The sequence below is a fragment of the Ectobacillus funiculus genome (assembly GCF_004138295.1).
In the GTDB taxonomy this organism is placed as follows: Bacteria; Bacillota; Bacilli; order Bacillales; family Bacillaceae_G; genus Ectobacillus; species Ectobacillus funiculus.
In genome coordinates this window covers 173,015-288,357 of sequence record NZ_SCFM01000004.1, presented here as the reverse complement: position 1 = coordinate 288,357, position 115,343 = coordinate 173,015, and the positions used below count along the sequence as shown (strand labels likewise).

General features: G+C 39.2%; 104 protein-coding genes, 9 tRNA genes, 2 other RNA genes and 5 pseudogenes (1 of these 120 cut by a window edge). 95 read left to right on the top strand and 25 right to left on the bottom strand.

Annotated features, from left to right (window positions below; translation table 11 throughout):
* Nucleotides 1-28: 28 nt before the first annotated feature.
* Nucleotides 29-874: a GHMP family kinase ATP-binding protein gene (locus EP737_RS02880; RefSeq protein ID WP_129726402.1), complete on the top strand. Its 846-nt coding sequence runs from the start codon at nucleotides 29-31 to the stop codon at nucleotides 872-874.
* Nucleotides 875-927: 53 nt separating this feature from the next.
* Here the strand turns inward: EP737_RS02880 and EP737_RS02875 are convergent, their stop codons facing one another.
* The gene (locus tag EP737_RS02875) at nucleotides 928-1,101 is read right to left on the bottom strand and encodes an asparagine synthase (protein WP_129726401.1); all 174 of its coding nucleotides are present in this window, start codon (nucleotides 1,099-1,101) and stop codon (nucleotides 928-930) included.
* A gap of 203 nt (nucleotides 1,102-1,304) precedes the next feature.
* Here EP737_RS02875 and EP737_RS02870 point away from each other — a divergent pair, with 203 nt between their 5' ends.
* Nucleotides 1,305-1,976 carry a hypothetical protein gene (locus EP737_RS02870; protein ID WP_129726400.1) on the top strand — a complete coding sequence of 224 codons (672 nt, stop codon included), beginning with the start codon at nucleotides 1,305-1,307 and terminating at the stop codon, nucleotides 1,974-1,976.
* 145 nt (nucleotides 1,977-2,121) lie between these two features.
* On the opposite strand, the gene EP737_RS26795 is transcribed toward EP737_RS02870, so the two are convergent.
* Nucleotides 2,122-2,637 carry a CBO0543 family protein gene (locus tag EP737_RS26795; RefSeq protein WP_425455840.1) on the bottom strand — a complete coding sequence of 172 codons (516 nt, stop codon included), beginning with the start codon at nucleotides 2,635-2,637 and terminating at the stop codon, nucleotides 2,122-2,124.
* Between the two features lie 277 nt (nucleotides 2,638-2,914).
* On the opposite strand from EP737_RS26795, the gene EP737_RS02865 reads away from it, so the two are divergent.
* The 12 genes from EP737_RS02865 to EP737_RS02810 all read left to right on the top strand — a co-directional run bounded on the left by EP737_RS02865 (nucleotide 2,915) and on the right by EP737_RS02810 (nucleotide 16,696).
* On the top strand, nucleotides 2,915-3,739 hold the full coding sequence (locus EP737_RS02865; protein ID WP_246040164.1) for a MerR family transcriptional regulator: 825 nt from the start codon (nucleotides 2,915-2,917) through the stop codon (nucleotides 3,737-3,739).
* Between the two features lie 65 nt (nucleotides 3,740-3,804).
* A complete protein-coding gene (locus EP737_RS02860; RefSeq protein ID WP_129726399.1) occupies nucleotides 3,805-4,431 on the top strand; it encodes a LysE family translocator in 627 nt (208 codons plus the stop codon).
* 196 nt (nucleotides 4,432-4,627) lie between these two features.
* Nucleotides 4,628-4,822 carry a gamma-type small acid-soluble spore protein gene (locus EP737_RS02855; RefSeq protein WP_129726398.1) on the top strand — a complete coding sequence of 65 codons (195 nt, stop codon included), beginning with the start codon at nucleotides 4,628-4,630 and terminating at the stop codon, nucleotides 4,820-4,822.
* Nucleotides 4,823-6,151: 1,329 nt separating this feature from the next.
* Complete coding sequence (gene qoxA / locus EP737_RS02850; protein WP_129726397.1) at nucleotides 6,152-7,081, top strand: cytochrome aa3 quinol oxidase subunit II; 930 nt, start codon at nucleotides 6,152-6,154, stop codon at nucleotides 7,079-7,081.
* A 28-nt stretch (nucleotides 7,082-7,109) separates the two neighbouring features.
* Nucleotides 7,110-9,080: a cytochrome aa3 quinol oxidase subunit I gene (gene qoxB / locus EP737_RS02845; RefSeq protein ID WP_129726396.1), complete on the top strand. Its 1,971-nt coding sequence runs from the start codon at nucleotides 7,110-7,112 to the stop codon at nucleotides 9,078-9,080.
* On the top strand, nucleotides 9,080-9,682 hold the full coding sequence (gene cyoC, locus EP737_RS02840; RefSeq protein WP_129726395.1) for a cytochrome o ubiquinol oxidase subunit III: 603 nt from the start codon (nucleotides 9,080-9,082) through the stop codon (nucleotides 9,680-9,682). Before qoxB ends, cyoC begins: the two co-directional genes overlap by 1 nt.
* 1 nt (nucleotide 9,683) lies before the next feature.
* Nucleotides 9,684-9,989 carry a cytochrome o ubiquinol oxidase subunit IV gene (gene cyoD / locus EP737_RS02835; protein WP_129726394.1) on the top strand — a complete coding sequence of 102 codons (306 nt, stop codon included), beginning with the start codon at nucleotides 9,684-9,686 and terminating at the stop codon, nucleotides 9,987-9,989.
* Nucleotides 9,990-10,784: 795 nt separating this feature from the next.
* Complete coding sequence (locus EP737_RS02830; RefSeq protein ID WP_129726393.1) at nucleotides 10,785-12,476, top strand: glycoside hydrolase family 13 protein; 1,692 nt, start codon at nucleotides 10,785-10,787, stop codon at nucleotides 12,474-12,476.
* Nucleotides 12,469-13,914, top strand: a complete 1,446-nt coding sequence (locus EP737_RS02825) for a PTS transporter subunit EIIC (RefSeq protein WP_129726392.1) — start codon at nucleotides 12,469-12,471, stop codon at nucleotides 13,912-13,914. Before EP737_RS02830 ends, EP737_RS02825 begins: the two co-directional genes overlap by 8 nt.
* 171 nt (nucleotides 13,915-14,085) lie before the next feature.
* Nucleotides 14,086-15,039 carry a sugar ABC transporter substrate-binding protein gene (locus EP737_RS02820; RefSeq protein WP_165350684.1) on the top strand — a complete coding sequence of 318 codons (954 nt, stop codon included), beginning with the start codon at nucleotides 14,086-14,088 and terminating at the stop codon, nucleotides 15,037-15,039.
* Between the two features lie 114 nt (nucleotides 15,040-15,153).
* Complete coding sequence (locus EP737_RS02815) at nucleotides 15,154-16,146, top strand: LacI family DNA-binding transcriptional regulator (protein ID WP_129726390.1); 993 nt, start codon at nucleotides 15,154-15,156, stop codon at nucleotides 16,144-16,146.
* A 301-nt stretch (nucleotides 16,147-16,447) separates the two neighbouring features.
* Nucleotides 16,448-16,696 carry a hypothetical protein gene (locus EP737_RS02810; protein WP_129726389.1) on the top strand — a complete coding sequence of 83 codons (249 nt, stop codon included), beginning with the start codon at nucleotides 16,448-16,450 and terminating at the stop codon, nucleotides 16,694-16,696.
* A 423-nt stretch (nucleotides 16,697-17,119) separates the two neighbouring features.
* On the opposite strand, the pseudogene EP737_RS27010 reads toward EP737_RS02810, so the two are convergent.
* Nucleotides 17,120-17,272, bottom strand: a pseudogene (locus EP737_RS27010) (sunset domain-containing protein); the annotation flags it as partial.
* Between the two features lie 438 nt (nucleotides 17,273-17,710).
* Here EP737_RS27010 and EP737_RS02800 point away from each other — a divergent pair.
* From EP737_RS02800 to EP737_RS02790, 3 genes are read left to right on the top strand one after another with little or no spacing between them, the layout of a single operon-like run.
* Nucleotides 17,711-20,041 (top strand): xanthine dehydrogenase family protein molybdopterin-binding subunit, encoded by a 2,331-nt coding sequence (locus tag EP737_RS02800; RefSeq protein ID WP_129726387.1) that lies wholly within the window; start codon nucleotides 17,711-17,713, stop codon nucleotides 20,039-20,041.
* Nucleotides 20,028-20,861, top strand: a complete 834-nt coding sequence (locus EP737_RS02795; protein WP_129726386.1) for an FAD binding domain-containing protein — start codon at nucleotides 20,028-20,030, stop codon at nucleotides 20,859-20,861. Before EP737_RS02800 ends, EP737_RS02795 begins: the two co-directional genes overlap by 14 nt.
* Before the next feature lie 31 nt (nucleotides 20,862-20,892).
* The gene (locus EP737_RS02790) at nucleotides 20,893-21,348 is read left to right on the top strand and encodes a (2Fe-2S)-binding protein (RefSeq protein WP_129726385.1); all 456 of its coding nucleotides are present in this window, start codon (nucleotides 20,893-20,895) and stop codon (nucleotides 21,346-21,348) included.
* 263 nt (nucleotides 21,349-21,611) lie between these two features.
* Here the strand turns inward: EP737_RS02790 and EP737_RS25410 are convergent, their stop codons facing one another.
* Complete coding sequence (locus tag EP737_RS25410) at nucleotides 21,612-21,755, bottom strand: hypothetical protein (RefSeq protein ID WP_165350683.1); 144 nt, start codon at nucleotides 21,753-21,755, stop codon at nucleotides 21,612-21,614.
* Nucleotides 21,756-22,150: 395 nt separating this feature from the next.
* Complete coding sequence (psiE, locus tag EP737_RS02785; protein ID WP_425455828.1) at nucleotides 22,151-22,618, bottom strand: phosphate-starvation-inducible protein PsiE; 468 nt, start codon at nucleotides 22,616-22,618, stop codon at nucleotides 22,151-22,153.
* A gap of 318 nt (nucleotides 22,619-22,936) precedes the next feature.
* On the opposite strand from psiE, the gene EP737_RS02780 reads away from it, so the two are divergent.
* From EP737_RS02780 to gndA, 5 genes are all read left to right on the top strand, one after another.
* Nucleotides 22,937-23,242 (top strand): hypothetical protein, encoded by a 306-nt coding sequence (locus EP737_RS02780; RefSeq protein WP_129726384.1) that lies wholly within the window; start codon nucleotides 22,937-22,939, stop codon nucleotides 23,240-23,242.
* A 1,240-nt stretch (nucleotides 23,243-24,482) separates the two neighbouring features.
* Nucleotides 24,483-25,985, top strand: a complete 1,503-nt coding sequence (gene zwf / locus EP737_RS02775) for a glucose-6-phosphate dehydrogenase (RefSeq protein WP_129726383.1) — start codon at nucleotides 24,483-24,485, stop codon at nucleotides 25,983-25,985.
* 36 nt (nucleotides 25,986-26,021) lie between these two features.
* Nucleotides 26,022-28,037 (top strand): transketolase, encoded by a 2,016-nt coding sequence (gene tkt, locus EP737_RS02770; RefSeq protein WP_129726382.1) that lies wholly within the window; start codon nucleotides 26,022-26,024, stop codon nucleotides 28,035-28,037.
* Nucleotides 28,038-28,056: 19 nt separating this feature from the next.
* On the top strand, nucleotides 28,057-28,725 hold the full coding sequence (gene fsa, locus EP737_RS02765) for a fructose-6-phosphate aldolase (protein WP_129726681.1): 669 nt from the start codon (nucleotides 28,057-28,059) through the stop codon (nucleotides 28,723-28,725).
* A 109-nt stretch (nucleotides 28,726-28,834) separates the two neighbouring features.
* A complete protein-coding gene (gene gndA, locus EP737_RS02760) occupies nucleotides 28,835-30,244 on the top strand; it encodes an NADP-dependent phosphogluconate dehydrogenase (RefSeq protein ID WP_129726381.1) in 1,410 nt (469 codons plus the stop codon).
* Nucleotides 30,245-30,438: 194 nt separating this feature from the next.
* On the opposite strand, the gene EP737_RS02755 is transcribed toward gndA, so the two are convergent.
* Nucleotides 30,439-30,942: a GNAT family N-acetyltransferase gene (locus EP737_RS02755; RefSeq protein ID WP_129726380.1), complete on the bottom strand. Its 504-nt coding sequence runs from the start codon at nucleotides 30,940-30,942 to the stop codon at nucleotides 30,439-30,441.
* Between the two features lie 613 nt (nucleotides 30,943-31,555).
* Here EP737_RS02755 and EP737_RS02750 point away from each other — a divergent pair.
* Nucleotides 31,556-32,035, top strand: a pseudogene (locus EP737_RS02750) (isochorismatase family protein); the annotation flags it as partial.
* A gap of 56 nt (nucleotides 32,036-32,091) precedes the next feature.
* Here EP737_RS02750 and EP737_RS02745 read toward each other — a convergent pair.
* Complete coding sequence (locus EP737_RS02745) at nucleotides 32,092-32,841, bottom strand: YqcI/YcgG family protein (protein ID WP_425455839.1); 750 nt, start codon at nucleotides 32,839-32,841, stop codon at nucleotides 32,092-32,094.
* Between the two features lie 368 nt (nucleotides 32,842-33,209).
* Here EP737_RS02745 and EP737_RS02740 point away from each other — a divergent pair, with 368 nt between their 5' ends.
* On the top strand, nucleotides 33,210-33,794 hold the full coding sequence (locus EP737_RS02740; RefSeq protein ID WP_129726378.1) for a YybS family protein: 585 nt from the start codon (nucleotides 33,210-33,212) through the stop codon (nucleotides 33,792-33,794).
* Nucleotides 33,795-34,011: 217 nt separating this feature from the next.
* Here the strand turns inward: EP737_RS02740 and EP737_RS02735 are convergent, their stop codons facing one another.
* Nucleotides 34,012-34,503 (bottom strand): spore coat protein, encoded by a 492-nt coding sequence (locus EP737_RS02735; protein ID WP_129726377.1) that lies wholly within the window; start codon nucleotides 34,501-34,503, stop codon nucleotides 34,012-34,014.
* A 162-nt stretch (nucleotides 34,504-34,665) separates the two neighbouring features.
* Between EP737_RS02735 and EP737_RS02730 the strand changes: the two genes are divergently transcribed.
* The 4 genes from EP737_RS02730 (at nucleotide 34,666) to EP737_RS02715 (ending at nucleotide 41,851) form a co-directional block, all read left to right on the top strand.
* Nucleotides 34,666-35,193 carry a DinB family protein gene (locus EP737_RS02730; protein WP_129726376.1) on the top strand — a complete coding sequence of 176 codons (528 nt, stop codon included), beginning with the start codon at nucleotides 34,666-34,668 and terminating at the stop codon, nucleotides 35,191-35,193.
* Between the two features lie 430 nt (nucleotides 35,194-35,623).
* Nucleotides 35,624-36,820 (top strand): MFS transporter, encoded by a 1,197-nt coding sequence (locus EP737_RS02725; RefSeq protein ID WP_246040159.1) that lies wholly within the window; start codon nucleotides 35,624-35,626, stop codon nucleotides 36,818-36,820.
* 745 nt (nucleotides 36,821-37,565) lie between these two features.
* The gene (locus EP737_RS02720; protein WP_129726375.1) at nucleotides 37,566-39,041 is read left to right on the top strand and encodes a protein adenylyltransferase SelO; all 1,476 of its coding nucleotides are present in this window, start codon (nucleotides 37,566-37,568) and stop codon (nucleotides 39,039-39,041) included.
* 281 nt (nucleotides 39,042-39,322) lie between these two features.
* Nucleotides 39,323-41,851 carry an aldose epimerase family protein gene (locus EP737_RS02715; RefSeq protein ID WP_129726374.1) on the top strand — a complete coding sequence of 843 codons (2,529 nt, stop codon included), beginning with the start codon at nucleotides 39,323-39,325 and terminating at the stop codon, nucleotides 41,849-41,851.
* Nucleotides 41,852-42,043: 192 nt separating this feature from the next.
* On the opposite strand, the gene EP737_RS25930 is transcribed toward EP737_RS02715, so the two are convergent.
* A complete protein-coding gene (locus tag EP737_RS25930; protein ID WP_205650867.1) occupies nucleotides 42,044-42,364 on the bottom strand; it encodes a hypothetical protein in 321 nt (106 codons plus the stop codon).
* Nucleotides 42,365-42,373: 9 nt separating this feature from the next.
* Here EP737_RS25930 and EP737_RS02710 point away from each other — a divergent pair.
* The 13 genes from EP737_RS02710 to EP737_RS25400 all read left to right on the top strand — a co-directional run bounded on the left by EP737_RS02710 (nucleotide 42,374) and on the right by EP737_RS25400 (nucleotide 45,972).
* Nucleotides 42,374-42,456, top strand: a tRNA-Leu gene (locus EP737_RS02710).
* A non-coding RNA gene (gene ssrS / locus EP737_RS02705) (6S RNA) lies at nucleotides 42,457-42,639 on the top strand.
* A gap of 38 nt (nucleotides 42,640-42,677) precedes the next feature.
* Nucleotides 42,678-42,943, top strand: an RNA gene (gene ffs, locus EP737_RS02700) — signal recognition particle sRNA large type.
* 14 nt (nucleotides 42,944-42,957) lie between these two features.
* Nucleotides 42,958-43,033 (top strand) — tRNA-Ala (locus EP737_RS02695).
* Between the two features lie 7 nt (nucleotides 43,034-43,040).
* Nucleotides 43,041-43,115, top strand: a tRNA-Asn gene (locus EP737_RS02690).
* 3 nt (nucleotides 43,116-43,118) lie between these two features.
* Nucleotides 43,119-43,209, top strand: a tRNA-Ser gene (locus EP737_RS02685).
* A 245-nt stretch (nucleotides 43,210-43,454) separates the two neighbouring features.
* Nucleotides 43,455-43,539, top strand: a tRNA-Tyr gene (locus EP737_RS02680).
* A 28-nt stretch (nucleotides 43,540-43,567) separates the two neighbouring features.
* Nucleotides 43,568-43,651, top strand: a tRNA-Leu gene (locus tag EP737_RS02675).
* Nucleotides 43,652-43,683: 32 nt separating this feature from the next.
* A tRNA-Gly gene (locus EP737_RS02670) sits at nucleotides 43,684-43,755 on the top strand.
* A gap of 5 nt (nucleotides 43,756-43,760) precedes the next feature.
* Nucleotides 43,761-43,841 (top strand) — tRNA-Leu (locus EP737_RS02665).
* A 309-nt stretch (nucleotides 43,842-44,150) separates the two neighbouring features.
* Nucleotides 44,151-45,236: an FUSC family protein gene (locus tag EP737_RS02660; protein WP_129726373.1), complete on the top strand. Its 1,086-nt coding sequence runs from the start codon at nucleotides 44,151-44,153 to the stop codon at nucleotides 45,234-45,236.
* Between the two features lie 424 nt (nucleotides 45,237-45,660).
* The gene (locus EP737_RS25405) at nucleotides 45,661-45,810 is read left to right on the top strand and encodes a hypothetical protein (protein WP_165350682.1); all 150 of its coding nucleotides are present in this window, start codon (nucleotides 45,661-45,663) and stop codon (nucleotides 45,808-45,810) included.
* Nucleotides 45,811-45,894: 84 nt separating this feature from the next.
* A tRNA-OTHER gene (locus tag EP737_RS25400) sits at nucleotides 45,895-45,972 on the top strand.
* A 158-nt stretch (nucleotides 45,973-46,130) separates the two neighbouring features.
* Here the strand turns inward: EP737_RS25400 and EP737_RS02655 are convergent.
* From EP737_RS02655 to EP737_RS02635, 5 genes and pseudogenes are all read right to left on the bottom strand, one after another.
* Nucleotides 46,131-46,301 (bottom strand): YjcZ family sporulation protein, encoded by a 171-nt coding sequence (locus EP737_RS02655; protein WP_129726372.1) that lies wholly within the window; start codon nucleotides 46,299-46,301, stop codon nucleotides 46,131-46,133.
* Nucleotides 46,302-46,445: 144 nt separating this feature from the next.
* Nucleotides 46,446-47,579, bottom strand: coding sequence for a glutamate 5-kinase (proB, locus tag EP737_RS02650; RefSeq protein ID WP_129726371.1), 1,134 nt, complete (start codon nucleotides 47,577-47,579; stop codon nucleotides 46,446-46,448).
* A 19-nt stretch (nucleotides 47,580-47,598) separates the two neighbouring features.
* A complete protein-coding gene (gene proC, locus EP737_RS02645; RefSeq protein WP_129726370.1) occupies nucleotides 47,599-48,441 on the bottom strand; it encodes a pyrroline-5-carboxylate reductase in 843 nt (280 codons plus the stop codon).
* A 503-nt stretch (nucleotides 48,442-48,944) separates the two neighbouring features.
* Nucleotides 48,945-49,174 (bottom strand): annotated as a pseudogene (locus tag EP737_RS26165) (voltage-gated chloride channel protein); the annotation flags it as partial.
* Between the two features lie 228 nt (nucleotides 49,175-49,402).
* Nucleotides 49,403-50,365: a D-2-hydroxyacid dehydrogenase gene (locus tag EP737_RS02635; RefSeq protein WP_129726369.1), complete on the bottom strand. Its 963-nt coding sequence runs from the start codon at nucleotides 50,363-50,365 to the stop codon at nucleotides 49,403-49,405.
* A gap of 534 nt (nucleotides 50,366-50,899) precedes the next feature.
* On the opposite strand from EP737_RS02635, the gene EP737_RS02630 reads away from it, so the two are divergent.
* Nucleotides 50,900-51,358, top strand: a complete 459-nt coding sequence (locus EP737_RS02630) for a hypothetical protein (RefSeq protein ID WP_205650866.1) — start codon at nucleotides 50,900-50,902, stop codon at nucleotides 51,356-51,358.
* Between the two features lie 313 nt (nucleotides 51,359-51,671).
* Here the strand turns inward: EP737_RS02630 and EP737_RS02625 are convergent, their stop codons facing one another.
* Nucleotides 51,672-52,481 (bottom strand): HAD family hydrolase, encoded by an 810-nt coding sequence (locus tag EP737_RS02625; protein ID WP_129726367.1) that lies wholly within the window; start codon nucleotides 52,479-52,481, stop codon nucleotides 51,672-51,674.
* Between the two features lie 525 nt (nucleotides 52,482-53,006).
* Here EP737_RS02625 and EP737_RS02620 point away from each other — a divergent pair.
* From EP737_RS02620 to EP737_RS26790, 6 genes and pseudogenes are all read left to right on the top strand, one after another.
* Nucleotides 53,007-53,537 carry a hypothetical protein gene (locus EP737_RS02620; protein WP_129726366.1) on the top strand — a complete coding sequence of 177 codons (531 nt, stop codon included), beginning with the start codon at nucleotides 53,007-53,009 and terminating at the stop codon, nucleotides 53,535-53,537.
* 125 nt (nucleotides 53,538-53,662) lie between these two features.
* Nucleotides 53,663-53,917, top strand: a complete 255-nt coding sequence (locus tag EP737_RS02615; protein WP_205650865.1) for a hypothetical protein — start codon at nucleotides 53,663-53,665, stop codon at nucleotides 53,915-53,917.
* A gap of 33 nt (nucleotides 53,918-53,950) precedes the next feature.
* Complete coding sequence (locus EP737_RS25395) at nucleotides 53,951-54,091, top strand: 5'-nucleotidase C-terminal domain-containing protein (RefSeq protein ID WP_165350681.1); 141 nt, start codon at nucleotides 53,951-53,953, stop codon at nucleotides 54,089-54,091.
* Between the two features lie 52 nt (nucleotides 54,092-54,143).
* Nucleotides 54,144-54,995, top strand: coding sequence for an alpha/beta fold hydrolase (locus EP737_RS02610; protein ID WP_129726364.1), 852 nt, complete (start codon nucleotides 54,144-54,146; stop codon nucleotides 54,993-54,995).
* Nucleotides 54,996-55,484: 489 nt separating this feature from the next.
* Nucleotides 55,485-57,515: a glycoside hydrolase family 97 protein gene (locus EP737_RS02605; protein ID WP_246040158.1), complete on the top strand. Its 2,031-nt coding sequence runs from the start codon at nucleotides 55,485-55,487 to the stop codon at nucleotides 57,513-57,515.
* Between the two features lie 202 nt (nucleotides 57,516-57,717).
* Nucleotides 57,718-57,816 (top strand): annotated as a pseudogene (locus EP737_RS26790) (GH32 C-terminal domain-containing protein); the annotation flags it as partial.
* Between the two features lie 196 nt (nucleotides 57,817-58,012).
* Here EP737_RS26790 and EP737_RS26785 read toward each other — a convergent pair.
* Nucleotides 58,013-58,249, bottom strand: a pseudogene (locus EP737_RS26785) (TOTE conflict system archaeo-eukaryotic primase domain-containing protein); the annotation flags it as partial.
* Nucleotides 58,250-58,526: 277 nt separating this feature from the next.
* Here EP737_RS26785 and recQ point away from each other — a divergent pair.
* From recQ to EP737_RS02565, 6 genes are all read left to right on the top strand, one after another.
* A complete protein-coding gene (recQ, locus tag EP737_RS02590; protein ID WP_129726361.1) occupies nucleotides 58,527-60,650 on the top strand; it encodes a DNA helicase RecQ in 2,124 nt (707 codons plus the stop codon).
* Between the two features lie 391 nt (nucleotides 60,651-61,041).
* On the top strand, nucleotides 61,042-62,391 hold the full coding sequence (locus EP737_RS02585) for an FAD-binding oxidoreductase (protein ID WP_129726360.1): 1,350 nt from the start codon (nucleotides 61,042-61,044) through the stop codon (nucleotides 62,389-62,391).
* Between the two features lie 500 nt (nucleotides 62,392-62,891).
* On the top strand, nucleotides 62,892-65,276 hold the full coding sequence (locus tag EP737_RS02580; RefSeq protein ID WP_129726359.1) for a xanthine dehydrogenase family protein molybdopterin-binding subunit: 2,385 nt from the start codon (nucleotides 62,892-62,894) through the stop codon (nucleotides 65,274-65,276).
* A complete protein-coding gene (locus EP737_RS02575) occupies nucleotides 65,263-66,108 on the top strand; it encodes an FAD binding domain-containing protein (RefSeq protein ID WP_129726358.1) in 846 nt (281 codons plus the stop codon). The genes EP737_RS02580 and EP737_RS02575 overlap by 14 nt, the downstream gene beginning before the upstream one ends.
* A complete protein-coding gene (locus EP737_RS02570; RefSeq protein WP_205650879.1) occupies nucleotides 66,099-66,572 on the top strand; it encodes a (2Fe-2S)-binding protein in 474 nt (157 codons plus the stop codon). The genes EP737_RS02575 and EP737_RS02570 overlap by 10 nt, the downstream gene beginning before the upstream one ends.
* A 74-nt stretch (nucleotides 66,573-66,646) precedes the next feature.
* Entirely contained in the window at nucleotides 66,647-67,723 is a 1,077-nt protein-coding gene (locus EP737_RS02565) for an XdhC family protein (RefSeq protein WP_129726356.1), read from the top strand.
* A 235-nt stretch (nucleotides 67,724-67,958) separates the two neighbouring features.
* Here the strand turns inward: EP737_RS02565 and EP737_RS02560 are convergent, their stop codons facing one another.
* Nucleotides 67,959-68,234, bottom strand: a complete 276-nt coding sequence (locus EP737_RS02560; RefSeq protein WP_129726355.1) for a hypothetical protein — start codon at nucleotides 68,232-68,234, stop codon at nucleotides 67,959-67,961.
* Nucleotides 68,235-68,806: 572 nt separating this feature from the next.
* On the opposite strand from EP737_RS02560, the gene EP737_RS02555 reads away from it, so the two are divergent.
* The 16 genes from EP737_RS02555 (at nucleotide 68,807) to EP737_RS02485 (ending at nucleotide 82,735) form a co-directional block, all read left to right on the top strand.
* Nucleotides 68,807-69,220 carry a glycosyl hydrolase family 18 protein gene (locus EP737_RS02555; RefSeq protein WP_246040157.1) on the top strand — a complete coding sequence of 138 codons (414 nt, stop codon included), beginning with the start codon at nucleotides 68,807-68,809 and terminating at the stop codon, nucleotides 69,218-69,220.
* Between the two features lie 519 nt (nucleotides 69,221-69,739).
* Nucleotides 69,740-70,234 carry a hypothetical protein gene (locus EP737_RS02550; RefSeq protein ID WP_129726354.1) on the top strand — a complete coding sequence of 165 codons (495 nt, stop codon included), beginning with the start codon at nucleotides 69,740-69,742 and terminating at the stop codon, nucleotides 70,232-70,234.
* 158 nt (nucleotides 70,235-70,392) lie between these two features.
* Nucleotides 70,393-71,058, top strand: coding sequence for a J domain-containing protein (locus EP737_RS02545; protein WP_129726353.1), 666 nt, complete (start codon nucleotides 70,393-70,395; stop codon nucleotides 71,056-71,058).
* Between the two features lie 298 nt (nucleotides 71,059-71,356).
* Complete coding sequence (locus EP737_RS26485; protein ID WP_281278868.1) at nucleotides 71,357-71,479, top strand: hypothetical protein; 123 nt, start codon at nucleotides 71,357-71,359, stop codon at nucleotides 71,477-71,479.
* A gap of 359 nt (nucleotides 71,480-71,838) precedes the next feature.
* Nucleotides 71,839-72,927: a LuxE/PaaK family acyltransferase gene (locus EP737_RS02540; RefSeq protein ID WP_129726352.1), complete on the top strand. Its 1,089-nt coding sequence runs from the start codon at nucleotides 71,839-71,841 to the stop codon at nucleotides 72,925-72,927.
* Nucleotides 72,924-74,372: an acyl-CoA reductase gene (locus EP737_RS02535; protein WP_129726351.1), complete on the top strand. Its 1,449-nt coding sequence runs from the start codon at nucleotides 72,924-72,926 to the stop codon at nucleotides 74,370-74,372. The genes EP737_RS02540 and EP737_RS02535 overlap by 4 nt, the downstream gene beginning before the upstream one ends.
* Nucleotides 74,373-74,383: 11 nt before the next feature.
* A complete protein-coding gene (locus tag EP737_RS02530) occupies nucleotides 74,384-75,130 on the top strand; it encodes an ABC transporter ATP-binding protein (protein ID WP_129726350.1) in 747 nt (248 codons plus the stop codon).
* Nucleotides 75,127-75,882: an ABC transporter permease gene (locus EP737_RS02525; protein ID WP_129726349.1), complete on the top strand. Its 756-nt coding sequence runs from the start codon at nucleotides 75,127-75,129 to the stop codon at nucleotides 75,880-75,882. The genes EP737_RS02530 and EP737_RS02525 overlap by 4 nt, the downstream gene beginning before the upstream one ends.
* The gene (locus EP737_RS02520) at nucleotides 75,879-76,892 is read left to right on the top strand and encodes an ABC transporter substrate-binding protein (RefSeq protein WP_129726348.1); all 1,014 of its coding nucleotides are present in this window, start codon (nucleotides 75,879-75,881) and stop codon (nucleotides 76,890-76,892) included. Before EP737_RS02525 ends, EP737_RS02520 begins: the two co-directional genes overlap by 4 nt.
* Before the next feature lie 12 nt (nucleotides 76,893-76,904).
* The gene (locus EP737_RS02515; protein WP_129726347.1) at nucleotides 76,905-77,672 is read left to right on the top strand and encodes an SDR family oxidoreductase; all 768 of its coding nucleotides are present in this window, start codon (nucleotides 76,905-76,907) and stop codon (nucleotides 77,670-77,672) included.
* A 186-nt stretch (nucleotides 77,673-77,858) separates the two neighbouring features.
* Nucleotides 77,859-78,098, top strand: coding sequence for a hypothetical protein (locus EP737_RS02510; RefSeq protein ID WP_129726346.1), 240 nt, complete (start codon nucleotides 77,859-77,861; stop codon nucleotides 78,096-78,098).
* A 659-nt stretch (nucleotides 78,099-78,757) separates the two neighbouring features.
* The gene (locus EP737_RS02505) at nucleotides 78,758-80,284 is read left to right on the top strand and encodes an FAD-dependent oxidoreductase (protein ID WP_425455838.1); all 1,527 of its coding nucleotides are present in this window, start codon (nucleotides 78,758-78,760) and stop codon (nucleotides 80,282-80,284) included.
* Nucleotides 80,285-80,463: 179 nt separating this feature from the next.
* The gene (locus EP737_RS02500) at nucleotides 80,464-80,904 is read left to right on the top strand and encodes a hypothetical protein (RefSeq protein WP_129726344.1); all 441 of its coding nucleotides are present in this window, start codon (nucleotides 80,464-80,466) and stop codon (nucleotides 80,902-80,904) included.
* Nucleotides 80,905-81,156: 252 nt separating this feature from the next.
* Nucleotides 81,157-81,381 carry an FbpB family small basic protein gene (locus EP737_RS26715; protein ID WP_342772875.1) on the top strand — a complete coding sequence of 75 codons (225 nt, stop codon included), beginning with the start codon at nucleotides 81,157-81,159 and terminating at the stop codon, nucleotides 81,379-81,381.
* 199 nt (nucleotides 81,382-81,580) lie between these two features.
* The gene (locus tag EP737_RS02490) at nucleotides 81,581-82,198 is read left to right on the top strand and encodes a DedA family protein (protein ID WP_129726342.1); all 618 of its coding nucleotides are present in this window, start codon (nucleotides 81,581-81,583) and stop codon (nucleotides 82,196-82,198) included.
* Nucleotides 82,199-82,513: 315 nt separating this feature from the next.
* The gene (locus tag EP737_RS02485) at nucleotides 82,514-82,735 is read left to right on the top strand and encodes a hypothetical protein (protein WP_129726341.1); all 222 of its coding nucleotides are present in this window, start codon (nucleotides 82,514-82,516) and stop codon (nucleotides 82,733-82,735) included.
* Nucleotides 82,736-82,813: 78 nt separating this feature from the next.
* Here EP737_RS02485 and EP737_RS02480 read toward each other — a convergent pair whose 3' ends face one another.
* Nucleotides 82,814-83,257 (bottom strand): Lrp/AsnC family transcriptional regulator, encoded by a 444-nt coding sequence (locus EP737_RS02480; RefSeq protein ID WP_129726340.1) that lies wholly within the window; start codon nucleotides 83,255-83,257, stop codon nucleotides 82,814-82,816.
* Nucleotides 83,258-83,422: 165 nt separating this feature from the next.
* On the opposite strand from EP737_RS02480, the gene EP737_RS02475 reads away from it, so the two are divergent.
* On the top strand, nucleotides 83,423-84,055 hold the full coding sequence (locus EP737_RS02475) for a YitT family protein (protein WP_129726339.1): 633 nt from the start codon (nucleotides 83,423-83,425) through the stop codon (nucleotides 84,053-84,055).
* 321 nt (nucleotides 84,056-84,376) lie between these two features.
* A complete protein-coding gene (locus tag EP737_RS02470; RefSeq protein ID WP_129726338.1) occupies nucleotides 84,377-85,279 on the top strand; it encodes a DMT family transporter in 903 nt (300 codons plus the stop codon).
* 299 nt (nucleotides 85,280-85,578) lie between these two features.
* Here the strand turns inward: EP737_RS02470 and EP737_RS02465 are convergent, their stop codons facing one another.
* Nucleotides 85,579-85,992, bottom strand: a complete 414-nt coding sequence (locus EP737_RS02465; protein ID WP_129726337.1) for a collagen-like protein — start codon at nucleotides 85,990-85,992, stop codon at nucleotides 85,579-85,581.
* Nucleotides 85,993-86,817: 825 nt separating this feature from the next.
* Here EP737_RS02465 and EP737_RS02460 point away from each other — a divergent pair.
* The 14 genes from EP737_RS02460 to rsgA all read left to right on the top strand — a co-directional run bounded on the left by EP737_RS02460 (nucleotide 86,818) and on the right by rsgA (nucleotide 101,302).
* Complete coding sequence (locus tag EP737_RS02460; protein ID WP_129726336.1) at nucleotides 86,818-87,678, top strand: exonuclease; 861 nt, start codon at nucleotides 86,818-86,820, stop codon at nucleotides 87,676-87,678.
* 113 nt (nucleotides 87,679-87,791) lie between these two features.
* Nucleotides 87,792-88,637, top strand: a complete 846-nt coding sequence (locus tag EP737_RS02455) for a hypothetical protein (protein WP_129726335.1) — start codon at nucleotides 87,792-87,794, stop codon at nucleotides 88,635-88,637.
* A gap of 47 nt (nucleotides 88,638-88,684) precedes the next feature.
* Nucleotides 88,685-89,386: a YwaF family protein gene (locus tag EP737_RS02450; RefSeq protein WP_281278871.1), complete on the top strand. Its 702-nt coding sequence runs from the start codon at nucleotides 88,685-88,687 to the stop codon at nucleotides 89,384-89,386.
* 140 nt (nucleotides 89,387-89,526) lie between these two features.
* Complete coding sequence (locus tag EP737_RS02445; RefSeq protein ID WP_129726333.1) at nucleotides 89,527-89,727, top strand: hypothetical protein; 201 nt, start codon at nucleotides 89,527-89,529, stop codon at nucleotides 89,725-89,727.
* Nucleotides 89,728-90,203: 476 nt separating this feature from the next.
* Nucleotides 90,204-91,223: a Gfo/Idh/MocA family protein gene (locus EP737_RS02440; RefSeq protein WP_129726332.1), complete on the top strand. Its 1,020-nt coding sequence runs from the start codon at nucleotides 90,204-90,206 to the stop codon at nucleotides 91,221-91,223.
* Between the two features lie 385 nt (nucleotides 91,224-91,608).
* Nucleotides 91,609-92,928 (top strand): ABC transporter substrate-binding protein, encoded by a 1,320-nt coding sequence (locus tag EP737_RS02435; protein ID WP_129726331.1) that lies wholly within the window; start codon nucleotides 91,609-91,611, stop codon nucleotides 92,926-92,928.
* A 255-nt stretch (nucleotides 92,929-93,183) separates the two neighbouring features.
* A complete protein-coding gene (locus EP737_RS02430; RefSeq protein ID WP_129726330.1) occupies nucleotides 93,184-94,050 on the top strand; it encodes a carbohydrate ABC transporter permease in 867 nt (288 codons plus the stop codon).
* A complete protein-coding gene (locus tag EP737_RS02425) occupies nucleotides 94,047-94,955 on the top strand; it encodes a carbohydrate ABC transporter permease (protein ID WP_129726329.1) in 909 nt (302 codons plus the stop codon). The genes EP737_RS02430 and EP737_RS02425 overlap by 4 nt, the downstream gene beginning before the upstream one ends.
* A gap of 181 nt (nucleotides 94,956-95,136) precedes the next feature.
* Nucleotides 95,137-95,967, top strand: coding sequence for a sugar phosphate isomerase/epimerase family protein (locus EP737_RS02420; protein WP_129726328.1), 831 nt, complete (start codon nucleotides 95,137-95,139; stop codon nucleotides 95,965-95,967).
* Nucleotides 95,961-96,980 carry a Gfo/Idh/MocA family protein gene (locus EP737_RS02415; RefSeq protein WP_129726327.1) on the top strand — a complete coding sequence of 340 codons (1,020 nt, stop codon included), beginning with the start codon at nucleotides 95,961-95,963 and terminating at the stop codon, nucleotides 96,978-96,980. The genes EP737_RS02420 and EP737_RS02415 overlap by 7 nt, the downstream gene beginning before the upstream one ends.
* Nucleotides 96,977-97,342 carry a sensory rhodopsin transducer gene (locus EP737_RS02410; RefSeq protein ID WP_129726326.1) on the top strand — a complete coding sequence of 122 codons (366 nt, stop codon included), beginning with the start codon at nucleotides 96,977-96,979 and terminating at the stop codon, nucleotides 97,340-97,342. Before EP737_RS02415 ends, EP737_RS02410 begins: the two co-directional genes overlap by 4 nt.
* 108 nt (nucleotides 97,343-97,450) lie before the next feature.
* Nucleotides 97,451-98,356, top strand: coding sequence for a helix-turn-helix domain-containing protein (locus EP737_RS02405; RefSeq protein ID WP_129726325.1), 906 nt, complete (start codon nucleotides 97,451-97,453; stop codon nucleotides 98,354-98,356).
* Between the two features lie 78 nt (nucleotides 98,357-98,434).
* Nucleotides 98,435-99,826: a sulfatase family protein gene (locus EP737_RS02400; protein ID WP_129726324.1), complete on the top strand. Its 1,392-nt coding sequence runs from the start codon at nucleotides 98,435-98,437 to the stop codon at nucleotides 99,824-99,826.
* Between the two features lie 396 nt (nucleotides 99,827-100,222).
* Nucleotides 100,223-101,302 (top strand): ribosome small subunit-dependent GTPase A, encoded by a 1,080-nt coding sequence (rsgA, locus tag EP737_RS02395; RefSeq protein ID WP_129726323.1) that lies wholly within the window; start codon nucleotides 100,223-100,225, stop codon nucleotides 101,300-101,302.
* A 276-nt stretch (nucleotides 101,303-101,578) separates the two neighbouring features.
* Here rsgA and EP737_RS02390 read toward each other — a convergent pair whose 3' ends face one another.
* Nucleotides 101,579-102,985 carry a sulfatase family protein gene (locus EP737_RS02390; RefSeq protein ID WP_129726322.1) on the bottom strand — a complete coding sequence of 469 codons (1,407 nt, stop codon included), beginning with the start codon at nucleotides 102,983-102,985 and terminating at the stop codon, nucleotides 101,579-101,581.
* Nucleotides 102,986-103,125: 140 nt separating this feature from the next.
* On the bottom strand, nucleotides 103,126-103,758 hold the full coding sequence (locus tag EP737_RS02385; protein ID WP_129726321.1) for a YesL family protein: 633 nt from the start codon (nucleotides 103,756-103,758) through the stop codon (nucleotides 103,126-103,128).
* A 382-nt stretch (nucleotides 103,759-104,140) separates the two neighbouring features.
* On the opposite strand from EP737_RS02385, the gene EP737_RS02380 reads away from it, so the two are divergent.
* The 3 genes from EP737_RS02380 (at nucleotide 104,141) to EP737_RS02370 (ending at nucleotide 107,163) form a co-directional block, all read left to right on the top strand.
* Nucleotides 104,141-104,785 carry a DUF6198 family protein gene (locus tag EP737_RS02380; protein ID WP_129726320.1) on the top strand — a complete coding sequence of 215 codons (645 nt, stop codon included), beginning with the start codon at nucleotides 104,141-104,143 and terminating at the stop codon, nucleotides 104,783-104,785.
* A gap of 471 nt (nucleotides 104,786-105,256) precedes the next feature.
* Nucleotides 105,257-106,486: a TraI domain-containing protein gene (locus EP737_RS02375; protein WP_129726319.1), complete on the top strand. Its 1,230-nt coding sequence runs from the start codon at nucleotides 105,257-105,259 to the stop codon at nucleotides 106,484-106,486.
* 98 nt (nucleotides 106,487-106,584) lie between these two features.
* Nucleotides 106,585-107,163 (top strand): YdcF family protein, encoded by a 579-nt coding sequence (locus tag EP737_RS02370; RefSeq protein WP_129726318.1) that lies wholly within the window; start codon nucleotides 106,585-106,587, stop codon nucleotides 107,161-107,163.
* A gap of 31 nt (nucleotides 107,164-107,194) precedes the next feature.
* Here EP737_RS02370 and EP737_RS25390 read toward each other — a convergent pair whose 3' ends face one another.
* Nucleotides 107,195-107,359, bottom strand: a complete 165-nt coding sequence (locus tag EP737_RS25390) for a hypothetical protein (RefSeq protein WP_165350679.1) — start codon at nucleotides 107,357-107,359, stop codon at nucleotides 107,195-107,197.
* A 415-nt stretch (nucleotides 107,360-107,774) separates the two neighbouring features.
* Here EP737_RS25390 and EP737_RS02365 point away from each other — a divergent pair, with 415 nt between their 5' ends.
* Nucleotides 107,775-108,911, top strand: coding sequence for a metallophosphoesterase (locus EP737_RS02365; RefSeq protein ID WP_129726317.1), 1,137 nt, complete (start codon nucleotides 107,775-107,777; stop codon nucleotides 108,909-108,911).
* Nucleotides 108,912-109,067: 156 nt separating this feature from the next.
* On the opposite strand, the gene EP737_RS02360 is transcribed toward EP737_RS02365, so the two are convergent.
* A complete protein-coding gene (locus tag EP737_RS02360; protein ID WP_129726316.1) occupies nucleotides 109,068-110,000 on the bottom strand; it encodes a manganese-dependent inorganic pyrophosphatase in 933 nt (310 codons plus the stop codon).
* A 348-nt stretch (nucleotides 110,001-110,348) separates the two neighbouring features.
* Here EP737_RS02360 and EP737_RS02355 point away from each other — a divergent pair, with 348 nt between their 5' ends.
* The 4 genes from EP737_RS02355 (at nucleotide 110,349) to EP737_RS25385 (ending at nucleotide 113,198) form a co-directional block, all read left to right on the top strand.
* A complete protein-coding gene (locus EP737_RS02355) occupies nucleotides 110,349-111,059 on the top strand; it encodes a hypothetical protein (RefSeq protein ID WP_129726315.1) in 711 nt (236 codons plus the stop codon).
* A gap of 228 nt (nucleotides 111,060-111,287) precedes the next feature.
* Nucleotides 111,288-112,007, top strand: coding sequence for a DsbA family oxidoreductase (locus tag EP737_RS02350; protein ID WP_129726314.1), 720 nt, complete (start codon nucleotides 111,288-111,290; stop codon nucleotides 112,005-112,007).
* A 272-nt stretch (nucleotides 112,008-112,279) separates the two neighbouring features.
* A complete protein-coding gene (locus tag EP737_RS02345; protein WP_129726313.1) occupies nucleotides 112,280-112,957 on the top strand; it encodes an MgtC/SapB family protein in 678 nt (225 codons plus the stop codon).
* A gap of 88 nt (nucleotides 112,958-113,045) precedes the next feature.
* Nucleotides 113,046-113,198, top strand: a complete 153-nt coding sequence (locus tag EP737_RS25385; RefSeq protein WP_165350678.1) for a hypothetical protein — start codon at nucleotides 113,046-113,048, stop codon at nucleotides 113,196-113,198.
* 81 nt (nucleotides 113,199-113,279) lie between these two features.
* Here EP737_RS25385 and EP737_RS25380 read toward each other — a convergent pair whose 3' ends face one another.
* On the bottom strand, nucleotides 113,280-113,435 hold the full coding sequence (locus EP737_RS25380; protein WP_165350677.1) for a hypothetical protein: 156 nt from the start codon (nucleotides 113,433-113,435) through the stop codon (nucleotides 113,280-113,282).
* 234 nt (nucleotides 113,436-113,669) lie between these two features.
* On the opposite strand from EP737_RS25380, the gene EP737_RS02340 reads away from it, so the two are divergent.
* Nucleotides 113,670-114,665, top strand: coding sequence for a bile acid:sodium symporter family protein (locus EP737_RS02340; protein ID WP_129726312.1), 996 nt, complete (start codon nucleotides 113,670-113,672; stop codon nucleotides 114,663-114,665).
* 65 nt (nucleotides 114,666-114,730) lie between these two features.
* On the opposite strand, the gene EP737_RS02335 is transcribed toward EP737_RS02340, so the two are convergent.
* Nucleotides 114,731-115,343, bottom strand: partial view of an asparaginase gene (locus tag EP737_RS02335; protein WP_129726311.1) — the 3' portion only. Its footprint extends 392 nt past the window's final position; the window shows 613 of its 1,005 coding nt (coding positions 393-1,005); the start codon falls outside the window, past its right edge; it ends in the stop codon at nucleotides 114,731-114,733.

The following is a 115,343-nucleotide window of genomic DNA, read 5'->3' as shown; positions in this document are numbered from 1 at the left end:
GGAAAAGAAGGAATAGAGGTTTAGTGATATGAAGATAGGGAGTGGAAGTTGCAGTGGAACATTTGGCGAGCTTGTGCAAGGCGTGATAGAGGAACGCCCTTTTTTAATTACACTGCCAGTTAAGGAGTTAAAAAGCAGTGCTTTATTTGTGCCAGATCGGAATGCCACTGATATTGTGACTGTATGGGGCAGACAAAAGGCAAGAATGGCGTGTGAAAAACTTTTAAAAACCTTTGGTATCAAGATAGGGGGATATTTGCACATTCGCTCCAATATTCCAATCGGAAAAGGAATGGCTAGCAGTTCTGCTGATATTATCGCAGCAGTGCGAGCGGTATCCGATAGTTATTCCCTTCCTGTAACAGAGGAACTTATTTCACGCATAGCTGCGGAAATCGAGCCTACGGATGGCGTGATGTATGAAGGTGTAGTTGCTTATGATTACTTAAATGGGCAGTTAATTGAAGCATTTGCTTCGCTCCCTCCCTTTATTCTGATCGGTTTTGATGTAGGAGGGAGTGTTGACACAGTAGAGTTTAATCAACATAAGAAAGAATATAGCAAGAAGCACAAGAAGAAATTCCAACAAGCATATGAGCTTGTAACCGAAGGAATAAGGAGCGGGAACTTTGCTTATCTTTGTGAAGCCGCGACAATAAGTGCACGTATCAATCAGCAGTTATTACCAAAGCCGTACTTTGATGAGTTAGAGCAGCTGGCCCAGCAGTACAATGGAGGTGTGGTTGTCGCCCACAGCGGCACTGTGATCGGGATTTTACTAAATGCACAGCTGCCTAATATTCAAGCGATTACTCGAGAAATTAAACAGAAGATCCATTTTTTAATGGGAACCAGTATATTGCAATTTTCTTAAATTATCTAAGGAATCCAAAGGAGGACGAGCCTGTGTAATGCTCGTCCTATTTGCTAACGACGATGCTCTACAAGGTCAATTACCCCTAGTACAACGTGAGCGAGTCCAAATCCAAATACAGTGTTTGAGACCATAGGGCTTACTTTCCGATTTTGCTTCAGCGCATAACCAGTAGCAGAAACCGCTGTACCTAATACAGTTGGAATTAAACCTTCGCGAATGTTCAAGGTATTTCCCTCCCCATCGTACTTAACAAATGTATGGCAACCCATGTCTGAGTACCAAAATTAGTTTTTGTTTATTGCTTAAAAACATAAGTGTAGGTTATTGGAAGCACTTTTTCAGGGACTATCTAGATGAAATTGGAAGTGCCTATGAGCAGAGAGCAGGAAATAATAAAAACGATGACTTTGAAAGGAAGGAATGCTATATGTCGTTAGAATGGTTTGACCGAGTTACTGGAGAGCTGCAAGATTATTTGGAATCCATTTGTGAGAAGTACGATCAAGCTGGTCATATGACAATCGACAGAGGTGCCAAACATCCGCGAATTGAGTTTTTTGTTGAGATGGAGGATAACGAGCGTGACTATTTTTGCACCCTTTTCTTCGATCCATATAATGAAGAATTCTATATGGAGTCATTAGACATAGAGTTTGATCAAACGTCCAGAACGATTTTCAAGGATATTGAAGACATTGTTGATGCTGTTCATGAGAGTTTTCATCAGTATGTAAGCGAGGATATAGACCTAGACGAAGATGAGTATATGGTTATGGAAGATGATGAAAACGACCTAGATGATACGGATATGTACGAGGAAATAGATGCCGAGATGTATGAGGAAATTGACGTGAGGTGGACAACCCCTGAGGTAACTGCTTACGCTCATGAAGATGATGTAGAGATTACGTATCAATTTGGGATTGTAGAGGAAACAGGGGATGGAGTACTCCGCCGTGTAAATCGTTTAATAACATCTGACCGCGAGTTAATTGAGGATGAAACGAATTTTGTTTTCAGCAAAGAAGAGGCGAGCACGATTATTGCAATGATTGCGAGTCATATGGACTCTTTAAGTGAAATGGATTATGAACACTAGATAAAACGGAAGCAAGGCTTTTTTAAGAAACAAGTCGGTATTTTGGACCTTCATTTGAAGGTCCTTTTCTCGTGTTCACTAGTGTTTGAGTAAACGTATCAAAATCAAAGTATTTGCAGAGTATTGCAAGCCTTAATCCTTTTCACTACTTCAATTTAGTAATTGGAAGATGGAAGTAAAAGACTAAAAAAGCAGTGCCTACAAAACAAAGCAGCCATGCCCACAGAGGTCTGGTGTGATGGATACGGAACCCGATAAACATAAACACCCAAACAACAATCGACCACCAAATATTCCAACCGTTGTGATAAGTTGTTATCTTCGTACATACAAACATCCATTCAATTAAAGAAAACACTACGACCCAAGAGATAAGATAAGTTAACTGCCTGGGCAGTCGTGAGTTGTAAGGATATCGTGAAAGATATAGTAAGACAATGGCGGGGTAGTTTAGAAATTTCATAAAAATATCAGCTAGTACATGATTGGGAATGAATAATGTTTTTTCGAAATGCCAAAGCGAATGATTATAAGTTAGTATGGTGATGAGAAAGTTCACAATTATTGTAAATAGTATAGTCGGGTAATATTTTCTCCAATCTCTCCAATTACCGAAACGCCAAGCTGCAAATATGGTTAAGAACGCAACTACTAGCGTCATATAGGAACTAATTATATGTAACACCAACTGTCCTCCGGTCATCATAACCACTTTTGATTTAGTATTTACAAACATTAACATGTTTTATAAGGCTAAGCGTCTCAGTAGAGTATGATTTAGTTTTAAAATTAAGAATGCTCCTTTTATTAACGTCTCTTCTAATAATGAATGGTTATGGTAAACTGACATGTATGAAATATGCATCATTTTTAACCTATATTTGTAAAATTAAATAAGGACACACTTAAGATAAGAAATATGATCTTAAGAATTGAGGGTGACTAAAATTAAAAATAAATTTTCAATTGGAGAAATGTCAAAACTGCATAATACTACAATTAAAACTCTGAGATATTATGATGAAATTGGGTTGTTGAAACCGATTCAAATTGATGAAAATAACGGATATAGATACTATTCAACGGAACAATTTGAACAACTGAACACGATTAACTATTTAAAGGATTTAGGCTTTTCTTTAGGAGAAATAAAAGTACATTTAGAACATAGAAATATTGATGATTTTTTAGAATTGTTAGAGAAACAAAAAGAATTAACGGAAAATAAAATTAGAGAATTACAAAGAATCAACAACAGATTTCAAAGTCGAATTGCAGACATTCAGCATGCAAGGAGAATTCGAGAGTTAGGGATTGCCATCATCAAGGATATTAAAGAAAGGAAAATAGCACGGTTATTAGAAACAATCAGCTCAGAACCAGAGCTGGAGATTTCCTTGCGGAGACTAGAAAATATGTCTAACATGCATTCTTCTGTATTTATTGGAGGAGTAGGACTAACCATTGCTAGCCGTCAGATAAAAAATGAAAAGTTTGATGAATATAACTCAATATTTATTTTAGTGGATAAAGATGACATCCGAAATGAATTTGTAACAACCCTTCCACAGGGGAAATATGCTTGTATTTATTATAGGGGAAATCATAGTGATTCCCCGGAGTATTACAGAATCTTATTAAATTACATAAAAGAAAATGGTCTGCAAATTATTGGTGACTCAATAGAAAGAACGATAATTGACCATTATATTTCAAAAAATAAAGAGGATTATCTTACCGAATTACAAATACCAGTAATCTGATTGACCCTCCCCTTACAGGAGGGTTTATATTTATTTGTAAAGGAAAATTGAAAGGAGTTCTCTAAATGTTTGACGCAGCAACAATATTATTATTTATCGGCACATCCATTATCCTAATTGTGATTCCTGGACCAGACCTGATTTTTACGATTACACAAGGAATGACCAATGGAAGAAAAGCTGGGATTGTCACCGCAATGGGATTAAGTTTAGGAAACATCGTACACACTTTAGCAGCAGCACTCGGTCTGTCGCTTATTATTAAAACTTCGGCGGTAGTATTTACTATCTTTAAATCGTTAGGAGCAATTTATTTGTTTTATCTTGCTTTCCAAGCGATAAAACATAGAAAAGAAGCGATTCAGCTTCATTCTGAAAGCAACAACGAGTCAAAAGATCTTTTTCTCAGAGGATTATTAATGAATATTTTGAATCCAAAAGTAGCGATTTTTTATCTCACCTTTCTGCCTCAATTTATAAACTATAAATTATCCAATGTTCCCTTGCAGATGTGTATGTTGGGATTGATTTTTATTGTTTTAACTGCGATTATATTTAGCTTATTAGGATACTTTGCAGGAAGTTTTCGTGACCGATTATTACAAAATCCACGTTTTAGTGAATACATGAATATGACAGCCGCAGTTATTTTTATTGGATTGGGAGCAAAGCTTATCACAACTGACATATAATGAATCATTTTCAGATGTATGACAGCCGACCATGTGATGCATTATATTTGTAATTGGTAAATACCTTGAGGGATGTCTCTTAAGGTATTTTTGTTTAAGGCGAATTCGCTAATCACCTTAATTATAGACAAGCATACAATTTACGCTTGTGAAGAGGGAAAGCTATATCTACATAACAAGAAAGGAGAGATAATGAATGGAGCAGGGAAACGAGTATACAATTGTCGGTACGGATATAAAAGAAGTGAAGCGTCTCAATGCCCAGTCCGGTCTTAGTTATAAGCAGGTAAAGGAATTGTTAGCCCAAACTGGAGGGCGCGGAACGGCAGTTTACAGCAATACAAATATGGAAGAAGTTAGAAAACAATTGGAACCGAAGAGCAGGCATTAGAGAAGTTTCGAAAACCATTTTCTTATGACGGCTTATTAATTAAATGTTAGAGCGGAAGAGTTGTCTTGCTTCAATTGACTGATTATAGAGTGCTTGGTCCGTTGAAGTAAACACTCTTCGGTTCAAGAGTTGTTTTTGAGGAAGTGATCCGGTGTGATGGGAACTTATAAAGTTTTTTGCACCAGAAAATATAAGTTTCTAGCTAGAAGCGAATTCGACGTAGTCGGAAATTTTAGGAATACAGTGTAAGTAGGGCTACGTCTCTGTCTTCGCCCAAGAGCAGGACTCGCCAATCAGCGAGTTTTCTTTACACTGTAGGAAAGTATAAATTTCTAGCTAGAAGTGATTCGACGTAGTTAGAAATTTTAGGAGTACAGTGTAAGTAGGGCTACGTCTCTGTCTTCGCCCAAGAGCAGGGCTCGCCAATCAGCGAGTTTTCTTTACACTGTAGGAAAGTATAAATTTCTAGCTAGAAGTGATTCGACGTAGTTAGAAATTTTAGGAGTACAGTGTAAGTAGGGCTACGTCTCTGTCTTCGCCCAAGAGCAGGGCTCGCCAATCAGCGAGTTTTCTTTACACTGTAGGAAAGTATAAATTTCTAGCTAGAAGTGATTCGACGTAGTTAGAAATTTTAGGAGTACAGTGTAAGTAGGGCTACGTCTCTGTCTTCGCCCAAGAGCAGGGCTCGCCAATCAGCGAGTTTTCTTTACACTGTAGGAAAGTATAAATTTCTAGCTAGAAGTGATTCGACGTAGTTAGAAATTTTAGGAGTACAGTGTAAGTAGGGCTACGTCTCTGTCTTCGCCCAAGAGCAGGGCTCGCCAATCAGCGAGTTTTCTTTACACTGTAGGAAAGTATAAATTTCTAGCTAGAAGTGATTCGACGTAGTTAGAAATTTTAGGAGTACAGTGTAAGTGCAACTACGCCTCTGTCTTCGCCCAAGAGCAGGGCTCGCCAATCAGCGAGTTTTCTTTATAACTATTAATAATCATATTATTTTTATATTAAAAGTAATAATTAATATAAACCTGTGTCGTATATATGAAGATACAGCTTCGGTCGCCCCTTAAGATACGCCTCTTAATAAAAATACTTGTATCAAAATTACCTTGAGATTAAGAAATGGTTGATAAAGAGCTCGGCAATAGGGAGATTTGGCCAGAATGTGAAAAAATAATGGAGGGTTTATGTCAAAAATACAGAGAATTTATGAACTCTATTTTAGTGTGACATACATCACAGACCAATTAAACCTCTAAGCACTATGATTACCTTGCTAGGAGGAATCATACAAAAATATCAAAACTGAAAACTGTGTTTTGAAAGGAGATGCACCAAGTGAAAAACCGAAAGCTCTTTCATTTTTTTAGGCTTTCCCTATTGGCGGTAATATCTGCCGTATTATTATCCGGGTGTGATGAACGCTATATTGTCCTCAATCCGCAGGGCCCGGTTGCGCAACAGGAGTATGATTTAATCATGTTATCTACGATTCTTTGTGCCGTAATCATCATACCTGTTTTAGCAATCTTTATCTATATCGTGTACCGCTATAGAGACAAGCCTGGTAACAAAGCTCCGTATACACCAAATTGGGATGACAGCAAAATACTTGAAATTGTATGGTGGGGTATACCAATTGTTATTATTGGCATTCTTGGTTTTTATACAGCGAAGACAACCTATGCGTTACAAAAACCACCTGCAAGCGATGTTAAACCGATTACAATTCAAGTTACTTCCCTAGATTGGAAATGGCTATTCCAATATCCTGATCAGAATATTGCAACTGTTAACTATGCCGAAATTCCTGCCGGAGTACCTGTTCATTTCGTATTAACGGCTGATGCCCCTATGAACTCGTTTTGGGTGCCACAGTTAGGCGGACAGGCATACACAATGCCGGGGATGGCTATGAAACTATGGCTGCAAGCTGACAAACCGGGAACATATTTTGGATCAGGTGCTAACTTTACTGGTGAAGGGTTTGCCCATATGCAATTTCAAGTAGTAGCTAAATCGCAGTCAGAGTTTAACGCATGGGCGAATAAAGTTAAACAAACAGCACCAGTCTTAACAAAGGATGGCTATAACAAATTAGCAGAAAAAGGACTGGCTAATAAAACAGAATTCTCATCGTATCCAACAAATCTATTCAATGAAATAGTTGATAAAAATGGTGGGGAATATATGAAACAACATATGAATCAAACTGATATGACTAATATGACCGATATGCATAGTATGCATGATAAATAAACAAAGCGGACGGGAGGAGGAAAAATAGATGTTAGATAAATTGAAGGATTTTGCTTCTGAATTTTTTGTAACCGGAGATCCAATGATTTATGGAGCGGATGTTGCCATTGTTCTCGTTACGCTTAGCATTCTATTTGTTCTTACGTATTTTAAAAGATGGGGATGGCTATGGCGCGAATGGCTGACAACCGTTGACCATAAAAAGATTGGAATTATGTATATATTATCATCGCTCCTTATGCTTTTTAGAGGAGGGGTAGATGCTTTATTAATGCGTCTGCAATTAGCTTTCCCAAATGTTCAATTTTTAGAATCACAGCATTACAATGAGATTTTCACAACACATGGAACAATTATGATTTTATTTATGGCTATGCCTTTTATGTTTGGTTTATTTAATATTGTTGTGCCGTTGCAAATTGGGGCGCGAGATGTAGCGTATCCATATTTGAACGCTGTCAGCTTTTGGTTCTTTTTCTCCGGTGCAATGCTTTTTAATCTATCCTTCATAATAGGGGGATCTCCTGATGCAGGATGGCTTAGCTATCCGCCATTGTCTGAACTGTCTGGAAGTCCAGGACCTGGACAAAACTTCTATATTTGGGGTATCCAAATTTCCGGTATCGGAAGCTTGGCAACGGGAATTAACTTTATCGTAACAATCTTGAAAATGCGTGCTCCAGGCATGAAATTAATGAAAATGCCGTTGTTCACATGGTCTGTGCTTTCTAGCTGTATTACAATTATCATTGCTTTTCCAGTGTTAACTGTTTCCCTTGCCTTATTATTTGTTGACCGTTTCTTTGGAGCTCACTTTTTTACAGCTACAGGCGGCGGAAATCCAATGATGTATGTTAACTTGATTTGGATGTGGGGACACCCAGAAGTATATATCGTAGTACTCCCGGCATTCGGTATTTACTCTGAAATCGTAAGTACTTTTGCGAAAAAGAAAATTTTTGGATATAAATCTATGGTATTTTCCATGATGCTTATTAGTGTTTTTTCCTATTTCACATGGGTGCATCACTTCTTTACAATGGGGGCAGGCGCGGATGTAAATGCATTCTTCGCGATTACAACAATGGCTATCGGGATTCCAACAGGGGTAAAAGTATTCAACTGGCTATTTACACTGTTCCGCGGACGTATCCGAATGACGCAGCCTATGCTATGGACATTGGCTTTCGTTCCGTGTTTCCTTGTTGGCGGAGCAACGGGTGTTATGCTTGCAGTTGCACCAGCAGACTATCAATATCATAACAGCTATTTCTTAATCGCTCACTTCCATCAGGTATTAATCGGTGGTGTTGTCTTTGGCTACTTAGCTGGATTATATTATTGGTGGCCAAAAATGTTTGGATTTAAGCTTAATGATCGATTGGGAAAATGGGCTTTCTGGTTATGGAATATCGGCTTCTATGTATGCTTTATGCCGCAATACGCATTAGGCTTCATGGGAATGACTCGCCGTGTGTACACATATGGATGGGACATGGGGTGGGCGCCTCTTAATCTTGTTTCAACAATCGGTGCATTCTTCATGGGGATTGGCTTCCTTTTCCAAGGCTGGCAAATCATTTATAGCATCAAACATGAGGAACGCGATGTAACAGGAGATCCTTGGGATGGCCGCACATTAGAATGGTCGATTCCATCTCCGGCTCCGCTCTACAATTTCGCTGTTGTTCCACATGTAAACGAGGCTGATGCCTGGTGGGCAATGAAAGAAGAAATGGAAAAAATGGGGGCAAAGAAGGAAACCCGTGCTATAGAACCGATTCATATGCCGAAAAATTCCGGTATTCCATTTATTATGTCAATTTGCTGGTTTATTGCCGGATTCGGTTTAACTTTTAACTGGACTTGGATGGGAGTAACCGGATTAATAGGTGTCGGAATTTGTTTATTAGCACGCTCTTTCCAATATGACAAGGATTACTACATCCCGATTGATGAAGTGAAACGAACTGAAGCCTCATTAGGGAGGGCAATGTAATGGCACACACAGTTTCTCATACGGAACATCACAATCATGGTCATCATGAACGTGAGATGACAACGTTAGGATTTTGGATTTTTCTTGTAACAGACTGTATTTTGTTTGGTACTTTATTTGCAACCTATGCAGTGTTGTATACTCATACCGACGGTCATTTAACAGGACGCGAGCTGTTTGAAGTGCCTGGATTTACAATAGAAACATTTATTCTCTTAACAAGCAGCTTTACAAGTGGATTAGCATTATTAGCGATCAATAAAGAGAAAATGAAGCCGTTTATGGGTTGGCTTATTATTACCGTGCTTCTTGGTCTGTTCTTTGTGGGATTAGAAATCAATGAATTTGCCAAAATGATTGCGGAAGGAGCGAGCATTTCTACAAATGCTTTCCTTTCCTCATTCTTTACGTTAGTAGGTACACATGGTCTTCACGTTTCATTCGGTATTATTTGGATGCTTGCGATTATGATCCAAATTCGCAAGCACGGAATGAATGCTGTTACAAAACAGAAAGTGTTTATTGTAGGATTATATTGGCATTTTCTTGATGCTGTATGGATTTTCCTATTTACTGTTGTCTATTTAATGGGGGTGATGTAATATGTCTCAGCACAACAACCATAGCCCAGAAAAAAACTATGTGCTTGGGTTTATTATCTCCATCGTATTAACAATTATTCCTTTGGTGCTTGTAGTAAATCATATACTGAGTAAAGGAGTTCTAATCTTTTCGATCTTAGCGATAGCAGTTCTTCAGCTTTTGGTTCAACTCTTTTTCTTCATGCATGTGAGAGATGGTGAAAAGCCTGGCTATAATAAAATGGCTTTAATCCTGGGAGGTATTGTGGTTTTTACCATTGTAGCAGGCTCTATTTGGATTATGTCGTTTAATTCACAAGTGCAGTAATCGTACTGGTGAAGCTAGATTAATATATTGATTTAAGCTAGAAATGGGGATAGTGCAGGTGCGCTATCCCTGTTCTTCATTCTTCTCAATGGAAGGGGCAAGGATGGGGGAGAACTGTAGGAACCGCAAAAAATCTCGTTATAACCGACAAGTTGATAATCTGAGGAACTTACCATAATCGATATTTGTTGATAACAGGTAGCTGTGAAGCATGTAGTATTGAGCATTATAGCGTTTGATAGCATCTGAAAATCAACAAGGATATAAAGTAATGGCTGATATATTGTATTGGGGGGCTATATGATTGAAACCGATACCTTCTTGTTGGCAGAAGAACAAAGTGAAAAGGAAAAGTTCTTATTGAGTGAAAATAGCTGTCTGTTTTAGATTTTAGGTTCGTACTGTTGCCGGGATCTGTGCAAAAGGCAGCCTTTCTTAATTAAAAGGGTGAATCGCACCTCTCTATTTAAAATTTTAAGAGAGAAAGCGTTGACAGGGAACAAAAGAGGAAAGTATAATACAGTACAGGAACCGATACCACATTCTTTAATGGAATGATTGATCTTATCTAAATTTATTTTACTTCGTTTTGGAACCGGTTCCCGAGAAACTTTAGATGTTTTACGGTGCGAATATATGAAATGAATCGAGAATTTGGTTTCTCTTTTTAAAAATGGAGCACAAAAACTAAGCATATATTTTTTGTGATTTTGAGGAACCGATTTCATATATAGCTAAGCTCCTTAATCATCTAACATACTACCGTCATATGAATACGCTATTGGAGGGAACGATATGAAGAAGAAGTGGTGGCAAAAAGAAGTTATTTATCAAATTTACCCTAAAAGTTTTTATGATTCCAATAATGATGGAATAGGCGATATAAAAGGGATTACACAAAAATTAGATTACTTACAGTCTTTGGGGATTACGATGGTGTGGATTTGTCCCATTTATAAATCTCCTATGGCTGATAACGGATATGACATCTCAGACTATTATCAATTGAATCCAGATTTCGGAGATATGAAAGATCTGGACGAGTTAATTGTGAAAGCAAAAGAAAAAGGAATTAAAATTGTCCTTGATCTAGTAATAAATCACACATCAGATGAACATCCATGGTTCCAAGATGTATTAGAGAATCCATACGATAGTAAATATAGAGATTACTATATCTTGAAATCTGGTAAAGATGGTCACCCCCCTACGAATTGGCGCTCTGTTTTTGGGGGCAACGTATGGGAGCCTTTGAAGAATACGGGTGAATATTACTTTCACTCTTTTCACAAAAAGCAACCAGACCTCAATTGGGAAAACAAAAAGGTTCGAGAAGATTTATATAAAATGGTTAATTATTGGCTAGACAAAGGAATTGCCGGCTTTAGGGTGGACGCAATCACGTTTATTAAAAAAGACCAAAATTATGATAATATTCCGGCTGACGGAGTAGATGGTCTTGGAAAATGCACAAAGAAGACTCGTAATCAGCCGGGTATTGCAGAATTTCTTCATGAATTAAATGATGAAACCTTTGCCAAATATGATTGTGTCACCATTGGAGAAGCTCCTGGTGTACCTTATGAGCAATATGGTGATTATATTGGGAACAATGGCTACTTTTCAATGATTTTTGATTTTAGATATGCGGACCTTGATGTAGCTTCGGGCAGTGAATGGTTTAAGAGAATTGATTGGAATGTACTAGATTTAAAGAAATTAATCTTTACTAGTCAAAAGGAAATCCAAAAGGCAGGCTGGGGAGCAAACTTTTTAGAGAATCATGATCAGAATCGTTCCATAAGCAAGTATATAAAAGAGGAAGGAGAGCGAAACTTCTATTCTGCGACAATGCTAGGGGCAATGTTTTTCTATCTTCGAGGAACACCTTTTATCTACCAAGGTCAAGAAATTGGAATGACGAATTTTAAGCGTAAAAGTATTGAAGAGTTTGATGATATTTCAAGCATTGATCAGTACTATCGGGCCATGGATGAAGGATTTACTGCAGAAGAGGCATTGCACTTTATAAACTTGCGAAGCCGTGATAATTCAAGAACACCATTTCATTGGAATGCCGAGAATTATGGCGGTTTCTCAAAAGTCAAGCCTTGGCTAGGGATGACTGAGAATTACAAAACGATTAATGCAGCGCAACAAGAGCAGGATCCGGATTCTATCCTGAATTTTTATAAAAAAATCATTGGAGTTAGACAGGCAAATGAATGCTTAATTTATGGAGAGATTGAGCCAATTTTAGAAGAACATCCAACGATTGTAGCGTATAAACGCAAGTTAGAGACGAAAGAAGTCGTTTGTTATTTCAATTTTTCATCCAGGACTCAAAAAGTAGAGTTAGCGGATAACAAATATGATGTTTTACTAAACAACTACAAAGAAGAAGCAACGTTATATGAAAAAGAACATTCTTTACAACCATATCAAGCATTAGTACTCCTAAAGAAAGAAGAGAGCCATCATGAGTGAAAATAAATACGAACGTATAGGAAAAGAACTTGTAAATGTTATTGGTGAGGATAATATTGAATCGTATGTTCATTGTGCAACGCGATTACGTTTTTCTGTGAAAGATCGTGAAAAGATTGATGATGAAGCAATTGAAAGAATTGATGAGGTTAAAGGCGTATTTTTTAATGCTGGTCAATATCAGGTTATTCTCGGTACCGGTACGGTCAACAAAGTTTACTCTGCCCTAAGAGGGAATCAACCCCATCAAGAGGATGAGCGACAGAAGAAGGAAGCTTCATCTAATAGCAAAGACAAGGGAATCAGAAAGGCTGTACGAACGTTAGCTGATATCTTTATTCCGATTATTCCGATCATTGGAGCAACGGGTTTATTCCTTGGGTTAAAGGGGGTGCTATTCAGTGATGCCATCTTAGGCTCAATGGGCATGAGCGTTAATGATGTTCCAGATTATCTGCGAACACTCCTATCAGTTCTGACAGACACAGCTTTTGCCTTTTTACCAGCCTTAATTTGTTGGTCTGCATTTAGGAATTTTGGCGGTATGCCTATCATTGGTTTTGTACTAGGGTTAATGCTTGTTTCTCCTGCCCTTCCTAACGCGTATGCGGTAGCGGATATCAATAGCGGAGTAAAGCCCATTATGGCTTTCGGTTTCATTCCGGTTGTTGGTTATCAGGGTAAAGTGTTAACAGCGCTTGTGATAGGGATTCTTGGGGCAAAATTGGAGAAAAAGCTGCGGGCTGTCATGCCGAATGCCCTAGATTTAATCTTTACTCCGTTCTTTGTTTTATTGACTATGATGGTTACTGGTTTACTTATTTTAGGGCCTTTATTGCATTTTGTGGAGATGGGCTTGGTAACGGTTATTACACAGCTTATTCATGCTCCTTTTGGGATTGGGGGACTATTGATTGGACTTTTGTATCCGCTTGCGGTTATGACAGGAATGCATCATTTATTTATTGCTGTCGAAACAACATTGCTTGCGAATACGGGGTTTAACCCTCTAATTACACTTTGTGCGATGTACGGATTTGCGAATGCTGGCACTTGTCTGGGGATTACGCTAAAAGCGAAAAAAAGCACGGTAAAAGTGGCCGGGTTGAGTGCAACCCTTACGCAATTGCTAGGTGTTAGTGAACCGGCTTTGTTTGGAGTTGTTATGAGGTATAGCATGAAACCGCTATATGTTATGATTGGCTGCTCGGCTGTTGGGGGCGCAATCTTATCCATCCTAAATATTAAAGCTAATTCATATGGTTTGGCTGTGCTTCTTTCTCCTTTAATGTACATTTATGAGTGGAATCAGCTGATCGTTTATATTGTGGTTTCCGCTCTGGTTTTTACTGCCGCATTGATCATTACCTACTTATTTGCAGTTCCAAAAGAAGTTATGGTAGAAGATCGAAGCCAGAAACTAAGCAATGCAAGTTAATAGCTGCAAAATGGAATGAATCTATTCGCTAAAAACGAGTTGCTAGTGACTCGTTTTTAGTGTTTGAAATTATTTTTGGAGGGGACTTCAACTAGTGGGCTGTTTGCCTTTAATGTTATAAAATAAAAACGCAAAATCCTGGTGTTATTCTTTCCAGGTAGGAGATACATCGTGAAAAAGAAATGGATCATCCGATTGATTATCTCGGTCCTTCTTATTTCTATAACAGGATATGTAGTCAAGTTTCTTAGAACAGATGATAGACCTAAAGTAGTTGTGGTGTTAAAGGATGCAGATACACAATATTGGGAAATTGTGAAAGCTGGAGCGGAAAAAGGTTTTCGAGATTTTGATATAGATGGTAAAGTTATCGCACCCCGTTATGGATCAGAAGCAGATGCACAGGGCTTCGTGTTAAAAAGTATTCTTGCAGAACATCCCGATGCATTAGTTGTTTCCCCCTTTGAATCACCTCTTGTTATGTCTAGCTTGAAAAAAGCTGCCCAAAGTAAAATTCCTGTATTATTAATAGATACGGATATTCCTTTAGAAAATAAAACTACTTATATTGGTACTGATAATTTTGAGCTAGGCCAAAAAGCAGGGGAATTACTGGCTTCAGGGCTGCAGCCTGGAGATAAAGTAGCTCTTATTGCTGGAGACTTAACTAGTTCAGTTATAAGTGAAAGAATAAAAGGAGCTATATTGAGCTTCGAGGCTGCAGGAATCAAAATTGCAGTCGAAAAAACAGAATTACCAAATGAGTCTTTGCCGGTTAGGGCAGCAATGACAACGATTTTGCAGCAGTATCCCGATGTGAAAGGTGTATTTGCTACTACTGATATTATGGCATTAAGTGCTTTAGAGGTCATTCGGAAACACGGGAATAGTATCCCTGTCATGGGGGTAGATGGGATCGTTAAAATGGTTGAATCAATAGAAGAGGGAGTTGTGCCTGATACAGTGGCACAGAATCCTTATGATATGGGGTATATAAGTGTTGAAACTGCATGGAAAGTGATACAGGGAGAAAATGTTAGAAAAACTGTTGATACAGGTATCGATCTTATCACCAAAGATAATGCGGAGCAGAAGCTAGACTTCCTGAAGAAATTGTTGAAATGACATTTACAGCTGCTTTTGATTAGAAATAATACGCATTGCAAATTATCTCTTCCCTACAGTAAAATAAATATGAAACTGTTTTCATATTTACTTTGGCAGTGGAGTGATGGAAAAGTGTCTACAATATCAGATGTAGCAAAATTATCAGGATTATCAAAAACAACTGTTTCACGTGTAATAAATAATCATCCATATGTTTCGAAAGAGAAAAAAGAGCAAGTGCTAAAAGCGATGGAGGAGCTTGGTTATACACCAAATCCTTCTGCAAGAAGACTAAGAGGACAATTAACGACTACACTCGGGGTTATTGTACCGAGGATTGTGAATCCCTTCTTTTCATATTTGGTGAACTCGATTGAACAGACTGCTTATCATAAAGGATATCAAGTGCTGATTTGCCAAAGCAATGAAGATAAAGAAAAAGAACTTGCATTTTTAAATTTATTGAAAACGAAGCAGGTAGATGGAATTATTATGACGGCCATTGAAAATGATTGGAACATCATTCAGCCGTTTACCGATTACGGTCCTATCGTGCTATGCAACGAGTATGTGAATCACGCAGATGTTCCAATCATTCGTTTAGATCAATACAAAGGGACATATATAGGTGTGAAGCATTTAATTGAAAAAGGGCATCAAAAAATTGCTTACTGCACAGGAGGACTGTTTGACGAGCAGGGGAAAGATAAAGATCGCAATTATGGTTATCAAAAAGCATTAAAAGAAGCAGGGATTGTAATAAATCCAAAGTGGATTTTTGTGAATCAGCATACTATTGAGGATGGGAAACAAGTAATGAAGCAAATTCTAGAGATGGACGATCGTCCTACTGCCGTTTTTACTGGAAGTGATGAAATTGCTGGTGGGATGATGATTGAAGCAAAAGGGCACAGCTTAAGAGTTCCTGACGATATCGCAATTATGGGCTTCGATGACCAACCTCTTGCAGAAATGTTGGATCCCAAACTAACAACGATTCGTCAGCCTGTCGACCAAATGGGAGAAAAGTCAGTGGAAGTGATTATCGAGATGCTTCATAATCCTGAAATGAAGATTGAAACGTATGAGATGTCAATAGAATTAGTTGTTCGAGAATCCACATAACTTTTTATAGGATTATGTTGTAATTCCTGAAGAGGAATTTTTACTGTAAGTATCCAACGTTTTGTCATGTAAAAAATGATAGTATGTTGGAAAAGATTTAAGGATATGTTGGGCATAAAGCACCTTCATTTACTCGAAATTTGAGTGATGGAGGTTTCTTTTATATCTTGTATATATTATAATGTGTGTCTATGCCTGCTAACATAAGGAGAAACACGTTAGAACAAAATATAACTGTCTCCCGTAGTTTATGTGCGATTTTGCGGAAATTTGGTTAAAATGGAAGAGGGAAAGTGATTCAATGAAGGTATTAGACTTTGCAAAAGCTAAAGAAGAAAAAGAAGCGCTGTCTCAAGTGAAGGAAATGCCAATTGATGATATTAGACGGCTTTCGCACGATGATTTATTAACTCGTTTGCAATCTTGTATTGATTGTCTGTCATTAAATAGGCTGTTCTCAGAAGAATGGAACTCTTATAGAAATCACATTGACGATTTAATGTTAATTCTAGATGAGCGCTTGAAAAAAATAAAAAGACTCCCGTATTAGTGGGAGTCTATATAAGTTGAATTTAATTCTTGCACCTTCTTATTCAGTGCCTAAATCACCATTCAAATTACCTTTATAAGGCACTGTATTCTGTATGAATTTGTGCTGCAATGGGATTGTGAGAAAATATTTAGTTCAACTTATATAGATACCATAAATCATCGAGGGTTTGCAATGGTGCTTTACTACTACCTGTTGCTACTGTCGTTGCAAATGCTGTTAGGGCTGATGTAATAATTGGATCCATGATATTATCTCCATTCTTATTAGTACAAATATATCAAATATGACGATAAACACAAAAATATAATGGATAGTTTTTTGATCAAAACACCATTTTATACTAATCCAGAGGGGCAAAGATGCTCCTCTTTTTATTGTAGAAAGAAAACCACTGGCATTTCGGGGCGGATTTGTCTATTTTTAACGCTTTGATTTTCTATATCCGGCAGATTGAGCTTCTGATTCTGTACAGAACATTTCTTCGGCATCCGTTTTGTCATAGAATGCCTGTCCCGGCATGTGATAAATTTTCTCCCCGTTTGAAGAGATGTTACCTTTAATATTACAATTCTGTTTTGGTGTTTGAGTTGCAAGCAGATAAATAGTTTTATATAACAACTAAAATGTATTATTTGATATTCAAGGGTATGAAAATGTCTATTTGGGAGATGGGTTTCAGCCAATTAAATGAATTTGAATTGGCAAGAAAAAATTGCAGATTCTAAGAATGGTTTTCCCACTAATATAAATAATGTAGGAACCTTTGCGTTTAATGCTCTTGCAAAACGGTGTTTTTGTAATGTGACAGGTAGCGGGGAGGTCAATTACTTGATATTTGGTGCTGTTAAACATTCTGTAAGTTTGATTAACATTACTGTTTTTAGAGTACAAGAATATGGAGATAAGAGGAATCGATGAAAAGGAGAGTTTGCTCCATTTTTTCATGAGGATAGAATTTGGAATCATTACATTGAAACGCTTTGTGACTAACGAAGGTTAGGAGGAAATGAATTGGAGGTAATCGGGAAAAGCGTCATTCGTAAAGAGGCGTGGGATAAAGTGAAGGGCCGGGCGAAATACACGAATGATTACCAATCCATTGGGATGCTTTCTTGTAAAAAGGTCATTAGTCCATACGGGCATGCTAGAATCACTGCAATAGACACGACAGAAGCGCTAAAAATGCCGGGAGTTAGGGCGATTGTCGCTGGAGAACATTTTCCGCTCACAGGTGAGGCAATTCGTGACCGTCCGCCAATTGCTGTAGATAAAGTCCGTTATCACGGGGAAGTAGTTGCACTGGTTATTGCAGAAACTCCAGACCAGGCCAGGGCAGCAGCCAATCAGGTTAAGGTCGACTATGAATTATTGCCAGTAGTAAATTCACCGACACAGGCATTTCAAGAAAATGCTCCCCTTGTTCATGAAAAGTTAGGCGAATACAAAAAGGAGGAGGATTCACACCCGGTTCCGGGAACAAACATTGCAACTCATATTAAAATTCGCAAGGGTAACATGGAACAAGGCTGGGCTGATAGTGAAGTAACGGTAGAAGCAAGTTATTCCTTTGCTCCTTCTGACCATGCAGCAATGGAAACAAGATGTTCGACTTGTGAGATTTTACCCGATGGAACAATCAATATAATGACCTCCTCCCAGGCCCCTTTTATGGTCAAAACACTTATAGCCGATTACTTTGGTGAGGATATGGGGAAAATCGTTGTTCACACACCGTTTGTAGGAGGAGCCTACGGCGGAAAGGCAGCTGTTCAGCTTGAAGTACTTGCCTACTTAGCATCGAAGGCTGTCGGCGGTCGGCCTGTAAAGGTCTGGAATGACCGTGAAGAGGATATCATTACCTCCCCAAGTCATATTGGTTTGGACGCAACAGTTAAAATTGGGGCCGATCGCAGCGGGAAAATTCAAGCTATGGAAATCCTTTATCTGTGGGACGGCGGTGCTTATTCCGATAAAGCTATTGATGTAACGAGATCAGGGGCAGTGGATTGCACAGGTCCTTACAATGTTGAGAATGTCTGGGGTGATTCGTATTGTATGTACACCAATCATCCATATGCCTCCCCATTTAGGGGCTTTGCCCATTCCGAGCTTTCCTTTGTCATTGAAAGAACAATGGACTTACTTTCACAAAAGCTGCAGATGGATCCGCTTGAACTCCGTTATATAAATGCTATCCGTCCAGGAAACACGACACCGACAAGGGTTCCCTTAAATAAAAGTAATTTAGGAAACTTACCACAATGCATTGAGAAAGTAAGAGAGTTAATCCGATGGGAAGAAGGTCCAATCAAAGAGGTAAATGAGCGTTTTATTAGAGTAAAAGGTGTGAGCTGCAGCTGGAAAACGTCAACGATTGATGCTAACGCTCCCTCAGGTGCTATTTTAACATTTAATCGGGATGGAAGTATCAATTTAATGTCAGGACTTATTGAAATTGGAACGGGAACGAAGACTGTGCTGGCTCAAATTCTCGCTGAGAGACTTAAAATGGATGTCGATAACATTCATGTTCGAATGGAAGTTGATACCCAGACAATGCCAGAGCATTGGAAAACCGTTGCCAGCAGGGGAACATTTATGGCAGGCAGGGCTACCTTAAATGCCGCAGAAGATGTAATTAATCAATTGAAAGAAATAGCTTCATGTGTATTAAGAGCGCCAAAGGAAGATTTTGAAGTGGCAAATAGCCGGGTGTTTTTAAGGGATGATCCAGTGATCGGATTACATTTTAAAGATATTGGCTACGGTTATAAGTATCCAAATGGTAATGCGATTGGTGGTCAAATCATTGGTAGAGGAAATTATATATTACGCCATATAACACATTTAGATCCGGAAACGGGAGCTGGGAAACCAGGTCCGGAATGGTCCGTTGCAGCATATGGAGTAGAGATAGAATTTGACCGTCGGGATTATACGTATCGACTCATAAATGCTGCGACGGTGGTGGATGCTGGCCGGGTAATGAATGAAAAAGCGGCATTAGGTCAAGTGATGGGTGCAATGAGTATGGGGTTAGCGTTCGCTGGGAGAGAAACATTTTATTTTGATGAGCTTGGGAGAGTTTTGAATCCGCAGCTTCGGACGTATCGCCCGCTCCGCTATGGAGAGAATCCTCATTACTTGGTTGGTTTTGTAGAAAACCCGCAGATTGATGCGCCATATGGAGCCCGTGGAATAGGAGAGCTAGGATTAATGGGAATGCCTGGGGCCCTTGGGAATGCGTTGTCCGTGGCTGCTGGTGTTTCGCTTTATAATTTGCCATTAATTCCAGAATTGATTTGGAAAGCAAAGGAGGCAGCAAAGAATGCTTCCGTTTGATTTTGATTATTATAAACCATCTTCCCTTCAGGAGGCTGTTAATTTATATCAGTACCTAAGCCAGCAAGGCAAGAAGCCTATGTTTATATCAGGTGGAACGGAATTAATTACGCTTGGCAGAATTAACTTAGTCTATACGGAAGCGGTTATTGATGTAAAAGAAATTGCTGAAAGCAAAGCCATGCAATTTAGCGGAGAATATCTCGTGCTGGGAAGCTCAGTCACTCTTACTGAACTTAGCAAGGAGAATCTATTCCCTTTATTATCTAAAACGGCAAGTGAAATTGCTGATCATACTGCTCGGGTGAAAATTACGCTTGGCGGGAATATATGTGCGCAAATTTTTTACCGTGAAGCCGTTTTACCTTTTTTGCTCGCTGACAGCCAAGTAGTCACGGTTGGACCGGAAGGAACTAGGGTGACCCCTATTAATGAGATATTTCGGGAACGGCTGCAGCTCTCATCGGGCGAGTTTCTTGTACAAATAGCAACAGAAAAACGATTTACTGAGGCACCGTTTTTTACCTTCAAAAGACGCCAACAGTGGGATACTGGTTATCCATTAATAACAATCGCAGCCTTAAAAATCGATAATGAGATCAGGGTAGCTTTAAGTGGACTCTGTCCTTTTCCTTTTCGATCACAGGGGGTAGAAGCAGCTTTAAACAATAAAGAATTGCCAGAATCCGAAAGAATTGAACGCGCACTAGCTTCATTACCAGAACGGATTTTAGATGATGTCGAAGGTTCAGCAAACTATCGCTTATTTGTATTGCGAAATTTATTGTTGGATGTTTTAGAATTATTAGATAAGGCATGAGTAAGGAGGAAGATGAAGGGAGGCTAAATGCTTGAAAACACAAACAATCGTGTTGAGTATCAACGACGAGGATCAGACGATTACGGTAAGAGCGGCAGACACTCTTTTGTTTACACTAAGAGGAAAGTTGGGCTTAACTGGCGCAAAACCAGGTTGTTTAAATGGTGATTGCGGAGCCTGTACGGTGAATGTTAACGGCCGACCGATGAAATCATGCTTGATGCTCACCGTTGAAGCGGTTGGAAAAAAGATTACAACAGTTGAAGGATTGAAGGACTCCCCGATTCAACGTGCATTTGTAGAAAACTTTGCGTTTCAATGCGGCTATTGTACACCTGGCTTTATCATGAACTGCCATTCGCTGATCGAGCAGCATCCCGATGCTGATGATAAAACAATTAAAGAATGGCTGTCATCAAATATATGCCGGTGCACCGGCTATGCCGAAATTGAGAAAGCGGTAAAATCTGTTCTGGAAGAGAAGTAAGTAGTTGTTTTGTTGCAATCGAGTTGTTTAGAACACGTAAAAAAGGATTTCGCCTGTCGGCGAAATCCTTTTTTGAGTTATCAGAGTTTCTTAATATGCTTATGGAGTTAAGATAGCTACCTCACGTTCCAAGTTACACTTCAGGTGTAGCTGATTGGACTTGAATTTAAGGTTGGAGGTGGTCTTTCTACATCTTAATCCACTCAGATTAGTTCATTTTATAAGAGTGAGGGATATAGATATATAGTTCAATGTCGATTATATTATGCTTGAAGTGATTTCTGCTTTGATTTATTGATATTTTCAACAGTCATCCTCATTTCCGCGACAAGAAAGAGGAGATACACATAAACAGCTTCTAATAAGCATAGGGTGTTTTTCTTTAGGTTTGCTAGAAATAATTTCATATGGGTTGTCCTCCTTGTGTCTAGTAGGGATATCAGTATCATACTATTGATTATCCGCACAATGTGACTTTATGTCAGGTTTTCTATCATGGTTTTTTCATAGCTCTTGGGGAGTAATAAGGGAGAGGAAGCGTAGGTATTAAAAACTATGTTTTAGGATACCTGAACTGTAACTTGGTCTCTTGTGTGCTAAAACATATAGGAAAGGGGGAATGGATATCTTACCTGCAAAGGCCGAGTAGATTGTGGTGCAAACGGGGAAAGCATTGATAGCCCCGGAGAGAAAAGGAAGCCAAGCCATAGCTATTAAACTCACAAAATAAATTCCCCCTAGAACAAATAAACTGCTGAGTTCACTCGTCTTGGGGGGGAGTTCTTTAGTTTAATACTATACTTCAAGATTCTTTATTAGGAGGTTTTCTAGAGGATGTTTTATTAATAATGTAATAGCTTAAGATTAAAATAAGGATAACGAAAGCGTGTAGTAATGTATTGAAGGGGTTATCATGATCAACGATGATTAAGCGGAGCATTGCTGTAATACCAATATAGAGAAAGTATCTCATTGGAAAATGGTAATTTTCCCGAAAGTATTTTACAATCATTGAAATAAATTCAAAATAGAGAAAAAAGACAAGAATCTGTTCGAGGAAATTGTGAAAATTAGTTGTTTCAGATGTGATAATAAATTCTACAAAATGAAAAATTTCCTTAGCCATTAAAATACATAGAACTGTGGCAAGTATGATTAATGATGCATTTAAGATAAATTGTAATATCGATGGGACAGCGGTACGAAAAGTAGGAAGTTTGCTGAATTCAAAAATTGCTTTTTGCGAGGTCATTCTCCAAGTATCTCTCATTCATCAATCCCCCTTTTATCATAAATTACTTTTATATTATCAGCTGAAATAGAAATTTAGTTAAAAAGTGGAACATTATCTAACACATAAAATAAAAAATGTAAGAAAATATTACAATACAAAACCTAATGAACCAGTCTTATGTTAATGGATGAATGGTATTCCATCACGGTTTTGTATGATACATACACATTTCTATTAAGCTTTTTACATAAACAACAAGAAAGTTACAAAAAATTTAAAAATTTGCTTCACTCTGATGATAAAAGCAGTTCCTATGCCTCTTCCTTTTATAATAGATAGGACAATGGAGAAAGGATGGTTATGGTGGAGGCATTTGAATTAAAAGTTGAAGATTATGAACGAGCACGCGATGATTATGACAATTTGTTGCGAAAGATTGATGAAAAAGCGGTTGAAATTGTGCGCATTTTATTTGAAGAAGAAAAAGAAAAAAAGCTTTATATAAGATGGGAATACGGAACGTCATTTGTTCATAGCTCTAATGTGATCGTATTACTAAGATCAGACGGTTCCCCTATTTATTTGGAGCGAAACGAAGTGATGGGGATCATTGATACAATTGACCGATTATATAAAGATACCCTAGTAATAAACAATTAAAAAAAGAACGGGATATCTCGTTCCTTTTCAAAATAGTAAGGACGATTAAAAAGGATTTCGCTGGGCAGTGAAATCCTTTTTGAGATGTGGAAAAAATCTGAGTTTTTAAGTTTTTTGATTCGGTATGAATGGAGTATAGGCGTTTCGAACCAGTGATCTCCCTCTGTTAAGGGAAAAGGAGCGTTAGGGATATAGCTGATATGGCGGCTTGTTACACAGTCAACAGTTATCGGTAGAGGAAAGACAGACATAACAGGTAAGTTTTCCGTTGTTGTTCCCGGGCAAAAGTAGAGGTAACTGTAAAGGATAGTGCAAGGAATTATAGCCTGTACACAATGGGAACGGTAGTACGGTGAGTGAAAGATTAAATGTATATAATGTACCTATGTTTTGTTATAAAAGGTTACATTTAAGAAGAGCGCGAAAACAGTAATTAGGATAAGTGCACTAATGCTAATGGATGTACATTAGTAATGGTTGTAGCTTTTGCAGGGATGGGGTAACTCATCCTTTTTTCTTTATAAATATAATTTTTCGGAAACGTGGAATCACAATATTGTTTTAGCTATGGATTATGATAAAATTTCAAATGAGCTCGCGTTGGATAGATTTTACTCTTTGTTGAAGTTATTATTTTTTCAGTATATACATAATTTTCGTTCCGTAAAGTATTTGTTTGCAGTTTAAAATGATTTAAATTCTAGCGCGAAATGAATTTAAATCATTTTTTATATCAACTCATAGTATATTAAAATCCTTTCAATTACATTCTAATTAATCAATAATAATTTCAACTAGGATCTATTCTCTTCTGCTTCTGTATGGCTGAGTCTATTTAATTGATATTTTTAAAAAATATATTATATAATACTTAACAAAGTTAACTTTATTCAAGTTTTCTAAACATTTCAACCTTATTTTTCAATATAAACAAATTAGAAATTTTGAAAATATATGAATATTGGATTAAAAAAGGATTGAAAGGTATAAATAAAGGTTGTATGATACGTATTGTTACTTTTATTGTTAGAAGTTATTACATTTAAAGTTATGTTTTTGAGTGCCACGACTATGCTTTGGACTTTGATAAGCACAAGGGGACTTCTTAGAGGGGGGACTACAGCTAGAGAAACGGCATTAGGTGCAGGAGACGGGATGACAGGCGCTAGAGCTATTGAGGAGATATCTCTGTACAAGCAACTGTCGAGGAAATGTTTCAAATAAGAAGGAGGAATAAAAAGTGGACTCTATGACTTTTGTTCTATTTGGAGCGACAGGAGATTTAGCTAAGAGAAAAATTTATCCAGCTTTATATAATCTATTTATAGATCAAAAATTGCCTCAATCGATTTCTATTATTGGTTTAGGTAGAAGAGAATTATCTGATGTCACATTTCAAAATCATGTGGAGCAATCGATAGAAACATTTTCTAGGAGAATAGAGAATGATTATTCCAAAATGGGAGAGTTTCTTGATGCTTTCCGTTACAAGGCCTTAGATGTAACAAACACTGAAGATTACAGGGCTTTATTGAATTTTGTTGAGCGACGTGAGGAAGAATTAGATATTCCAGAAAATCGAATGTTTTATCTATCTGTTGCACCAGAATTTTTTGATGGGATTGCTTTAAATATTAAGGAGAGTGGATTAGGTTCGACAAAAGGCTGGAAACGTCTGATTATTGAAAAGCCATTTGGACATGATTTAGAATCTGCTCGTGATTTAAATACAAAGCTAAGCAAAGCCTTTGAAGAAGAAGAAATTTATCGGATTGACCATTATCTTGGAAAACCAATGGTTCAAAACCTGGAAGCTTTAACATTTGCAAATCCTGTTCTGCAAGCATTATGGAATAATCAATATATTGCTAATGTGCAAATTACAGCTAGTGAAACAGTTGGGGTAGAGGAAAGAGCTGGGTATTATGATGGAGTAGGGGCTATTCGTGATATGGTGCAAAACCATATGTTACAGCTGCTGATGATGACAGCTATGCATCTGCCAAAACAAATTAGCGCAAACGATATCCGTGAGGAAAAGAGAAAGGTTATGGAATTCCTTCGTCCATTAAAAAAAGAAGATGTAGGCTTACACGTCATGCGCGGTCAATATAGTACAGGGGAGATTAATGGTCAGTCGGTTGCTGGGTATACAGATGAGCCTGGAATTGAAGTCTCTTCTCGAAATGACACTTTTGTGGCTGCTAGGTTGTGGATTGATAATCCGTTTTGGACTGGAGTGCCTTTCTATATCCGTACAGGAAAAAGAATGAAAGAAAAATCTACGCGTATCGTAATCGAGTTTAAAGATTCGTTAAAAGAGTTATATAGAAATCGAAATGAGCAAACAGAGCCTAATCTTTTGATCATCGAAATCAATCCGAATGAAAATGTTTCCCTACAGCTCAATAGTAAAAATCCATTAAATGATGGAAAGATGGAGCCTGTGAGAATCCAGTTTGCGTCAGAACAAGAAGGTGTACCTGAGGCTTATGAACGGTTGATTTTTGATGCGATTCGTGGCGATTCCACGTTCTTTGCTCATTGGAAAGAAGTTGAATTGTCTTGGGAGTGGGTGCAGCCAATCTTAGAAGCCTTTGAGGAGAATCTTGTACCGCTTCATTTATATGAGGCAGGTTCATATGGCCCTGAGGCAGCTCATCACTTGCTGAAAGAGGATGGATTTAAGTGGCTGTTAGATAAAGAATCCCTTAAAACTTCAGAGTTAGCTCTACAAGCTTAACTATAGAAACAAAATGACAAGGAGAGAGTAAACGTTATGAATTCTAACATTGAAACATTGGCTATTAATACGATTCGAACTTTATCAATCGACGCTATCAATCAAGCAAATTCCGGTCATCCAGGTCTTCCGATGGGTGCTGCTCCAATGGCGTATGCACTATGGGCGCATCATTTGGATCATAATCCTGCAAATGCAAAATGGTTTAACCGGGATCGTTTTGTTCTTTCCGCGGGACACGGCTCTAGCTTGCTGTATAGTTTGCTTCACTTGGCTGGATATGATGTATCTCTAGATGACTTGAAGAGCTTCCGAAAATTAAACAGCAAAACACCAGGACACCCAGAATTTGGTCATACAGACGGAGTGGAGGCAACGACAGGTCCTTTAGGACAAGGGATTGCGAATGCGGTCGGGATGGCGATGGCGGAAGCCCATTTAGCTGCGAAATTTAATCAAGACGGATTTCCTGTCATTGACCATTACACATATGCTTTAGTTGGTGACGGAGATTTAATGGAGGGTGTCGCTTATGAGGCGATGTCGATGGCTGGTCATATGAAACTAGGAAAATTAATTGCTTTATATGATTCAAATGACATCTCTTTGGACGGTTCCTTAAATCTTTCATTTGCCGAAGATATTCAAAAACGAGCAGAATCTGCTCATTGGCAATATTTACGTGTGGAAGATGGAAATAATACCACAGATATTGCAAAGGCAATTGAATTAGCAAAACAAAATCCGGATCAGCCGACCTTAATCGAGATTAGAACGATTATTGGTTATGGCAGTCCAAAAGTTGCCGGAACAAACAAAGCACATGGCAATCCGCTTGGAGAAGAAGAAGCGAAAGCGACAAAGCAAGTGTACGGCTGGCATTACGAAGAGAATTTCTTTGTTCCAGAAGAAGTAAAAGCCCATTTTGCAGAATTAAAGCAAAAAGGGATTGGAAAAGAAGAGCAATGGAATGAATTGTTCCGTTCGTATAGAGAGGCTTATCCTGCGCTAGCAAATGAACTAGAACAAGCGATTACAGGTGGGGTTCTCATTGAGGCAAAAGATATTTTGTCATTTGATACAGGGAAAGCTGTTTCAACTCGCGTGGCGAGCGGAGAAGCAATTAACCACTTTGTGAAATCGATTCCTGCTATTTTTGGAGGAAGCGCAGATCTTTCCCATTCTACTATGACTGATATCAAGGGAGAGGCAGCATATGCAGTAGAATCCTTTAGCGGACGAAATGTCTATTTTGGCGTTCGTGAGCATGCGATGGGGGCAGCCGGCAATGGGATGGCTCTTCATGGCGGGGTAAAGCCTTTTGTAAGTACCTTCTTTGTGTTCAATGATTACTTAAGACCTTCTATTCGTCTCGCTGCTTTGCAAAAGCTGCCGGTTACGTATGTGTTTACCCACGATTCAATTGCGGTCGGAGAAGATGGTCCAACTCACGAGCCGATTGAGCATCTCGCTGCTCTTCGTGCGATTCCTGGTCTTACAGTCATTCGTCCATCAGATGCAAACGAAACAGCGAATGCTTGGGCATATGCTTTACAGCAAACAGATGGTCCGGTTGCTTTAGTACTGAGCCGTCAAAACCTGCCTGTATTCCATGAAACAGAGGCGAACATCGAGAATCTTTCTAAAGGAGCTTACGTGTTAACACAAACGGATGAAAACCCAGACGTGATCCTGATTGCTACAGGTTCGGAAGTGTCCCTGGCTGTGAATGCAAAAGCTGAACTGGAAAAAGAGGATGTATCCGTTCGTGTTGTGGCTATGCCGAGTTGGGAGCTGTTCGATCGTCAATCAAAAGAGTATAAGCAGCTTGTTCTCCCTGCTTCTGTTACGAAGCGTGTGTCACTCGAAATGGGTATTTCCCTTGGCTGGGAACGCTATGTAGGATTCGAAGGAGAAATTTTATCTATTGAAACATTTGGGGCTTCAGGAACAGGAGCTGAGGTTATGGAGTTGTTTGGATTTACAACAGAAAACGTTGTTCAAACTGTAAAAAGTCTGCTTCAAAATACAAAAAGTCTACTGCATTCTTAAAACTAGGAGGAAATGAATGATGAAATTTTTTATTGATACTGCAAATCTTACAGATATTCAAAAGGCATATAGAATTGGTGTGTTAGCTGGTGTTACAACCAATCCTTCCTTAGTAGCTAAAGAAGGCGTAAAATTCGAAGATCGTATTGCGGAAATTTGCCAAGCAGTTCCGCGTGTAGAATCAGTTTCGGCTGAAGTCACTCCCGATGCGGTTACAGCTGATGAAATGATTGCGCAAGCTGAAGAACTGATCAAAATTAACGGCGGAGATGAAAAGGTTACAATCAAACTTCCTATGACATTGGCTGGTTTGGAGGCTTGCCGTTATTTAGCAGACAAAGGTGTGAAAACGAACGTTACGCTTATTTTCACAGTAAACCAAGCGCTGTTAGCAGCTCGTGCTGGAGCAACGTATGTATCGCCATTCTTAGGCCGTTTGGATGACATCTCTGAGGACGGTGTACAATTAGTAGCAAAAGTAGCAGAGCTATTCCGTGTTCATAACTTTGATACGCAAATCATTGCGGCATCTGTTCGTCATCCAGATCATGTGACTCGTGTAGCAATGGCTGGCGCTCATATTGCAACGATTCCGTACGCAGTCATTGAGCAAATCTCCAAGCATCCGCTAACAGATCAGGGCATGGAAAAGTTTGCTGCTGATTGGGCGGCAGCTCCTAAAAATTAAGAGTAGCAATTTCCTGGCTCTTCATAGAGCGTTAGGTTCTATATAGATACTAACGCTCTCATGTATGTCTATAGGTAAGAAAATTTGATGCAAGAAAGAAGGATTAACTATGTCAAAGCAACAAATTGGGGTCGTCGGTGTTGGTGTTATGGGTAAGAGCCTTGCGCTGAACTTTGAGAGCAAAGGCTATTCCGTTGCCCTCTACGATATTTCAGAGAAAAAAGTAAATGAAATTCTCAAGGAACATCATGATAAAAATCTTGTAGGGACACATAAAATTGAAGATTTCATTAACTCCTTGGAATCCCCTCGTAAAATTCTTCTGATGGTGAATGCAGGAGATATTACAGACAAAGCAATTGATTCTTTATTTCCTTATCTAGATAAAGGAGATATTTTAATTGATGGCGGCAATACGTATTTCGTCGATACAGTTCGCAGAAATAAACGTTTGGCTGAGAAAGGTATTCATTTTATCGGTGCAGGTGTTTCTGGGGGACAAGAGGGTGCATTAAAGGGACCATCAATTATGCCTGGGGGACAAAAAGAAGCATACGAACATGTGAAGGAGATGCTTGAGGGTATTTCTGCGAAGGTGGATGGCGAGCCGTGCTGTTCCTATGTAGGGCCAGATGGCGCAGGCCACTATGTAAAAATGGTTCATAACGGAATTGAGTATGGAGATATGCAGTTAATTTGCGAAGCATACTTTTTCTTAAAACAAACATTAAATTTAAGTGCAGAAGAATTTCATCAGATCTTTACAGAGTGGAATCAAGGCGAACTGGAAAGCTATCTCATTGAGATTACCGCCAATATTTTCACAAAGAAGGATGAAGAAACAGGCAAGCCGTTAGTAGATCTGATTTTGGACACGGCGGGACAAAAGGGAACGGGAAAATGGACAAGCCAGAATGCGCTTGATTTAGGATCAGCGCTTCCGATTATTACAGAATCCGTTTTTGCCCGTTATCTATCTGCTGTAAAAGAAGAGCGGGTGCATGCGAGCGAAGTATTATCTGGTCCTACAGAAAAAGCAGCACTTGCAATTGGAAAGGAACAATTGATTGAAGCGGTACGCCAAGCTTTATATATGAGTAAAATTTGTTCATATGCGCAAGGACTTACCCAATTGAAGGATGCCTCAGAGCAATATGACTGGAATCTTGACTTGGGAAGTATCGCTATGCTATGGAGAGGCGGATGCATTATACGGGCAGGATTTTTACAAAATATCAAGGAAGCGTATGACCGTAATCCGAGCCTGCCAAATCTTCTGCTTGATCCGTACTTTACAGAAATTGTCGGGGCCTATCAGGGAGGACTACGACAAATTATTGCGATAGCAGCGCAGCAAGGAGTTCCAATCCCTGCATTCTCAGCAGCTTTATCGTATTATGATAGCTATCGCACGGCAACCTTGCCTGCAAACTTACTGCAAGCGCAGCGAGATTATTTCGGGGCACATACGTATAAACGAATAGATAAAGAAGGTATCTTCCACACGAACTGGATTTAAAAAGCGGAGAACGAAATACTAGAAGGAAGAAGTGACGGACGTTTGAAATGGCTTTATGTCCGCTCACTTCTTTCTTCTGTTTAATCTACAACGCTGCCATACCGAGTGTGATCCGTTCATACGTAACATCAATCCTATTAGCTTGCTTATAGCAAAGAAACCTTGGCTGTTAGGCTTCTTTACAAGATTTTCGTTTATTTAAAAGAAAGGCGGTAGGCTCTTACGATGATACCGTCAGCTGCAGGCTGAAAATCAAATTGAGGCAGCCGTTCAAAACCGAACTGTTCATATAAATGGATTGCATTTTTCATAAACTCTCCAGTATGTAATCCGATTGAACGGAAGCCTTTCGATTTCGCTCGTTGAATACATTCAGAAATTAAAGCGGCTGCGACTCCTTTCCCCCGAGCCTCTGGCGTTACCGCAAGCATCCGTATTTCAGGATAATCCAACTCATCAATCAAACCGTCATATGCATCAGTTTTCGCTGGAAATAAAACAGCGCTGCCTACTACCTTACCATCTAGTTCGGCAACCAATCGTTCAACACCTGCTTGTGTATCTGTGTCCGATACTATTGCTTGTTTTAGAGCGTTCCAATGCCCCTCTGGAAGCACTTGTGCATATTCTTTATAAGCGTTAATTCTCTGTTCTTGAATATAAGATAATTCGCCTTTTAGAGCATCTCGTATCCTCATAATCTACCAACTCCTTCGTAATATGTTTTGGTCCTATGAAAAAATCCTTTGAAAAGTTATATTCTATTTACATCTATAAGGAACTATAGCATAGGTAGTGTTTATGCTCATACCATTTTTGGGAAAATAGATAAATAAAGCTATTGAATTTTACCAAGAAATAGGGGAGAACATTCCCTTCTCAATTATGTGAAGGAGCGTTAGCAAGTAAGTGGCGGATAGTTCAGGTTAGTGTTTTGGTGTCTAAGTTCTGTTATAAAAACAGGTGAAATAAAGGTGGGAGATGCACTCTCCCTTTTGGAATAAAGCCTGTCCTCGATTGAGTTGTTGTTCTGTGAAGGAGTATGACAGACCATTTTTAGAACGGTGGATTAGGGAGTTACTAGTAGGGAGAATTTATCTCGGCAGATTTATTCGTTTTCCTTTGATTACAATGTCTCACCGGTTTGATAAACAACACTGAAAAACGTACATAAAACATAGCAGCAATCATTTCTTATTTATGTTAGGAGAAGAGATAATGAACAAATTCATTAGCATACCGATATTAATGATACTAGATATTCAAAAAGGCTTCGACGATCCCTAGTGGGGGAAGCGAAATAATCCTCAAGCCGAGGAAAATATTTTACGATTGCTAACAGAATGGCGTAAACGTAAGTGGAAAATCATTTATTCCAAACATTTATCTGTTTTGCCGCAATCACCGCTCTATCATAAAAATAAGAATGCAACAGACATTAAGGAGGCGCTTCAGCCTCAAGAGGGTGAAGTCATTTTTATAAAAAATGTAAACATTGCTTTCATTGGTACTGAAGTAGAATCTTACTTACGAGAGCAGCAAGTTAAATCAGTTATTATGACAGGCCTTTCGACACAGCATTGCGTTTCTACAACTACCCGGATGAGCGGGAATCTGGGTTTTGATACGTATGTGGTCTCTGATGCAATCGTGGCCTTTGAGATAACCGATCACAAGGGTACTCTCCATTCTCCTGATGCAGTTCAAGAAGTAGAACTTGCCACCCTGCATAAAGAATTTGCGACAATACTAACGACTGAGGAAATTTTGAGTCAATTGGAGAGCTTATGATAAAGAAGCACAAAAAGCACAGGATGATTATGCGCTTTTTTCTTGCTTATAAATAATCATCTTAGTTTTAAAAATTTTAAGAAACGGTGGTAGGGACACTTTGACAAGGATGAATCATCATCTCTTAAAAAATATTGCTTCCACTCATAGTTATCCTCTTTACCGTAGCTGTTTAAATTAGGGTGAATAGGGATGAAATCATAATTCTCTAACCGGTTTCTTACCATAGTTTTTATTCGTTCGGCATAGGAGGGTGACTTATTAAATTCCTGTAATACCCATCTAGGTGTAATGGCGAGCATCATAAAGTCAAAATGTCTGCTCTTTCTATTTTCGTGAGATGGGGTCGCACAATACATGAAATATTGTTCTCCATGATAACAGAATTCCCAAATAGGATCATGTGGGTCAGTCGGAATGTCTGTTGGCCATTCTATATCGTCTATCGCACTTAGTCCGCTTAGTTGTTGCCAGAATAGTTGTTCATATTGTTCAACATAGTATGTTTCTTTCATATCCTGTGGTGTTTCATAAAATATGATGAGGGAAGTATAGTTGCCAAATTGTCTTGAAGTTTGAGTGAACACGCTTAATAGCTCAGCAAGCTCATGTAATGTAGAATCTTTCCTAGGATCACCTATAAAGCCATAACGCAGTTGATTTAAGGAGAAGCCGATTGTAGCTGGTATACAAGGAAAGGGTTTCTGTTTATCAGTCATTTTTACCTCAAACTTTTCTAGGGCAGCCCTTTTCCAGTCATCGAGTTGATTTCTAATAGGTTGATAATCTGTATATAAGATTTTAATAATAATCACCTCACAATAACTTCTATAATGTATTCGAGGCAGGGATAATTGGGAGGATGTCCGTCTATATTTGGGCATTCATACCTGAACACCTAACAGATTCCTTGTTTATACTGTTACTAAAAGACGTTGCTTGCTTCAGTCTAGAGGGATAACTGTATTTTAAATCCATCGCGCTGGAGATTTTGAGCTATCGGTTCCAAATCAGGTCTATGGTTGCGGGGTTTCAAATATAGAGGAAATACTACCTTGAACAGACTACCTACTAAAAGAATTAAAAAGAAGATATATAAAAATATGCTCAAACATTCTCTCAGAAAGTCATAACCCTTCGTGTTTGGTATTAACCTTATAAAGGAGGGATGCTTATGAGCTTTAGAATGAAAGTCGTCCGTACCTTTAGCAGCCAACATCATATGACAACACATCAATATTCAAAAACTAAAAAGCTCGTCCTAGGCAGTTTGTTGGGGGCGATAGCAGCGATTCTTCAATCTGCAGGGTTAATTGCTGGAATTGGATATGTTTTTAGTATGTTAGCGACGGGTCCTATTGTTCTTGCGACTGTTTTATCTGCTCGCATTGGATTTTTGACATATATATTGACCTCTTTATTGTTGGTAATTATCCAGCCCACTGAAGTACTTATTTTCCTTTTTACAACTGGGCTCTTAGGTGTTAGCTTAGGTATGAGCTTTAAATTCGTAAAGAATAGTGCATTGGTTTATTTGATAGCAGGAGCATGTCTGACATTTGGGATTGCTATTTTACTGTATGTATTCCAATTTCCTATTCTAGGCCCTTCAATTACAACTCAAGTAAACGGAAAGGTTATTCTTGGCTTACTTATCTTTTCTGTTTTGTACAGTGCGGTATGGATGAAGATATCTGTGTTAGGTATGAAGAAGCTGAATAAAAAGATGCTCAGAAACGTGACTTTTGAAAATCAGTAAGGACTTGCAGAGGCTGTACTAGCAATCATCCGGCCTTTTATAAATTGGAGAGAACCAAGCGATAACTGCTTGGTTCTTCTTGTTGGGTTGGATGTATAGTTTTAGTATGAAAAGGCTACATACTTTGGTGGATCATCTTCGATTCGAAAGAAATGTATGTTAAAGAGAAACAATAAAACTGTAGCACACTGAGCCGTGTGTATAATCCGTTGTATTACTAATAGTTCAAATTAATCGCAGTTTTAGCATTTTTTACATCATTTGATAATAGAGCTTTCAAGTCTTGAGCTGGATACATCCCTTTTTTGTGCATATAGTTAAAAATTGTCTCATGCCAGCGGATCGCTCCCATTAACTGTTTTGTTAATACTTCCCGCAATTGTGGTGTGGCTGTTTCTGTAATTGCGGTTGCATAATTTTTCACAGAAGACTTAGCAGTTCCTAATAATTCACCCGCATAAAATCCTGTATAGTCTTGTCTGTCTTCCTCCTCATCTCTTGCTCCTTGGATGTCTGAAATGAAGGGCAGAAGCTCTTGTAAATTCCCTTCAATTGTCTGGATGGATACTTTATATAGGTTTTTTAATTCCGGTTCCGTTACACTACCAATTGTTTTTTTTAGTTTAAATAAACAAGTTGCATTGGAAGCAATCAACTCATGAAGCTCTAAGGTTTCATGCCAAGCCAAAGATTTTGCCCTGTTATCCATATCGTTCCTCCTAACCGAATTTCGTGGTAGTGTATGCTCGAATAGAAAAATGGGTGCCTGTATTGCTTAGACGGTACGACCTGAATACAAGCTTATCTAGGTTCTATTTATGGACACAGCCTAGTGAGGTCAGTACAATGAAGGATAGAAAGGAGCGGTTATATGAATTTTAATTTAAAAGAAGCTATGGAGGTTCTGGAGCGCACACCACAAACATTGGAGTGCTTTTTATCTGGTTTATCTGATGAATGGCTAAAACGCAATGAAGGGGAAGGAACTTGGAATGTCTCCGAAGTGATTGAGCACCTCATTGAGGGGGAGAAAACGAATTGGATACCAAGGTTAGAAATGATTCTTCAGGAAGGTGAAAGCAGACCCTTTCCCTCATTTGATCGTTATTCGCACTTAAATGAAACGTCTGAAGGATCCATTGAGCAAAAGTTGCTTGAGTTTAAAATGATTAGAAAACAAAATATAAACAAGCTTAAAGTTCTAATCAAACCTGAACTGCATCTTGAATTGACGGGTGTACACCCTGCATTCGGTGTAGTGAAGGTAAGAGAGTTGATTTCTACGTGGGTTGTTCATGATTTAACACATATTGCTCAAATTGTACGGGTGATGGCTGAGAGATATCGGACGGATGTGGGCCCTTGGAAAGAATATTTAGGTATATTGAAAAAGGAATAAGGAACACTCAATCCATTAATCGATAGCTACGCAGCATGATGCGGGGGCAAATAGAGCATCTGGTACCCCTTGTTTAATGGTTGTTATTAAGATATTGGCAATGAAACAATAGTTAGCAAAACACTTAGACACTCGCTCGAGTACTATGAGCAAAATGGTAGAGCGATTAGAGAAAAGCAGGATTGTCTATCGAGCATCTAGTCAAAAAGACACACAGATCAAAATAGTTGTCTTTAGTGAAAACTGAGAAAGATTATCGTGGCAAGGGAAAAGCTATGGGTAGATTCTCTAGCATAACCTTTTCAATACTTTCCGAAGAAAAAGGAAACTTTTCTTACTCGATAGAAAAGTTGGTATGTTATATGCCAAAGAAGAGAGAAAATATAAAAACAATCTGATGCAACAGTCCTTTGAAAGGGAGGTGTGCAGTTTGAACTGGAAAAGAACATTAGTCATTTTATGGATATCTGATTTATGCTGTGCGATGGGAATGAGTTTAATTTTACCTTTCCTTCCTTTGTATATTGAACAATTAGGGGTTCATCAAGTGGAAGCAGTGGAACGATGGACGGGCTGGATTTTTGCCTCTCAATTTATTGTTGCTGTCTTCTTTCAACCTCTTTGGGGATCAATGGCAGACAAGTATGGTCGAAAGGTCATGCTCTTGAGAGCTGGATTTGGGATGGGGATTGTTACAGCCTTGATGGGGTTAGTGAATCATCCTTGGCAATTACTTGTCTTGCGGATGATTAACGGGGTTTTCTCCGGATTTATTTCTATGTCGGTTTCTCTTCAAGCTTCCGTTACCCCCAATGAACAGTCAGGTCGGGCATTGGGTACTTTACAGACAGGGCTTATTGCCGGAAATTTGTTAGGTCCTTTAGCGGGCGGGATTTTAGCTGAGAAAATAGGCTATCATCATATCTTCTTTTTAACAGGCGCTTTTCTCTGTACAGCAGGTCTCCTCATCCTGTTCTTTGTACATGAAGAACATCAACCTGTGGCACAAGTAAAGCAGAAAAATAAAGTAAGCTGGGAAATGATCAAACCATTACTTCCAGTTTTTATTGCTTCCTTTGTTACGAATGTAGGAATGATGAGTATTGAACCGTTAGCCACAGTCTATGCTAAAACATTATATCACGGTGTGCATTTAGAATTTTTCTCCGGACTTGTTGTTTCAATTACAGGAATGGCTAATCTTATTGGAGCGCCTACTTTAGGGCGAATTGGCGATAAAATTGGTCAAAGAAAGGTATTAGCCTTTGCTTTATTGATGGCTGCTCTTGCATTTATCCCGCAAGCATTAGCAGGGAATCTAACCACCTTATTGGTTGGACGCTTCCTTCTGGGGTTATTTATCGGAGGCATGGTACCTTCTCTTAATGTTTTAGTAAAAAAATTGGCTCCGACTGAAATTCAAGGTACTGTCTATGGCCTCAACAGTTCTTCGCTTTTTTTAGGGAATTTTGTCGGACCTCTAATCGGCAGCCATGTTGCCGCTACATGGGGAATACGGTCTGTCTTTTATGTTACAATGAGCGTTCTCCTCATTAATTCTGTTGTGGTTTATTTTAACCGCTTCCTAGAGCCTAATGTATCTAGAGAAAGGAAAATGGCTTCTTAAAAAGAGCGAAAACCCTGTTTAATGAAGTATATCTGCTGCTGATCTGTACTAAAATTTGTGAAAGCATGTTGTTTTGGTGATTTTATTAAGGCCCATGTTGAGAGGTTGAATGATTACTGAGCAACATTGTAGTGAGGGAGGAGTACTTTTCACATTATGTAAATCACTGGTATATAGTTGTATAATACAAATAGTGGAGAGTTGTGTTGTCATACAACTATTTGCAAATAAAGTTGGTTTTTAACACTTTAAGAAAGTATAAATTTCTAGCAGGGAGACCATTCGACGTAGTGAGGAATTTTAGGAACAAAGTATAAGTGCAACTACGCCTCTGTCTTCGCCTAACGGCTCGCAAATCAGCGAGTTTTCTCTAGGAATCCTGAAAGAAGTCCCTTCCTCAAGCATGTGAAGGGCACAGCAGCAAGCGGAACAAACACTGGAAACGGATCTGTTCCAAACAGGTAACAGCAATTGGGGCTTCGGAAAACTGAAACAGAAGGAGCAGGAGCGCAGGGACAACCATCCAAACGATAAAAGATAGAGACATGACTTATACCTTTAGCCTTTATACTAAAGAAAATACATAGTGAACGAAGTTCTTTTGTTGAGCCAAATGGTATAATAAATTGGAAGAAGTAGACACTAAAAGGGGTTTCCTTATGCCCATATAGAAGTAGATAACTACAAAACTCATTTGAGTTGTATTTATGCAAAAGAAAAAGCTGAAAGAATAAAGGGAGATACGATGACCGAGAAAGAAGGAATCATAAAAGCAGGATGGAATTTAGACAATAGTTATTCCCGTTTACCGAAATCATTTTTTTCAAGCCTCAATCCAAACCCTGTATGCTCACCGAAGTTGGTTATTCTGAATAGTGCGCTGGCAGCATCCTTGGGGTTGAATGCCGAGGCTTTGCAAAACAATGATAGTGTAGAGGTATTTGCTGGAAACCGCGTCCCAGAGGGAGCTTTTCCGCTTGCGCAAGCTTACGCAGGTCACCAGTTTGGACATTTTACGATGTTAGGAGACGGCCGGGCTCTGCTGCTTGGCGAGCAGATTACTCCTGAAGGCAATCGGGTTGATATCCAGCTCAAGGGTTCAGGAAGAACGCCATACTCCCGCCGAGGCGATGGCCGGGCGGCACTTGGACCGATGCTGCGAGAATACATTATTAGCGAAGCGATGCATGCGCTTGGTATTCCTACTACCCGCAGCCTAGCAGTAGTAACAACCGGTGAGTCAATATTCCGTGAAACAGAGCAGCCTGGTGCAATTTTGACCCGTGTGGCCGCCAGCCATCTGCGTGTGGGCACTTTTCAATATGCTGCAAACTGGTGCACTGTCCAAGAGCTTCAAACCCTTGCTGATTATACATTAGAAAGACATTTTCCAGGCAGTGACACTGCCTCAAACCGTTATCTTTTCCTGCTTCAGGAAGTGATGAAGCATCAGGCCGATTTGATTGCCAAATGGCAATTGGTTGGTTTTATTCATGGAGTGATGAATACCGACAATATGGCTCTTAGTGGAGAAACGATTGATTATGGTCCTTGTGCCTTCATGGATACGTATGATCCAGCAACGGTGTTCAGCTCCATTGATGTGCAAGGTCGCTATGCTTATGGCAATCAGCCATATATTGCCGGTTGGAATCTTGCCCGATTTGCAGAAGCACTATTACCGCTGTTACATGATAATGAAGATCAGGCTGTTGAACTGGCTCAGAATGAGCTTTCGAAATTTATCGAGTTGTATCATAATACCTGGCTTAGAGGAATGAGAGCAAAGCTGGGAATATTTAATGAAGAAAAAGAGGATGAGTCCTTGATTGAGGGTCTCCTCAGTATGATGCAGGAGCATCGTGCAGACTATACAAATACCTTCCGTGCATTAACCTTTCATACACTAGAAGATACCGCCCTGTTCGGAATCCCGGAATTTAATCAGTGGTATGAGCGATGGCAAGCAAGGCTAAGCAGGCAGCCGGAATCAAAAGACTCCTCGCATGAGCTGATGCGAAACAGCAATCCTGCAATAATCCCTCGGAACCATAGGGTAGAAGAGGCGCTGGAAGCTGCGGTGGAACAAGGAGACTATAGCGTTATGCAGCGGCTGCTCCATGTTCTTTCAAGCCCTTATGCACACTCATGTGAACAGGCTGAGTATTCTACACTGCCTGCGCCATCAAATCGTCCTTACCGAACTTTTTGCGGTACCTAATATAAAAGCATTGAGTATATAGAAGGATATTTGCAGATTAAAAATGCTAATTGTTTTGAAAAAGAGGCGCTGCCCGCTGTATGGGGAGCGTTTTTTCTCACACTGTAGGAAGGTGTAAATTTCCAGAAGGGTATTTCGGATTCATACCAAATTCCCTCCCAGCCTCTTTTTCAGGTTGGTATATTCTGAACAAATAAATGGGTGAATGTGGGAATGCTATGAGGAATACCACCATAAATACTTATATATGAATTAATGTGAATGTGAAGGAGGTCATTCCAATGGTTTCGAAAGAAATACTGGATGGCTTTGAAATATACACATTACAAAACGAGAAGATGACTGCATATTTGTGTCCGGCACTGGGCAACAATTTGTATAGATTATGGGATCAGGTTACACAAAGTGAAGTGCTAAGGACACCAAAAAGTCTTAATGTGTTAAAAGAGAAAGCCATTTACTACGGTATACCTGTTTTGTTTCCGCCAAATCGAACGCGTTTTGGCCGTTTTGAGTTCCAAGGAAGAGTCTATCAATTGGATATTAACTGGGAAAACAAGCATAATAACCATGGATTTCTCGCGTGGCATCCATGGAAAGTAGCAGCCACTATGCAAATTGGTAACAGTCAGTCTGTCACTTCGACATTTGCTACGGTGGATTTCCCAGATGTTTTGCGACAGTATCCTCATGATTTGTTTTTTAGCATGACATATGACTTAAGTGGAAGTACGTTAACACAAAAAGTAAGCATTACAAACCGAGGAACAGTAACCGCGCCTGTTGGCTTCGGATTGCATCCATGGTTTCATATTGGTTATGAACCGGAAAAATGGATGTTTACACTTCCTGTGTCCTATGAGTGGGAGTTAGATTCTGAATTAATGCCAACAGGTAAATTGATGAACCTGGGTTCTTATGAATTATTAACTCAAGGGATGAATGTAAAGTATGTGGAAATGGAGAAGTTGTTTTCAATCGGCAGTCACCCCCATATGGCCGTGCTTTCCAGAAAAGATTATGAAATTCGAATCCAAACTTCTGAATTATATAAGTACTGGCTTATATATACAATGGGAGAGACTGATAAAATTATAAGTATTGAACCTTATACTTGGGTAACAAATGCGCCAAATCTCTCTTTGCCCCCTGAGTTAACCGGAATAATAGCTCTTCGGTACGGTGAAACAATAAAACTTACAACTACAATAGATATTACGCATCAAAGTGATAATAGCCATTGTAATAGTCAATTCTGTAAACCTCAATTTTTAGCATTATGCAATAGTCAAGATAACCATGTAATACTCCACAAGGACATTGACCAACAAAACCATAACCAAAATCAAAGGAAAGACTCCCCTTATAGTTATTACAATGAAAAATACCGTTCCCAGCTCCACTTTTCTCCAGAAAGAAATTGGATAAATGATCCCAATGGTTTGGTTTATTATAAAGGAAAATACCATATGTTTTATCAATACAACCCTTATGGTGACAAGTGGGGGAATATAAGCTGGGGGCATGCGGTAAGCAAAGATCTTGTACACTGGGAACAGCTTCGGGTTGCCTTAACACCTGATGGACTCGGACTGATATTTTCAGGAAGTATTGTAGTGGATAGACATAATACAAGTGGGTTATTTAAAGAAAGCTCTGAAGGTTTAGTCGCAATATATACTAGTGCAGGAGAAATGCAACAGCAAAGTCTAGCTTATAGCACGGATGAGGGAATAACATGGACTAAATACAAAGGTAATCCAGTTATTCCAAACCCAGGAATAAAGGACTTTAGAGATCCAAAAGTTATGTGGTATGAGAAAGAATACAAGTGGATTATGGCTTTAGCTGCAGGAGATCATATACAGTTTTATTCTTCTAAAAACTTAACGGATTGGAAATACATGAGTAGGTTCGGAGAAAATGAAGGATCTCATGGAGGTGTTTGGGAAGTTCCAGAATTGATTGAACTCCCTGTTGATAATGATCCGAACAATACCAAATGGTTATTGAAGGTCGATATAAATCCCGGATCTGTTGCTGGAGGTTCTGGAGGACAGTATTTTATCGGGGCATTTGACGGTATGAGGTTTATCAATGAAAATCCTCCGAATGAGATTCGCTGGGTAGATTATGGAAAGGATTTTTATGCTGCTCAAACATGGTTTAATACGGGTAGCCGAAAAATTTGGATTGGTTGGATGAACAATTGGCAATATGCCGATGTCACCCCCACTAATCCGTGGAGGGGTGCAATGTCTCTTCCAAGGGAATTAGCATTAAAAACATTTCGGGGAGAAGGAGTTAAGCTGATTCAAATGCCGGTTAAAGAACTGAAAGGAATTCGAAAAAGTCAATATCAATGGAAAAATGAAAAGGTAATGCCTGGGAAAAACATTCTTTCTAATATTAATGGTAAAACAGTTGAAATTGTAGCTGAATTTGAGTTGGGATCTGCTTCTGAGTTTGGGTTTAAAGTAAGAAAATCAGCCGCTGAAGAAACTGTTATAGGATATGATACAGAACGGCGCATCTTGTTTGTAGATCGTACTTGTTCAGGAGAATTTATTTTTTCTCCTGCTTTTGCAGGGAGACATGAGGCTATTTTGAATCCGATTCAAGATGGAATAAAGCTTCACGTTTTTGTAGATTGGTCCTCTGTTGAGGTATTTGGAAATGATGGAGAAATTGTTTTTACCGACTTGATTTTCCCGAATCCATCAAGTGATCGGATAGAACTGTATAGCAAAAATGGATATGTTAAGTTGAGTTCTTTAATAGTGAATGAATTAGAGTCCATCTGGCAGTAAGAAAATCGGACGCAGATTGGATAGGAGAGGGGAGAGAGTTACCCTCTCTTTTTGGTTTACACTTTAAGAAAGTATAAATTTCTAGCTGGATGGCCAGTTCGACGTAGCGAGAAATTTTAGGAATAAAGTATAAGGGCAACTACACCTCTGTCTTCGCCCGGGGAGCAGGGCTCGCCAATCGGCGACTGTTCTTTACGGTATGATTTCTGGTTGTTGTGTAATGTTAATGGTATGTAGATAAACAAAAAATAATGGATCTTTGCGTTGGTAAAGCTGGCAATAAATACATTGCAAAAACGTATTTAAAAACTTAAATGTTTGTTGTATACTGACTAAGCAGTGAACGAAATGCTTTAAATACATGCCGCTTAAATCGGTAAGGCATGATTGAATAAACATCGAAGTAACTGCTTCAGCGTACTCATCGAGCTGCTGTTTGAAATAGCCTTTTTGAGATGAGGACGATGAGAAAATTAGTAAGTGGTTGGGGGCAAGGCCTCTAGCTCGCACCATTGTTATCATGCGACCGTGGCGGAACGGCAGACGCGCTAGGTTGAGGGCCTAGTGAGAGCAATCTCGTGGAGGTTCAAGTCCTCTCGATCGCATATGTCCTGCAATGTTCGTGATCCCTACATGTTTTAAACCGTAAGATTGATTCGGGATTCCTAATGTATTTGACTGATGCCACGCCTACTCGTTTAGGATCGCAGGAAGGTCAATATGCGGAAACCCACCTGTGAGAGCGGGTTTATAAAACATCTGGGAACACGGCATATGGTGGGAATGCCTTTAAAAAAGACATAGTTTATTCTATATTAAATACATACCGTGATAGGCGGGGAGATAGCGGTGCCCTGTAACTCGCAATCCGCTCTAGCGAGGCTGAATTCCTTTCAGCGGTATGATGGATGTAAGGCTTGCCTTATATAAGCGGTGTTGACCTTTGGAGTCCTCGCAACAGAACCCCATGAATTTGGTCAGGTCCGGAAGGAAGCAGCCATAAGTGGAATGTTCTGTGTGTCGCAGGGTCGCTCTGAACGAGCTGGCTGTATAAGTAACACTTATGTCATCATATCAATGAAAGGTTCACGGTGTTTCACTCATTTGGGGCCTTAGCTCAGCTGGGAGAGCGCCTGCTTTGCACGCAGGAGGTCAGCGGTTCGATCCCGCTAGGCTCCACCATAAGTATTCCGCAATAGCTCAGCGGTAGAGCAATCGGCTGTTAACCGATAGGTCGTAGGTTCGAATCCTACTTGCGGAGCCAAATAGAGAAGTACCCAAGTGGCTCAAGGGGCTCCCCTGCTAAGGGAGTAGATCGGGTAACCGGTGCGAGGGTTCGAATCCCTTCTTCTCTGCCATACATATGATGATTTTTAGCTATAAGATATGAGGATCACAGCAATCATCATATGATAAGAGTGATGTTTTTTCTAAGGTTTCCTTTATTAAAAAGGGATTGCATGAAAGAAAAAGACATGTTATATTGTTCTTCCGCCAATGAGGGTTCATACGAAATGATGGTTGGAAAGAAAAAGAAATAAATTTAAAATCTATACATTTAGTTTATGTGTTTTGATGAATTCAATTTTTTTAAACATTTTCTGGAGGGGTAGCGAAGTGGCTAAACGCGGCGGACTGTAAATCCGCTCCCTCAGGGTTCGGCGGTTCGAATCCGTCCCCCTCCACCATCGGATTTGAATAAGATGTTTGAAGCTTGCGGGTGTGGCGGAATTGGCAGACGCACCAGACTTAGGATCTGGCGCCTTTGGCGTGGGGGTTCGAGTCCCTTCACCCGCACCATTTATAATTGTATATGATATAGTGTTTGTCATGCGGAAGTAGTTCAGTGGTAGAATACAACCTTGCCAAGGTTGGGGTCGCGGGTTCGAATCCCGTCTTCCGCTTTTATGCCGGTGTGGCGGAATTGGCAGACGCGCACGACTCAAAATCGTGTTCCTCTGGAGTGTCGGTTCGACCCCGACCACCGGTATTATTTACGAAAGAAAAATGAGAGTGCTCGTCATCTCAACATTTTTAGCGTTCCTGCTTTGGGCAGGGACGCTTTTTTTATTTCCCTGAAAATTAATAACGAATAAGGTCAAATCTGGCGCACCTGCTAAAGTGCAGTAGATGCTTGTATAAACAAAATTCAAAAGGTGGATTATATTGATGTAAGATAAGCAGACCTTCTAGTATTATAAAGGGGTTCCTTGCCATTCATGCTTAATATAGGATTGAAACATTTCTTTTTACCACTTACAACAGCGTTAACAATTAAATATGCAGAAGGTATATAATCATGAAAAAATATTTAGACATTTTGATTAGATTAGGCTTTACCTTACAGGTAACGAAAACCGCTCTTGCAGCAGCAGTATCCTGGTGGGTTGCCACACTATTATCCCAAAACCAATACCCATATTTCGCCCCGCTAGCTGCCATTTTAACTTTACAAGTAACTGTTGCTGACTCCTTGAAAAAAGCCTCGTATCGAATAACAGGAATTATCTTAGGTGTGGTAGTTACTGTATTAATCAGTCATTGGCATACCTTTGAAATCAGTGTTGGCACGATCTTTATGCTCGTACTTATTGCAATGACGATTCCAACAGCTATGCATTTAAACCCACAGATTATATCACAGGTTGGGGTTAGCGCATTATTAGTATTTGCTTTTGGCCAACATCAAGGATATGCAGCAGGAAGAATCATTGAAACCATTATCGGATCAGGAATAGCCATTATCATTAATGCATTTTTGTTCCCTGCTAATACGATGCCAGCCGCCGAGCAAAGCATCCTGGTACTTAGTCAACTCTCTTCAAGCGTTCTCAAGAGTTCAGTAACCTTATTGAAAGCAACTACTGAAAAAACCCATACAGAACGAAATAACATCAGGGATTTGGTGAAGGAAACAGAACGATGTATTCAAACCGTACAATTAACGCAGCAAAGTCTAAAATATAGTCCGTTTCTCATGAAGGTAAGAATACGATTAACGCATATTACCTTAGGAATGAATCAATTAGAAGATGTTACAATACAAGTCCGTGACGTATATAGAGGCTTGTTCGACTTACGTTCCGCAAAGGAGTTTCAAAATGAGTATGCACATATAGAAGGAGTGAAGCCTGCTATAGAATCAACAGCTTCTTGTATTGCTTATTTTGGAAAGGTAATTATTGAATCTTCGAAAGAATCTTTGTCTACGCTTATGACTAACATTGAAGGGGCGCGTTCTATTCAGTCGCGGTGCCTCTCAGATATACGGAATGTAGAATCTCTGCCCATACTGCGAGATTTAGGGGGAATTCTTACTGACTTAAGCCGTATATTGAGAGAATTAGAAGAAGCAGCTTTAGCTTTGACAAAAAACAACGGTTAAAATGACATCCATTACTGTTTCCAGCAGCCAACAGATAGACTGATAAAAGCTCCTGCTTCTGGTAAAATACCGTTCCGATAACAGGTCCGTATTGATGAGTCCAGCGCATAGTAGTTATAAGATCTGCCTATGAAAAGTTTTTTGAAGATGGGGCCTATACAGGCTTCTACAGTGCAGGCTGTAATTTTTACTTAAGCTAATTACAAATCAATACGCTCAGAATGTATTGATACTAAAGAGAATAGTAGATTCAGGCAAGTCTGAAACATCTCCAAGGAGAAATCGAGATCCTGTCCATGCAAGCGTGGAACATGTATGGTTTACCTCCGAGCAGCGGTTATCTTCATAGCACACGAATATACATGCAATGGGAATGGATGAAAAAGAGGTTACTCCATCATAACGAAAGTGGGGAGGGAGAAAATTGAAGCATCAACAGCTTATGAAGGATGGTAAGTTAAAATATAAGTTTGTTAAAGAATTTGAGGTTGAGGGTGATGCAAGACAGTTGGAAGCAAAACTTATTAAGCAATATAAAAAGTTAGGTCAAGCAAAATTCAACAAACATTGTTGACAAAAACAGGGGGCAGGTGCATAATTATCCATAATCTTACGCGTCGTTTTTTAGGAAAATTGAACAAATGTTGATTTGCCAATAGTCGGTGTGGGGTAGGTAGAGAGTTACGACTCAAAATCGTGTTCCTCTGGAGTGTCGGTTCGACCCCGACCACCGGTATCAACATAGTCAGAAAACCAGTAAAGTCAATGGAATACGAAATAAATTAGAATCCATCTGTAACATCCAAAGAAAAATTCGATCGTCAGTTGACAATCGAATTTTTCAACAATGTGAAAAACCTCGCAAAAGAATGATGCGAGGTTTTTGCATAGTTTTTAGCAGAAGCCGTAGCCGCCATAGCCACCGTAACCGCCGTGGCCGCCACAAAAACAAACTGCACCGATAATGATAAGTAGGATAAAGAGAACAATGATTAATGCAAATCCATGACCAAATCCATGTCCATGTCCATAACCAATTCCACACTCTGTTCCAACATTACTCATACATATTTCCCTCCTTGAGATTAAGGAAGGAGGTTCAACTACAGTATTTCCTATGGGTTATTTCACTATATTCCCCGCTGCTGTATCTTGTTACATTTCGTGGGCAAATGATGAAATCGCCTATTTTTTTGACAAATAGAGCTCTTATAAATTAATTGGAACGGAAATATGCAACTGACATACAAGCTGCTCACTATCCACGATCGGCTTTTGATGCGCTGCCAGTTTCGCTTGCGGAAGATTTTGTAACTCCAGTAATTTCTCCGAAGAATAATTTACGACACCAAGACCAATTGTTTCATCATTGCTATCTGTAATCTTAACAACTTCACCGTGATTGAAACGGCCTTTTACCTTCTGGATATGCGGAAGAAAGAGGCTTCCTTTCTTTTTCATAATAGCATTTTTAGCCCTCATATCCACAATCACTTCCCCACGCGGGCCAGAATTAAAGGCAATCCATTGCTTTTTCAAGTTTAGATTCATAGCACTGGTCGTTACTTCAAAGTAGGTTCCTATTGCTTTTTGGTAAACTGCATCATATAAAATATCCGGAGTGCTTGCTTTTCCCAGGAAGGAGGGAATGCCGGATGCTATTGCAATTTTAAAAGCATCGATTTTTGATTTCATTCCGCCGGTTCCGATAGCACTCCCCGCTGCACCAGCAGCCTGTTCTATGTCTGGGGTGATGTTATAGATCCTTTCGAATCGCTTTGCGTGTGGATGCTTTCTTGGATCAGCATCATATAGGCCATCGATGTCTGATAAAATAATTAACATATCAGCATCCACAAGCCCAGCGACTTTTGCGGACAAGGTATCATTATCGCCAAATTTTAGCTGATTTATGGCTACAGTATCATTTTCATTGATAATGGGAACAATCCCGCGCTCTAGCAAAATGTTAATCGTATTTCGGACATTGTTGTAACGATCTTCGGCAGAAAAATCATCTCTAGTTATTAGGATTTGGGAGGCAACATAGCCATGGGATAAGAAAAGCTCTGAATAAGCCTCCATTAAAAGCCCCTGTCCAATAGAGGCAGCAGCTTGTTTTTCTATCAGAGCAGTTGGACGTTGCAGGAACCCGAGCTTTCGATAGCCAGCTGCAACTGCACCTGATGAAACGAGGAGAACTTCATGTCCATTATCTTTTAAACGTACCACTTCATCTACTAATTTTTCTAGCTTCCTACGACTAATTTGACCGTGTTGGCTCGTGAGCGAGGTGCTGCCAATTTTCACAACCACTCGCTTATTCGTCGTGTCGGATATCATGTAATCACTCCTATCGTTTTTATACAGTCTTTGTTTCTTTCCTAAGCTGTGCACTAATTTCTTGTGACCGCTTTGCAGCACCTTTGACAGCTTGAGCAATCGCTCTTCCGCCTCCGTGTTTTTTGAGGGCTGCTAATCCAGCAGCAGTCGTACCATTCGGAGATGTAACTTTTTCCCTGAGCTCAGCGGGTGTGTCGTTTTGCTGCATGATCATTTTAGCAGCACCGAGAATTGTTTGTGCTCCGATGTTACGCACCACTTCGCTGTCTAATCCGGCTTCCTTTCCGACTGCTTCAATATGCTCCATCAAATAATAAAAATAAGCAGGGCCGCTTCCAGCAATGCCTGTAAAAATATCCATATGATTTTCATCAATGATGTATACTTCACCTAAACATTGCAATAATGTTTGCGCATACGCGACATTGTTTGCAGTCGTATATATTCCTGCCGAGATAGCGGTGGCCGATTCTTGGATCATCGCAGAGGTATTGGGCATTACGCGAATAACTTGTTGATCTTCATGAAGATAGTTCTCGATGTAAGCTGTGGAAATTCCTGCTAATACAGATAGGATCAACTGATTAGGCCGTATGTGGTGCTTGAGGGATTGCAGGACTGTTTGCGCGTGTTTTGGCTTCATTGCCAAAATAAGCACATCTATCTTATCAAATGATAGGTGCTCTTGTTTTATACCTTGTATTCCGTATTTGTTGTGAAGTTCCACTAATCGTTCTGTATTGCTTCGGTTCGTTACAATGATATGATTGGGAGGAGTTTGTTCTGTGGCAACGATACCAGCAATCATCGCTTCTGCCATGGAACCAGCTCCTAAAAAAGCAATCGTTGGATTCTTGGCCATCTCATCACTCCTGTTTTGTGATTCGTATGTTTTGAAGAGAACAATTATGCTTAGAAAAATCAAAGAAAGGTTAATTTTCCATTTTTTTCTAATTGCATCTGCGCTGTAATTTATCTTAACATTCTCACATTTGTTGTCAAGGGAGGGAGGGGATAACGGATTATATAAATGTAATGATATTGATTGGTGCAGCACTAGCTGTTTATATGTCAAAAATATCGTGATATTTTATGAGATGGGTATGACATAATTGTCTGAATATTTTTAATTCGATTTATTTTGAAACCGTTTTCTTTTCTTTGATCATGGGAGATAAGTACGTTGATACAGGCTTAAGAAAAGAGGAGTAAAGCTTGCAAACAGAGATACTTCTTGTTAGGATAAATAACCATAAGCTGTTGGGAGGATTATACAGCTAGGCTTTTTTCTGTAAAGGGTGATAAAAAAAGATAAGGGAGAGATTTTTATCAAATTTTTTCCCTCCATCTCTCTTGTAAATTACTTCATTTACTTTTTTTCACCGAAGCTAACGTTGCCTGTTTGGGAATTTCAATCCAGCTATTTTTGGAAGCCTCAATTTGTTGAGATGTATAAATCCCTGTATGTCCTGAGAATAAGTAACTAACAATACAGGCAATGAATAAATTACACTTGCTTCCGAACCAAAGAGCTCAATTTCCATAATAAAACATGCAATCGGTGTATTCGTTGCTCCGCAAAATACGCCGATAAAATAACAAGGTGTGGTACGTTTTATTGGAAAAGCCTGCAGAAATATGTTGTTTGATTTCTTTTAATGTTCGCTCTCCTTTTTTACTTAATGTTGCTCGTTTTCGATAAAAAAATGGATTCCTACTAGGAAAGTCCATTTCAGGTCACATCTCTAGTAGGAGTCATCAGCCCCGTTTAGAAAGGCTCTTAGTGTGCCCTTACGGCGTGGGTGCAGTTCATAACAGAAATATTAATACCCCTTTACATAGTCAACCAAGTTAATCCTAGGTATTGCTCCCTTGACGTAGTCACGTAAATTTGGAATGAAAATATCCTCTATTACACGTTTGTCATAATGCTCTGTTGAACCGGCCGTATGAGGAGTAATGATGACATTTTCCAACGTCCATAATGGGCTTGCTTTAGACAATGGTTCTGTTTCAAATACATCTAGCCCAGCACCAGCAATTTTCTGTTCCTGCAGTGCTTGGATTAAATGCTTTTCCGAAATCACTTCGCCGCGGCCGATGTTGATCAGGAATGCGGAAGGTTTCATAAGGTGAAATTGCTGCGGACCGAATAGATGATAGGTTTCTTTTGTAAGCGGTAAGGTCACAACCACGTAATCACATTGGGGAAGGATTGTATTCAATTGCTCAGATTTGTACATCTCATCAACATAATCCTCCGGTTTGCCAGAATGGCGCAATCCAATGACCCTCATGCCAAAGGCTTTGGCGATTTTAGCAGTTTCCTTACCGATGGCGCCGACACCAATGATACCAATCGTTTTTTTATGCATTTCCAGTGATAAATTAGAATGATGCCATGTGTGTGTCATTTGGTTTCGAACGTATGTATGAATTTTTCTCGTTAATGCTAGCATTAAGGCAAAAATGGTTTCCGAGATGGGATACGCGTGCACACCATTGGCACTTGTTAATACAATCGCCCTTACTGCCAGTTCCTCTAGGGGTAAGCTGTTCACACCAGCACTCCAGCTTTGCACCCAGCGTAGCTTTGATTCCTCCAAAAGGCATTGCTGTGCCATACTTTTTCTCCAACCAGCAATAATTTCAGCATCCAGTATATGGTTCTCCCAAATAGAGCTGTCTTTGCCCGTAATAATATCCCAATCGGGTATAATTTCTTGAATGCTTTGATAATGAGCCTGACTAACAGTTTGGGTAATTACAAGCTTTCTTTTTTTCACAATATCACCTACGTTTTAGTTTTTGGCCTGTACGAATTTCTTGCTGAGGGGGAGTCTTATTTCATTCTAGCATAAAATACAGAACATTTAGAAAATTGAAGGCTTGATAAAATGAATAGGGATAAAATCTATATAAGTTGAACTAAATATTTTCTCACAATCCCATTGCAGCACAAATTCATACAGAATACAGTGCCTTATAAAGGCAATTTGAATGATGATTTAGTCACTGAATAAGAAGGTGTAAGAATTAAATTCAACTTATATAGTTAAGCAAGAACAGAGTAATAAACCACGTTAGGTTTAAAAATCGGTGACGATTATGGAAAGCCTTCTTTAAACAATTTCTTCGGATTAATTGAGCCTAAAAAAAGAAATTTAGGTAATTTATTTGGATTGACTGAACCCAAAAACAGACATATGTACATTTATTCTGTTCACCGGTATGGGTGCAGTAGATATTATTCAATTGATATCAAGGTTTACGATACAATAACAAAAAAAGTATATAGCGCAAAGGGTGCAATGTCATGGTTGGAACCGGATGATATTTATATTAAAATATCTAATAATACCAACAAAAACAAAGAAATTTATGATTGGTTAACCAATAAAACTGAAGAGATTATTAGATTAGAAGAGAATAAATGGGATAAGGACCAGAAAGCCTATTTCAATGCAATTAGAGATTGGAAAGGACTAAATGGGACTGAGTTTTATAAAGGGGAACTTAAGGTTCGAGAGTATAAGGGGAAAATTCCAGGGACGCAACAAGGGTTATCTAACCTTAATCATATTGTAGACAATGAATATGAATGGGTATCTTTTGATAAGGGCGCTGTATTTGGCTATAGCAAGTCAAAAGACAGTTACTTTGTAGTGAGCAACTATACAAACGGCGTAGTCCATGTGGCAGGTGCTTGGGCCGCATGGGCTTTTTATATGGCAGAAAGTCAGATTTTCCAGGTTGCTTTTTACCTATTACCCAAATAAATGTTGAACGAGTAACAAATATAGGAAGATTAGGAGGCTGTTTTATTTGTATATGAGAGTAGGGGCTCATAATAATAATTTATGTTAACTAAAAATGAATACGCTATACAAGTTAATTCTCAGATGCAATTTTAGGATATAGGCAGGGGAAATATAAACAAGCATGGGCTTATGAAAGTGTGCTGTTGTTTTACATGAGTCTACCCTCATAGCTTTTCAATAGAAAATAATACTAAAAGAACTACAAAGCCAGGATAAGCTTTTAAAGCAGCTGCTGGAGCAACTGCTTTAAAAGCTCTTAAGACTTAACTCTTCAGATGAAAAAATTATCTCCATCTTCTTTTTGGTTATAGACATTAAAGCTATTTGAAGAGAAGTTATTCTTAAATTGATCTTCCTCCATAATGTGTTTGTGAATGGCATCGGGTACCTCCTGCAGTGAATGTAATGTAAGAAAAGCTCTTTGAGGCTTTACCTTCACTTCAACCATGTTATATTCCCATTCTTGTTCAGCAGGAATGTAAATGGCATTGATGCTCATTTCCAGTGCCGGCACTATATCAGTTTTTAATGAATTTCCAACCATCCAGGTTCTTTCAGGATCGGCATCAATTGTTTTTAATATATTCGATAAAGCAGTGGTATCTTTATGTTCTGAAATGAAAATACGATGTTCAAAATATGTAGTAAGTTCTAACTGAGTGATTTTCCTGCGCTGATTAGCTTCATCTCCGCCTGTGTGCAAATACAATTGATGGCCCGCTTCTTTTAATTGCTGCAGGGTTTCATTCATAAAAGGGATTGGTTCTACGGGGATTTTAAAAACTTTAAATCCCAGCTCTCTTAGAAATTCGATATCGGACGTATTCTTTTCTTTTCCCGTCAACCCACAAAAGTAGTGATAAGTACCAACGAAGGACTCCGGAAAACGCTCTGATGTTAAACCGTGTTCATTAATTGACTCCAAATCGATTTCAAGCTGCTTTTGTTCGATTTCCTCTTTTGTGATCGAGTCAAACCATATGGTCATTTGGTCAGCAAACTCCCCGATAACTTGGTTAAAATATCTATTACAATAGGCCAGTGTATCGTCAAGGTTAAATAAAATGTTTTGTTTCTGCATTTCTTTCTCCTTTTGAAAATAGTTTATGGCAATTCTTATCTTTCCCGCAGATTTTTGTCAATATTACCTTTTTTCACGATATTTCAAAAGACCAACTTTTCAGGGAAGCTGGGGTTATATGCTGTAAAAGCTTTTGGATAGCTACAATTAATTTTTAATATTAGCGGGTGAAAAAGCAACTCTAAAGATAATCCCTTTCTTCTAATTTTCATTGTAATGTACGGTTGTCCAACTTCTTATGGGATCAGTATAGCAGGGAACAATTGAATTTAAGATTCCCAAAACATTTTAAAAGGCTCTGTTAACTCTTCACGCGCATTTTTCGGAGTTGGAAAAACGGGTGCAATTGGAGTTTCCGGATGTATTTCACAGCAAAGACGGGCAATGTGTGCTTGAACTCATCCGCCACATTTCAAGCGAAGCCAGCGCAAAGCAAACCTGGGTTCTATGCGCATATAAGAGGAGCAGCACACATAGAGTGACACAACAGGGAATATTCAAACAAGGAAAAAAAGGGGGGAGAATGTGAGCTATCAAGTGTGGAGAAAGATGTTGCAACGCGAGTATACATGGCTGCAACAACATTACCCATTATCCATTCCGGTGAAACCCCTGCTTGTGCTCCCGTCTGACTCTTGGATTTTTACATCCTCTGATTCCCTGCCGCGAGCAGAGGGAGAGGTATTGGAAATGATGGATGGCGGATATATGATTGGAATCAGCATTCCCGACACACCATCATGGGATGAACAACAACTGCAATGGGCCAAGATGTATAATATCCCTTCTCAACACTTATACGCCTTCATTTTGTACCATGAGTATGCGCATCTTGTGGAAATGAACGAAGTCTATTTTTTACACGGTGAAGTGAGAATGAGGGAGATGATTGACGCGCACGGCGCACTTGTTGCGTGGCTGCGAAGCCAAGAAAACAGCTGGAGCAGAGAGGAGGTTGGCATGTGGTACCGATTACTGCCAATGGAAGAGTACGCAGATCGTTTTGCCATACGTGTATATAACATGCGCAAACACCTACTAAAGGGGGAGACATAAACTATCCGAAGGTTCCGTCGTTGGAACTTCGGTATTTTTTTGTGGAAAGGTTCTGTTAATTTTCCACAAAAAGGGTCCAGAGCGGTAATCATCCTTTGGACGTTTTTAGCGGAAATGGCGATATTGTGACTTCTTGTGGTAGTTTTCTACCATTTTGCCATAAAGACTACGGTGCCTTTTTTGAGGAAGTGGCGGTTGAAGAGGGACTAAGAGGCTGGGCTATGACGATGGGGGGAAGCAGCGACACGAGAATTTGGACCGGACATGGCATTCAAAGTGTGAATCAATCGACTAGTTATTTGAATGAGCATACAGATGAAGAGCTTCTTGGTGTCGAGGCTTGCTATCAGACAACTAAGATCTTAAAAGGAGTTTTTTAGAGGGAGAACAAATGAAGAATTGTACTTAGAAAAATGAATCACAAACAACAGGCTGCAAGGATTTATCGAAAAGCTCAAATGAAGGCAAAAATGGATTCTGACTTTGCCTTAATGAATGGCGGCGGTGTCCGAGCAAATCTTAATGCAGGCAAAGTAACATTGAAGAAGGGATAATTTCCCTTATAGTGAATATGTAATTTATAGAATAAATGAAAGGGGCTATTTTATGTTATCTCCTAAATCTAGATTTGAAAGAATTAATGGCATGGAGGTTCATTTTACTGAATGGGGAAATCCACAGAAGCCGACAGTGGTTTGTTGGCACGGTCTAACCCGGAACGGGCGGGACTTTGATATTTTGGCCCGCCATTTAGCCCGAGATTATCATCTCCTTTGTCCAGATACGATTGGGCGAGGATGGAGCCAATGGAGCTCTTCTCCTGAAAAAGACTATTGTTTTGAAAATTATAGTAAGCTGGCTATTGAACTATTAGACTGTTTAGGAATTGAACAAGTCCGTTGGATTGGAACCTCGATGGGGGGCGCCATTGGGATGCGTATTGCTGGAACACCTTTGCATCAACATCGCATTACCCACTTGGCTTTAAATGACATTGGAGCAGGTGCTTCCGATAATACTGTTCTAGATATTGAAGGAATTAAACGAATTATAAGTTATGTAGGGACTCCTCCACAATTCAACACCTTTACCGAACTAAAAAATTATTATAAGACCATTTATGCCGCGTTTGGTCTTTCTAATGAGCAAGAATGGATTGACTTTACCCAATATTCTTGTAGACGGAGAGATGGAGGTGGGGTTAGTCCTGATTATGACCCGAACATTGCTTTGCAATTTCAGCATACAGAGGACTTAAACTTATGGAACTACTGGGAAACTATTCAATCTAAAGTCTTACTCATTCGAGGAGAAGTATCAGACGTATTGCCCCTAGATGTAGCAGTGAAAATGGAAAAGAAACCAAACTGCCAAATGGTGACAATTCCGAAATTAGGCCATGCCCCAGCTTTAAATACGGAGGAACAGATCTCCATCATCGAGAATTTTCTTCGATAAATGATAATTATAGATGCAATATTTGTAGGAAGTAACTATAGAAACTGAGCAGTCCATACGGCAAGTTCTTACGCCGTATGGGCTTTTGTCGTGGTCGAAAGTCGGATTTTCCAGGTTGCTTTTTACTTATCACTCTAACAGATGATGATATTTTTCTCTACTTGGTTATTGAGATGGTAGCTTTCCTTGATGTAACAATGGATTCAAGTTCCATGCATATATTAGTAAAGTGGTTAAAGTGTTAGTGTGAGGTGGGATATGGAGAACTTTTATATAATAATGTATTGTGTTACGCCCAGAGATACTTTAGATTCAATAGCCAGGAATTTTAATTGCTCTATTAATAACATTATGGTGATAAATGGGTTGATATCTCCAATTGTATTCCCTGGTCAACCACTTAAAATACCAGTTCCTTTTTCAAGATATCAAGGGGATAATTACAGTTCAAAACGATCTACAGTTCCGAAAATAGGGAAGAACGCAATTATGGATAGGAACTTTTATATTTCTTCACCAGATGGCAGAGTTCATGTCATCTTTATGTTAAAGAACGGAGTACCTTATTATGCTGTTAGATATTCTGATAAAGACATCTTGGCTGCCTCAAAACTTGGTTTTATTTTCAAAGAGGGGGCACCGCTTAATCAGAACCTTTTTATCGCCAGCAGCAAGTATGATAGTTTTGACCAAACTTGGACCCAGCCTTGGGGGGAAGTAAAAGAGATTCGTAATCAGTATAACGAATTGAGAATTGATCTTGAGGAAGCTGCCGCAGCCCATCGTAAAATGACAATCGTTTTCCGTGTATACAATGATGGACTCGGCTTTCGTTATGAGTTGCCAAAACAAGAGCATATATCTGATTTTGAAATCATGGATGAGGAAACTGAGTTTTCACTAACAGGTGATCATACTGCTTGGTGGATTCCGGCATATCAAAAAGAACGTTATGAATATCTTTATCATAAAACGCCTCTCAGTTCTATTGCCAAGTCTTTTCATGCTGTGCATACACCACTTACTATGAAAGCAACTAACGGAGTTTACTTAAGTATTCACGAGGCGAACCTAAAAGATTATTCTTCCATGGCATTAATGCCCTTACATTCTAATAAGCTTAAGGCGGATCTTTTTCCTTGGTCAGACGGTGTTAAAGTGAAAGGATCTACCCCTTTTCAAACACCTTGGCGCACGATCCAAATTGCAGAAAATCCAGGGGACTTCATTACAAACTATTTAATTTTAAATCTTAATGAACCGAATCAATTAGGCGATGTTTCATGGATAAAGCCTGGCAAGTATATTGGTATTTGGTGGGGAATGCATCTTGGAAAGTATACTTGGGGTTCTGGACCTAAACATGGGGCAACTACCGAAAATGCTAAGAGATATATTGATTTTGCTGCTAAATATGGAATTCCAATGGTATTGTTTGAGGGGTGGAATCAAGGCTGGGACGGGGATTGGGGAGAACATGGAGAACAATTTAAGTTTACAATTCCGTACGAAGACTTTGACATACAAGAAGTGGCTTCTTATGCGGCAAAAAAAGGAGTAAAAATCATTGGTCATCATGAGACTTCTTCTGCGATTAAAAATTATGAAGAGCAAATGGAAGCGGCTTTTGCGTTTTATAAAAAATTAGGGATTCATGCAGTGAAAACAGGCTATGTAGGTCATGACCCAGCCATCAAACGTTATGATGCTCAAGGCAATGTGATAGGTTTAGAATGGCATCATGGACAGTACATGGTGAATCATTACAGGAAAGTGGTGGAGACAGCAGCTCGATATCAGATTATGTTAGATGTACATGAGCCTATTAAAGATACTGGAGAAAGACGTACTTATCCGAACATGATGACTCGTGAAGGGGCACGGGGACAGGAATATAATGCATGGAGTCAGGAGGGGGGAAACCCGCCAGAGCACACGACCATCCTCCCGTATACCCGGATGCTCGCAGGCCCCTTTGATTACACACCAGGAATTGTAGATTTATTATTCGAGGAATATGGGCCGAAAAACAGGGTGAAAAGTACCTTAGCTAAAGAGCTTGCCCTATATGTTGTTTTGTACAGCCCGCTGCAAATGCTGGCTGATTTGCCTGAAAATTATGAGAAAAACCTTCCAGCCCTGCAATTCCTTTTAGATGTACCGGTTGACTGGCAAGACACGAAGGTTTTAAACGGTGAAATTGGGGAATATATTACGATTGTCAGGAAGGATAGAAATAGTGATGATTGGTACTTAGGAAGCATCACGAATGAAAATGGACGCATGTTTGATATCTCTTTCTCTTTCCTTGACCCGTACAAGAAATACGTAGCTGAAATCTATGCAGATGGCGTCGGTGCGGATTGGGTATATCATCCATTGTCTCTTGCGATCGATAGGGTACTTGTTGATCATAACACGATACTACAATTGAGGCTGGCTAATGGAGGCGGGCAAGCGATGCGTATCCGGCCAGCTTATGAGCATGAAGTAAATCTTGCCTCCCAATTTCCATCTTAATATAGACTCAACTATAATCTTATAATGGACCAAACTCTGAACTTTGCACACATACTGCCTTTGATGAACACGTACTTAGGATGTAATTCATTTTTTTCTTTTTGTTCATTTCAAAGTATACTTAGCTCGCTTATTCTATCATAAGAGCTTTTCTCTTGATCATTTTTATCATTAAACTAATAGAGTTGCAGAAAATATTGGTGATGAAATAAAGCTACAAATTTTTGTGGATCAAAGCTCGATAGAAGTCTTCATTAATGATGGAGAAAACGTGTTGCTTCCAGTCGAATATTTCCAAATGAGGATCAAAATTATCTATTTATCGAAACAATCAATGGGAAAAGTGCTATTGAATTGGATTATTGGACATTAAAAGATTCAAACGAGAAGCTAAAGGCTACGGTCTACAAGTAAATGAGAAGCATACTTTTTACTTCAATACCCAAGCTGCTAAATTTAAAAATCATAGGAGTGCCAATCAATAATACTTAGATAGGTTAAAAGAATTCGTATGGGAGTTGTAAGTATCGGCGGTCTTGTATAAGGCCGCCATATTTAGCTTTTCTACAGATATTAAAATCATTCTGTAGTAAAATCTTGATCGTCATCCCTAGTTTCCTGGCGATTGTAACTGATATATTCTCTGAAAAGAAAATCCAGACATGAGCACCCTCCCCTGAGCGAGAGCGTTCTATACTGCAAGGCGCCTTTATCTGCTTACATGTATCCACAAATACCTTGACGTCTTATTTCCTCCAGCTAAGAGAGAAGATTGTTTCATGTCTCATAATGGGCAGCTTTTTGTAATGAGCTATAGAACCTCGCCGTGTTGCTTGTAGTTCATTATTTCTAATTATTCATCCGGCCTATCAACTTCTCAGCTGTGCTAGTGATGGTTGCTTATACTTTTAGTGCATTACACGAAGTTTCTATGAAAAGAGGACTCGCACGAAGCTACAAATTCTCCCAAAATGCTATAATAGAATCTGTAAAAACGAAAGGAGGCATCCTATGCTCACTCAAGCAAAACAATACCTAAAACAATACTTCGGCTACGACAATTTCCGTCCAGGTCAGGAGCAAATCATCCAAAGCGTGCTCGCAGGCAATAACACTGCCGGTATTATGCCGACAGGCGGCGGAAAATCCATCTGTTATCAAATCCCCGCGCTTCTTCTTACTGGCATTACCATCGTCATTTCACCGCTGATCTCTTTAATGAAAGACCAAGTGGACAGTTTGGAGAGAGTCGGCATTCCAGCGACCTTCCTCAACAGTACACTCAGTGCAGTTGAGGTACGTGAACGATTAAGGGGCTTGCGCCAGGGGGCATACAAAATCTTGTATATAGCACCGGAGCGGATGGATGCACCGCAGTTTTTGGACCTGCTGCAGGATCTGCCGGTTTCCTTGGTAGCGGTGGATGAAGCACACTGTATTTCGCAGTGGGGCCATGATTTCCGGCCGAGCTATTTACGCATTAAAGAAATGATGGAGTATATTCCAGGCAGCCCGGTCATGCTGGCGCTGACTGCGACGGCGACACCCCAGGTAAAAGAAGATATTTGCTTTTTACTTGATATTCCAATTTACAACACGATTGTAACGGGATTCGGACGGCCGAACTTGGCCTTTAAGGTTGTAAAGGGGCAGGACAGGCTGACTTATGTCATGCAGTACGTCAAACAGAACAGGGGAGAGGCCGGTATTGTATATGCGGCTACCCGAAAAGATGTGGATCAATTGCAGGAGCATCTGCAAAAGCAGGGTATTGCTGCAGCCAAATACCATGCAGGCATGAGCGACAGCGAGCGGGAGAGGCAGCAGGATCTCTTTTTGCAGGATGACGTAACCGTAATGGTAGCGACGAATGCCTTCGGAATGGGTATCAATAAAAGTAATGTGCGTTTTGTAATACATTATCAATTACCCAAGAATATGGAAAGCTACTATCAGGAAGCCGGCCGTGCCGGGCGTGATGGACTAGACAGCGAGTGTGTGCTGTTTTACGCGGCGCAGGACGTTCAATTGCAGCGTTATTTGGTGGAGCAGTCGCATGCAGAAGAGACTTTGAAAAATCAGGAGCTGCATAAGCTGCTTCAGGTAAAGGATTATTGCTATACGGAGGGCTGCCTGCAGTCATTTATCCTGCAGTATTTCGGCGAGGAGCCGACCGGCCCGTGCGGTCGCTGCGGCAATTGCACCGACCAGCGGACAGCAGTCGATGTGACAACGGAGGCGCAAATGGTACTGTCGTGCATTATCCGCGCGGGGGAGCGTTTCGGTAAGACAATGATCAGTCAGGTACTGGGCGGATCATTGAATAAAAAGCTGCAGGAACTGCGGCTCAATAAGCTGTCTACCTACGGACTGTTGAAGCATAAAAGTGCAAAGGATATTACGGATTTTATTGACTTTCTTGTTTCGGAGCAATACGCAGGAACGGCCGGCGGGCAGTATCCGGTGCTGTATGTGACAAATCGGGGGCGAGAGGTGCTTGTTGGGAAGGAACGCGTGATGCGCAAAGAGGCAATGGCGGTGACGCGTGTCGTATCCGATGATGCACTGTTTATAGCACTGCGGCAAGTACGTAAAGAAATTGCTGCTGAGGAGAGAGTGCCGCCGTTTGTTATTGTGTCGGACGAGACGCTGCGTGATTTGTGTGCAAAGCTGCCGCGAACCAAAGAAGCGTTGCTTGGCATAAAAGGAATTGGAGCGACGAAGCAGGAACGATATGGAGAACGCTTTTTGCAGGTCATCATGGAGTATTTGGAAAGCAATCCAGCCTATGCTCCGGCTGTGGAAGTGCAGGAACGACCGAAAGAGCAGGTGGCGAAACAGCCATCGCATTTGGCAACGTATGAGATGTATCAGCAGGGCAAAAGCCTTCAGGAGATTGCCGCTGAGCGTCAGTTATCCCGTACTACGATTGAGAATCATATTGTACAATGTTTGGAAGAAGGGATGGCGGTGTCATGGGAGAATATTTTGACACCGGAGCAGGAGGCACTCATTCGAGAGGCGGCATTGCGTGTAGGGATGGAAAAGCTAAAGCCCATTAAAGATGAGCTGCCGTCTGACATTAGCTATTTTATGATTAAAGCTGCATTGGTAAAGACAGCGTCAACGATCTAAAGGCAGTTCATAGAAGATTTACTTCCAATAAAGAGTTTTACGTGAACTATAAAGCCGCTCAAAAGGAGCGGTTTTTTTTGCTTTGCGAGACCAGCGAAGCTGTGGTCTGCTAGCCGGTGAAAGTCCAGCCCGAGTAAGTGCAAGACGCTCGGTAGCACGATTGGCAACTGGTGAAGCAATCTTAAGGTTGAAGCTCGATGACAACGTAGCTTCGATAAGAAGGGTAAGCAACTCAACAGGTTGTAATATAAAGTGAATCCTGCCGCTTCGTTAAAAGAGCCCTGAGGAAATTTTGCAACCCTTATTCCTTTCCTATAAAAATGTGTCTTTTTCTAAAGACTTTTCATAGCATATAACCCCTTTCTACATCATCTGAGAAAGGGGTTATATTTTGGAAAAGACAAAGCTTACCGGGCGAATCGTTACACCTGATGATGCTGAATATGAGCAGGCCAGAATAAATAATAATTTAAGCGTCTCTAAATTCCCAAGAATCATTGTATTTTGTCAGGATACAGGGGATGTATTAAACGCATTGAAGTGGGTGAGAGAAAATCATGTACCATTTCGAGTGAGGAGCGGTCGACATAGCTATGAAAATTTTTCGTTAGTAAATGGTGGTCTTATAATTGATGTCAGCGAAATGGATGAAGTTATGATCAATTGTGAAGACATGACAGCAAAAATAGAAGCTGGAGCTAATTTAGGGCAAGTATATAATAGATTATGGGAATACGGAACGACTATCCCTGCAGGAACTGAAAGCAGTGTGGGGCTTGTCGGTCTTACGCTCGGCGGGGGCATTGGGATGTTATCGCGATTGTTCGGACTCACTTGTGATAATCTTCTTGAAGTTGAAATGGTAATAGCAAGTGGACATAGAGATGCTAAACTGATTAGAACAAACAGGCATCACAACAGTGATTTATTTTGGGCCTGCTGCGGCGGTGGCGGTGGGAATTTTGGAATTGTAACGTCTCTTATATTCAAGGTGCACCCCATTTCTATGGTATCCATATTCTCAATTATATGGGAGTGGGAGGATTTCGAAGTTGCATTTGACGCATGGCAGAATTGGGCACCTAACACGGATGGACGCCTAACTTCGGAAATTGAATTAAAGTCAAAGGAAGCTAATCAAATTATCACCCAAGGTGAATTTGTCGGTCCGTCTTCCATGTTAAAGGAACTTGTCCAGCCTTTAATAGACGCAGGTTCCCCTACAGAAGTATTAGTACAGGAAGTACCATATATTGAAGCTGTTCGGTTCTTTGACGATCCAAGCGGAAATCAGCCAGCCTATCGAAAGAAATCAGGTTCTTTTCTTAATAAGCCTTTTCCGATGAAAGCGATCCTGACGATGAAGCAATTTTTAGAAAACGCTCCAAATGAAAAATCTAGCATTTGGCACCAATCTCTTAGAGGAGAAGTAGGGAGGTTTGCTCCAAATGAAACTGCTTTCTATTATAGGGATGCGATCATCGCCCAAGAGTACCTTGCTACATGGAGCAATTTTGCAGAAAAACGACGAAACATCTGCTGGATAGAAGAATTAAGGAGTGCTTTATCGCGATATGCAACTGGAGACTATGTGAATTGGCCAGATCGGTTCATCAGAGATTGGCCAACAGCATACTATGGAGAAAATTTTAAACGGCTTCGAGCAGTGAAAACAGCATATGACCCATTTAATCTATTTGAATTCCCTCAAAGCATCCCTCCTTTTATGAAATGGATTTAAAGACCAGCCTTAAAATTGGCGGATAAAGAAAACTCATCGATTGGCGAGCCATTCCCTTGGGCGAAGACAGAGGCGTAGTTGCCTTTATACTTTACGCCTAAAATTTCTCGCTACGACGAATTGTCTGCCAGCTAGAAATTACACTTTACCTCTAAAATTTCCTGATATGTAAAATTCGATTTCACATAGAAATTTATACCTTATTCAAGTTTGAAAATAATGCCCATCAAATGAGATGGGTCTTCCTTTTCTACTTTCCCTTTTTCCTGTTGGGTTACGAGAAAAGAATTAAGCAGTGCAGCAAATGATATGCTAATTTATTTCATTAACAAAAGGATGTTCCTTTTGACTCAAGCATCGATGGATTTTTTCTCTACAAGCATCTGGAGTGAGCAGCCCTTTTCTCTTCTCTCTCACTTCATTACATATCACGGGTTCACAGTTCTAAAAAGATACTTCAATTAATACGATTTTATAGATGTGTGAAGAGGAGGGAACGTATGAAGCACTATCGTGTTATTGGAAAAAGTGTTCCCAAGAAAGAAAGCTGGGATAAGGTCTCCGGGAGAGTAAAGTATATTGATGATAAACAGGAAATTGGTACATTGCATGTAAAACTGTTAACGAGTGTGTATGCACATGCCTGTATAGAGAGTATTGAAACAGAGGAGGCTTGGAAGGTACCGGGTGTGCGTGCGATTGTGACGGGTGAAGACTATCCGATATTGGTTGGCACTACGATTAAGGATCGCCCGTTGCTTGCCTTTGAAAAGGTCCGATATTATGGAGAGCCAATCGCCATGGTCATAGCAGATACCGAAGCAATAGCCATTGAAGCCGTCACATTGATACATGTTACTTATAAAATGCTTCCTGTAGTGAATTCACCTTTGGAGGCGTATCAGAAGGATGCGCCATTGGTTCATGAAGATATAGAACAATATCTAATTGACCCGGAGCAGGAAACCACAGGGACATCCGGTGGTATACAACCAATACCTGGCACTAATATCGCAAATCGACAAGGGATTCGCAAGGGCAATATTGAATTAGGGTTTGGTCGTTCTGACGTATTTGTTGAAGAAGTATTTTCTTTTCCACAATCTGATCATACAGCTATCGAGACAAGATGTGCCGAGGCAGAAATCAAGAAGTCCGGTGATGTTATTATACACTCTGCCTCACAAGAACCGTTCGAAATGAGAGAGCTAATAAGTGAGACGTTTAATATAGATGAAGGAAAGGTGCACGTTCATATTCCGTTAGTCGGCGGGTCTTTTGGTGCTAAAACAAGTGTGCAATTAGAACTATTTGCTTATGTTGCTTCTAAGGCTGTAGGTGGAAGAAGGGTAAAGATCCGTAATAGCCGAGAAGAAGACATTGTTACATCAGCTGTCCATATTGGTTTACATGCAAAGGTTAAAATAGGGTGTACAAAGGAAGGGAAATTACAAGCAATAAAGCTCTTTTTCTTATTTGACGGAGGTGCCTATGCAGAAAGGGCAGTTCCTGTTACAAAGGCAGCAGCTTTTGATTGTACGGGGCCTTACTCCATAGAGAATGTATGGTGTGATTCACTATGTATGTATACAAATCATCCTTATGTAACGGATTTTCGGGGATTCGGACGTACGGAGGCTGCATTTGCAGTAGAACGAGCAATTGATATATTAGCCGATAAATTGGGAATGTGTCCATTGGAATTTCGTTTGAAAAATGCGGTTCAACCAGGTGATACATCTCCTACCCAAGTTCTTTTGACAAGAAGTAATCTTGGTAATATCAAAGAGTGTCTATTGAAGCTTAGGGAGCTTATTGCCTGGGATGAGGGACAAAGAATTAAAATTTCGGATCGAAAGATACGGGCAAAAGGAATTAGTTGTGCATGGAAGAATGGAGATCCACCACCAGGCGTTGGAGCGGGTGCGATAATAACCTTTAACTCAGACGGCAGTGTCAATATTAATAGTGCAGCAGTAGAAATAGGGCAAGGGACAAAAACAGTTTTAACGCAAATGGTTGCAGAAAAACTGAATATGAACGTTGATGATGTGTTTATTCAAATGGAAATAGATACACAGTTGAATCCTGAAAGTTGGGAGACAGCAGCGAGCCGCACTACGTATCTAGCTGGAAATGCAGTGCTACGAGCGGCAGAAGATGCAATAAGGCAATTAAAGGAAACTGCATCAGTTGTATTGGAATGTTCACCAGATAAGTTGGAGGTCGCTAACAAAAAAGTATTTGTAAGGACAGAACCAGATATTTCAATTGATTTTTCTGAGATTGTGTATGGCTATATATTTCCGGATGGTACTGTTGCAGGGACGCAAGTTATTGGAAGAGGGTCTTATATCATTCCTGGACTGACAGAGGTGAACCCTAAAACGGGAAAGGGCATTCAGGGACCTGAATGGGGAGTGGTGGCACAAGCGGTGGAAGTTGAATTTGACACAAGGGACAATACCTTTACGTTAATACGTGCAATTAGTGTTGCTGATGCCGGAAAGATCTTGAACTACAAAGGTGCCGAGACGCAGGTGACGGGTGCGATGAATATGGGATTAAGCTTTGCAACGAGAGAAGGATTTCTGTATGACGACCTAGGAAAAGTATTAACAACCCAATTTCGATCGTACAAAGTGATGCATTTTGGAGAGCAACCCGAATATATTGTACATTTCATTGAAAATCCCCATAAAGGTTCCCCGTATGGTTCACGGGGTCTTGGTGAACACGGTATTATGGGTATGCCTGCAGCGGTTGCGAATAGTTTATCTAAGGCAGCAAATGTTTCCCTCCGTCAGCTCCCTCTTACTCCAGAGTATATTTGGAGAACAAGATTACAGGAAAAAGAATGGGGGGGACCTAATGCTACACTTTAATTTTGACTATTATGATCCTTCAACTATAACCGAGGCAGTTCAGCTGTTTGTTAAGCTAGAGGAGGAAAGGAAAAATCCGTTATATTACGGGGGTGGAACGGAACTCCTTACTCTTGGGAGACTCAATCAGATTTTTACGAAGGCAGTAATCGATGTTAAGAGGATTCCTGAATGTAATGTCCTGGATGTTAAGCGGAATTCTGTAGTTGTTGGAGCAGCCCTTACCTTGACAGACCTTGCGGAATCGAAGGTATTTCCTTTTCTTGGTGAAACAGCTGCAGTGATAGGAGACCGTACATCCAGGAATCAAATTACATTCGGAGGAAATCTTGCTAGTGACATCATCTACCGCGAAGCTGTACTCCCATTATTACTAACTGATAGTACATTTGTTATTGCGGGTAATGAAGGGGTTCGTCATGTACCTGTCCAACAAATTTTTAAAGGAAGGCTGCACTTAAACAAAGGTGAATTTCTTGTCCAGGTAAAAACGGATGTGCAATATACGACATTGCCATTTTTTATTGTGAAAAAAAGAAAGAGTGAAAGGGTGGATTATCCACTTCTTACACTAGCATTATTAAAAACTAACACTTCTATTAGGTTAGCGGTGAGTGGATTATGTGAGTTTCCATTTCGCTCTATTGCCATGGAGAAGGAGATAAATAACACTGATTTACCCCTAGAAGAACGGATTGAAAGAGCATTATGTTGTATCCCGGCCCCTGTAATAGACGATATACGTGGTTCCTCGGAATATCGTCTATTTGTGCTTCGGAATACGCTATTCGATGGGTTGACTTATTTAGAAGGGGTGAGAACGTGGATATAAAACTTACTCTTCATATTAATGGTGAAAAACAGGAAACGGTTGTTAGAGCGGCAGATACGTTGTTAGATACATTAAGAGGCAATCTTGACTTAACAGGCGCCAAGCGAGGCTGTGAGAACGGGGATTGCGGTGCCTGTACAGTGCTTGCAGATGGTTTGCCTATCAAGTCGTGCATGATGTTGGCAGTGGATGCGTGCGGGAAAAAACTCACTACAATTGAAGGATTACACGACGCTCCTATACAGCATGCTTTTGTGGAGAAATGGGCATTTCAGTGCGGGTATTGCACTTCTGGCTTTATTATGAATGCACATTCGCTCGTGAATAACCATCCTGATGCAAATGATGCGGTCATAGAAGAATGGCTAAGCTCTAATATTTGCCGTTGTACTAGTTACCAAGAGATTAAAGAAGCTGTAAAATCAGTTTTAAATAAGGCACGTGAGCAGAATTTCTTCTTCTAAATATTTGTGTTAATTTCTGGATGTTGAGATGAGAATATGTTTTATGATAAAAGTATGGGGCGTCGGGTGATTATATGAGAGAATTCTACCGATATATAAAAATATTAACCACGCAAAATAATGATCACTTCGTTAGGGGAACCGTTATTCAAGTGCTGGGATCAGCCTATCGGCATGAAGGTGCCATGATGTTCTTTGGAAAAGATGGCAGTCTTTTCGGTACTTTAAGTGCAGGCTGTTTAGAAGAGGATTTATCCTATCATGCAGCAGAAGTGATGGGCACTTTACAGTCTAAGATTGTTGAGTATGACTTGTCCACTGATAATGATATACTTTGGGGCACTGGAGCAGGCTGTAATGGACAAATTAAAATTCTCTTAGAACCATTTGGCTGGAACCATATACCTCCTAACCACAGCCAACCAGTATTGCCCAGAATAGAGCGGCTTCTAGACGATGGAAAAACAGTTTTTGTAGCAAGAAGCATAGAAGGAAAAGTAGAACCAGGGACTACATTTTTTTGTTCCGATGATCAAATGGAAATCGGTCAGACAGAAAATACAGACATCCTGCAAAGAATGGTAGACCATTTAGAAGAGTTTGCATCTTCCGGTACACATTTTCAGTGTACCTTCATGCATGATATGGAAAGTAAATTTATCTTCGAACGACTTGAACCAAAGGATGCACTATATATTTTTGGTACGGGTCCAGATGTGGAACCTGTTGTTAAACTAACCTCAGCTTTTGATTTTTCGACAACAGTAATTGACCCAAGAAGCAGCAGGTGTAATCGAACTTTCTTTCCATCAGCCGACTCCATAATTAATGAGCATCCCGAAGTGTTTTTTAATAAAAACAAGATTCGTGAAAATAGTTATGTCTTAATAATGACCCATAATTTTTCTCGAGATAAACAAATACTAGAGTTACTTTCAGAACAACCTTCTCCCTGCTATATTGGAATCTTAGGCCCTAGGATGAGAACAGACCGTTTACTCCCTCCGAAACAACTGCTTAATAAAATATATTCCCCAGTGGGTCTAAATATAGGTGCAGAAGGACCAGAGGAAATTAGCATAAGTATCATGGCACAGTTGATACAGGTTAGAAAGCAAAATTCGATGAAAACCAATGTTTTTTTCAAATAAATGGTTTCCATTCTGTCCTGCGCTTGTCAAGATAAGCTTTAGGTGAGGGACATATCTTCTCTGAGCATGCCAATTGTTCATGCAATATGACACGTATATAAACAAAAATGCCTACGTCAATATGAAGACGTAAGCGGTGTAAGTTGTTTAGTGCTATGTGACAGCAAAAAGTACAAAAGAATGGGGGCACTTGGGACATTCGAAGGTCTTTAGATGCCCTTAAGCAGATGTTCCTTTAAAACACAGGACCATGTGAGATTGTTGGAAATTTCCTTGGGTAAATGGGAATAGTTCCTATCGGAGTAATCTGTTTTGGAGCAGGGTTCAATACGACTGGAATAGGAGGAAGAAGAGAAGGACCAATCTTATTACTTTTTCGATCTTGTTGATTACCTTGACCATTAAGTAACTCCAGAATGTGTTCATTAGAGTATTCATTCTTATTATGAATGTCATTGTTCTTATGTTTAGGACCAAAGAAAAAATCATCAAACTTACTTTTAGAAGCCATATCATCACTCCTGAATTAAAAGTTTTTCATGATGTATATCCAATATATACAAAATTCGATTAATTGATTGGGCTGGATGAAGAAACTTTAAAGGTAATATGTAGAATTAAGTAACCTTGGGTTGCTGTTCTGTTTAGGAACTTAAAAAATAATGTAGATTGTTACAAACAATACGAGAAATATGTCATATAAATATTCACAAAAAATAAGAAGGTATGGTGTATTTAAAAAGTTAATAGAAACAAAACATTCATTGATGAAATGTAACATATTGTTACATATTGATCCTGTTCGTTTCATTCTCTATGGCGGGAAGGATATCTAGTATGGTTAAACCTTAGATCTTACCCCATCATAAAACGGTTCATGACATATGTGTATGGAATCGTTTTTATGATGGGTTTTTTTATATGTAATAGTCCAGCCAGGCTTCACAGTTGAAAAGGATAGTGGGGTTCTACGTTTCTAAAGAATTATATTTGCATCAGAACCGATTAATATATACGTATAAAACTTAAGTACTCACATATTTTGTTACAAGGACCTTTGAAGAATTTAGGAGGTGTTCTATAATGTACACAGGAAATTCCTATTGGCCACACCCTGCTTCGAATACAGCCTATTTTCGAAGACCCTCTTACTACTATCCTTATTTTCCGAGTATGTTACCCTCACCGTATGTAGGCTACAATGACATGCAATACAGGGCTTATCAGAATTCCGACAACTATCCTGTCCCCGCGAAACAGCCATTATCAAAAAGAATTATTGGATACTATCCAGCATGGGCCAGCTATTCTGGATATAATGTAACAGATATTGATGTTTCAAGACTAACTCATATTAATTATGCATTTGCGAATATAAGAGATGGAAAGGTAGTTCTAGGGTATCCAGAGATTGATGAACAGAATTTTGAGCAGCTTAAAGCGGCAAAGATAAAGAATCCTGATCTTAAGAGCCTTATTTTTATGAGAAAGGTTTAGTTACTGTTTTAGGACTTACACAATTAGCAGGAGGCATTCTTACGGTATGTAATAAAGAGGAAGTAGGGTCCACTTCCCATACGAAGACTACAGAACAGGGTAAGCAAGTGTTCAAAAATTAAAGAAGTTAGTTTCTATTGTAAATGAAAATATTGATATGATTAAGGAACAATCAGATAGCAGTGAGAGCTTCCTAAAGGCCCAAGATGAAGTTGAATTTATGGCAAATAAAGTGTTGGATAGGTTAACTCAGTCCCTTAAAACACACATACAGGGTGGTTAGAGTTACAATTAAATCAGCCTGAGTATGTATATAAAAATGTTTTTATTTTTAATTCATATTAATATATAGATATATTGTAGTGGGATACTGCAGGACAGAGCAAGAATAGTTACACAGACTGGCTGAGCTTGTTATGTTTCTAAAAATAGGGCTGGGGATATATATCAACCTATGTAATCTATACTTTATGATAATAAAGTATAGATTAATATATTAATGTAAGAGGGGAAAGAGTTATGAAGAAGTGGTTTTTAATTGGAGCATTAGTTGTTGTTGTAATTTTTGGAGCATTTATAGGAGTAAAGGTTCACCAAACGAATCAACAAAAAGCAGAGTTTTATACATTTCGGGAACAACTAGACGAGCGATTCTTCCCCTTGTTGAAAGAGAATCAACAATATTTTGATGATTTGACAAAACATAATAATGGTCTTTCATTAATGGATTGGAATGTAAAAGAAGGAATCGATACGCGTCTTAAATTACAAAAGGAAGTAAAAGAGATCCGTGAAGAAATCAATAATACTGATTTAAAATATCAAGACACATTAGAGTTAAAGCAAAATGCTATAAACAGCCTTGCTTTAATGGAAGAAATTTATAGAAATGTTGAGTTGTTCGGGAATATGGATGGATTTGATTTATTTGTCCAGCAGTTGCCGGAAGAGATTAACGCTTTGTCTGAGAATATAGAAAAGCAAAATAAAATCATGAGTAAATATTATAAGTAAAGACAGTGTAGGGGGGTGCCGCCTCTACCAACCTCTTTAATTTAAAACACGTCGGAAAGAGAAATATTATAGCCAAAATTGACCTATCCCGTTAATATCGTTAGGTAGAGACATCAAGATTTATAGAGGGAGGGAATCTGCATTTTGGGGGAAGAGAAATGGAACAGCCCTTTTTTAAGAAAATTTTTACCTGTATTTACTTCTGGAAGTATTTGAACGAAGAGGAAAGCTATGAGAGGGACCATAGAATATTTAATGCATATTCAAGGTTAGCAGAGTCTAATTTAATATTTGGTGTACTTCTTTTCTTTATTCTTTTAATAATTGGCAACTTATTCATACAAGACGGCGCGGAACTTTACTCATTTATGCAAGGTTCTTTTAGTACATCCATTATAGTAGCCATGCTACACTACTTCTTACAATACACATTAGGTCGACCTATTTATAGAAGAATCAGACGTGAAAAATGGGAAATAGCGAAGGAAGAGCTTAAAGAGCATTTCAAAAAAATGATTGAGAGTTTTCGAGAAATATTTAATGAAGATGAATCCGAGACCAAGGCGTTTAGTGATGAGAGCGCAGAAGAACATCGGGATTATTTTAAGGAGAGATTGAGTAATTCAAATGATGGTGAGAATAAAATAACTCTAATTTTGAAGAAATTTGAATTACCCCTTGATACAACGGATATAAAAGTTGTCAAAAGAAGATATTTAAAATTAGCCCAAAAGTACCATCCAGATATGCCGAACGGAAATGCAGAGTTATTTAAGCAACTTGTTATGGACTTTGAGACACTTAAATATCATTTTGAGGAATAGAATGCTAAATAAGCATGAGTATGTAGTGTAACGTAGTAACACAGATTTACAAGTTATTAGAAATTGTAATGGTGAGTATGAACCTCAGGTTATTAAAGAATTCTGACAGCAAAACGCATATATACGAGATCTGCGTTTTGCCGTCAGTACTCCATGCCTGCCAAGCTCATTCAAATACATATCCCATGTAACAAAAAACGCTATCCTTTTTTTGATTAAATAACTGATAAGGATGACATTTTTATGGATGTGAAATTATAGAAAGCTTTGTCCGAATTTTTTCTTAACGAAGACGATAATGCCGCTGTTTACAGTATTGCGTGTAGGTACGGAGAAACTAAGGACTATTAAAGACGAGCTGCCATCTGATATCAGCTATTTTATGATTAAAGCTGTATTGGTAAAGGCGACTTTGGTTTGAAGTTCCATTCTCTGTGGTGCAGCGTTGCTTCATAGGCGGTTAACAGAGCAGTTCAGTTGAAGAAGAGAACTTAATCTATTGCGTTTTCGTTAAAGAAAGAGTAGAATTCTCATATGTCGAGTTGGCAGCTTCTTAGTGCCTTATTACATCTTGTATTGGATTGAATAGGCTTACATAAACCTTAGCTTATATTTGTATATCGGGAGTCTGTGGTATCAGGCTGAGAGTACGGCTAATCTGTCGTAGACCGTTGAACCTGTTGGGTAATGCCAGCGTAGGAAAAGTGATGAAGAGGATATTTATGCACTTTGCTTACGCAAAGTGCATTTTTTTATATTAGGAAGAAGGGTTTGGAGACAATGGAACAGCAACAAGAAATCATGGAACATGTTCTGCGTTTTATACAAAGGGATAGCTCTGATGAGAATGACTTTAATGAACAAGCATTACAGCTATTTTTATATCAGTATCAATATAATTTACCCTATCGTTCGTTCTGTATGCAAAAGGGTAAGACACCGAGAATGGTCAAATCGTGGCGAGATATTCCTGCAGTTCCAATCAATGCCTTTAAAGATGTGACATTAAGTTGTACAGATTCGGAGCAGGCCGAAGCTATCTTCATGACAAGTGGTACTACGAAAGGGATAAGGGGAAAACACTATCATCCTACTTTGCATGTGTACGATCAGTCGATGATTCAGAACTTTCAGCAAAGATTCATGAAGGGGCTCAATAAAATTCGTATCGGTGTTCTTTTTCCAACAGCAACAGAGATGCCTAACTCCTCTTTGGCTCATTATTTATCCTTAGCTGTACAACACTTCGGTACAGAGGATAGCCATTATTTAATTAACAATGACGGAGTGGATATTGAGCGTTTCATACAAGAATGCAGACATGCCGAGGAAACAGGAGAACCATATGCTCTTATTGGAGCGAGCTTTAGTTTTGTTCATATGCTTGAGCAATTAGGACGTATTGGTAAAACATTTTCCTTGCCTAAAGGAAGTAGAATTCTTGATACGGGTGGTTTTAAAAAGCAATCTAAGGAAATGGAGCTAGACGATTTTTACAAGCTGCTTTCTGATGCTTTAGGAGTAGACCGTGCGGATTGCATCAATATGTACGGCATGACTGAACTGAGTACACAGTTTTATGATGATGGAAATGAGATAGTGCCCTCAGTCAAGTCCGGACCTAATTGGATACGAACAAGGGTGATTAACCCATTGAGCGGTGAGGCAGTCCAAAAAGGAGAACGCGGAGTACTTGTACATTGTGATTTAGCCAATTTTAATTCTGTGACGACCATCTTAACTGAGGATGTAGGAATAGAGGTAGATAATGGTTTTCTTCTGTTAGGAAGGGTGCAAGGAACTGCGGCAAAGGGCTGTTCTATTGCAGTGGAGGAATTTTTGCATGCAGCTAAGGGGCACTCAAAATGAGAGTACAGGCAGGTTACCTTCCGAATATCGGAGAAAACGAGTTTAAATATAAAGTTTTAAAGTATCGCAATAAGGATGAAGAAATAGCGGTGGAAATTCCACTTTTAACGACGGAACAGATGAATAAAGTCATTCAAAAAGTGAAACAGGCTAGTGCTGAAACTTTAAAATGCTATTCAAGTACGGAAATTGTGAACATTATTGATCAAGTAATCGAACGATTGCTTGATCGAGGTACCGTGTATCGCCAAATGGCTGAACGATTTTTACCAATCGTAACTGGTTATGACAAAGAAATTATTCGTCTTGGTCTCACGTCTTACTTAAAAACATTTCGAAAGCATGAACTTCAACGATTTTTAGTAGAGGATTTAGGAAATCCTTTATTACTTGATAATTTTCAGCCTCGTGTAAAAGGAGGGTTTTCGAAAGCTTTCGGGCCTGATCTTATTACTCATATTTGGTCTGGAAATGTTCCTGCTTTGCCTTTATGGAGCTTTATTTCAGGTTTGTTAGTCAAAGCTGGAAATATCGGAAAGGTACCTAGTGCAGAGCCGCTGTTTGCAGGATGGTTTGCTCACTTAATCGTTGAAGTTGAACCGAAATTAGCTGACTGTTTTGCCGTTGTTTGGTGGAAAGGCGGAGATGAGGAACGTGAGGAGGCTTTATTCCAACAAGCCGATGTTGTGGTTGGGTATGGCGGAAATGATTCGTTGCAATCTTTACAGCAGCGAATGCCGATAACAACTCGTTTTTTGCCCTTTGGCCACAAAATAAGCTTTGGGATCGTTTCAAAACTAAGTCTTGATTCCAGAAAAGCATGGCAATCCGTACATCAAGCGGCTCTTGATGTTATCCGGTATGATCAGCAAGGCTGCTATTCACCTCATATTTTCTATGTACAAGAGGGAGGAAATGTTTCTCCAAGGGAATTTACTAGATATATGGCGAATGAATTGGAGAATTTCCAGAAGCGTTATCCGCGTCGGGATCTTTCTATGGAGGAATCAGTGTCCTTATCTTCATGGAGACAAAAAGAAGAGATGAGTATGTTTAACCAGCCTGATAAAGAAGTACTCGGGAATGAGACAAATGACTGGACTGTTGTCTATGAAAAGGAACTGGACTTTGCACCAAGTTGTCTGAACCGAGTCATTAAAGTGATTTCATTTGAAAGTATAGATGACATTCTGCCTTTGCTTGCACCTTATCGATCTTTTCTTCAGACAGTTGGTGTAGCTGCAAGCCCAAAGGAATTATTTCAATGGGCAGAATTGTTAGGAAAAAGCGGAGTTACACGTATCACTGCTTTGGGAAGCATGACCTCACCTGAGGCTGCTTGGCACCATGATGGCCGATTTAATCTATTAGATTTAGTGAACATAGTGGACATTGAGTCTTCTGCGGAGGATTATAGTGAACAATTTGCCCCTTATGTTGATTAGGAGGTAGCAACATGAGTTTTTTAACAATCAATAATGTAACCTATAGCTATCAGGGACAGAATGTAATCATCGATAGGGTAAATTGGGAAATGAAAAAAGGAGAGTTTCATTGTTTGCTAGGGAAAAGCGGCTGTGGAAAGACGACTTTATTAAAGCTCGCTTCCGGCTTACTCCAGTCTGATACAGGAAATATACAGCTGCAAGGAAAGCAGGTAACAGAACCTTCTCATGAATGTGGATTTGTTTTTCAATCTCCTACCTTATTAGAGTGGAAAACGGTAATAGATAATGTATTGCTGCCAATCTCCCTTAGACGAAAGGTGACTTTATCGGACCGGGAGCATGCTGCTCAATTACTGGAACTAGTAGGGCTTTCCTCACAGTTCGAACGCTATCCGCTACAGTTATCTGGTGGACAACAGAGCCGGGTTGCATTAGCTAGAGCCTTGATTCAAAAACCATCCATGCTATTTTTGGATGAACCGTTTGCGGCATTAGATGCCATCACTCGAGAAGAGCTGCAGGATGATGTTTTGCGAATTTGCAATCTTCAAAATACAACGGTTCTCTTTATTACACATGATATTTCAGAAGCAGTCTACCTTTCTGACCGTGTTGCAGTTATGGAGAAAGGGAAGATTATCTATGCATCAGATGTAAAGCTTACAAAGCCACGTACATTCAAAACAAGATATGATGCTGGCTTTAACGAATTATGCTTACAGATACGCCAAGTGATGAGTGGAGGGCAGCCATGAGAAATGTAAGACTATATTCCCTCCTCCTGTTGTTTGTGTTACTTGCTCTTTGGGAAATGTTAGCGAAAAATATGTCCGAGCTGGTATTACCTGCACCCTCTGTTATCTTCTTTACTATGCTAGATGGAATGCGGAGCGGCTATTTGTTCCCTCATATTATTCGGACGACATTAGAGGTTGTACTAGGTCTATTTTGTGGGGGCTTGTTTGGGTTGTTCTTTGGAATTTTAATGGGCGAAGTAGAGTTTTTACGAAAACTGCTTTTTCCATATGTGATCGCTAGCCAAGCTGTGCCAAAGCTTGCGTTGGCTCCGTTGTTTATCCTTTGGTTTGGATTTGGGATGACTTCAAAAGTTGTCATTACAGCTCTTATTTGTTTTTTCCCTTTATTGGAGAATACAGTAACAGCGATTCAATATGTAGATAAGCAGAAAGAAGAGCTATTTCGAATGCTGAAAGCGAGCCGTTGGCAAACTTTAATTCATTTGAAAATCCCAGCTGGCATGCCCGGTATCCTGGCAGGACTTCGGGTGGCAGTAGTACTGGCAGTAGTGGGGGCGGTTGTCGGGGAATTCATTGGCGGCAGTGAAGGGCTAGGAGCGTTAATTATCGCATCACAAGGAATGATGGACACTCCTTTAATGTTTGTATCGTTACTTTTGTTAACCATCATAGGTATGTTTTTATACCAATTGGTTGCTATATTGGAAAAAAGATGGCTAAAGCCATATACAAGGGAGAAAAGAAAATGAAGATGAAACATGTATTAGCGGTAGTACTACTATTTGTAACCGTGCTGATTTCAGCTTGCAGCGCAGAAGAGAAAAAAGACGCAGCAAAAAAAACAGTTGAAAAAGAAAGCCTTAAGGTAGCCATTTGGAGTAAGCCAATAACAGAGCAAACGAATCTATTGGTGGATAAGAAGAAAGGATTTTTTGCAGATAATGGTTTAGACGTAACAGTGATTCCTGGTGCCGGCGGTGGAGATGCAATCAAGAATATTCTTTCCGGACAGGCTGACATTGCATTTACAGACCCAGGTTCTGTATATTCTTCTTTGGATAAGGGGGAAAAATTAAAGGTTATTTACAACATCTATCCCCAAAATGTATTTAATATTGTGTCGCTGAAAACAAGTAATATTACAAAGCCTGAAGATTTAAAGGGAAAAACGATTGGCGTATATAGTTTATCAAGTGGTACTCGCCAAAACTTGCTTGTATTGCTAAATCAAGTAGGTCTTTCTGAAAAGGATGTCAAGATTGTCGAAACAGGTATTGCTAACTTTGCACCATTGATGCAAGGACAAGTAGATGCGACAGCTGCAACTGATACAGGTTTGGCAGTTGCAAAACAAAAGGGCTTAGGAGAAGTAAATGTGATTGATGTAAAAAATCACTTGAATATTCCGAGCGATGTATTTGTTGTGACAGAAAAAACCTATGAAGAAAAGAAAGACGTGTTAAAGAAGTTTTTAGAATCCTATAAAAATAGTGCAGAGTGGATGATTAAAAATCCAGAAGAAGCTGCTTCTTTAGCGAAAACGTATGCAATTGATGGAAAAGATGAAAAACAAAACTTAGAAATGATTAAACTTCGTAACGCTTCAACTATATCGGAGTTAACAGAGAAAAACGGATTAGGAGCACTTGATACAACTATTCTTCAGCAAGGTGCAGATACGTATCAAACATTAGGCTTAATCACACAGAAGCTAAATATGGAAGAGGTTGTAACGAAAGAGCTGCTTCCTAAAAAGTAATGGAGGAATCCTATGGGGAAATTTCAAGGAAAAGTGGTCCTAATCACAGGGGCTAGCCGAGGGATTGGCGCGGCTATTGCGCGAGCCTTTGCAAAGGAAAAGGCTTTTGTCATTGTGAATTATCTCCAAAACAAGGAGGCTGCTGAACAGGTAGTCTCCTCCTGTATAGAGCTTGGAGGGGATGCTTGGGCTTTTCAGACAGATGTCACATCTGAGCAGGCTGTTCAAGGGATGATTGAGCAAGTCCTCTTAGAAATGGGAAGAATTGATGTTGTGGTAAACAATGCTTTCAAACCGTATATTTTCAATCCTGATGATCGTAAAATGTTTTGGGAGTTAAAATGGGAAGATTACCAAAGCCAGCTCGATGGAGCGCTTCGTTCTACTCATTATATGTGTCAAGCAGTTCTTCCTGCTATGAAAAAGCAAAGTCAGGGAAGTATTATCAATATCATTAGTAATTTAGTTGAAAGACCGATTGTCCCTTATCATGAATATAATACGGCGAAAACAGCCTTAATGGGATATAGTCGCAATCTAGCAGCTGAACTGGGACCTTTTGGTATTCGAGTCAACTGTGTAGCACCGGGGCTTGTTTACCCAACAGATGCAAGCAGGTTTACAAAGGAAGATATGAAGGAAATGATTATTGCTCAAACTCCGCTCCGCAGAATTGCTCTTCCTGAGGATATAGCGGGTCCTGTTTTATTTTTAGCTTCAGATTGGAGTCAGTTTGTAACAGGACAAACCTTGATTGTCGATGGTGGTTTTGTGATGTAGACTGTACAATTAATGTACTGCTGCGTTTGATATGCTAGGTTTATATAATGTGAATATTAATGCTTTTAAGAGGCCGTCTAATGATGCCTCTTTTTATTTTGGTTTTTAGTAATTTTAAAATAGCTCTTTAATTGCAGGGAAATAAGCCATTTTATTAGAATATTATGTAAAGAGGAGGTTGTTTTTATGACATTATTTATAATACTTGCTGTAATCTGCTTTGTCCTGTTTTTAGGCAGTTCTTTATTAAGAATGGATGTAAACAGACATAGATATAGTACAAATAGTTTAAAAAAAAATCATATTGATAGCCCTATGTATATTCATAATGGCTCAGCTTTGACAACCTCTGATTCTTCCTACTCAGATTGTGGATCAACAGATTCTGGAGGATTTGGTGGAGGAGATGGTGGAGGCTGTTCATAAGGTGAAATAAAAGGAGGCAGAGTAAAGTCTCTTCTTACTAGGGGATTATAAACAGGTAGGTTAGTAACCTTATTTCTGATAAGCTATCTTATATCAACCAGTCACCAAAGGGCTGGTTTTTTGTTTGTCTTACCGTAAAACCTTACCATCGAAGACAGACTTATTTTTCACTTCTAGCCTAAGAAATAATGGATAAGTAAAGCTTTTTGATAAGTAAGTCTGACCTGTCTAGATTTGCGAAATCATCTCATAAAACCCTCCAAAATGAAATAAACCCTTTTGTTAAAATTGCCTAACAAAAGTGTGTTTCATTCAATGTAATCAGCCTTTTGTCAGAGCATTCGGTGTCCATCACTACCCTAATGAAAAACGAGAATGTTCGTTATCTCAGCGTTTTTAGCGTTTCTGCTTCGGTAGAGATGCTTTTTTGCTTTCCTGAAAATGAATGAGGAATAAGTTCAAAGCTGACATACCTGCTAAAACGCAGTAGAAGGTGGAATGGCTAAATGAGAAGAGGAACAACGTATTGGATTGACGAGAATTACGCATAATGGAGATGAAGGTAAAAAATTACATAAAGTTATTATATTTCACATATTGGATAAATTATATATTAAATAGAGCGATTGATGGAGGTACATTTTATGACGGAACATAAAATAGAAGCTAGTAAAATGCCGCAATTCCCAGAACCCTATTGGAGAGATTTGTTAGAATTTCCGTCCTTTCCAAAGCTTGATAGAGATATTGAAGCAGATGTAGCAATAGTAGGAGGAGGCATTTCTGGAATTATCACTGCCTACTTGCTTGTACAAGAAGGATTACAAGTAGCCCTTTTAGATGCTAGTACCATTTTAAATGGCACCACTGGCCACACCACTGCAAAAATCACTGCACAACATGACTTGATTTATGATGAATTTATTAATCATTTAGGGGAAGAAAAAGCTAAACTTTACTATGAGGCCAACAACGAAGCGTTGCTTTTTATTAAAAATATGGTTCAGGAGCATAACATCGAATGTGACTTTACGGAAGAAGATGCTTATATCTATGGAAATACCGATTCTTCTGTTAGTAAGATAAATCAGGAATATGAAGCCTACAAGAAGCTGGGAATTGCCAGTCAATATGTAGAAAGTATTCCTCTCCCTTTACAAGTAAAAGCGGCTATTGTCATGAAACAACAGGCACAATTCCATCCATTAAAGTTTTTGCTTCATCTGCTTCAAGCTTTTGTCAAAAACGAAGGTATGATTTATGAAAATACAACAGCAGTAACTATTGAGAAAGGAGATCGCCCGAAAGTTATCACAAGGGATGGGTATAGTGTTACATGCAAAAACGTTGTATCCTGCTCGCATTTTCCTTTTTATGACATGCCTAACTTGTATTTTACACGGATGTATGCAGAAAGATCCTATGTACTCGGAATAAAGGCAGAAAAAGACTACCCTGGTGGAATGTATATAAGTGCAGATTCCCCAACACGTTCCCTTCGTTATACAACCTTTAACGGAGAGAAACTCATCTTAGTCGGGGGAGAAAGTCATAAAACGGGTCAAGGGATACCTACAATTCAGCATTATGAAGCATTGGAAGCTTTCGGAGAGGAAGTTTTTGGTATAAAAGAAATCCCTTACAGATGGTCTGCCCAAGATTTAATCACCTTGGACAAAATCCCTTACATTGGCCGTATCTCAGACAATCAATCCAACATCTTTGTCGCGACGGGATATCGAAAATGGGGGATGACAAATGGAACCGCAGCTGCCTTATTGCTGAGGGATTTAATTATAGGGAAGGAAAATCCTTATACGGAATTATATAGTCCCTCAAGATTTCATGCTGATCCAAGTATTAAGAACTTTATCAAAACAAATGCTGATGTGGCGAAGCATCTCATTGGTGGGAAAATAGGAATTATTTATAGAACCCCGGAGGATGTCGATATTGATGAAGGTGCTGTTGTCAATGTAAACGGAGCAAGGGCTTGTGCATACAGAGATGAGAAAGGATGCTTACATCTCGTCGATTCCAATTGTACTCACATGGGATGTGAACTTGAATGGAATAATGGAGAGCGGACATGGGATTGTCCTTGTCATGGTTCAAGATTTTCTGTAGATGGCGATGTAATAGAAGGACCAGCAGAAAAGCCTTTGAAAAGAATAGAATTAGAATAACCCTTGATACGTAGAGGTAGTTATCAGTAACCTTGCCAGGAACGAAAAAACTGCTAAGCATTAGCTACTCTATGATTCAGATTGCCTTGTTGAAAAATAGCTTACAGAATCTATGATAGACAAAGTATAAGAGCGGGATAATTTGGACAAGACTGACATTGAAAAAGGAGGTCTTGTCCATGAAATATACTCGTAAATGGCTGTCATTTATTGTTCTTGCTGGAGCTTTGTCTGTTACAGGCTGCGGTGCTTCCGGAACTGGAGAGGGCGCACAACAAGCGCCAAAAGAGGAAGCCCAATCTGTAACTCAGCTGCAGCCTGATCTCAAAACGGGAGTGAACAGTGTGCTGCAGGAGGTGCAAAAGCTAGAAAATTATTTAAAAACCTCATCTCAGCAAGAAACGATTAACAAGTTTGGAAAAGAGATCGCTAAAAAATGGGACTCATTTGAAGAGGATGTAGAGAAAGCATATCCAGATCAATATACCAAAATTGAGGCGAATTTATATCCTCTCATTGCCGAGACAGGAAAGCAACAGCTAGATATAGCCAAAATTCAGGAGTTGGTTAAAAAGGTACAAGCGGATTTGAACATATTCCTAAAGCAGCTTCAATCGTAATCAGAGACTCTTGATGTGTTAAAATGTTATGGGGCTATATGCAAAAAATCATTGACAGAAGAATCGTAACTATAATATGATTATTTCAAATAGTCGAATAAATCTCCTAAAGGGGAGTAGCTTTTACAACAAAGTCGTCATTTCGGAGCTGTATTGCTTCCGGCTTTGTTGGCAACATAATGTTGTTAGCAAGACCTTTACTTTTTCTATGGTAAAGGTCCTTTATATGTACGTAAAAAACCTTTACCAACGATGGTAAAGGTTTTTTTTTGCGCTTTGCGTGCCCAGCTAAGCTGTGGTCTGCTAGCTGGTTATACAGTATTTACAATGAAAAGAGAGGTAGATGGAGCTATGAAAAAAGTTAAAGTATCTTTATCAGAGTTAATCAGAAAAAATAAGGAGGAACTTTTAAAAGATAAGAAACAACTTGAGAGAATTGAAAAACGTATCGATGAAAAATATGTAAATGCTAAATAACATTATTGGATAAAAAATGTAATACCAAATGACAGGATGCTTCCTAAGAAGAAGCTTGATATTACGTAGACATTTTTCGTTGGGTGCTATGGCTTCTAAATAGCATGCAAAGGAATGTTAGTTGGCTTTTGCTTAGATGAATCGCCCTAATCAATAACATAGAGCGTTTTTTCAGCGTGGAAATGAGGAGTGTATACGAGTGGAGAACTGGATTACAAATATAATAGAACAATTCGGATATATGGGGATTTTGTTATTAATTGCCTTGGAGAATATATTTCCGCCGATCCCTTCAGAGGTTATTTTGACGTTTGGCGGGTTTATGACCACGACGACAAATTTAAGTGTAATGGGAGTTGTGCTGTTTGCTACGGTGGGGTCTGTAGGTGGAGCTGTTATGTTATATGGTATTGGCCTTCTTATGGATGTAAATAGGCTAGAGAAAATAGTCGATAAATGGGGCTTTATTCTGCGCTTGACGAGAAAGGATATTTATAAGGCAAATGCTTGGTTTGCAAAATACGGGGTATGGACTGTGTTTTTTTGCCGGCTTATCCCGTTAGTAAGAAGCTTAATCTCGATCCCAGCCGGTATGTCACGTATGAACTTCGTTGTGTTTCTCTTGTTGACAACGCTTGGCACACTTATCTGGAATGTGATTCTTGTAAATTTAGGTGCTGCAGTAGGCGGTTCCTGGGAGAGTATTGTAGGCTATATGGATATATATTCAAATATTATTTATGTAGGTTTAGGAATTCTTTTTCTGCTATTTGTAGTGATGGCTATAAGGAAAAGGAAAGCAGTGGAGATGAAATAAGCAAGGCTATAGGGGAGTCCCTATAGCTTTTTATACTGTAGAAAAGTAGCAATTTCCAGCTAGCAGCCATTCGACATAGTCGGAAAGTTTAAGAAGACAGCGTAAGTGCAACTACACTTCGTTCTTTGCCTAACGGCTCGCCAATGATAAATAGGGCACTTTAAAATTTCATGTAACGTATTAATTTTAATTTAAAATATATGCCAATTAACGTTTAAATCTCCTCAACCTGCTCGAAATTTTGACTATTACTTATATCATTAAGGATTATGAGGAAAACTAAATTTTGTAGAATATGGAAGGGGTGGAAGCCTGATGAGAAATTTAATTTATTTTCTGAATGATAAAATGGAAGCAGAACAATTAGCAGAGGATCTAAAGGTTCAATTAGAAATCAACCGCTTTAGGAATGTGATGGTAGTGCCTGTTAATGAGAAAAAAGAACTCATTATCCAAGTTCCTGAAGCAAACGGAGAATTAGAAGAAGCAGTAGAAGCTTTTATGGCGGACTATAAAGAAGGGGTAATGCTGGAATAAAAAACAGCACAGAGGACATTAGCCTCTGTGCTGTTTTTTTACACTGTAGATGAGTTTTCTTTATTTATGTTTTGTCTTCTAGGCTTCTGAATCAGGTAAGATCGGACGAAATGTTACAGGAGATGTTAAGACAACTGAGGTATATAAGTTACCGTAAGGCATCAAGCGATCTACAAGTAAACGTAAGCCATCCATCCCTGCTACAGCTGCTTTCATAAAATACCCAATATGACCTGTTACACGATGACATTCAATAATATCCGAGTCTTCAGCAATCATTTTCTCAAACTCATTTATAGATACTTTAAGATCGCTGACTTGGATAATTAAGAGGGTATCTTTTCCTATCTTAGCCGGAGAGATTCTCGCAGAGAAGCCTTCGATGACTCCCCGCTCTTGAAGCCGGAGCAGCCGTTCGGTAATGCTTGGCCGGCTTAAGGACAATTTCTTAGAAAGTTCGCTAACAGTCATACGAGCATTTTCTTGTAAAAGATGAAGTAAATCAATATCAATTTGATCCATATTCATGCACCTTTCATAACGAAGAATATTTTAACGAAACGTATTCAATATGTAAACTGAAATAGGGATAAAATGTTTATTTTTGTATATAAAACCTCCGCTTTAGATTATATCATGTAAATGGTAAATGTACATATACTGAAACTGTTTGGTGAGGAGAAGGTTATGAAGAGATCATTCTACATAGTATTAGGATGCTTACTTACGAGTATCGGAACAATTATTTTACAACATGCTCATGTTATGACAGGGGGAACCGCCGGACTTTCATTGATTTTAAGCTATAGGTTAGATATTCCTTTTGGTGTGGTGTTTTTTCTTATCAATATTCCATTTTATGTGTTAGCGGCTAGAGTAATGGGCTGGAGCTTTACAGTAGCGACCCTTGTTTCTGTTACCTTGGTGTCTTTTATGACAGGACTCGATCGATTGCTTCCTGGTTTTTCTATTCCTATGCCTGTTGGGGCTGTGCTAGGTGGCGCAATTATTGGCTTTGGAATATCAATGTTGTTTATGAACCGTACTTCGCTTGGAGGTACGAATATTCTTGCGCTTATCTTGCAAAAAAAGCTGAATTGGAATCCGGGAAAACTTAATTTCACATTTGATTTTCTTGTTGTGTGTTTCGGATTTTATTCTGTAGGGGTAGTACAGGGTTTACTCTCTATTTTATCCATTGCAATTACCTCCAGCGTCATTAGCTATTTTAAAAGCAAGATTGCGGCTAGCAATCAGTCTACTCAACATCATGGCTATGTAAAGCAATACTCAGCTCAGACAACGATTAAAGCCAGTTAATGAAAAAGCAGGTTTCTCTGCCTTAGGGTAGGAGTATCCTGCTTTTTTACAATGTAGGAAAGTAGGAATTTCCAGCTGGCAGCCATTCGATGCGGTCGGAAATTTGAGGAATACAGTAGAAGTGCTACTGCTCCTCTGTCTTAACCAATCGGTGAGTCTTCTTTAAATTACGATATAGAATTGGATGATGCTATAATCACTCAATTGGATGAGTACAAAAGGTGTTTTTGATTTTATACTTTAAGTATAAATTTCTAGCTGGCAGACCATTCGACGTAGTGAGAAATTTTAGGAATAAAGTATAATACGGAGAGGTTATAAATGAAACGTTGGACAATTGAATGTCTGTTACTTGCTGTTGTTGTAATTTGGGGTATTAATTATACGATTGGAAAGTATGGGGTCGTTGAATTAACTGCTATTGATTTTACTGCAATTCGGATGCTGATAGCTGCTCCTTTATTATTATTTATTACATTAGGGATAGAGCGTTCTATTCTTATTAGACGGGAAGATCTAGGGCGCTTAGTGATTGTGAGTATAGTGGGAATTACTCTTTATCAGACGCTATTTATGGAAACCATTAAATATATTTCTGCGACGAATGCTTCCCTTTTAATTTCGCTATCCCCTATTTTTACAACGATCTTCTCCTTGTTAATGAGACAGGAGAGATTTTCAATTCAAAAACTGCTCGGCTCTCTTACAGCATTTATAGGAGCTGCGCTTGTATTGCTTGTGCAAGATCCAGCAAATCATCAAAAAAATGTAGTAATGGGTACGATGATTGGGATTCTTGCATCTGTGAGCTGGGGAGTGTATCCTATTTTGGCAAATCCATTAATAAACAAGTATTCTGCTTTAAGAGTGACAGCGTGGTCAGCTATGATAGGAGCTGTGCCATTATTCTTGTTAAGCAGCTCAAATTTGCTTTCTCTCTCTTTTCACTTAAAGCTTACAACCTGGTTAGCATTATTGTATTCTATTCTCTTTGTTACAATCTTCGGTCTTGTTGCATGGTATGTAGGAGTCCAAAAAATTGGTGCGACGAATACCATGGTATATATGTATGTAACGCCTTTAGCTGCGGTTTTATTTGCAGCTATCTGGGCACATGAACATGTTTATTTTCAACAGATTATCGGAGGCAGTATCATTTTTATTGGGTTATGGCTTGTAAAACATAAGAGAATCGTCCGGATGGGCAGAGCGGAGCATGATTAATTCAAAGCTGGTTTGTTATCTATTTAATTAGGTTCAAAAAACAGTCACTTGTGTAAATATACTAAAACTTACTGATATTTAACTAAAACAGCTTCTTTTGGAATGAAAGGAGCTGTTTTTCTATTCCATGAGTATATGAAATATATAGCAAAATACATACCAAATACGATTACTATTTGTTATATGATTACTAATATTAACCCGTTACTTTAAGTGTAATTCTTCACAATCCGTTTAGTAAATCAAACAAGCAAAAGGCGATGCCCTTATTCAGGCACCGCCCTCGAAAATGATAGTTTTTAAAAACACGTAAACGAAAGAATTCTCCTTGTATCAATACCAAACATCATCCAAAACCTGCCATTCCATCTGAAACCAGCAACAGATCTTGGACCTACGAAAATGGGATAAAACCAAAACCCTTCACCATTGTTGAGCCATATAAAAGTATTACGAAACAGGCACAACCTAATTGCTCCTGGATCAACAGCAAATGGTGAAGCAACTGCTTGTTGAGGAATAAATGATGGAGGAGGAGCAGTTGGGGGTTGTGATCCGGGTAGACCTGGTAAACCCGATGGTCCCGGAAACTCAGGTCCTGGTAACCCCGGTAAACCTGGTGGTCCCGGAAACGGGGGCGCTGGTAGACTTGGAAATTGACGCTCTAATTGCTGATCATAATTTATATAGGAGTATACTGTCTGATCATACATTTAAAAGATCACCACCTTATCTAAAATAAATCTCTAAAGTATTAGTATGTTGTACTGTTCTTTTATGAAGCTCATTCGCAGTCTAAATTAATGCCCATTCACTTCTGGGAAATATTGTATTTACCAATTAAAAAATGTTGGTTATGGCAGTATGTTTTTTGAATGTAAACAAGCCGAAAATATACAAGAAATAAATAAAAATTTGCATATTTTCGGCTTGTTGATAATTTCAATTTATTTTAACACATAATGCATTGGTCAGCTTTCACAGGTTCTACCAAAAAATTTCTATATCACCATATAAAGTAAAAATGAAAGGGGATTTGTAGTAGTAAAATCATTGTAGAAGGCGAGGTTTATACTTTAAATCTCGCCCTTTTATTAATAAGATTTCGTATATGTTTTGATACATATACGAAATCTTCAAACCAGTAATATCAACGCTCAACTGTGTTTTGGTATAGATTTTACTCTATATTTTTGTGTGAGGCTGTTTTTTCTATAACTTTTGGGGGCTGTGTCTGCTGCTCTTACATTTTAAGAAAGGCTAAATTTCTAGCTGGAGGACTATTCGACGCAGTGAAAAATTTGAGGAATAAAGTATAACTGCAACTATGCCTCTGTCTTCGCCAATCGGCGAATTTTCTTTAATAGAAGCAAGGAAAAAGCAGCCCTAGGCATTTTGTGGTCATTGTAAAAACAACCCAAAAGGATACTTACATAAAAAATATTCAACATCTAAACCTCCTCAATCTTCATAAACGTTCTGCACATGAAAAAAATAAACGATATAATGAAAAAAAAGATAAAGAAGAGGTACATCATATGTATAAGCCTGAGTATTATATTGTTTTTGATATTGAACGGAATTTTAGGCCGTATCAGTCGGATATTCCGGCAGAAATTGTGGATATAGGTGCAATTAAAATTGAAGCGTGTACGATGAACGTAGTGGCTAGCTTTTCCTCTCTTGTAAAGCCAAAATCCTCTCTTTCTCGACATACAACAAAACTAACAGGAATTACAAAGCAGGATATAAGGGAAGCGGAACGGTTTCCTCAAGCGATTGAACGATTTCGGGAGTTTGTTGGAGAAGAGTATATGCTAGTAACGTGGGGAAAGGAGGATTACTCTTTTTTGAAGGAGGACTGTGCGTTGCACGGTGTAGAATGTCCGAATTTAGAGAAGGATAGACGCTTTGATCTGCAGAAATTTGTTTTTCACGCTTATGAGGAGTTATTTCCTAATCAGCCAAGCTTGAAGCTGGCGGTTGAGAAGCTTGCCTTACAGTGGGAGGGTGAGCAGCACCGTGCGTTCGATGATGCGAAAAATACTACAAGTATTTTTCTAAAGGTAGCTATGGAAAAGGATTTATATGGTTCATATAGAAGACAGAGCGAGCCGCTGCTTTTGGAGGAGGGAGTACTTACAGATAAAGGAAGAAAGAAGCTGACCCGCTGGGTGTTTAAGGAGTTGAAGAAGGGACAGCACTCTTCGTTGACATGGGGGGCTTTTACAAAGAGCCGTACATGGGAAAATGCACTCGATCAGCATGACTTTGACGATACAGCTTTACAGCAGCTGCAAGGGTATTTTAAAACGGCTCTGCGTAAAGCAAAACAACAGTTGCATGCATTGAATGCGTTGAAAAAGAAAAGTGACGGAATGGATCAAAAGCCGATCTAGGTTTGAGTGATAACCATAAAAATATTATGTAAACAGATAAGTTTATTCTTATCATAAATATATGCTTTTCGGGAAACGTAAGAAAGAATATGGGTGGAGAGAGGGGAAAGACAATGAAGACAACAAAGGCCATCATATTTTTTCTTTGTTTCTGTATGATCCAATCTGCAGCAGCTGCTGCTAAACTTGAGGATGAACATACACCAATTAGCTTCAAAGTTGAAATGCTTCCGTGGAAGCAAGTAAATGAAGTGCTGCCGAACAAATCGAAATTTACCGTGATAGATGTGGAGACAGGTTTGCATTTCAGGGTGCAAAGAAGAGCTGGCAATAGACATGCTGATGTACAGCCTTTAACGAGGGAAGATACAAAAATTATGAAAAAAATTTATAATGGCAAATGGAGCTGGAAACGAAGAGCAATCATTGTTTTATCTCATGATCAAATGATTGCCGCTTCTATGCATGGAATGCCGCATGGTGCAGGGGCACTTATAAATGGCTTCCCAGGGCACTTTTGTATTCACTTTGCTGGAAGCACGACACATAGATCGGGTCGCGCTGATGTATCTCATGAGATGATGATTTTGAAGGCAGCGGGGAAGCTAGAAGAGTATTTGCAGTATGCTGATCCTTATCAAGTAGTGAACACGTTTACGGTTGCCGTGAATCAACAGGATGCGAGCATGTTAGATATGGTCATCACAAACCCAACTAAGGCAAACAAGCTGCATCGTGCTGTTTCAAGAATTGAGTCCATCAGATTTGCAAATCTTCCTTCACGGTCTCAAAAGAACACAAGTGAACTGCTGTGCATGGAATTTGCATTAAAAGCGGATTTATATTTGAGAGAGGAAGGGAAGAGCAAAAAAACGGTTCGTTTTATCATGCGGCGTGATCATGTAGCAGATCGGTGGAGAATTGACTCAACTGCTTTATTAGAAAGTTTTATCAAATAGTTCTATAAGGTCTAGTAATAAAGTAATAAAACAAAGGAGGGAGAGAAATCTTTTTTTCAGCTCATCATAATCACCATTTTAAAGCCTATTCCTTTGAACATATTTTCATGATAGGAGTATTACTAGCTGGTCTTGCAGTAATCTTTGTATACCGTCTATTTTTTCGGCGACATGAGGATGCTTTTATTCGTACTGCACTTTTGTTGCTAATCGGATTTGAAGCAGGATATCATAGTTGGCTGATTTGGGATCATTCATGGAAACTTAGTACATCCTTGCCGCTTGAATTGTGTGATATCAATATGTACATATGTATTCTGCTTTTATACACTAAACGTTTTTTATTATTTGAGATTCTATACTTCAATGGCATAGGCGGAGAGCTGCAGGCCATTTTGACTCCAGCTTTATCCTTTTCATTTCCGCATTTTCGGTTTTTTCATTTCTTTTTCGTACACTCTATTGTGATTTGGAGTATCGCTTTTTTTGTATTTGTTAAGCAATATCCAGTATATGTCCGTTCTATTTGGAAAGCATATGTTTTTTTGCATATGGCAGCAGGAGTCGCTTTTATAGTGAATAAGCTGACGGGTGGAAATTATATGTTTTTGGTGCATAAACCACGGAGTCAATCCTTGCTGGATATACTTGGTCCATATCCATGGTATCTTCTATCCTTAGAAGGGGTGACTATCGTCATATTTTTTCTGTTGTGGCTTCCTTTTCGTCGGCGAGAAAGGATTATGTGAGTGATTTGTTATGCGGATAATCCGATTGGATAAAAAGGTTTTCCGTTAGTGCCCACAAAATTAAGTGCATGAGGTTTTTTTATTGACTAGAAGGATGTTGCTCTCCCTTGTTGAATGTAAAAATAGAGGGAGTGATAAAAATGAAAATAAAGGAGCTCATCGAACAACTGCAAAAAGTGTCTAACCAAGAAGCTGAAGTTTTGGTAAATCATTGGCTTGTTGCTACTAAATCGGATAAAGTGATTGTTAGCTTAAGTAAAGTGCAAGATGTAGTGTTTCCAGTTGACGGAGAGTTCAACACAATTACAATTAATACTGAAAAAGTAGAAGAGGATATTTGAATGATATTAGCTGAAACATCCTTGATTGGATGTTTTTTATTTTTCCTAAGTGACTATATAGGTTGAATTTAATTTTTGCATCTTGTTACAAAGCCTATTAATAACTTTCTCAGAGGTCTTATTAATAGATACCACTTTTTGCTTCATCTCTTCTGAATAACTTGAGATTGAAGAAAATGTTTATATAATTTCATTCACCGTAATTTAAAGAATTTTAACATATGGAAAACATCTTTTTATAGCATTTTCTTAGCTTAGTGGTTATAGAAACAACAGCCCTAATTTCCATCAACGAACATGTTGTTTTAAAACTGGATGTAAATGTACAAGAAGATTCATTTCGCAAAAAAGATGGCGCGATAGACCTTGAGGGGCTAAATAGGCATGTATTAGTATAAAGGAAAGTAAAAGATAAGTAATAACCTGATTCCTTAAATGGGATAAGGAGAATGAAAATATGATAAAGGAGGTGGATTATGCTTAAGGCTGCTGTTGTAGGAGTTAATAATATTGGCAAGATACACTGCCAAAACTACGTAATGAATCCGGATACTGAACTTGTGTGTGTATGTGATTTGGATGAAGAACGGGCACGATCGGTTGCGAATCAGTACGGGGTAATGGCTTATACGGACATACAGACAATGTTACATAATGAAGAAATCGATATTGTTAGCATTGCTACCGCAGGAGAGGAGAACGGTGGACATCATTATGCACCAGCTATTATGGCAATTGAAGCGGGTAAGGATGTCTTAGTTGAAAAACCTATCTCCAATCATATAGGAGAAGCAAGAGAAATGGTTCGCCTTGCTGCGGAAAAAAATGTCCGATTAGCTTGTAATTTAAACCATAGGTTTGTACCATCTGCTTATAAGGGAAGAGAGCTCATCGATAAAGGAGCTTTAGGAACGCTATTATTCATTAATATGAAGTTAGCTATTAAGAATCAAAAGGAAATGACTCCTTGGTTCCATCTTCGGGCATTGCATCCACATTCTATTGATGTTATGCGTTATTTCGGAGGAGACATTCAGAGGGTACAAGCTTTCTTAACACAGGCACCGGGGAGAACGAGCTGGTCTACGGCATCCATTAACCTCGAATTTTCCTCAGGAGCAGTCGGTCACTTGACCGGAAGCTATGATATGTCTATGCGCCATCCAATTGAGCATTGTGAGGTTGCAGGGGATAAAGGCAGATTTATCATTGATAATGTATATGAGAATTTTACATTTTATCCTCATGAAAGCGATGAGCTCGTAGTACTTCGTAATTCTATTATGACAGGTGTTGGAAGTTTCCATGAAACATTTAAAAATAGGCTCGATCATTTTATCAGTCAAGTGAAGGGAGGAGTTGACCCGAGCCAAGTTGATGCTTCAGGATATGATGCACTTGCATGTCAAGAGGTGATCGAAGCAGCAATTCGCTCTCATAGGGAAAACGGAGCAGTTATAGAGGTTCCTCCAGTGAAAAAAACAGTAGTGAAATAACTAATAAGAATTAGGTTTCTATTAGTAACTCAGAAATTCATCCTCAAAAAATCTAATTAAAGAATACTTTTATATGTTACTCCTATGACATTTCAAAAAGACTGAATACTGATCATTTCATTTTTTTAATAATAATTTCCGGTTTCATTATTCTGAATATTTAATAAATTAAATCTTAGTAAAGGGGGTGTTTGTTTTTTGGCTCTTCTTGCTAGCATGATGAATTAAAGGAATAACAAGCTTCTTAGAAAAACAGACAGCCTTAAAATGAGCAATAATAGATAATTCTAATCGGTTACAAAGAATTGAAAACGGTTTCAAGTGTGTGTGTGTTTCTATATTTTATCTGTTTGTGAATTCATTGCTGAATGAGGGGGAGATAAAAATGCTTAAATTGAAATCGAAAATTTCCAAATCGTTAGCGGTTGGGATCGCACTTTCTACTATATTGGCAGGGTGTAGCGGAAATAGTGAGTCAACAAGCGGTAGTGAGTCTAATTCAAATAAGCCGGTTACTCTTACGATGCTTTTGGGGGAAACGCAGAACACACCGGGTTTTCAAGCTGTTGTTAAAAAAATTGAGGAAAAGTACAATATTAAGACAGAGGTAGAAGTACATCCAGGTGGACCAGAAGGCGAGAATATCATGAAAACACGTCTTGCTACAGGAGAGATGGCCGATTTAACAATCTTTAATTCGGGTTCATTATTAAAAACGTTAAATCCTGAGCAGCATTTCGTGGATCTTACGAATGAGCCATTTATGGATAAAGTATCAGATTCGTATAAAAAGGTAGTATCTGATAATGGAAAGGTTTTTGGCATTCCTGCTTCCTCCAGCCAGGTTGGCGCATGGCTTTATAACAAAAAAGTATATGCAGAGCTAGGTCTTTCTGTTCCGAAAACATGGGATGAGCTGATGGCCAATAACGAAAAGATAAAAGCGGCTGGCAAAACTGCTGTAATAGGTTCATATGCTACTAGCTGGACATCACAGCTCATTTTACTTGCAGATTACTACAACTTGCAAGCTGAAGAACCAAATTTCGCAAAAGATTATACGAAAGGGAAAGCAAAGTATGCATCAACTCCTGCTGCCCTTAGAGGGTTTGAAAAATTGCAAGAGATTGGGCAAAAGGGCTATATGAATAAAGACTTTAATGCAACTACCTATGACCAAGCTATGCAAATGCTTGCTGAAGGTAAAGGTGTCCATTATCCAATGCTGACTCAAGCTCTTCCAATCATTGCTAAAAATTATCCTGACAAGATAAATGATATTGGCGTCTTCCCGCAACCAGGTGATAGTGCTGATAAAAATGGATTTACTACCTGGATGCCTAATGCGGTCCTCATTAACAATAAAACAGAGCATCTAGAGGCTGCAAAAAAATGGTTAGAATTTTATATTTCTCCTGAAGGTTTAGAAACTTATGCGTCTCAATCTAAGAATATTGGACCGTTTGTAATAGAAGGTGCTTCTGTTCCTGATGATGCATATGAGGCTGTCAAGGACATGATGCCATACTTTGAAGAGGATAAAGTAGCCCCTGCTCTTGAATTTTCTACTCCGATAAAAGGTGCTAACTTACCACAAATTACTCAACAGGTTGGCGGTAATATTACATCCGCGAAGAAAGCTGCAGAGATGTATGACAAAGATGTTGAGAAACAGGCGCAGCAGCTTGGCCTTGAGGGATGGTAAACCAATGCTTTTACACTTTAAGAAAGTATAAATTCCCAGCTAGAAGTTAATTCGACGTAGCGGGGAATTTTAGGAATAAAGTGTAAGTGCAACTACACCTCTGTCTTCGCCCAAGAGCAGGGCTCGCCAATCGGCGAGTTTTCTTTAAAAAATAAATAAAAAGAGAGCGCTTACAAGAGGTGCCTCCAAGATAGTGACCATCATATTTGGAGGCGGCCTCTTGCTCGTTCTAAAGGAAATAGGAGGGATAGACAAATGAATAGTGGGACAAAAAACATGTATTCTTATGCCTTTCTCATACCAGCAACGATTATTTACACTATATTATTCTTAGTGCCGACAATTATGTCATTATTTTTCAGCTTGACCAGATGGACACTTTTTGACTGGCAGTTTATCGGATTTGAGAATTACCTGAACTTTTTCTCCGAGCCCTCACTTCGTATCGGTTTTAAAAACACCCTTATTTATGCCTTTACTACGATGGGGCTAAAGGTAATTATTGGACTTTTACTTGCACTATTTCTTTGTTCTAAAATTAGAAACAAAAATTATTTGAGATCCGTTGTTTTTTTTCCGGCTCTGCTAAGTACAATTGCAGTTGGTGTTGTATTTAAATCAATGATGCATCCTACTTTAGGGCTTATTAATAAAACGCTAGAGGCACTAAACATCCCGGGTATCGACTGGCTGGGTAATCCTCACATTGCGTTGTTATCCGTTGCTTTGGTAGACGTATGGAAAGGTGTGGGGATTGCTACAGTTATATTCATTGCGGGTATCATGGCCATTCCGTCTGAGTATTACGAGGCGCTTAAAATCGATGGAGGAAATTCATTTCAGGAATTTGTCCATTTAGTACTCCCATTGTCAAGACCTGCTATGAATACAGTTATTATTCTAGCGCTTATTGGTGGATTACGTACATTTGACCTTGTTTGGGCAATGACAGGAGGAGGACCGGGATTTACAACCGATTTACTTGCCTCCATTGTTTATAAACAATATGCCGGGGGCTTCTACGGACTTGCGACAGCTGGTAATGTTCTCTTGTTCCTATTTGTAGGACTTATTGCGTTTCCGATCTTTAAACTACTTAACCGAAAAGAGGTGGATCTATGAGCATTAAGCATGAGGATAGTAATGTTGTCCTGCAAAACAATTTCGTAACGGAAACGAAAACGGAGACAGTGAATAATAAAAAGAAGAATAGATTACTTGCTATTGAAAGTTTTGCTGTTCTGGTATCTATTATTCTATTTGGGATACCGTTTTACTTTGTTATTATTAATTCGATGAAAAGTGGTAAGGAAGCTGCCGAGATGAATTTAGCCTGGCCTAGCGCTCTTCACATGATTGAAAACTATAAAGAAGTACTTACGGTAAGTAACGGTGTTGTTCTTCGTGCTTTCTTTAACAGTACGCTGATCACTATTTCATCGATAACAATTTTAATTCTCGTATGCTCTATGGCAGCATTTGTGTTACAACGTAGAGAAGGAAAAATTTCAAAAAAGGCTAACTATCTAATTCTAATGGGGCTAATGATACCGCCTGCCATCGTTCCAACGATTTGGGTTATGCAAACGATTGGTTTGTTTAAAACGTTACCAGGGATTGTTCTGCTCGAATCTGCACTGCATTTCTCATTTGCATGTATGCTATATAAAGCTTTTATGGCAACCATACCGCGTGAGCTCGATGAGGCAGCCCTCATGGATGGCTGCAGCAGCTTTAGATTCTATTTCCAAATCATACTGCCGTTATTAAAGCCGGTAACATCAACAATTATCGTTCTATCGTCAATTCAAATTTATAACGATTTCGAAAACATGCTTTACTTTTTCCCAGGTGCAGAGAATGCAACTGTGCAATTAACGCTTTATAACTTCATGGGCATGTTCGGGACTTCCTGGCATTTACTATTTGCTGATGTGCTGCTCATCTCTATTCCGCCACTGGTTCTATTTATTTTCTTTAACAAGAAAATTGTTGCAGGAATGACGGCTGGAGCTGTTAAAGGATAAAAATCAAAAGGGGATGGCTGTATAGACCATGTCGATGGCTCAATAAACAATGAATGGAAATTTTTGTGGTTTTACTATTTAGATAAGCGAAACAGAGGAGGAGATTACCGAAATATAATCGGATTTGTAAGCGCTTATATTAAGTGGTTATACGAAAATTTTTGATAAAGGGGAGACCGGAATGAAACTAGGCGTCAATTCAGTTCTATTTGGCGGATATGACCTAAAAACAGCTGTAGAGTATATCAAATTTAGCGGGTACAAGGGGATTGAACTAGCCTCTATAGTTGGGATGGCGGAGCACCTGGGCGACACGGCAAGTGATGCTCACCTGCATGAAATTCGAAAGCTGGTAGAAGATACGGGACTTGAATTGTATTGTGTTGAAGCAGCTACCAATATTTTAGTTCCTGAAAATCTGGAACGAACAAAAAGGGTATTTGCGAGAGCTGCAAAATTAGGGATTCCTATCGTGACAGTAGGAAGCTCGGGTGAATCCGACAATGAAGAAAAAACGGAAGCTTCTATTTTAGCAATAGAAAAACTAGCTCAAGCAGCAGGGGATGTGGGCATACGATTTGCACTTAAGCTGCATTACGGTCAAAGCATTTACAATACGAAAACAGCTCTTCGTCTTATGAAAGAAGTCAAACATCCAGCACTCGGGCTGAATTTTGATGCCACTCACGTGGGACGTGTAGGAGACGATCCAGTTGCTGCTATTGAAGCACTAAAGGACTATATTATTCATAGTCATATCCGTGATACTTTCATTGAACAGTTAAAAATTGCTGAGCCAGAATATCAAATTGCTGGCAGAGGAACTGTGCCGTTGAAGGACGTAGTCAATAAGATGGTGGAAAGTGGATATGAGGGTGCTACTGTATTAGAAATTATCGGAGCAAAAGATTATGAGTTGCCAAAGGTAGTAGCTATCGCGGCAGAAAGCCGTGGATACTTAGGTCGTCTGTTCCAAGAAGCTAGGGAAAGAAAGGAGAATGTAATATGCTAAAAGTTGCCGTTGTGGGGGTTAATAATATTGGGGAAACTCACTGTCGCTACTATAGCCAAAATCCAGATGTTAAGCTTGTGGCAGCCTGCGATTTAATCGAAGAACGTGCAAGAGCAATGGCTGATTTATATGGATGTAAGGTCTATACGGACATGAAAGAAATGTTAAGAAATGAAGAAATAGATATTGTTAGTATCGCTACTTCGGGTGAAGAAAATGGTGGAGATCATTTTGAGCCCGCAATTATGGCGATAGAAGCTGGTAAGGATGTTCTAGTAGAAAAGCCAATCTCCAATAATATTGAAGAGGCTAGGGAAATGGTTCGTTTAGCTGCAGAGAAAAATGTCCGATTGGCTAGCAACCTAAATCACCGTTTTGTTCCTGCAGCGTATAAAGGAAAAGAGTTAATAGATAAGGGAGAGTTAGGAACTCTATTATATTTAAATATGAAGCTTACGATTCAAAATCCAAAGGAGACAAGTCCATGGTTCCATTTACGTGCGCTGCACCCGCATTCAATTGATGTGTTGCGTTATTTTGCAGGTGATATTAGACGAGTGCAGTCATTTATGACGAAAGCACCAGGACGAAATATTTGGTCTACAGCTTCAATCAATCTTGAATTTGCATCTGGGGCAGTTGGCCACTTAACAGGAAGCTATGATTCTGCCGGCCGTCACCCGATTGAATATTGCGAAGTAGCAGGTAATAAAGGAAGATTCGTTATCGATAATGTTTATGAAAACTTCACTTTTTATCCACATGAGCGGGACGAATTGTTGGTTCTACGTAATTCCATTATGACTGGGGTCGGCAGTTTTCAAGAAACATTTAAAAATAGACTTGATCATTTCATAAAACAGATTAAAGAAGGGGTTGCCCCTGATCAAATAGAAGCTTCAGGTGCACACGCGCTTGCAGGACAAGAGGTGATCGAAGCAGCTATTCGCTCCCAGATGGAAGACGGTGCCGTCATTGAGGTTCCCCAAGTTAGAAAGGCGATGTTGCAATGATCGGGAAAAAAAGCTGGATTATTCCAGATGGTTTTTTACAGCCTAAAAGCCTGGGGGAACAGATTAGTCATGAAGCAGTATGCGTTTTGAATTTAACAGAAGAACACGCATCCATTCGGTTAACCTTTTATTTCGAGGATATGGATCCGATGGAAAACTTTATCACTGAATGTGGTGCAAGGAGAACCCATCATATTCGTCTAGATAAAATTGTGGACCAAGATGGTAAACAAGTACCTAGAAATGTCCCATATGCGATAAAAGTAGACAGCTCCGTACCCATTGTCGTACAGCATAGCAGGTTGGACACTTCCCAGGAAGCATTAGCATTGTTTACGACAATGGCATATCCTACGGAGTAGTTTTATTATCGGGGATTAGTGGAATAGCAGCTCCTTTAAATAACATGCTACATGTTGAATTGACAGGATAACGAACATATCTAGTGAAGAAAGAGAGGCGGAACACTATTGAGATTAGTAAGCAGCCAGTTCATGAATGAAAAGGAATTTCCTTTTTATATCCGTCGCTATATTCATACTAGTCATAACATGCCGTCTATTCATGACCATGATTTTGTAGAACTGGTTTATGTTGTTGATGGTGAAGCAACACATGTGTTTGAAGGAGAACATTACGATATTTTTGCCGGAAATGTTTTTATTATTAATCCTGGAGAGATACATACCTATCATATTAAGCCAGGAAAACGCTTAGAAATTATTAACTGCCTGTTTATGCCATCCCTTATTGATAAAATCTGGTTGAATTACTTGGGGATATCAGAATCAATGGACTACTACTATATTCATCCATTTTTAGATAAGCATGAACGGTTTCATCACTGCTTACATGTAAAGGGAACAGATGCTGGACATGTTCTTGCGTTATTAGACGGCATAGCTGCTGAATTTGAGGAAAAGAGAACCGGATACCCAACCCTTATCCGTCTTCAATTGGTTCAGGTGCTTATACAGCTATCCAGAATTTATGGAGAGCAGCAAATCACAACGAAACATGCTTCTTTGCGTTCACAGGAAAGAAATACACTCATTCAAAGAATTTGTGGTTATTTAGAAAGACATTATGATCAGAAGATTTCGCTTGCAACCCTATCAGAATTATTCAATATTAGCTCAAGGCATCTTAATCGGGTGTTTAAAGAAGAAACTGGAAAAACAGTGATCGAGGCTGTTCATCAAATTCGTATCGACAGGGCAAAAAGTCTCCTTCTTGAATCAAATGAAAAAGTTCTTTCGATTGCGATTGAAGTTGGATATGATGACCCGGCATTTTTTACTCGGTTATTTAGCCGGCAGGTTGGATGTTCACCTGGAAAGTTTCGTGACTCTTTCATCAATGATAAAGCTCTGTAATTAGACTTTAATTGAATGAAGTAGACTTTTGATGGAATGTTTTAAGAACTCTTACTTTCTTAGGAGGAAATCGAAACTATGAAAAAACCAAATGTGATTTTGTTCGGTATTGATAGCTTGAGACGAGATTATATGAGCAGTTATGGATATCACTGCTTGACCACCCCTCATATGGATAAAATTGCAAAGGAAGGAGTTTTATTCGAGAAGCATTTTAGCCCTAGTATTCCAACTACTCCAGCTTATGCTTCTATGCTGACTGGTATGGATTGCTTTGGAACAGACGTTGTTGCACTACGGCACGAAGGTCCTTTAGGTGATCACGTTCATACATTAGCAGAGGTTTTAGGGGACAATGGCTATAACACAACTTGTGTAGGCTTTACCGGGAATCCTTCATCAAGAGGATTTGACCATTATTTGGATTATGAGGCATGGGTCGCCGATGAAACCGGACGGTGCCCTAAAGCAGAAAATTTGAATGGAGTAGCTATTCCAGAGTTAAAACGACTAGCCAGGGAGGAAGAGCCATTTTTCTTGTTCCTTCGGCATATGGATCCACATTCACCATATCTTCCTCCTCGGCCGTTTGAAAGAATATTTTACGATGGAAATGAGAAGGATCCTGAAAACAAATCGATGGAGCCTGTATACAACTTTAAGCCGCATGCGGACTTTTTTAAATCCTGGATTCCTGAGGGTGTGACGGATGAAAAATACGTTTCGGCACAATATGAAGGGGCTATTGCCTATATGGATGCGTGCATCCAAAATATCTTTGCAACTGTTGAAGCCTTAGGCATCGAAGAAGAAACGTTAATCGTTATTACCTCTGACCATGGTGAGACACTTTACGAGCATGATTGTTATTTCGATCATCATGGAATATATGATAATTGTTTAACGGTTCCGTTAATTTTGAAGTTTCCTGGTAAAATTCCTGAAGGAAAAAGGTATTCTGATGTAAGCTTAATCCAAGATATCATGCCGACAATTCTTGAACTTATTGGAATTGAAACAAATATTCTATTTAATGGACGTAATCTTGTTCAACTAATAAAGGGTGAAGAAGTTCCTTCGGTAACGGAGTTTTATATTACAGAATGTACTTGGATGCGGAAGCATGGATGGCGGACACCTGAGTGGAAATTGATTCAGGCTCTCGAACCGGATTTTCATTTCAAGCCAGAGATTGAGCTCTACAATTTAATTGAGGATCCTAATGAAAATAATAACGTAGCACAGCATGAACCTCATATCGTAGCAATGCTTCAAAAGAGAATGAAGGATTATATTGCAAAGCGAGAGGAGCAAACAGGCAGAACCAATCCGATGTTCACAAATACAAATTACCATGGACAAGGTGACGGACCAATCAAGACATCTGAGGAAGCATATGAGAAGCTATATCTTGGGTCAATTACAAGTGCTAGAGCCATTCAAGCCAAAGAAAAACAGGATGTAAAGTAAGGAAAAGAAAAGGAGTTGACATAAAAAGCCCGCTTTCAGCAGACTTTTGGATTAACTCCACACTCTGACAAAGGGATTGCTATCGCAATCCCTTTGTCATTTATCAAGAATATTAAAATGCTTTCTTAAAAAATATCCTCTCTTCAGTGTGATAATTTATGAAATTTTGATTATAGGGATGCATAAAATTAACCTTTTTTATGCATCCAATTCTCTGCTCTAAAACCCAAAAAAAGTTGTATTATGATATAGTTATCTTAATAAATGAAAAGGAGTTGAAGTTTTATGTTTAACAAGCATATTGCTGAGATTGTAGCGAACGGGGAGGGGTGTGCAAAATAATACCTGCATAAGACCTCCCAAAGGTTACAATTGAAACTTTAGGAGGCTATAACTTTGAATACAATAGATATGAAGCATTTAGGACTTACTGAAACATTTATTCAGGAGTCTCAAAAATATAGAGATCTTTATATAGGGCGAGTGTCATCTCAATTTAAAAGTGTATATAAGGTAATCACAGAAAAAGGGGAATTAACAGCTGAAATATCGGGAAAGTTTCTCCACAGCGTAGGAGCAATGTCTGAATACCCGTCTGTCGGAGATTTTGTCATGGTCGATCGAACTGATAATGTACAAGGAAATGGAATTATTCACCATATACTTACACGGAAAAGCGTGTTTGCGCGAAAAGTGGCAGGAACTACAAGTGATCTCCAAGTAGTGGCTACAAACATTGATACCATTTTGATCTGTATGTCATTGAATAATGATTTTAATCTTCGGAGACTAGAGCGTTATCTTTCTATCGCTTGGGATAGCGGAGCGACTCCGGTTATTATGCTGACTAAATCGGATCTTTGTAAAGATCTTGAGAGCAGGCTTTACGATATATCATTGATTGCTATCGGTGTGGATGTTCTTGTAACGACTAGTTTATCGGACGATTGGCAACCAGCCATGAAAACGTATCTATCAGGTGGTCAGACTGTAGCATTCATTGGCTCTTCTGGTGTTGGAAAGTCAACCTTGATTAATTGTCTTCTCGGTCACAGCGTATTAGATACCGGTGGTATCCGAAATGATGATAAGGGGCGGCACACCACGACAAGACGAGAGCTAATCTTTTTGCCTGGCTTAGGTGTTGTCATTGATACACCCGGGATGCGGGAACTTGGGATTATTAGTGCGAATTTGTCAAAATCGTTTGCAGACATTGATGATCTCGCGGCTCAATGTCATTTTAACGACTGTTCTCATAAAAGTGAACCGAAATGCGCCGTGCAAAAAGCCATAGAGGATGGTCATTTGTCAGTTGAACGGTTGGAAAGCTATTGGAAGCTAGAAAAAGAAGCGAAGTACGATAACTTGAATTCTAGAATGATTGAAAAAGAAAAAATAACTGACATCTTCGGCAGCATGAGTGGCATGAAAAATGTAAGGAAATTCTTTAGAGAACAAAACAAAAGAAGATAAAAGGTTGTTTAGGAGCGCAACTACAAAAGGCCCTAATGAAGTCAAAACCACCCGTGAGTGAGAAAACGGGTGGTTTTGACTTTGGGTTTTACAAATGAATTTAGTCCTATTGAGGTATGAATTTGTTACAAAAGACCTTATATGCAGCAGCTAAACCCTACCTAATTTACTTCTTTGTAGTTGACGAGTTTGTTTTCAACAGTCTGAGACGTTGATAGCCCTAAATTTTTAGCTTTATATATTTTGAAGCATATTGAAGGGGTTTTTGTATATGTACTATGAACGAGTCATAACATCTAGTCTTTCACGACTTGGATTCCTTTTCCATTCATCCCATGAAAGGCCTGATTCAGAAAGGATTTTTTCAATTCTTTTACGAAATGGCAGGCCTTCCTTTTCTAACTGAATGAACATGGGATCCTCCTTGCCTTGTAAGACTGTATCCACCCAATTATGAAGATCCAGCTCAAACTGGTCTGCCAGTTCGATATGTGTTTCTGCTAGATTAATCGTTTCCTCGGGATCAGAGGATAAATCATATAGTTCTCTTTGGGGACGTGTAAAAGGTCCGCCGTCAAACGTTTGGATATATTTATATTTTTCTGTTCGTACCCCTCTTGCTGCCTGCCAGGCGCATTCACTGAGATAAACTTTTGAGCGCGTCCCATCCTCCTGGCCGAGAATTGATGGCCATAAGCTTTGACCATCAATATTTTCAGGGATTTTAATAGAGTCTATGTCGATTTCGGTGTTTGTATTAATAGCTTCTAAGATGGTTGGAAATAAATCTACCTGTTGAATGAGCCCCTTTACTCGTCTGCCCTGCGGGATATGTCCAGGCCATCTCATAATGATGGGGACATGAACTGTTGCATCATATAACCCACAGTGATCCCAGTAGACATCATGCTCTGTTAGGCTCTCACCGTGGTCACCAAATAAAATAAGAAGAGTTTCGTCTTTAATTCCAAGTTCTTCTAGATAATGATCGATTTCCTTCAGTTTATTATCTAAGTAGCGTATTTCAGCATCGTATAAGGAATTGATATAATCAGCATCCGTAACAGGGCCAAGTAAATCAAAATGGTGATGCTTAAAAAACGGATAGGCCATATGATTATAGGCCGGTTCCATACTGCGATTTTGTTGATCGAATGGATCTTTATTTTGATCGTAAAAAAGAGGGATATATTCTTGCGGTGGCAGATACGGTGTATGAGGATCCCAATAGTGTAGAAACAGAAAAAAGTTTTCATCTTTATGTTCTTTAAGCCATGGCTTTGCCAACTCATTTATTGTGTGTCCATCAATCCAACGAGTTTTCCCAACACTATTTGTATAATAACGAAAGCCTCGAGCAAACCACTCTTTTAGTTGATATAAATTATCTACTGCCCCTGTTGTGAAACCCGCTTGACGAAGTATTGTCGGAAGCCAATCTATTTTTTTAGAGAGAGTTGTTAACTCCGATCCATGTGATACGACTCCATTGCGAAGTCCTATCTTTCCAGTGAAAATCGAGGTATGTGCTACCTCGGTTGGGATATCTGAAGCAAAGGCCTTTTCAAACAGAACACCTTCAGAGGCAATCTTATCTATATAGGGACTTGTTGGTTTAGTATATCCATAGCTGCTTAGTCTCTTAGCACGGAGAGAGTCAAGTGAAATCATAATTATTTTCATGGTGTTCCTCCTTTATCTTTCGTTCAAATAAGGCTTTTAGATAGTTCTTGCATATGCGTATTACCATTATAAATTCCTGTATGTAAAATTTCGAAACCGATTACGCCATACAAATGGTCGATTCGGACATAATGCTTATATTAATCTAGTACCACGGTTTTTTCTTCTTTTCGTTTTAAATGTGAAAATGCAAGGTAGGAGGACCACATGACAATAAAGCCTATTAAGCTTCCTCCAAAAAGAGGGATTAGTCCCGGGAAATTTGACATTGTAAAGTAAAGGATGATCCCTGCTGCTATGAGCATAATTGTTGAAAGTGGAGAAACACTCATAATCAAAAAAGTGGTTTTGAGAATCTGTGGTATTTTCATTTCATAATGCACAAATACAGGGAACACGTATAAAAGAAATACAATGTAAATAATTGTGATGATAACAAGTGGATATCGAAGCCATACTGCAACCTCACTAACGGTTTGGTTCAGGAGAAGATAATACATAAAGAGAGTAAATCCTATAAAGGTTAGAATATATCCTAGAAGGTTGCTTCTTAAAAAATCTTTTTTATAGGAAACCCAAAACGTTGAAAAAATGGGGATTTCAGTATCACCCATAAGCCATTTTCGGATGACAGTAAGCATGGCTGTTGTTGCCGGAAAAACTCCTCCAATGAGACAACCTAAAAAAGAAAAAGCAATGAATAGAGCATTTAAATAAGCAAGCTTTAAAATCCAGTCAGAAATCTTTAAAATGCTAAATGCCTTTTGTTGCATAGATACAACCTCCTAATCATTTAAGAATAAATACAGCGCTTTCAATTTTATGTAAGGTTTGATACATATTTGATTGATTTAAAATTATAGCAAATACAGGAAGAATAAACAAACTTAATTTTCTGAAAATAGTTAATGCTCGAGGATTATTTTTGTTTATTAAATTGTTCCTAGTACTTGATAGATTGTTGTGGACCTTATCTTTCTTCCCATTCTTTAAAAAACTTCTAATCAATAAATCATTTCATCTGGGTAAATTGATATAAAAACAAAAAGAATCTTCATTATGTCCGGATAAACTTTGTGCGGAAAATTAATAGTGTTTAGCATAAGGATATAACTACATCAAAAATATCGGGAATATTAAAAGTGGGGTGGGGGAATGGGAGTCCAACGGGTCAACCTTTGGGTTGTTTTATCCATTAGCTTAAATGCATTAGGAAATAGTCTTATGATCACTGCAAACCTAGGAAGTTCCCCGTGGACATCTGCAGGCCAAAACCTTGTGTCAATCATGCCATTGTCCATTGGGTCCGCCATTAATGTATCTTCTTTTGTTCTTAGTTATTTATTGAAAGTAAGGTTTACTTTGTGGACGATTGTAAAAAGTATCGTTCTTTCTTTTGTGTTTGGTTTATTCATTGATGTATTTGTCTTTTTACTTGGTCTAATTTTTGCATCAGAAAACATATGGATCCGGTCACTATATTTAGTAATCGGGATCAATTTTATCGCAATTGCATTAAGCATTCATTTCCAGTGTAACTCCGTTTATTTACCGTTAGATTATCTGCTGCAAGCGTTTGCGAAATTAAAGAAAAGCTATACTGTCGGATCAATTTTATGTATGTCTATTCCTTTATCTATTAGCACCAGCATTTGTTTATTTCAACACCATGTAACTGGTGTAGGAATAGGGACAATTGTTTTTGTTCTTGGAGTTGGGTTTCTAATTGATCGATATAATCAAGTGATTTTCATTAACAAGCCTTCATATTCGTCCATGAAAGTTGATGATTCATTATAAAACTGTACTGGATTAAAAATATATACAAAAATTTCCGTTTAAAACCTGAACAGGTACTCCTAGGCAGTTTGTAGTCATTTTTTGGTTCTCTCCAGAGATACCCTATGTTTGGTTTCATAGCAGATAAACTTGATTATGCAGTTACACAAAGTATTGTCGAGAAGTTGTTGATGCGTCAAGCTATTCATGAGACAAGAGAACTCCTTTTCATACATAGTGGGTGGTATTTCTATTCTGTGGAAAGCGGATTATCTTGTCTTTTTTGTGTTCCATTTTAAGAAAGGATAAGCGTAACTACACCTCTATCTTCGCCCAAGGACAGGGCGCGCCTTTAATTTGTAGGTTCTTGGGGAAGTGTTCGAGTACAGCATATGTACTGGGACTTTAAACCTTCGATCAAATTTCCAGAAGAGACTATTTCGTGATAAAGTAGAAGAAAAGGTATTTTCGAAAACAAGAGGGGGAGAGCAATTGACTCAACCATATTTTTACGGTGCTGTGCCTATTACTATACAAACATCTGATGCTGACAGACAGGAGATTTTAAGAGAATTTCCTGCTCCTAAGCTTGTAAGCGGGTCGGAAACATTTGATATTGAACAAGCACAAGCAGGAAACCGTCTAAACAATGCCCGCTTTTTATATATAGATCACTCCGTAGAACGAACAAAAACAGATAAACCCTATCTGAAAATTCGTTTTAGCAATAATGTATGTACAATCAATACGAAAATGTGGGACAATGACGGATCTGTCGCCGCATCTATACCATTGCTAGAAGAGTACGCTGTCTTCGAAATAGCAGGAAAGGTGGAAGAATATCAAGGCTTTAAAAGTGTTACCATTGATCAGCTTATACCGGTAACCGGACAGGTGAATCCTTTTTCTCTTATACCAGCTACACAGCAAAGTCTGGAAGATTTTATTGTAGAGCTATATTGCTATGTACAGGAGACAGAGGAGCCGTATCGGACTCTTATGCTGTCAGCGATGAAGCGGTTTTGGAACGATTTTTCAGTGCGTCCGGCTGCAAAAGGACATCACCATGCATATTTGGGCGGACTGCTCAAGCATACGGTAGGATTAATGCGTTTAGCTCGATATATTGTAAAGTCAACCAATCCATATAAAGGTATCTTAGAGCTTATTGCTGTTATCGAACGAGAATATAAAAATGAGCTTCGGAAGGATTATATGTCGGATAATCCTGGCGGAAATGTAAGGAACCTTGTTTGGAGAGATGCGATTGATCATGTGTATAATCATTTTTATAGCATGGTGAAGTATAAGGAGGAAATACCGAATGCTTCACGGTTAATATGCTCCATTTTTTACCATGATCTTGGCAAATTACTTGAATATCATCATGCGGGAAAAGGGTACGATGATTTTCGCTTTCTCTTTCCAACAGCGGATTTGTCAGCTCTTGAAGAGAGAAAGCCGACCGGTATTTCTATGGATCCCATCGGAATGTATGTTGGGCATATTCCTTATGGGACAATGCTGCTAGCGAAGATGTTAGAGACGGAGCATATTTCACTTCCGATTGCAGATGTTCATCAGCTGATGCACAATATTTTATGTCATCACGATAAATTGGAATGGGGAGCATGTGTAACGCCAGCAACAATGGAAGGACATCTCATTCATATTGTGGATTTTCTCGATTCTCGATATGAAAGGACCGAGGAGATCAAATGAACTACTATGTCTAAAAGCTTCCGTAGCTTCTCAATAGCAGGAAGCTATAGATGTCTCGTCAGGGGAAGTGTATCAAATCCGGTAAGGAGAAGTTTATATTGTCACAAAAGAAATTACGTAGATACTTAGCCGTTGTCATTAGTCTAGTGACTGTGTACATCCTGATCCTGCAGACATTTATGTATCGGTATAGTCATATGGAACTGCCATCCCATGCCGATTATCTGATAGTGTTAGGCGCACGTGTAAAAGGAGAAGCTCCTTCTCTGTCACTGCGTTATCGTATTGACAGGGCAGCGCAGTATTTAGAAGATAATCCGCAAACCCTTGCAATTGTTTCAGGTGGAAAAGGGAACGGTGAGAATATGTCTGAAGCTGAGGTGATGAAGCTTGAGCTCATAGAGCACGGCATCCCTGAACATCGCATCCTCATGGAGGATAAGTCTACAAGCACAGAAGAGAACATCGCATTTTCAAAGGCCTTTATTCCTGCAAAGGCAAAGAAAGGTCTAATTGTCACTAATGATTATCATGTATATCGAGCAGTATCAGTTGCTAGGAAGTCAGGATTATCTGTTCAGGGATTAGCGGCGGATACTCCAAAGCGTGCGCTCATTCAATCGTATATTCGCGAATATGTGGCATTGACAGTATACTTCATAAAAGGAAGAATGTAACAAATAGCACAAGATATCAAAACGCTAGCAGTTATAGCGGTAAGTTAGGGTATACAGTATAAACAGCACTGGCCACAATTGGGTATACTACACTATAAATTCCTGAGATAGCAACTAGCACAAATAGGATGATAATAATAGCTAGTAGGAATCCTTGTGTGTAGCTGTTATTGTCAGCAGCCTCTACTATGGTCATGGTGTATGCCTCCTTAGCCAAATATGATTATCTATACGATATGCAAAGGGACGTTGCATGTGCATAAGCTAAAGAAAACTTGTCGATTGGCGAGCCCTGTCTTTGGGCGAAGACAGAGGCGTAGTTGCACTTATACTTTATTCCTAAAATTTCTCGCTACGTCGAATGGTCTTCCAGTTAGAGATTTATATCTTCTTACAGTGCAAAAGAGGCTCAAACAATCCGCTGCTTTTAGATGAATAACTGCCTTTATACGTGTTATACGGAGAAGTTTTGATTTTAGCGAAGGTTCTTCTAAACTGGACAAGTTTAATAAAGAGCGGAAATCCATAATGGAAGCAGCAGCTGTTCCATAAAGAAGAGTAATGCAAATGCAGGCAGCCTAAATCCGTTAGGTACGGAAAGGAGACGAATTATGTATAAAACAATTAGCATATTTGTTCTTATATTATTAACATATTTAGCAATAAATATTTATATCGGTTGGCATGGCTTGTACGCTTTATCCTATTTTTCAACAAATATTATTCATACTGTATATTGGGTCATATTCTTTGTGATTGCCTTTTCCTATCTGTTCGGAAGAATCAAATTGTTGCCAGGATCCATTCGAAGGTTCATGCAGCTCATTGGCTCCTATTATTTTGCGGTGATGGAGTTTGCCATTATTCTTTTACCTTTAGCTGACCTTGTTGCATGGTTTTCGAGAATAGCAGATGTCCCATTTAATACGTACATGCCAATTCTGATAGCCGCAGTTTCGCTTCTCTTCCTTGCTTTACTGGTTTGGGGATCTTGGAATGCATGGGTACCTATTGTGCGCACTTATGAAATTGATATTGATAAGCCAGCGGGGGATTTACAGGAACTGCGAATTGCGGTTGCATCAGATCTTCATCTAGGAAATATTGTCGAGAACCGGCATTTAACACGGCTTGTTGAACGAGTCAAGGACATGCAGCCTGATCTAGTACTTCTTCCAGGTGACGTGATCGATGATGTGATTGAGCCATTTATGCGAAAGGAAATGTCCAAAGTTATGAGCCAGCTGCAAGCACCGTTTGGTATATATGCTGTGCCTGGTAATCATGATTACTATGGCGGTCATATCAAGGAGTATGTAAAGCAAATGGAGGCAATTGGCATTCGTGTTTTGCAGGACGAATCTGTGCTTATTCATGATTCCTTTTATCTTGCAGGAAGAAAGGATAAAGCAGCGGAAACAATCGATCCTGCTGGCCGGGTGAGTGTACAGGAGCTACTACAAGATTTAAATGTAACATGGCCAATTATTATGATGGATCATCAGCCTTATCACTTTGATAAAGCCGCAGCAGCTGGTGTTGACTTGTTGTTATGCGGTCACACGCATCGCGGGCAGTTTGCTCCTAATCACTGGATTACACGCAGGGTATTTGAGCTGGACTGGGGATATATGCTAAAGGAGAAGATGCATGTTATTGTGTCTTCCGGTTTTGGTACGTGGGGTCCGCCAATTCGGCTTGCCAGCCGCTGTGAGATACTTGAACTGACTGTACGTTTTCGTTCGTAACTAGGCGAAGAGAGAAGCGGAGTTGCTCTTCCACTTTGTTCCTCAAATTTTCCGCTACATCGAATTCGTTTCCGGTTGGAATTTTATATGCCAAAATGCAAAAAGACCGCTCCAAGTATGTATGATAAACGGAGCGGTCTTTTTGATGTAATCTAATTACAGCGCGTTGAATGTATCTGTTAAAACAGGAACAATTTGCTTTTTGCGTGATACAACGCCCTTCAATACAGCTGTATTGTTTGTAAGTGTTACGTTGTATGCTTTTTCTACTGCATTTGTTGCACGACCAAGAGCTAGTCCAACGGAATCGTTTGTTAAAATATCAGTCACGACGAATAAGAATAAATCTAATCCTTTTTCTTCGATTACACGATTTAATACTGATTCGACTTCTGCTTGCTTGGAAAGAACATCATTTGTGTCAACTGCGTTAACTTGTGCGATTTCTACCTTGTAGTTACCCATTTGGAATTCTTTTGCATCAAGGGAGATTAATTGCTCAACCGTTTTGTCACTCAAATCAGCGCCTGCTTTTAACATGTCTAATCCGTACTTGTCTGCATCTACACCTGCAATTTCAGCAAGCTCGCGAGCTGCTGCTACATCTTCCTCTGTGCATGTCGGAGATTTAAAAAGTAAAGAGTCAGAAATGATAGCAGATAGCATAAGACCTGCAACTTGTTTGGAAATTTCTACGCCGCGCTCTTTGTACATTTTATTTAAAATTGTTGCTGTGCAGCCTACAGGCTCTGCGCGGTAGTATAATGGGTCGCTTGTTTCGAAGTTCGCAATGCGGTGATGGTCGATAACTTCTAATACACGAACTTGATCGATATCATCTGCACTTTGTTGGCGTTCGTTATGGTCTACTAAGATTACGTTGTTTACTTCAGCTGCAACCTTTTCCACTAAGCGAGGCGCTTCTGCTTTGAAGTAGTCTAAGGCAAATTGCGTTTCGTTATTTACGCCGCCTAAACGGATTGGCTCTGCATCTACTCCAAGCTCCTTCTTTAATGCCGCATAAGCGATTGCGGAACAAATTGAATCTGTGTCTGGGTTTTTGTGTCCGAAAACAAGTACTTTTTCCATGTGTATTCTCCTTTATCACTGTAAAAATCTCGCGGAAGGATATAAAATCTCCGCACCAAAACTATTTTAGCACATTTCTACTCTATTTTACCCCTGAATATTGTTAGCTGATGAAATATCTTCTTGTAAAAGTAAATTTTAATCATTTTACAGCATTCATCGGCAATCTGATAATTTCGATAGGGGATTTTCTTGTGATCGCTCGATAAAAGGAAATAAAACTCGATGGCAGCAGAAAAATGACGAGAGGAAATCGGTATAGATACAGAAGGAATATAGGAAATTTATGAGAAATTAATAGTTACAGGTAAGAGATACCTGTAAGTGTCCGGAGAAGGTGGGGATAGCATGGAAGTTGTGAGAACGCAGCTAGAACAGAATCACACTTGCATCTTTGTTAGCTTTTCTGGTTTAAAAGCAAAACTTGCTGATGGGGCAGGAGTTGTCAAGGAGCCGCTATTGCGCGTGCTGTTAGACGAGCAGGGCGAATTACAAGAATTCGGCTTTGTAGGCAAGGTTGCGCTGCTGCAATCTAACTTTGCTGCTAAGAAGGAAGGAAAACCGGCTCCGCAGCTCTTGAAGCTGAAGCCGCCTTCGCCAATGAATACGGAAGTGGCAGGCGAAGAATTAGAGTGTATGATAACACCGATGCTTTCTATTGTTCGAAGAGACACAGCACAGGGATATGAATACATGCTCGTGCACAAAGAAAAAGAGCAGGCAACAGTACGGCGCAAAATGAAGCGCAAGAAGGTTGAGACAATGAAAGTCACAGAACAGCTATTGTTCATTGTTCCGAAGACGGGTGAGAAAGGAAACCGAAAAGGACAGGGGAAAGCTGTGAAACGAATTATGACAAGAATTGCCCGAGTGGATCACAAGAAGCCGCAAAACAACATATATGTAGCTCGTGAAAAATTGAAGGATACGCCAATTAGGGTGCTTAAGATGAGGCTGTTCGAAGAAAACGCTTGGCTTGGTACGGTGTCTTTACGCTTTCTTGGTCCAGGTGATTGGAAATTTCCGCTCCCGCGTGCAGAACCGCGTGCATGGAAATAAATCATAATCCATTTTAAGGAGGGGAGCTTATCTTTTATTTGAGAATAAGATCCGTAGGGGATCTTCTATAGATAAGAGAAACAATGAAGGGAGGAATAAAGAAATTTCTTTTATGTGAGCTGCGCACATAGGCGCGGCTTTTTGTTTTGTGTTCAAAACGTGGCACGTGTTACTTGGGATAGGAACATGATATGATAGCTAAGAATTATTTTAAATGGAGGCTATAAAATGAAAATTGAAGTATGGTCTGATTTTGTATGTCCATTCTGTTATATTGGAAAACGCCGTTTTGAGCAAGCGCTGGCGAAATTCCCTCAGCAAAATCAGGTGGAAGTGATATACCGTAGCTTTGAGCTTGATCCGCATGCTGATCGTGATAGTAAGCATGATACGCATGAAATGCTTGCTGCGAAATACGGGATGAGCTATGAACAAGCACAAGCAATGACAAATAATGTTGCGCAGCAAGCAGCAGGAGTTGGATTGACCTTTCACTTTCATACAGCGATTCAGACAAACACATTTGATGCACATCGCCTTATGTATTTCGCGGCCCGTCACGGAAAGATGCATGAAATGACAGAGCGGCTATTACGAGCTCATTTTACTGATTCAGAACATATTGGCAATCATAAAATATTGGTGGCTTTGGCTAAAGACATTGGTTTAGACCCAAATGAAACTGCCAATATGTTAGCTGGAGAGGAGTACGCAGAAGAAGTGCGCAAGGATGAGCAGGAAGCGAGAACGATTGGTGTCCAAGGTGTTCCGTTCTTTGTCATAAATCGAAAATACGCAATTTCCGGCGCGCAGCCAAGCGAGGTGTTCTTATCAGCACTAGAAAAAGCGTGGAGCGAAGAACAGCCCCTTACGATTTTGCATGATTCTGCGGGTGATGGATGTACTGACATAGCATGTGCACCTAACAGTGAAAACGAAGCAAAATAAAAAATAACAAAGAAGGCTCCACTGTCTAATGCAGCTGAGGTCTTTTTTGTTTACACTTTAAGTATAAATTTATAGCAGGAAGCCCATTCGACGTAGCGAGAAATTTTAGGAATAAAGTATAAGGGCAACTATGCCTCTGTCTTCGCCGGGGGGGCAGGGCTCGCCAATCGGCGAGTTTTTTTCAGGGGATGCTTTGTTCTTTCTTTACACAAGCTTCATTTTTTATGGTATTATAAGGAACAAATATCGAACAAAGACAAGGGGGGCTGATGATGACTCTTCCATTTTTTGCGAAACTATTGATTTCTCTTTTCCTTGGTTTGTTCATCGGTCTTGATAGGCAGTTAAAGAATAAACCACTTGGAGTGAAAACAAGCATGGTTATCTCTGTTGCAAGCTGCTTAATCACAATTGTTTCGATTCAGTCGGTTGCTAAATATTCTGTGCCAGGGCATACGAATATGGATCCAATGCGTCTTGCTGCACAAATTGTTAGTGGAGTTGGTTTCTTAGGAGCAGGTGTAATTTTAAGGAGAAGCAATGATGTAATTTCAGGTTTGACGACTGCTTCCATGGTTTGGGCAGCTTCGGCTTTAGGAATCGCCGTAGGAGCGGGTTTTTATTTAGAAGCTGTTGTCGCTATGCTGCTTATTATTCTTGCCATTAACGTATTTCCATTTGTTATCAAGCGAGTTGGTCCTAGCTCTTTAAGACAGAAGGATTTGTCCCTTAAACTGATTGTGAACGAGAGCCAAGACTTAAATGAAATTTTCAAGCAAATCAAGAAATTACATATCCAGGTGAAGCGTGTCAAAGTGAAGGATGTAAAGGATGGTCAGCGGCAGTTGGAGATGGTAATTCTCGCTGCGGAAAATCTGTATACAACGGATATATATAGTTCCTTAAAGGAATTGAACGAAATTGTATCGGTTGATGTTGAAAGCAGGTAAATTTGCATGATTTTTATGTTTGCGGTCAAACTATGAGCGGAGAAGGGAGCAGTGGCTATTTCTCCAATCGTGCTCAGGAGGCCAAAACATGGGAAAAGATAAAGCATCTAAAAACAATCGAATTCATGCAAACCTCAACACAGAGTATTCTAGGGAGTTCAGTGCACAAGCTACAAATAATGGAAAGCAAAAGTATCAAGATACACCGAATCATCAAAATGCTGGAAAACAGCAAGGATAGTATATTAGAAATCCCCGCTTTAAGGAGCGGGGATTTTTGGTTGCATCACAAAATATGTTGGCTGTGTTCTCTGCTTATACACTATTGCTGTTTATTCGCATTTTGTTTTTTACTAGTATTTCCAGCGGCTCCCATAGCTGACTTTGGGTCCGTTTCTGTGGAGAATTCATATTTGTTACTAGAGGTTGCATCTGCATTTTGGTTAATCTTTCCCTCTTGAAAATACTTTTTAGCCATAGTGGTTTAACCTCCTTTTAACAGCTATTGCAAGCAAATGAGGATTGCTCACATTTTTTAGTATGGATTGTTCAGTGCTTTTCATTAGTCCAATCGGCGATTTTATGGATTATTTCTTTGGAAAAAGTTTGATGGCTTATCTGATATTTTCAAATGCCCCAGAAAAACTGTGGTATAATACAATATATTGAAAACATGTAGTCTGGACATATATACAATAGGAGTGAAAGAGAGATGTTGCAACAAATAAATCGGCAGTTGGAAAAGTGTATGCCGGCTATTACTCCCATTAGTGTAATAATAGGAGTTATCTTGACGGATAGCTTTAAGTCTTACTCCTATTTAGTCCCATGGATTTTTGCCTTTATGACTTTTGCTGGCAGTTTAAGTTCCAATTTCAAATCTCTGCGGCAAGTGATTTCCCACCCTTTGCCTATGCTAACAGCACTGCTTATTTTACATGTCATTATGCCTGCTTGGGCTTGGGGAATTGGTCACCTTATCTTTAGCAAGGATATGTTTACCGTTACAGGACTTATTTTAGCGGTTATGATCCCAACAGGAATTACAAGCTTTATTTGGATTTCTATTTACAAAGGAAACATAGCCCTAGCTCTTTCTCTTATTTTAATTGACACATTTCTTTCTCCCTTTATTGTGCCATACAGCCTTTCGCTATTTGTCGGGGAGAAGATTGTAATGGATGTGTTTGGAATGATGAAAGGGTTATTTGGAATGGTGGTTATCCCTTCCGTTTTGGGGATGTTTTTGAACGAGCTTACTGCGGGGAAGGTAAAAGAAACCTGGGGAACAAAATTAGCCCCTGTTTCTAAAGTCGGCCTGGCTGCCGTTGTAATGATTAATAGCTCTATTATTGCCCCGCATCTATCTCATATAGATGGTAAGCTCATTTTAATTGCTGTTGTTGTGTTCGGTATTGCTTCTTCAGGCTATTTATTTTCTTGGCTAATTAGCAGTCTTTTTAAGTGGGGGCGAGATGATACTGTGACACTCGTATTTACTGGCGGTATGAGGAATATTAGTGCGGGTGCTGTTTTGGCTGTATCCTATTTCCCGGCCCCTGTAGCTGTGCCAGTTGTAATTGGGATGTTATTTCAGCAGGTGTTAGCTTCCTTGTATGGTTATATGATTCATAAAGTGTATGCGAAAAAGGATCTTAAAAATAGCATGGTAACGGAGTATATACCTAAGAAACAGGTACAGCAATAATAAAGAAGTGAAATAGGCTTATATTGCCCATTTCGCTTCTTTATTTTTTTAAAAAGAAATTTTCTTTAATCTTCCTTTTCAGAATCGGCGGAGCGGTCCCAAGCGATTGGAGATTCCATTATTTGTTTTACATTTGCTATTTCTGTTGTTTTTCCGAGTGTCCACATGAGCTTTGTGACAATTGCCTCTGTGTTCATATCACCTGATAGGATTACATTATAGTGAGCTACTTTTCTTCCTACCTCGTATAGGCATAAATCTTCGCCTTCTTCTAAGCATTGCGTCGTAATTACGACCGAAATGCCAGCTTCTGTTAAATTCTTTATTTTTGGCAACAAGCTTCGGTCTTCAAAGGGTAACCCTCCATTTCCGAAGCTCTCGATAATAACACCTTTGTACATTTTCTTGATAAAATCAAACACTTCTGGCTTCATTCCCGGATATAATTTCATTAAAAATACATCAGGACAAAGGCTGGCGTTAAGTGCAAATGGACTTTGAGTTTGTGCCGGCTTCCAGCTATATGCAACATCATTTCCGCTTATATATGCGACATATGGATGATTAATACTTTCAAAGGCATCATAGCTCTTCGTTCTCATTTTTACAGCTCTTGTCCCAATAATAACCCGGCCGTCGAATACTACAAAGACACCGCCAATATCTTCGCTTGCAAAC

Excerpts from the sequence above, each read along its gene's own strand:
- tkt (WP_129726382.1), top strand. The coding sequence starts at position 26,022 with ATGAATTCTAACATTGAAACATTGGCTATTAATACGATTCGAACTTTA.
- EP737_RS02475 (WP_129726339.1), top strand. The coding sequence starts at position 83,423 with ATGAAGAGATCATTCTACATAGTATTAGGATGCTTACTTACGAGTATC.
- EP737_RS25385 (WP_165350678.1), top strand. The coding sequence starts at position 113,046 with ATGGGAAAAGATAAAGCATCTAAAAACAATCGAATTCATGCAAACCTC.
- EP737_RS02455 (WP_129726335.1), top strand. The coding sequence starts at position 87,792 with ATGAAGACAACAAAGGCCATCATATTTTTTCTTTGTTTCTGTATGATC.
- fsa (WP_129726681.1), top strand. The coding sequence starts at position 28,057 with ATGAAATTTTTTATTGATACTGCAAATCTTACAGATATTCAAAAGGCA.
- EP737_RS02460 (WP_129726336.1), top strand. The coding sequence starts at position 86,818 with ATGTATAAGCCTGAGTATTATATTGTTTTTGATATTGAACGGAATTTT.
- EP737_RS02825 (WP_129726392.1), top strand. The coding sequence starts at position 12,469 with ATGAGTGAAAATAAATACGAACGTATAGGAAAAGAACTTGTAAATGTT.
- EP737_RS25410 (WP_165350683.1), bottom strand. The coding sequence starts at position 21,755 with ATGAAATTATTTCTAGCAAACCTAAAGAAAAACACCCTATGCTTATTA.
- EP737_RS02500 (WP_129726344.1), top strand. The coding sequence starts at position 80,464 with ATGAAATATACTCGTAAATGGCTGTCATTTATTGTTCTTGCTGGAGCT.
- EP737_RS02380 (WP_129726320.1), top strand. The coding sequence starts at position 104,141 with ATGGGAGTCCAACGGGTCAACCTTTGGGTTGTTTTATCCATTAGCTTA.
- EP737_RS02560 (WP_129726355.1), bottom strand. The coding sequence starts at position 68,234 with ATGGCTTCTAAAAGTAAGTTTGATGATTTTTTCTTTGGTCCTAAACAT.
- EP737_RS02540 (WP_129726352.1), top strand. The coding sequence starts at position 71,839 with ATGGAACAGCAACAAGAAATCATGGAACATGTTCTGCGTTTTATACAA.
- EP737_RS02420 (WP_129726328.1), top strand. The coding sequence starts at position 95,137 with ATGAAACTAGGCGTCAATTCAGTTCTATTTGGCGGATATGACCTAAAA.
- EP737_RS02520 (WP_129726348.1), top strand. The coding sequence starts at position 75,879 with ATGAAGATGAAACATGTATTAGCGGTAGTACTACTATTTGTAACCGTG.
- EP737_RS02445 (WP_129726333.1), top strand. The coding sequence starts at position 89,527 with ATGAAAATAAAGGAGCTCATCGAACAACTGCAAAAAGTGTCTAACCAA.
- EP737_RS02480 (WP_129726340.1), bottom strand. The coding sequence starts at position 83,257 with ATGGATCAAATTGATATTGATTTACTTCATCTTTTACAAGAAAATGCT.
- EP737_RS02425 (WP_129726329.1), top strand. The coding sequence starts at position 94,047 with ATGAGCATTAAGCATGAGGATAGTAATGTTGTCCTGCAAAACAATTTC.
- EP737_RS26795 (WP_425455840.1), bottom strand. The coding sequence starts at position 2,637 with ATGACGCTAGTAGTTGCGTTCTTAACCATATTTGCAGCTTGGCGTTTC.
- proC (WP_129726370.1), bottom strand. The coding sequence starts at position 48,441 with ATGGCCAAGAATCCAACGATTGCTTTTTTAGGAGCTGGTTCCATGGCA.
- EP737_RS02580 (WP_129726359.1), top strand. The coding sequence starts at position 62,892 with ATGAAGCACTATCGTGTTATTGGAAAAAGTGTTCCCAAGAAAGAAAGC.
- EP737_RS02465 (WP_129726337.1), bottom strand. The coding sequence starts at position 85,992 with ATGTATGATCAGACAGTATACTCCTATATAAATTATGATCAGCAATTA.
- EP737_RS02795 (WP_129726386.1), top strand. The coding sequence starts at position 20,028 with ATGCTTCCGTTTGATTTTGATTATTATAAACCATCTTCCCTTCAGGAG.
- EP737_RS02530 (WP_129726350.1), top strand. The coding sequence starts at position 74,384 with ATGAGTTTTTTAACAATCAATAATGTAACCTATAGCTATCAGGGACAG.
- EP737_RS02390 (WP_129726322.1), bottom strand. The coding sequence starts at position 102,985 with ATGAAAATAATTATGATTTCACTTGACTCTCTCCGTGCTAAGAGACTA.
- EP737_RS02740 (WP_129726378.1), top strand. The coding sequence starts at position 33,210 with ATGAGCTTTAGAATGAAAGTCGTCCGTACCTTTAGCAGCCAACATCAT.
- EP737_RS02430 (WP_129726330.1), top strand. The coding sequence starts at position 93,184 with ATGAATAGTGGGACAAAAAACATGTATTCTTATGCCTTTCTCATACCA.
- EP737_RS02605 (WP_246040158.1), top strand. The coding sequence starts at position 55,485 with ATGGATAGGAACTTTTATATTTCTTCACCAGATGGCAGAGTTCATGTC.
- EP737_RS02655 (WP_129726372.1), bottom strand. The coding sequence starts at position 46,301 with ATGAGTAATGTTGGAACAGAGTGTGGAATTGGTTATGGACATGGACAT.
- EP737_RS02625 (WP_129726367.1), bottom strand. The coding sequence starts at position 52,481 with ATGCAGAAACAAAACATTTTATTTAACCTTGACGATACACTGGCCTAT.
- EP737_RS02855 (WP_129726398.1), top strand. The coding sequence starts at position 4,628 with ATGGAGCAGGGAAACGAGTATACAATTGTCGGTACGGATATAAAAGAA.
- EP737_RS02440 (WP_129726332.1), top strand. The coding sequence starts at position 90,204 with ATGCTTAAGGCTGCTGTTGTAGGAGTTAATAATATTGGCAAGATACAC.
- EP737_RS02340 (WP_129726312.1), top strand. The coding sequence starts at position 113,670 with ATGTTGCAACAAATAAATCGGCAGTTGGAAAAGTGTATGCCGGCTATT.
- EP737_RS02415 (WP_129726327.1), top strand. The coding sequence starts at position 95,961 with ATGCTAAAAGTTGCCGTTGTGGGGGTTAATAATATTGGGGAAACTCAC.
- EP737_RS02345 (WP_129726313.1), top strand. The coding sequence starts at position 112,280 with ATGACTCTTCCATTTTTTGCGAAACTATTGATTTCTCTTTTCCTTGGT.
- cyoC (WP_129726395.1), top strand. The coding sequence starts at position 9,080 with ATGGCACACACAGTTTCTCATACGGAACATCACAATCATGGTCATCAT.
- EP737_RS25395 (WP_165350681.1), top strand. The coding sequence starts at position 53,951 with ATGAATCACAAACAACAGGCTGCAAGGATTTATCGAAAAGCTCAAATG.
- EP737_RS26485 (WP_281278868.1), top strand. The coding sequence starts at position 71,357 with ATGCCGCTGTTTACAGTATTGCGTGTAGGTACGGAGAAACTAAGGACT.
- EP737_RS02525 (WP_129726349.1), top strand. The coding sequence starts at position 75,127 with ATGAGAAATGTAAGACTATATTCCCTCCTCCTGTTGTTTGTGTTACTT.
- EP737_RS02555 (WP_246040157.1), top strand. The coding sequence starts at position 68,807 with ATGTACACAGGAAATTCCTATTGGCCACACCCTGCTTCGAATACAGCC.
- EP737_RS02535 (WP_129726351.1), top strand. The coding sequence starts at position 72,924 with ATGAGAGTACAGGCAGGTTACCTTCCGAATATCGGAGAAAACGAGTTT.
- EP737_RS02565 (WP_129726356.1), top strand. The coding sequence starts at position 66,647 with ATGAGAGAATTCTACCGATATATAAAAATATTAACCACGCAAAATAAT.
- EP737_RS02515 (WP_129726347.1), top strand. The coding sequence starts at position 76,905 with ATGGGGAAATTTCAAGGAAAAGTGGTCCTAATCACAGGGGCTAGCCGA.
- EP737_RS02780 (WP_129726384.1), top strand. The coding sequence starts at position 22,937 with ATGGTTATGGTGGAGGCATTTGAATTAAAAGTTGAAGATTATGAACGA.
- EP737_RS02360 (WP_129726316.1), bottom strand. The coding sequence starts at position 110,000 with ATGGAAAAAGTACTTGTTTTCGGACACAAAAACCCAGACACAGATTCA.
- EP737_RS02545 (WP_129726353.1), top strand. The coding sequence starts at position 70,393 with ATGGAACAGCCCTTTTTTAAGAAAATTTTTACCTGTATTTACTTCTGG.
- EP737_RS02435 (WP_129726331.1), top strand. The coding sequence starts at position 91,609 with ATGCTTAAATTGAAATCGAAAATTTCCAAATCGTTAGCGGTTGGGATC.
- recQ (WP_129726361.1), top strand. The coding sequence starts at position 58,527 with ATGCTCACTCAAGCAAAACAATACCTAAAACAATACTTCGGCTACGAC.
- EP737_RS02485 (WP_129726341.1), top strand. The coding sequence starts at position 82,514 with ATGAGAAATTTAATTTATTTTCTGAATGATAAAATGGAAGCAGAACAA.
- EP737_RS02660 (WP_129726373.1), top strand. The coding sequence starts at position 44,151 with ATGAAAAAATATTTAGACATTTTGATTAGATTAGGCTTTACCTTACAG.
- gndA (WP_129726381.1), top strand. The coding sequence starts at position 28,835 with ATGTCAAAGCAACAAATTGGGGTCGTCGGTGTTGGTGTTATGGGTAAG.
- EP737_RS02610 (WP_129726364.1), top strand. The coding sequence starts at position 54,144 with ATGTTATCTCCTAAATCTAGATTTGAAAGAATTAATGGCATGGAGGTT.
- cyoD (WP_129726394.1), top strand. The coding sequence starts at position 9,684 with ATGTCTCAGCACAACAACCATAGCCCAGAAAAAAACTATGTGCTTGGG.
- EP737_RS02550 (WP_129726354.1), top strand. The coding sequence starts at position 69,740 with ATGAAGAAGTGGTTTTTAATTGGAGCATTAGTTGTTGTTGTAATTTTT.
- EP737_RS02870 (WP_129726400.1), top strand. The coding sequence starts at position 1,305 with ATGTCGTTAGAATGGTTTGACCGAGTTACTGGAGAGCTGCAAGATTAT.
- EP737_RS02735 (WP_129726377.1), bottom strand. The coding sequence starts at position 34,503 with ATGGATAACAGGGCAAAATCTTTGGCTTGGCATGAAACCTTAGAGCTT.
- EP737_RS25390 (WP_165350679.1), bottom strand. The coding sequence starts at position 107,359 with ATGACCATAGTAGAGGCTGCTGACAATAACAGCTACACACAAGGATTC.
- EP737_RS26715 (WP_342772875.1), top strand. The coding sequence starts at position 81,157 with ATGGTAAAGGTTTTTTTTTGCGCTTTGCGTGCCCAGCTAAGCTGTGGT.
- EP737_RS02470 (WP_129726338.1), top strand. The coding sequence starts at position 84,377 with ATGAAACGTTGGACAATTGAATGTCTGTTACTTGCTGTTGTTGTAATT.
- EP737_RS02730 (WP_129726376.1), top strand. The coding sequence starts at position 34,666 with ATGAATTTTAATTTAAAAGAAGCTATGGAGGTTCTGGAGCGCACACCA.
- EP737_RS02365 (WP_129726317.1), top strand. The coding sequence starts at position 107,775 with ATGTATAAAACAATTAGCATATTTGTTCTTATATTATTAACATATTTA.
- EP737_RS02880 (WP_129726402.1), top strand. The coding sequence starts at position 29 with ATGAAGATAGGGAGTGGAAGTTGCAGTGGAACATTTGGCGAGCTTGTG.
- EP737_RS02860 (WP_129726399.1), top strand. The coding sequence starts at position 3,805 with ATGTTTGACGCAGCAACAATATTATTATTTATCGGCACATCCATTATC.
- EP737_RS02350 (WP_129726314.1), top strand. The coding sequence starts at position 111,288 with ATGAAAATTGAAGTATGGTCTGATTTTGTATGTCCATTCTGTTATATT.
- EP737_RS02385 (WP_129726321.1), bottom strand. The coding sequence starts at position 103,758 with ATGCAACAAAAGGCATTTAGCATTTTAAAGATTTCTGACTGGATTTTA.
- EP737_RS02510 (WP_129726346.1), top strand. The coding sequence starts at position 77,859 with ATGACATTATTTATAATACTTGCTGTAATCTGCTTTGTCCTGTTTTTA.
- EP737_RS02400 (WP_129726324.1), top strand. The coding sequence starts at position 98,435 with ATGAAAAAACCAAATGTGATTTTGTTCGGTATTGATAGCTTGAGACGA.
- qoxA (WP_129726397.1), top strand. The coding sequence starts at position 6,152 with ATGCACCAAGTGAAAAACCGAAAGCTCTTTCATTTTTTTAGGCTTTCC.
- psiE (WP_425455828.1), bottom strand. The coding sequence starts at position 22,618 with ATGAGAGATACTTGGAGAATGACCTCGCAAAAAGCAATTTTTGAATTC.
- EP737_RS25380 (WP_165350677.1), bottom strand. The coding sequence starts at position 113,435 with ATGGCTAAAAAGTATTTTCAAGAGGGAAAGATTAACCAAAATGCAGAT.
- qoxB (WP_129726396.1), top strand. The coding sequence starts at position 7,110 with ATGTTAGATAAATTGAAGGATTTTGCTTCTGAATTTTTTGTAACCGGA.
- EP737_RS02575 (WP_129726358.1), top strand. The coding sequence starts at position 65,263 with ATGCTACACTTTAATTTTGACTATTATGATCCTTCAACTATAACCGAG.
- EP737_RS02755 (WP_129726380.1), bottom strand. The coding sequence starts at position 30,942 with ATGAGGATACGAGATGCTCTAAAAGGCGAATTATCTTATATTCAAGAA.
- EP737_RS02830 (WP_129726393.1), top strand. The coding sequence starts at position 10,785 with ATGAAGAAGAAGTGGTGGCAAAAAGAAGTTATTTATCAAATTTACCCT.
- EP737_RS02355 (WP_129726315.1), top strand. The coding sequence starts at position 110,349 with ATGGAAGTTGTGAGAACGCAGCTAGAACAGAATCACACTTGCATCTTT.
- EP737_RS02810 (WP_129726389.1), top strand. The coding sequence starts at position 16,448 with ATGAAGGTATTAGACTTTGCAAAAGCTAAAGAAGAAAAAGAAGCGCTG.
- EP737_RS25930 (WP_205650867.1), bottom strand. The coding sequence starts at position 42,364 with ATGGTGCGAGCTAGAGGCCTTGCCCCCAACCACTTACTAATTTTCTCA.
- EP737_RS02720 (WP_129726375.1), top strand. The coding sequence starts at position 37,566 with ATGACCGAGAAAGAAGGAATCATAAAAGCAGGATGGAATTTAGACAAT.
- EP737_RS02715 (WP_129726374.1), top strand. The coding sequence starts at position 39,323 with ATGGTTTCGAAAGAAATACTGGATGGCTTTGAAATATACACATTACAA.
- proB (WP_129726371.1), bottom strand. The coding sequence starts at position 47,579 with ATGATATCCGACACGACGAATAAGCGAGTGGTTGTGAAAATTGGCAGC.
- EP737_RS02410 (WP_129726326.1), top strand. The coding sequence starts at position 96,977 with ATGATCGGGAAAAAAAGCTGGATTATTCCAGATGGTTTTTTACAGCCT.